Source organism: Novosphingobium flavum (assembly GCF_014230315.1).
Taxonomy (GTDB): domain Bacteria; phylum Pseudomonadota; class Alphaproteobacteria; order Sphingomonadales; family Sphingomonadaceae; genus Novosphingobium; species Novosphingobium flavum.
Map to the genome: position 1 here is coordinate 1 of NZ_JACLAW010000010.1, position 111,760 is coordinate 111,760.

General features: G+C 66.8%; 104 protein-coding genes, 4 tRNA genes and 3 pseudogenes (1 of these 111 cut by a window edge). 48 read left to right on the plus strand and 63 right to left on the minus strand.

Going from position 1 to position 111,760, the window contains the following annotated elements; all coding sequences use genetic code 11:
- Both H7F51_RS13135 and rsmD read left to right on the plus strand, forming a co-directional pair.
- A pseudogene (locus H7F51_RS13135) lies at positions 1–457 on the plus strand (hypothetical protein); the annotation flags it as partial.
- On the plus strand, positions 454–1,026 hold the full coding sequence (rsmD, locus tag H7F51_RS13140; protein WP_185664773.1) for a 16S rRNA (guanine(966)-N(2))-methyltransferase RsmD: 573 nt from the start codon (positions 454–456) through the stop codon (positions 1,024–1,026). The pseudogene H7F51_RS13135 and the gene rsmD, both read left to right, overlap by 4 nt.
- Here rsmD and H7F51_RS13145 read toward each other — a convergent pair.
- Complete coding sequence (locus tag H7F51_RS13145; protein ID WP_185664774.1) at positions 999–2,306, minus strand: MFS transporter; 1,308 nt, start codon at positions 2,304–2,306, stop codon at positions 999–1,001. The two genes, rsmD and H7F51_RS13145, sit on opposite strands and share 28 nt — an antisense overlap.
- Before the next feature lie 100 nt (positions 2,307–2,406).
- Positions 2,407–2,706, minus strand: coding sequence for a hypothetical protein (locus H7F51_RS13150; protein ID WP_185664775.1), 300 nt, complete (start codon positions 2,704–2,706; stop codon positions 2,407–2,409).
- A 175-nt stretch (positions 2,707–2,881) separates the two neighbouring features.
- Here H7F51_RS13150 and H7F51_RS13155 point away from each other — a divergent pair, with 175 nt between their 5' ends.
- A complete protein-coding gene (locus tag H7F51_RS13155; RefSeq protein WP_185664776.1) occupies positions 2,882–5,179 on the plus strand; it encodes an ATP-dependent helicase in 2,298 nt (765 codons plus the stop codon).
- 14 nt (positions 5,180–5,193) lie between these two features.
- Positions 5,194–6,294: a hypothetical protein gene (locus tag H7F51_RS13160; protein ID WP_185664777.1), complete on the plus strand. Its 1,101-nt coding sequence runs from the start codon at positions 5,194–5,196 to the stop codon at positions 6,292–6,294.
- Between the two features lie 7 nt (positions 6,295–6,301).
- Here H7F51_RS13160 and H7F51_RS13165 read toward each other — a convergent pair whose 3' ends face one another.
- The 3 genes from H7F51_RS13165 to H7F51_RS13175 all read right to left on the minus strand — a co-directional run bounded on the left by H7F51_RS13165 (position 6,302) and on the right by H7F51_RS13175 (position 9,789).
- Positions 6,302–7,339 (minus strand): MlaA family lipoprotein, encoded by a 1,038-nt coding sequence (locus tag H7F51_RS13165; RefSeq protein WP_185664778.1) that lies wholly within the window; start codon positions 7,337–7,339, stop codon positions 6,302–6,304.
- A gap of 175 nt (positions 7,340–7,514) precedes the next feature.
- Positions 7,515–8,996 carry a DEAD/DEAH box helicase gene (locus H7F51_RS13170; protein ID WP_185664779.1) on the minus strand — a complete coding sequence of 494 codons (1,482 nt, stop codon included), beginning with the start codon at positions 8,994–8,996 and terminating at the stop codon, positions 7,515–7,517.
- 181 nt (positions 8,997–9,177) lie between these two features.
- Positions 9,178–9,789 carry a hypothetical protein gene (locus tag H7F51_RS13175; RefSeq protein WP_185664780.1) on the minus strand — a complete coding sequence of 204 codons (612 nt, stop codon included), beginning with the start codon at positions 9,787–9,789 and terminating at the stop codon, positions 9,178–9,180.
- 167 nt (positions 9,790–9,956) lie between these two features.
- Here H7F51_RS13175 and H7F51_RS13180 point away from each other — a divergent pair, with 167 nt between their 5' ends.
- Positions 9,957–11,396 (plus strand): FAD-binding oxidoreductase, encoded by a 1,440-nt coding sequence (locus H7F51_RS13180; RefSeq protein WP_185664781.1) that lies wholly within the window; start codon positions 9,957–9,959, stop codon positions 11,394–11,396.
- Between the two features lie 55 nt (positions 11,397–11,451).
- Positions 11,452–12,228 carry a SapC family protein gene (locus H7F51_RS13185; RefSeq protein WP_185664782.1) on the plus strand — a complete coding sequence of 259 codons (777 nt, stop codon included), beginning with the start codon at positions 11,452–11,454 and terminating at the stop codon, positions 12,226–12,228.
- A gap of 324 nt (positions 12,229–12,552) precedes the next feature.
- Here the strand turns inward: H7F51_RS13185 and H7F51_RS13190 are convergent, their stop codons facing one another.
- The gene (locus tag H7F51_RS13190; RefSeq protein ID WP_185664923.1) at positions 12,553–13,518 is read right to left on the minus strand and encodes an N-formylglutamate amidohydrolase; all 966 of its coding nucleotides are present in this window, start codon (positions 13,516–13,518) and stop codon (positions 12,553–12,555) included.
- Between the two features lie 125 nt (positions 13,519–13,643).
- On the opposite strand from H7F51_RS13190, the gene cpdR reads away from it, so the two are divergent.
- The 3 genes from cpdR to H7F51_RS13205 all read left to right on the plus strand — a co-directional run bounded on the left by cpdR (position 13,644) and on the right by H7F51_RS13205 (position 14,822).
- On the plus strand, positions 13,644–14,018 hold the full coding sequence (gene cpdR / locus H7F51_RS13195; RefSeq protein ID WP_185664783.1) for a cell cycle two-component system response regulator CpdR: 375 nt from the start codon (positions 13,644–13,646) through the stop codon (positions 14,016–14,018).
- 105 nt (positions 14,019–14,123) lie between these two features.
- Positions 14,124–14,198, plus strand: a tRNA-Val gene (locus H7F51_RS13200).
- A gap of 153 nt (positions 14,199–14,351) precedes the next feature.
- Entirely contained in the window at positions 14,352–14,822 is a 471-nt protein-coding gene (locus tag H7F51_RS13205) for a hypothetical protein (protein ID WP_185664784.1), read from the plus strand.
- Positions 14,823–14,860: 38 nt separating this feature from the next.
- Here the strand turns inward: H7F51_RS13205 and H7F51_RS13210 are convergent, their stop codons facing one another.
- The 7 genes from H7F51_RS13210 to exbB are packed head-to-tail and all read right to left on the minus strand — an operon-like array spanning position 14,861 to position 21,036.
- Positions 14,861–15,184, minus strand: a complete 324-nt coding sequence (locus H7F51_RS13210) for a PepSY domain-containing protein (RefSeq protein WP_185664785.1) — start codon at positions 15,182–15,184, stop codon at positions 14,861–14,863.
- Position 15,185: 1 nt separating this feature from the next.
- Positions 15,186–15,785 (minus strand): ferric reductase-like transmembrane domain-containing protein, encoded by a 600-nt coding sequence (locus H7F51_RS13215; protein ID WP_185664786.1) that lies wholly within the window; start codon positions 15,783–15,785, stop codon positions 15,186–15,188.
- Between the two features lie 26 nt (positions 15,786–15,811).
- Entirely contained in the window at positions 15,812–16,495 is a 684-nt protein-coding gene (locus tag H7F51_RS13220) for a Fe2+-dependent dioxygenase (protein WP_185664787.1), read from the minus strand.
- Positions 16,496–16,526: 31 nt separating this feature from the next.
- Entirely contained in the window at positions 16,527–19,007 is a 2,481-nt protein-coding gene (locus H7F51_RS13225) for a TonB-dependent receptor (protein WP_185664788.1), read from the minus strand.
- Positions 19,008–19,021: 14 nt separating this feature from the next.
- Complete coding sequence (locus H7F51_RS13230) at positions 19,022–19,771, minus strand: energy transducer TonB (protein WP_185664789.1); 750 nt, start codon at positions 19,769–19,771, stop codon at positions 19,022–19,024.
- Positions 19,768–20,193, minus strand: a complete 426-nt coding sequence (gene exbD / locus H7F51_RS13235) for a TonB system transport protein ExbD (RefSeq protein WP_185664790.1) — start codon at positions 20,191–20,193, stop codon at positions 19,768–19,770. The genes H7F51_RS13230 and exbD overlap by 4 nt, the downstream gene beginning before the upstream one ends.
- Before the next feature lie 3 nt (positions 20,194–20,196).
- Complete coding sequence (gene exbB, locus H7F51_RS13240) at positions 20,197–21,036, minus strand: tonB-system energizer ExbB (RefSeq protein WP_221774141.1); 840 nt, start codon at positions 21,034–21,036, stop codon at positions 20,197–20,199.
- 264 nt (positions 21,037–21,300) lie between these two features.
- Here exbB and H7F51_RS13245 point away from each other — a divergent pair, with 264 nt between their 5' ends.
- The 4 genes from H7F51_RS13245 to H7F51_RS13260 all read left to right on the plus strand — a co-directional run bounded on the left by H7F51_RS13245 (position 21,301) and on the right by H7F51_RS13260 (position 25,720).
- Entirely contained in the window at positions 21,301–22,524 is a 1,224-nt protein-coding gene (locus H7F51_RS13245; RefSeq protein WP_185664791.1) for an NADP-dependent isocitrate dehydrogenase, read from the plus strand.
- Positions 22,524–23,198 (plus strand): hypothetical protein, encoded by a 675-nt coding sequence (locus tag H7F51_RS13250; protein ID WP_221774142.1) that lies wholly within the window; start codon positions 22,524–22,526, stop codon positions 23,196–23,198. Before H7F51_RS13245 ends, H7F51_RS13250 begins: the two co-directional genes overlap by 1 nt.
- Before the next feature lie 69 nt (positions 23,199–23,267).
- The gene (locus H7F51_RS13255) at positions 23,268–25,046 is read left to right on the plus strand and encodes a cation:proton antiporter domain-containing protein (RefSeq protein WP_185664793.1); all 1,779 of its coding nucleotides are present in this window, start codon (positions 23,268–23,270) and stop codon (positions 25,044–25,046) included.
- A gap of 26 nt (positions 25,047–25,072) precedes the next feature.
- The gene (locus H7F51_RS13260; RefSeq protein ID WP_185664794.1) at positions 25,073–25,720 is read left to right on the plus strand and encodes a hypothetical protein; all 648 of its coding nucleotides are present in this window, start codon (positions 25,073–25,075) and stop codon (positions 25,718–25,720) included.
- Here H7F51_RS13260 and alaS read toward each other — a convergent pair whose 3' ends face one another.
- Together alaS and H7F51_RS13270 are read right to left on the minus strand one after the other, a co-directional pair.
- Positions 25,721–28,369 carry an alanine--tRNA ligase gene (gene alaS / locus H7F51_RS13265; protein ID WP_185664795.1) on the minus strand — a complete coding sequence of 883 codons (2,649 nt, stop codon included), beginning with the start codon at positions 28,367–28,369 and terminating at the stop codon, positions 25,721–25,723. It lies immediately after the preceding gene.
- 124 nt (positions 28,370–28,493) lie between these two features.
- Complete coding sequence (locus H7F51_RS13270) at positions 28,494–29,465, minus strand: diacylglycerol/lipid kinase family protein (RefSeq protein WP_185664796.1); 972 nt, start codon at positions 29,463–29,465, stop codon at positions 28,494–28,496.
- Positions 29,466–29,598: 133 nt separating this feature from the next.
- Here H7F51_RS13270 and H7F51_RS13275 point away from each other — a divergent pair, with 133 nt between their 5' ends.
- Positions 29,599–31,659 carry an elongation factor G gene (locus tag H7F51_RS13275; RefSeq protein ID WP_185664797.1) on the plus strand — a complete coding sequence of 687 codons (2,061 nt, stop codon included), beginning with the start codon at positions 29,599–29,601 and terminating at the stop codon, positions 31,657–31,659.
- 97 nt (positions 31,660–31,756) lie between these two features.
- Here H7F51_RS13275 and recA read toward each other — a convergent pair whose 3' ends face one another.
- From recA to dapA, 10 genes are all read right to left on the minus strand, one after another.
- Positions 31,757–32,827, minus strand: coding sequence for a recombinase RecA (gene recA, locus H7F51_RS13280; protein ID WP_185664798.1), 1,071 nt, complete (start codon positions 32,825–32,827; stop codon positions 31,757–31,759).
- Between the two features lie 359 nt (positions 32,828–33,186).
- Positions 33,187–34,359: a hypothetical protein gene (locus H7F51_RS13285; RefSeq protein ID WP_185664799.1), complete on the minus strand. Its 1,173-nt coding sequence runs from the start codon at positions 34,357–34,359 to the stop codon at positions 33,187–33,189.
- A gap of 778 nt (positions 34,360–35,137) precedes the next feature.
- Positions 35,138–35,944 (minus strand): class I SAM-dependent methyltransferase, encoded by an 807-nt coding sequence (locus H7F51_RS13290; RefSeq protein WP_185664800.1) that lies wholly within the window; start codon positions 35,942–35,944, stop codon positions 35,138–35,140.
- Between the two features lie 159 nt (positions 35,945–36,103).
- Positions 36,104–38,197: a CocE/NonD family hydrolase gene (locus tag H7F51_RS13295; RefSeq protein WP_246448423.1), complete on the minus strand. Its 2,094-nt coding sequence runs from the start codon at positions 38,195–38,197 to the stop codon at positions 36,104–36,106.
- Between the two features lie 116 nt (positions 38,198–38,313).
- Entirely contained in the window at positions 38,314–40,767 is a 2,454-nt protein-coding gene (locus tag H7F51_RS13300) for a hybrid sensor histidine kinase/response regulator (RefSeq protein WP_185664802.1), read from the minus strand.
- Positions 40,768–40,817: 50 nt separating this feature from the next.
- A complete protein-coding gene (locus tag H7F51_RS13305; protein WP_185664803.1) occupies positions 40,818–41,357 on the minus strand; it encodes a DUF2062 domain-containing protein in 540 nt (179 codons plus the stop codon).
- Complete coding sequence (locus H7F51_RS13310) at positions 41,354–41,923, minus strand: DUF2062 domain-containing protein (protein ID WP_185664804.1); 570 nt, start codon at positions 41,921–41,923, stop codon at positions 41,354–41,356. The genes H7F51_RS13305 and H7F51_RS13310 overlap by 4 nt, the downstream gene beginning before the upstream one ends.
- Positions 41,924–42,061: 138 nt before the next feature.
- Positions 42,062–42,544: an SsrA-binding protein SmpB gene (gene smpB, locus H7F51_RS13315; RefSeq protein ID WP_185664805.1), complete on the minus strand. Its 483-nt coding sequence runs from the start codon at positions 42,542–42,544 to the stop codon at positions 42,062–42,064.
- 102 nt (positions 42,545–42,646) lie between these two features.
- Positions 42,647–42,823 (minus strand): hypothetical protein, encoded by a 177-nt coding sequence (locus tag H7F51_RS13320; RefSeq protein ID WP_185664806.1) that lies wholly within the window; start codon positions 42,821–42,823, stop codon positions 42,647–42,649.
- A 314-nt stretch (positions 42,824–43,137) separates the two neighbouring features.
- The gene (gene dapA, locus H7F51_RS13325) at positions 43,138–44,019 is read right to left on the minus strand and encodes a 4-hydroxy-tetrahydrodipicolinate synthase (RefSeq protein WP_185664807.1); all 882 of its coding nucleotides are present in this window, start codon (positions 44,017–44,019) and stop codon (positions 43,138–43,140) included.
- Positions 44,020–44,125: 106 nt separating this feature from the next.
- Between dapA and H7F51_RS13330 the strand changes: the two genes are divergently transcribed.
- Both H7F51_RS13330 and H7F51_RS13335 read left to right on the plus strand, forming a co-directional pair.
- On the plus strand, positions 44,126–46,180 hold the full coding sequence (locus tag H7F51_RS13330; protein WP_185664808.1) for a lytic transglycosylase domain-containing protein: 2,055 nt from the start codon (positions 44,126–44,128) through the stop codon (positions 46,178–46,180).
- Between the two features lie 48 nt (positions 46,181–46,228).
- Positions 46,229–46,708 carry a GreA/GreB family elongation factor gene (locus H7F51_RS13335; RefSeq protein ID WP_185664809.1) on the plus strand — a complete coding sequence of 160 codons (480 nt, stop codon included), beginning with the start codon at positions 46,229–46,231 and terminating at the stop codon, positions 46,706–46,708.
- 146 nt (positions 46,709–46,854) lie between these two features.
- On the opposite strand, the gene H7F51_RS13340 is transcribed toward H7F51_RS13335, so the two are convergent.
- The gene (locus tag H7F51_RS13340; RefSeq protein ID WP_185664810.1) at positions 46,855–47,373 is read right to left on the minus strand and encodes an endonuclease V; all 519 of its coding nucleotides are present in this window, start codon (positions 47,371–47,373) and stop codon (positions 46,855–46,857) included.
- Positions 47,374–47,591: 218 nt separating this feature from the next.
- Between H7F51_RS13340 and H7F51_RS13345 the strand changes: the two genes are divergently transcribed.
- Positions 47,592–48,707, plus strand: coding sequence for a GGDEF domain-containing protein (locus H7F51_RS13345; RefSeq protein WP_185664811.1), 1,116 nt, complete (start codon positions 47,592–47,594; stop codon positions 48,705–48,707).
- 51 nt (positions 48,708–48,758) lie between these two features.
- On the opposite strand, the gene H7F51_RS13350 is transcribed toward H7F51_RS13345, so the two are convergent.
- Positions 48,759–49,436: an outer membrane protein gene (locus tag H7F51_RS13350; protein WP_185664812.1), complete on the minus strand. Its 678-nt coding sequence runs from the start codon at positions 49,434–49,436 to the stop codon at positions 48,759–48,761.
- A gap of 306 nt (positions 49,437–49,742) precedes the next feature.
- Here H7F51_RS13350 and H7F51_RS13355 point away from each other — a divergent pair, with 306 nt between their 5' ends.
- The 3 genes from H7F51_RS13355 to H7F51_RS13365 all read left to right on the plus strand — a co-directional run bounded on the left by H7F51_RS13355 (position 49,743) and on the right by H7F51_RS13365 (position 52,222).
- Positions 49,743–50,204, plus strand: coding sequence for a hypothetical protein (locus H7F51_RS13355; RefSeq protein WP_185664925.1), 462 nt, complete (start codon positions 49,743–49,745; stop codon positions 50,202–50,204).
- A gap of 45 nt (positions 50,205–50,249) precedes the next feature.
- Positions 50,250–51,518, plus strand: a complete 1,269-nt coding sequence (gene rlmN, locus H7F51_RS13360; protein ID WP_185664813.1) for a 23S rRNA (adenine(2503)-C(2))-methyltransferase RlmN — start codon at positions 50,250–50,252, stop codon at positions 51,516–51,518.
- Between the two features lie 155 nt (positions 51,519–51,673).
- Complete coding sequence (locus H7F51_RS13365) at positions 51,674–52,222, plus strand: hypothetical protein (RefSeq protein ID WP_185664814.1); 549 nt, start codon at positions 51,674–51,676, stop codon at positions 52,220–52,222.
- An 8-nt stretch (positions 52,223–52,230) separates the two neighbouring features.
- Here the strand turns inward: H7F51_RS13365 and H7F51_RS13370 are convergent, their stop codons facing one another.
- Positions 52,231–53,076: a PhzF family phenazine biosynthesis protein gene (locus H7F51_RS13370; RefSeq protein ID WP_185664815.1), complete on the minus strand. Its 846-nt coding sequence runs from the start codon at positions 53,074–53,076 to the stop codon at positions 52,231–52,233.
- An 84-nt stretch (positions 53,077–53,160) separates the two neighbouring features.
- Here H7F51_RS13370 and H7F51_RS13375 point away from each other — a divergent pair, with 84 nt between their 5' ends.
- From H7F51_RS13375 to H7F51_RS13390, 4 genes are all read left to right on the plus strand, one after another.
- Complete coding sequence (locus H7F51_RS13375) at positions 53,161–53,535, plus strand: glycine zipper 2TM domain-containing protein (protein ID WP_185664816.1); 375 nt, start codon at positions 53,161–53,163, stop codon at positions 53,533–53,535.
- Positions 53,536–53,634: 99 nt separating this feature from the next.
- Positions 53,635–54,393 carry an SDR family oxidoreductase gene (locus H7F51_RS13380; RefSeq protein WP_185664817.1) on the plus strand — a complete coding sequence of 253 codons (759 nt, stop codon included), beginning with the start codon at positions 53,635–53,637 and terminating at the stop codon, positions 54,391–54,393.
- Positions 54,394–54,453: 60 nt separating this feature from the next.
- A complete protein-coding gene (locus tag H7F51_RS13385) occupies positions 54,454–55,731 on the plus strand; it encodes an SAM-dependent methyltransferase (protein ID WP_185664818.1) in 1,278 nt (425 codons plus the stop codon).
- Positions 55,732–55,843: 112 nt separating this feature from the next.
- Positions 55,844–57,061 (plus strand): argininosuccinate synthase, encoded by a 1,218-nt coding sequence (locus H7F51_RS13390; protein WP_185664819.1) that lies wholly within the window; start codon positions 55,844–55,846, stop codon positions 57,059–57,061.
- A gap of 1,076 nt (positions 57,062–58,137) precedes the next feature.
- On the opposite strand, the gene H7F51_RS13395 is transcribed toward H7F51_RS13390, so the two are convergent.
- The 3 genes from H7F51_RS13395 to H7F51_RS13405 all read right to left on the minus strand — a co-directional run bounded on the left by H7F51_RS13395 (position 58,138) and on the right by H7F51_RS13405 (position 62,536).
- Positions 58,138–59,463 (minus strand): MFS transporter, encoded by a 1,326-nt coding sequence (locus tag H7F51_RS13395; protein WP_185664820.1) that lies wholly within the window; start codon positions 59,461–59,463, stop codon positions 58,138–58,140.
- Between the two features lie 102 nt (positions 59,464–59,565).
- Positions 59,566–61,680: an acetate--CoA ligase family protein gene (locus H7F51_RS13400; RefSeq protein ID WP_185664821.1), complete on the minus strand. Its 2,115-nt coding sequence runs from the start codon at positions 61,678–61,680 to the stop codon at positions 59,566–59,568.
- A gap of 22 nt (positions 61,681–61,702) precedes the next feature.
- A complete protein-coding gene (locus H7F51_RS13405) occupies positions 61,703–62,536 on the minus strand; it encodes a p-hydroxycinnamoyl CoA hydratase/lyase (RefSeq protein ID WP_185664822.1) in 834 nt (277 codons plus the stop codon).
- Between the two features lie 83 nt (positions 62,537–62,619).
- On the opposite strand from H7F51_RS13405, the gene H7F51_RS13410 reads away from it, so the two are divergent.
- The 3 genes from H7F51_RS13410 to trxC all read left to right on the plus strand — a co-directional run bounded on the left by H7F51_RS13410 (position 62,620) and on the right by trxC (position 64,014).
- Positions 62,620–63,060: a MarR family winged helix-turn-helix transcriptional regulator gene (locus H7F51_RS13410; protein ID WP_246448389.1), complete on the plus strand. Its 441-nt coding sequence runs from the start codon at positions 62,620–62,622 to the stop codon at positions 63,058–63,060.
- A 203-nt stretch (positions 63,061–63,263) separates the two neighbouring features.
- Positions 63,264–63,575: an ArsR/SmtB family transcription factor gene (locus H7F51_RS13415; RefSeq protein ID WP_185664823.1), complete on the plus strand. Its 312-nt coding sequence runs from the start codon at positions 63,264–63,266 to the stop codon at positions 63,573–63,575.
- Positions 63,568–64,014, plus strand: coding sequence for a thioredoxin TrxC (gene trxC / locus H7F51_RS13420; RefSeq protein WP_185664824.1), 447 nt, complete (start codon positions 63,568–63,570; stop codon positions 64,012–64,014). The genes H7F51_RS13415 and trxC overlap by 8 nt, the downstream gene beginning before the upstream one ends.
- On the opposite strand, the gene H7F51_RS13425 is transcribed toward trxC, so the two are convergent.
- Complete coding sequence (locus H7F51_RS13425; RefSeq protein WP_185664825.1) at positions 64,011–64,652, minus strand: heme-binding protein; 642 nt, start codon at positions 64,650–64,652, stop codon at positions 64,011–64,013. The genes trxC and H7F51_RS13425 overlap by 4 nt on opposite strands.
- A 4-nt stretch (positions 64,653–64,656) precedes the next feature.
- Positions 64,657–65,283 (minus strand): GlcG/HbpS family heme-binding protein, encoded by a 627-nt coding sequence (locus H7F51_RS13430; protein ID WP_185664826.1) that lies wholly within the window; start codon positions 65,281–65,283, stop codon positions 64,657–64,659.
- A gap of 670 nt (positions 65,284–65,953) precedes the next feature.
- On the opposite strand from H7F51_RS13430, the gene H7F51_RS13435 reads away from it, so the two are divergent.
- Positions 65,954–66,841, plus strand: a complete 888-nt coding sequence (locus tag H7F51_RS13435) for an SMP-30/gluconolactonase/LRE family protein (protein ID WP_221774143.1) — start codon at positions 65,954–65,956, stop codon at positions 66,839–66,841.
- 160 nt (positions 66,842–67,001) lie between these two features.
- On the opposite strand, the pseudogene H7F51_RS18705 reads toward H7F51_RS13435, so the two are convergent.
- Positions 67,002–67,208, minus strand: a pseudogene (locus tag H7F51_RS18705) (integrase); the annotation flags it as partial.
- A gap of 208 nt (positions 67,209–67,416) precedes the next feature.
- Between H7F51_RS18705 and H7F51_RS13440 the strand changes: the two are divergent.
- Together H7F51_RS13440 and H7F51_RS13445 are read left to right on the plus strand one after the other, a co-directional pair.
- Positions 67,417–68,763, plus strand: coding sequence for an alginate export family protein (locus H7F51_RS13440; RefSeq protein WP_185664827.1), 1,347 nt, complete (start codon positions 67,417–67,419; stop codon positions 68,761–68,763).
- Positions 68,764–68,884: 121 nt separating this feature from the next.
- Positions 68,885–69,874, plus strand: a complete 990-nt coding sequence (locus H7F51_RS13445; RefSeq protein WP_343061290.1) for a YncE family protein — start codon at positions 68,885–68,887, stop codon at positions 69,872–69,874.
- 36 nt (positions 69,875–69,910) lie between these two features.
- Here H7F51_RS13445 and H7F51_RS13450 read toward each other — a convergent pair whose 3' ends face one another.
- Together H7F51_RS13450 and H7F51_RS13455 are read right to left on the minus strand one after the other, a co-directional pair.
- Positions 69,911–70,531, minus strand: coding sequence for a Cj0069 family protein (locus tag H7F51_RS13450; RefSeq protein ID WP_185664828.1), 621 nt, complete (start codon positions 70,529–70,531; stop codon positions 69,911–69,913).
- 55 nt (positions 70,532–70,586) lie between these two features.
- Positions 70,587–71,573 (minus strand): alpha/beta hydrolase, encoded by a 987-nt coding sequence (locus H7F51_RS13455; RefSeq protein WP_185664829.1) that lies wholly within the window; start codon positions 71,571–71,573, stop codon positions 70,587–70,589.
- A gap of 117 nt (positions 71,574–71,690) precedes the next feature.
- On the opposite strand from H7F51_RS13455, the gene H7F51_RS13460 reads away from it, so the two are divergent.
- Complete coding sequence (locus H7F51_RS13460; protein ID WP_185664830.1) at positions 71,691–72,044, plus strand: TetR/AcrR family transcriptional regulator; 354 nt, start codon at positions 71,691–71,693, stop codon at positions 72,042–72,044.
- Here the strand turns inward: H7F51_RS13460 and H7F51_RS18970 are convergent.
- The 9 genes and pseudogenes from H7F51_RS18970 to H7F51_RS13500 all read right to left on the minus strand — a co-directional run.
- Positions 72,023–72,250, minus strand: a pseudogene (locus H7F51_RS18970) (DDE-type integrase/transposase/recombinase); the annotation flags it as partial. The gene H7F51_RS13460 and the pseudogene H7F51_RS18970 sit on opposite strands and share 22 nt — an antisense overlap.
- Positions 72,251–72,314: 64 nt before the next feature.
- Positions 72,315–72,728: a hypothetical protein gene (locus H7F51_RS13465; RefSeq protein WP_185664831.1), complete on the minus strand. Its 414-nt coding sequence runs from the start codon at positions 72,726–72,728 to the stop codon at positions 72,315–72,317.
- Positions 72,728–73,918 (minus strand): glycine zipper 2TM domain-containing protein, encoded by a 1,191-nt coding sequence (locus H7F51_RS13470; protein WP_246448400.1) that lies wholly within the window; start codon positions 73,916–73,918, stop codon positions 72,728–72,730. Before H7F51_RS13470 ends, H7F51_RS13465 begins: the two co-directional genes overlap by 1 nt.
- Positions 73,919–74,233: 315 nt before the next feature.
- Positions 74,234–74,482, minus strand: a complete 249-nt coding sequence (locus H7F51_RS13475; RefSeq protein ID WP_221774144.1) for a response regulator — start codon at positions 74,480–74,482, stop codon at positions 74,234–74,236.
- Positions 74,472–74,615 (minus strand): hypothetical protein, encoded by a 144-nt coding sequence (locus tag H7F51_RS13480; protein ID WP_185664833.1) that lies wholly within the window; start codon positions 74,613–74,615, stop codon positions 74,472–74,474. The genes H7F51_RS13475 and H7F51_RS13480 overlap by 11 nt, the downstream gene beginning before the upstream one ends.
- 112 nt (positions 74,616–74,727) lie before the next feature.
- Positions 74,728–75,753 (minus strand): sensor histidine kinase, encoded by a 1,026-nt coding sequence (locus H7F51_RS13485; protein WP_185664834.1) that lies wholly within the window; start codon positions 75,751–75,753, stop codon positions 74,728–74,730.
- A 226-nt stretch (positions 75,754–75,979) separates the two neighbouring features.
- A complete protein-coding gene (locus tag H7F51_RS18715; protein ID WP_246448402.1) occupies positions 75,980–76,117 on the minus strand; it encodes a hypothetical protein in 138 nt (45 codons plus the stop codon).
- Positions 76,118–76,240: 123 nt separating this feature from the next.
- Positions 76,241–76,317, minus strand: a tRNA-Met gene (locus tag H7F51_RS13495).
- Positions 76,318–76,366: 49 nt separating this feature from the next.
- Positions 76,367–76,915, minus strand: a complete 549-nt coding sequence (locus H7F51_RS13500) for a 2'-5' RNA ligase family protein (RefSeq protein ID WP_343061291.1) — start codon at positions 76,913–76,915, stop codon at positions 76,367–76,369.
- 71 nt (positions 76,916–76,986) lie between these two features.
- On the opposite strand from H7F51_RS13500, the gene H7F51_RS13505 reads away from it, so the two are divergent.
- A complete protein-coding gene (locus H7F51_RS13505) occupies positions 76,987–77,397 on the plus strand; it encodes a sugar transporter (RefSeq protein ID WP_185664836.1) in 411 nt (136 codons plus the stop codon).
- Here H7F51_RS13505 and mltG read toward each other — a convergent pair.
- The 5 genes from mltG to aspS form a co-directional block, all read right to left on the minus strand.
- A complete protein-coding gene (gene mltG, locus H7F51_RS13510) occupies positions 77,394–78,356 on the minus strand; it encodes an endolytic transglycosylase MltG (RefSeq protein WP_185664837.1) in 963 nt (320 codons plus the stop codon). The genes H7F51_RS13505 and mltG overlap by 4 nt on opposite strands.
- A 4-nt stretch (positions 78,357–78,360) precedes the next feature.
- The gene (fabF, locus tag H7F51_RS13515) at positions 78,361–79,617 is read right to left on the minus strand and encodes a beta-ketoacyl-ACP synthase II (RefSeq protein ID WP_185664838.1); all 1,257 of its coding nucleotides are present in this window, start codon (positions 79,615–79,617) and stop codon (positions 78,361–78,363) included.
- A 199-nt stretch (positions 79,618–79,816) separates the two neighbouring features.
- Positions 79,817–80,053 carry an acyl carrier protein gene (locus H7F51_RS13520; protein WP_185664839.1) on the minus strand — a complete coding sequence of 79 codons (237 nt, stop codon included), beginning with the start codon at positions 80,051–80,053 and terminating at the stop codon, positions 79,817–79,819.
- 159 nt (positions 80,054–80,212) lie between these two features.
- The gene (locus H7F51_RS13525; RefSeq protein WP_185664840.1) at positions 80,213–80,632 is read right to left on the minus strand and encodes a VOC family protein; all 420 of its coding nucleotides are present in this window, start codon (positions 80,630–80,632) and stop codon (positions 80,213–80,215) included.
- Between the two features lie 134 nt (positions 80,633–80,766).
- Positions 80,767–82,560: an aspartate--tRNA ligase gene (aspS, locus tag H7F51_RS13530; protein WP_185664841.1), complete on the minus strand. Its 1,794-nt coding sequence runs from the start codon at positions 82,558–82,560 to the stop codon at positions 80,767–80,769.
- A 115-nt stretch (positions 82,561–82,675) separates the two neighbouring features.
- Here aspS and rnd point away from each other — a divergent pair, with 115 nt between their 5' ends.
- Genes rnd through H7F51_RS13545 form a run of 3 tightly spaced genes read left to right on the plus strand, consistent with a single transcriptional unit; the run spans position 82,676 to position 85,660 of the window.
- Entirely contained in the window at positions 82,676–84,037 is a 1,362-nt protein-coding gene (gene rnd / locus H7F51_RS13535; RefSeq protein ID WP_185664842.1) for a ribonuclease D, read from the plus strand.
- Positions 84,034–84,948: a hydrogen peroxide-inducible genes activator gene (locus H7F51_RS13540; RefSeq protein ID WP_185664843.1), complete on the plus strand. Its 915-nt coding sequence runs from the start codon at positions 84,034–84,036 to the stop codon at positions 84,946–84,948. Before rnd ends, H7F51_RS13540 begins: the two co-directional genes overlap by 4 nt.
- A gap of 22 nt (positions 84,949–84,970) precedes the next feature.
- Entirely contained in the window at positions 84,971–85,660 is a 690-nt protein-coding gene (locus tag H7F51_RS13545; protein ID WP_185664844.1) for a hypothetical protein, read from the plus strand.
- A 35-nt stretch (positions 85,661–85,695) separates the two neighbouring features.
- Here the strand turns inward: H7F51_RS13545 and H7F51_RS13550 are convergent, their stop codons facing one another.
- Positions 85,696–87,477 (minus strand): DEAD/DEAH box helicase, encoded by a 1,782-nt coding sequence (locus tag H7F51_RS13550; RefSeq protein WP_185664845.1) that lies wholly within the window; start codon positions 87,475–87,477, stop codon positions 85,696–85,698.
- 169 nt (positions 87,478–87,646) lie between these two features.
- The gene (pgsA, locus tag H7F51_RS13555; protein ID WP_185664846.1) at positions 87,647–88,240 is read right to left on the minus strand and encodes a CDP-diacylglycerol--glycerol-3-phosphate 3-phosphatidyltransferase; all 594 of its coding nucleotides are present in this window, start codon (positions 88,238–88,240) and stop codon (positions 87,647–87,649) included.
- Positions 88,241–88,405: 165 nt separating this feature from the next.
- Between pgsA and H7F51_RS13560 the strand changes: the two genes are divergently transcribed.
- A complete protein-coding gene (locus H7F51_RS13560; RefSeq protein ID WP_185664847.1) occupies positions 88,406–89,713 on the plus strand; it encodes an MFS transporter in 1,308 nt (435 codons plus the stop codon).
- An 11-nt stretch (positions 89,714–89,724) separates the two neighbouring features.
- Here the strand turns inward: H7F51_RS13560 and H7F51_RS13565 are convergent, their stop codons facing one another.
- The 7 genes from H7F51_RS13565 to tkt form a co-directional block, all read right to left on the minus strand.
- Positions 89,725–90,045: a hypothetical protein gene (locus H7F51_RS13565; RefSeq protein WP_185664848.1), complete on the minus strand. Its 321-nt coding sequence runs from the start codon at positions 90,043–90,045 to the stop codon at positions 89,725–89,727.
- Positions 90,046–90,179: 134 nt separating this feature from the next.
- The gene (locus H7F51_RS13570; RefSeq protein WP_185664849.1) at positions 90,180–91,088 is read right to left on the minus strand and encodes a fructose bisphosphate aldolase; all 909 of its coding nucleotides are present in this window, start codon (positions 91,086–91,088) and stop codon (positions 90,180–90,182) included.
- Positions 91,089–91,203: 115 nt separating this feature from the next.
- On the minus strand, positions 91,204–91,644 hold the full coding sequence (locus tag H7F51_RS13575; RefSeq protein ID WP_246448404.1) for a GtrA family protein: 441 nt from the start codon (positions 91,642–91,644) through the stop codon (positions 91,204–91,206).
- Positions 91,645–91,646: 2 nt separating this feature from the next.
- On the minus strand, positions 91,647–92,846 hold the full coding sequence (locus H7F51_RS13580) for a phosphoglycerate kinase (protein WP_185664851.1): 1,200 nt from the start codon (positions 92,844–92,846) through the stop codon (positions 91,647–91,649).
- Positions 92,843–93,307, minus strand: coding sequence for an MOSC domain-containing protein (locus H7F51_RS13585; RefSeq protein WP_185664852.1), 465 nt, complete (start codon positions 93,305–93,307; stop codon positions 92,843–92,845). Before H7F51_RS13585 ends, H7F51_RS13580 begins: the two co-directional genes overlap by 4 nt.
- Positions 93,308–93,311: 4 nt before the next feature.
- Positions 93,312–94,319 (minus strand): type I glyceraldehyde-3-phosphate dehydrogenase, encoded by a 1,008-nt coding sequence (gene gap, locus H7F51_RS13590; RefSeq protein ID WP_185664853.1) that lies wholly within the window; start codon positions 94,317–94,319, stop codon positions 93,312–93,314.
- A 19-nt stretch (positions 94,320–94,338) separates the two neighbouring features.
- Entirely contained in the window at positions 94,339–96,306 is a 1,968-nt protein-coding gene (gene tkt / locus H7F51_RS13595; protein WP_185664854.1) for a transketolase, read from the minus strand.
- Between tkt and H7F51_RS13600 the strand changes: the two genes are divergently transcribed.
- The 4 genes from H7F51_RS13600 (at position 96,299) to H7F51_RS13615 (ending at position 98,192) form a co-directional block, all read left to right on the plus strand.
- Positions 96,299–96,655, plus strand: coding sequence for a hypothetical protein (locus H7F51_RS13600; protein ID WP_185664855.1), 357 nt, complete (start codon positions 96,299–96,301; stop codon positions 96,653–96,655). The two genes, tkt and H7F51_RS13600, sit on opposite strands and share 8 nt — an antisense overlap.
- Positions 96,652–96,990, plus strand: a complete 339-nt coding sequence (locus tag H7F51_RS13605) for a cell division protein ZapA (RefSeq protein ID WP_185664856.1) — start codon at positions 96,652–96,654, stop codon at positions 96,988–96,990. Before H7F51_RS13600 ends, H7F51_RS13605 begins: the two co-directional genes overlap by 4 nt.
- Positions 96,991–97,401: 411 nt before the next feature.
- On the plus strand, positions 97,402–97,977 hold the full coding sequence (locus H7F51_RS13610; RefSeq protein ID WP_185664857.1) for a 5-formyltetrahydrofolate cyclo-ligase: 576 nt from the start codon (positions 97,402–97,404) through the stop codon (positions 97,975–97,977).
- Positions 97,977–98,192, plus strand: a complete 216-nt coding sequence (locus H7F51_RS13615) for a DUF2842 domain-containing protein (protein ID WP_185664858.1) — start codon at positions 97,977–97,979, stop codon at positions 98,190–98,192. The genes H7F51_RS13610 and H7F51_RS13615 overlap by 1 nt, the downstream gene beginning before the upstream one ends.
- 92 nt (positions 98,193–98,284) lie before the next feature.
- Here H7F51_RS13615 and H7F51_RS13620 read toward each other — a convergent pair.
- Positions 98,285–98,361 (minus strand) — tRNA-Asp (locus H7F51_RS13620).
- Between the two features lie 178 nt (positions 98,362–98,539).
- On the opposite strand from H7F51_RS13620, the gene H7F51_RS13625 reads away from it, so the two are divergent.
- On the plus strand, positions 98,540–98,968 hold the full coding sequence (locus H7F51_RS13625; RefSeq protein ID WP_246448407.1) for a hypothetical protein: 429 nt from the start codon (positions 98,540–98,542) through the stop codon (positions 98,966–98,968).
- On the opposite strand, the gene thyA is transcribed toward H7F51_RS13625, so the two are convergent.
- On the minus strand, positions 98,965–99,897 hold the full coding sequence (gene thyA, locus H7F51_RS13630; RefSeq protein ID WP_185664859.1) for a thymidylate synthase: 933 nt from the start codon (positions 99,895–99,897) through the stop codon (positions 98,965–98,967). The two genes, H7F51_RS13625 and thyA, sit on opposite strands and share 4 nt — an antisense overlap.
- A 211-nt stretch (positions 99,898–100,108) precedes the next feature.
- On the opposite strand from thyA, the gene H7F51_RS13635 reads away from it, so the two are divergent.
- Both H7F51_RS13635 and H7F51_RS13640 read left to right on the plus strand, forming a co-directional pair.
- A tRNA-Pro gene (locus H7F51_RS13635) sits at positions 100,109–100,185 on the plus strand.
- A 70-nt stretch (positions 100,186–100,255) separates the two neighbouring features.
- Positions 100,256–101,788 carry a GtrA family protein gene (locus tag H7F51_RS13640; RefSeq protein ID WP_185664860.1) on the plus strand — a complete coding sequence of 511 codons (1,533 nt, stop codon included), beginning with the start codon at positions 100,256–100,258 and terminating at the stop codon, positions 101,786–101,788.
- Here H7F51_RS13640 and H7F51_RS13645 read toward each other — a convergent pair.
- Positions 101,677–103,296: a GtrA family protein gene (locus tag H7F51_RS13645; RefSeq protein WP_185664861.1), complete on the minus strand. Its 1,620-nt coding sequence runs from the start codon at positions 103,294–103,296 to the stop codon at positions 101,677–101,679. The two genes, H7F51_RS13640 and H7F51_RS13645, sit on opposite strands and share 112 nt — an antisense overlap.
- A 203-nt stretch (positions 103,297–103,499) precedes the next feature.
- On the opposite strand from H7F51_RS13645, the gene H7F51_RS13650 reads away from it, so the two are divergent.
- Positions 103,500–104,006, plus strand: coding sequence for a hemerythrin domain-containing protein (locus H7F51_RS13650; protein WP_185664862.1), 507 nt, complete (start codon positions 103,500–103,502; stop codon positions 104,004–104,006).
- Between the two features lie 190 nt (positions 104,007–104,196).
- Here H7F51_RS13650 and recG read toward each other — a convergent pair whose 3' ends face one another.
- The gene (gene recG, locus H7F51_RS13655; protein ID WP_185664863.1) at positions 104,197–106,275 is read right to left on the minus strand and encodes an ATP-dependent DNA helicase RecG; all 2,079 of its coding nucleotides are present in this window, start codon (positions 106,273–106,275) and stop codon (positions 104,197–104,199) included.
- A gap of 84 nt (positions 106,276–106,359) precedes the next feature.
- On the opposite strand from recG, the gene H7F51_RS13660 reads away from it, so the two are divergent.
- The 4 genes in view from H7F51_RS13660 to H7F51_RS13675 are tightly spaced (at most 43 nt apart) and all read left to right on the plus strand, a layout consistent with a single transcriptional unit that may run on beyond the window.
- A complete protein-coding gene (locus tag H7F51_RS13660) occupies positions 106,360–106,635 on the plus strand; it encodes an FAD assembly factor SdhE (RefSeq protein WP_185664864.1) in 276 nt (91 codons plus the stop codon).
- 38 nt (positions 106,636–106,673) lie between these two features.
- Positions 106,674–110,162 carry a transcription-repair coupling factor gene (mfd, locus tag H7F51_RS13665; RefSeq protein WP_185664865.1) on the plus strand — a complete coding sequence of 1,163 codons (3,489 nt, stop codon included), beginning with the start codon at positions 106,674–106,676 and terminating at the stop codon, positions 110,160–110,162.
- Positions 110,163–110,205: 43 nt separating this feature from the next.
- A complete protein-coding gene (locus H7F51_RS13670; RefSeq protein WP_185664866.1) occupies positions 110,206–111,357 on the plus strand; it encodes a GNAT family N-acetyltransferase in 1,152 nt (383 codons plus the stop codon).
- Positions 111,354–111,760, plus strand: the 5' portion of a protein-coding gene (locus tag H7F51_RS13675) for a cupin domain-containing protein (protein WP_185664867.1). It continues 433 nt past the right edge of the window; 407 of the gene's 840 nt are visible here — the first part of the coding sequence; it begins with the start codon at positions 111,354–111,356; its stop codon lies beyond the right edge, outside the window. The genes H7F51_RS13670 and H7F51_RS13675 overlap by 4 nt, the downstream gene beginning before the upstream one ends.

The window sequence follows — 111,760 nt, forward strand, 5'->3', positions numbered from 1 at the left end:
CCCGGCCCCGATGCGGGCGGGCAGCGCCCCGGCACGCGGCCACGCGGCGCCGGGCCGCGCCCAGCCCGAGCGCACGCCGCGCCCGGCGAGCGCAGAACTGCGCAATCCCGGCCCGGCCAAGCCAGGCATGGCCAAGTTGGCAAGATCGGCCCCGCGCCGCCCCGAGCCGGAGGACGCCGCCTCCAATCCGCGCGGGCAGGCCCGGCGCGGTGACGCCCGGCACGGTGAGGCCCGTCGCGGCGAAACCCCGCGCAGTGACGAAGCCCGCAAGTCCCCCCGCCCGCAGCGGCGGGGCGATGACGATGGCGGAAAGCTGATTACCCGGTCGGAACTGTCGCGCGGGGCCCGCCCGCCGCGCGGCAATGCCGCGCCCGGCAAGACCCCGCCTCGCGGCGCTCCGCCCTCACGCAGCGGCCCGGGCAAACCTGCCGGCAACCGGAAGGGCCCCCGCAAGTGAGGATCGTTGCCGGACAATGGCGCGGGCGCAAGCTGACGGCACCGCAGGGCGACACCACGCGGCCGACGGCGGACCGCACGCGCGAGACGCTGTTCTCGATGCTGGTCAGCCGCCTCGGTTCGTTCGAGGGGCTGGCGGCGGCCGACCTCTTCGCCGGTTCGGGCGCGCTCGGGATCGAGGCGCTTTCGCGCGGGGCGGCATCGTGCATTTTCGTCGAGATGGACCCGCCCGCGATCCGGGCGCTGCGTACCAATATCGCCAACCTGCGCGCGCAGGGCCAGTGTGACGTTCGGGCCGGATCGGTCCTCGCGCTCGGCCCGGCCAAGGCCGCGCTCGACCTCGTCCTGCTCGATCCGCCCTATCACTCCAGCGCGGGATCGGTGGCGCTGGACAAGCTGAGGCGCCTCGGCTGGATCGGCGAGGCGACCTGGGTCAGCCTCGAGACCGCGCACGACGAAGAGCCGAAAGTGAAGGGCTTCGAGGCGGTTGCCGAGCGCAAGGTCGGCAAGGCGCGGCTGACCCTGTTAAAGCTCAAGCCCGCTCAAGGTTCGAGCAAGGCGGACGAGTAAGGCGCGGATTCCCGCGCCGCCCGCCCGCCGAGCACGCCAAGCAGGGTCAGGGCGCCGGCCGCCGTCAGGAACAGGCCGACGTAGGCCGTGCCGCCCCGGTCGGCCAGCATTTGCGCCGCGAAAGGCGCCATGGCTCCGCCGACGATGCCGCCAAGATTGAAGGCGAGGCTGATCCCGGTGTAGCGCACCGGCACGGCATAGAGCGTGGGCAGCCAGGCGCCGAGCGGGCCATAGGCCAGGCCCATCACGAACAGCGCGGCGGCGAGCGTGGCGAAGACCACCAGCAGCGAACCCGAGCCGAGCCCCGTTCCAAAGACGAGGCCGATCAGCGCGGTCAGCGCCGCGCCCCAGCCAAGCACGGTGCGGGCGGAGGCCTTGTCTGCCCACCAGCCGGCGACCGCGATGCCGAGCGCGAGGAAGGTGTTGGCGCCGAGCTGGACCGCGAGGAAATGCTCGCGCGGGTAACCCAGCGTCTTGGTGCCGAACGAGAGCGCGAAAGTGGTGGCGAGGTAGAAGATCGCGAAGCAGGCAACGACGCCTGCGATCCCCGCCAGCACGGCGCCGGGATGATCGGCGAGCAGGCGGCCGACCGGGACCTTGGGCGGCGGGGCGTGGTCGAGCGCAGCCTTGAACGCCGGGGTTTCCCCGATCTTCAGGCGCACCCATAGGCCGACGCCGACGAGGACCGCCGAAGCGAGGAACGGAATGCGCCAGCCCCAGGCGGCGAAGTCCTGCTCCGACAGGCCGAGGCCGAGCAGCAGGAACAAGCCGTTGGCGCAGAGGAAGCCGAGCGGCGCACCCAATTGCGGCGCGGCGCCGAAGCGCGCTTCCCAGCCCTTGGGCGCGTTCTCCACCGCCAGCAGCGAGGCCCCGCCCCATTCGCCGCCGAGCCCGAAGCCCTGCCCGAAACGCAGCAGGCAAAGCAGCGCCGGGGCAATCGGCCCTGCCATCGCATAAGTGGGCAGGAAGGCGATCAGCAGAGTGGACCCGCCCATCAGCATCAGCGAGGCGACGAGGGTGGACTTGCGCCCGATCCGGTCTCCGAAATGGCCGAAAGCCACGGCCCCCACCGGCCGCGCGAAGAAGGCGAGGCCGAAGGTCATGAACGACAGCAGGGTCTGCGCCGTGGCGGACTGGGCGGGGAAGAACAGCGGCCCGATCACCAGCGCGGCGGCGGTCGCGTAGATGTAGAAGTCGTAGAATTCCACCGCCGTGCCAACCAGCGAGGCGGCAAGGATGCGGCGGTGCGCGCGAATGGGGTGAACGGCTGGCTGGTGCATGGCGTGGTGGACTTGCCCAGCCGGGGCGCGGTGTCAACCTTGCGCCCCATCAGATAAAGGCCGGGACAGGCGCTGCCCGTCCCGGCCCTGCTACGCGGGTTCAGGAAGCGTGACGCTTCATGTTGCCCGCGCGGCTGCGACCCGGAGCTCCACCTTCGCCGGGATTCTGGCAATTGTCGGTCAGCGCCTTGGTGCAGACCGGATAGACCTTGTTTTCAGCCGCGGCAGGCGGCGGTGGGAGAGTGTTGTCGACCACGGTCGGGGTCGATTCCGGAATGGTTCCCGCCGGAGCGGCGTCGGCCGGCACTTCGACGGACTGGGCCGAAGCAAGCGAAGCGGCGCCCAGCGCACCGGCGGAAAAAGCAAGGGCGAGCGCACCCGGCGTTACGAAGCGGGTCATGTCCTGTCTCCTCGGAGCCGCCCCGGGGGCGACCTTTACCCTTGCCTACGCGCGGGCACCCGGGCCGGTTCCGCCATCCGCGACCAGTGGCAATGCAGGTGCGGCGAGCCGACCCGCGCGCTCCGATGGTCGCTCAAGCCTTGCCGAAAGCGTTCATGTTCTCTAGTTGTTCGCAATGTCCTTGCAGCCCGACCTTCCCGCCACTCACGATGCCCCGGCCTGGCTTGCCCGCCTCAATCCCCCGCAGCGCGAGGCGGTGCTGACCACGGAAGGGCCGGTGCTGATGCTGGCGGGGGCAGGCACGGGCAAGACGGCGGCGCTGACCGCCCGCCTTGCATGGCTGGTCGAATCGCGCCGTGCCTGGCCGAGCGAGATCCTCTGCGTGACCTTCACCAACCGGGCCGCGCGCGAGATGCGCGAGCGGGTGGGCCAGCTGATCGGACCCGCGGTGGAAGGGATGCCGTGGCTCGGCACTTTCCACGCCATCGCCGCGCGGATGCTGCGCCGCCATGCCGAGCTGGTGGGCCTCCAGCCCAATTACACGATCATCGACACGGACGATCAGCTGCGCCTGCTCAAGCAGCTGATCGTGGCCGAGGGGCTGGATGACAAGCGCTGGCCCGCCCGGCAACTGGCGGGCTGCATCGATCGTTGGAAGAACCGCGGGCTGGGTCCGGCCGACCTCGATGCTGCGGAGAACGAGGCCTATGCCAACGGCAAGGGCCAGAAGTTCTACCAGCTTTACCAGGACCGGCTGAAGGCGCTGAACGCCTGCGATTTCGGCGACCTCCTGCTCCACATGCTCAATATCCTGCGCCGGGAGCGCGAGGTGCTGGAGACTTACCGCCAGCGCTTCAAATATATCATGGTCGACGAATATCAGGACACCAACCAGGTCCAGTACCTGTGGCTGCGCCTGCTCGCGCAAAGCCGCCAGAACATCTGCGTGGTGGGCGACGACGACCAGTCGATCTATTCGTGGCGCGGCGCGGAAGTGGCCAATATCCTGCGCTTCGAGAAGGATTTTCCCGGCGCCAAGGTGATCCGGCTGGAGCAGAACTATCGCTCCACCCCGCAGATCCTCGCCGCCGCCTCGGGCCTGATCGGCGAGAACAGCGAGCGCCTCGGCAAGACGCTGTGGACCGAGCTGAACGGCGGCGACAAGGTTCGCGTGATCGGGGTCTGGGACGGACCGGAGGAAGCCCGCCGCGTGGGCGAGGAGATCGAGCGGCTTGAGCGCGAGGGCGCCTCGCTGAGTCAGGTCGCCATCCTCGTGCGCGCCCAGTTCCAGACCCGCGAGCTGGAAGACCGCTTCATCCAGATCGGCCTCGCCTACAAGATCATCGGCGGCTTCCGTTTCTATGAGCGGGCCGAAGTGCGCGATGCGCTCGCTTACCTGCGCTTGATCGCCCAGCCTTCGGACGATCTCGCCTTCGAGCGGATCTACAACACCCCCAAGCGCGGGCTGGGCGACAAGGCGCTCGAACGGCTGCACCGCTATGCCCGCAACCACGGCGTGCCGCTGATGCGCGCCGCGCTGGAAATCTGCGACACGGACGAGCTGGCCGCCCGCGCGCGGAACACGCTGCTGGCGCTGGTGCGCGATTTCGCCCGCTGGCGCGATGAGGCGGGGCGGCTCAGCCCGGCCGAACTGGTGCGCACCATCCTCGAGGAAAGCGGTTACACCGCCATGCTCCAGGCCGAACGCAGCACCGAGGCCTCAGGCCGCCTCGAGAACCTTTCCGAGCTTGGCCGGGCGATGGAAGACTACGAGACGCTGGGCGACTTCCTCGAACACGTCAGCCTGGTGATGGACAACGACGCGGCCGACGACGTGGAGAAGGTCACGATCATGACCATCCACGCCGCCAAGGGTCTCGAGTTCGACCAGGTCTTTCTCCCCGGCTGGGAGGAAGGGGTCTTCCCCAGCCAGCGCGCGCTGGATGAAGGCGGCATGGCCAGCCTCGAGGAGGAGCGCCGCCTCGCCTATGTCGCGATCACCCGCGCGCGGCGGCGCTGCACCATTCTTCATGCCGCCAACCGGCGCATCTACGGCCAGTGGACCAGTTCGATCCCCAGCCGCTTCATCGCCGAGATCCCGGCCGACCATGTCGACAGCGAGACCACGCTGGCGGGCGGCGCCTCGCTCTGGCGGGCCCAGTGGTCCGAGCGCGACGATCCCTTCGCCTCGGTCGCCCGCGCCCAGCCCGCCCGCACCATGACCCGCGGCCCCGGCTGGCAGCGCGCTGCTGCCGGTACCTATGACCCGGCGCCCAAACGCATCGCCGAACCGGGGCGCAGCGCCGCCAGCTTCGCCGCCAAGCCCCGCCTCGACCTGCGGGTGGGGGACCGGGTGTTCCACGAGAAGTTCGGCACAGGCACGATCGCCGTGCAGGAAGGCAACAAGCTGGAGATCGACTTCGACAGCGCCGGGCGCAAGCGGGTGATCGACAGCTTCGTCAAGCCGGCCTGAAAGCGCAAATATCCATGACAATCAGATCAAGCAGACGAAACCTGATCGATCTGACCGGCTTGGCCCTCTCGCTCTACCTCGCATTCGTCATGGGCTTCCGAATGCCCAACCTGTGGAGCGCGAACTACTATTTGCCGTCATTGCAGGACGGATTCCATCGCCGGATGGTCGTCGGAACGCTGCTCTATCCACTGGGTGATTGGCGCTTCAGATATGCGACCGCCGCAGCTCTATCGATAATGATCCTCTGCGCACTTCTATCGGCGATCCTGATTTCGGCCTGGCGAGGGGATCGCCGTCAGCGCCTTCTGGTCTGCCTGTTCCTGCTTGGCCCTGCCGGCGGGTTCCTCTTCCACGAAATCGGCTACTTGGACTTGTTGCTATACCTGATCGCGATCGCCCTGATCGCCTTCACGGGCAATGGGTGGCTTTCGAGCGGCCTGCTGGCCGGGACCGTTTTCGTGCATGAAGTGGCTGCCTTCGCGATCATGCCGCTCGTCATCGCGTGCAGGTTCCTGGCCGATCAGGACTTGCGCAAGGCTGCCCGCTCCGCCGCGATCTGCACTGTTACGGTTGCTTTCTACCTGGCCGTCAACCGCACCGCAGAAGATGCCGTGGTCAGAACCTTTGTAAGGGTGCTGGCCAGCAAAGCGGACTTCATCCCGCGTTTTGATTTCTGGAAATCCGTTTACCTGCAGGACAACACCCACAATTTCTGGGTCATCACCGACATGCCGGCATTGATCTGCGCGGCAACCCTGGCGCTTCTGGCCGGTATGGCGGCGGCAGACGGGCAGGACCGCCGCATCCGGGCCCTGAATTTCGTCGCCTGCTTCGGCGCAGGCATCGCCCCGCTGCTGATCGGCTTTGTCGGATGGGATACGTCGCGCTGGATCTTCCTGTCCCTGTGCTCGTCGTCGACGCTCCTGTTCTGCGCGCGTGTCCGACCAATCAGCTATTACCTGGCCTATGCGCTCATCACATTCTTCATGCTGCTTCTGGTGCCGCTCGACTATTTCGACGGATATTCGCCCCGGTCCCGCGCGCCCCGCAGCCAGGTCGATTTCCTCAGCCGAGAACTACCGCGCGAACTGAGGCAACTGCCATCACGGTGAGTGCCCCTCAGTCCTTGCCCTTGCCCACGCGCGGCGGGAGGTCGTCGTCGATCGGCTGCTTGACCCGCTTCGGGCAGATTTCCGCGATCTCGGCGAGGCGCTGCTTCATGTAAAGCTCGCGCATGGCGACGTAGGGATCGGGGCTTTCCTCGCGCAGGCGGTTGAGCTGGCCGTCGATCTCGATCCGGTCGTTGAGCGAATCGATGATGCCGGTCGGGATTGCATAGTAGGACTTGTTGAACGGCTTGCCCGCCACCGCAGGGATGAAACCCTTGTCCAGCGTCAGGCCGACGAGGTCGCGCAGGGTGATCGGGCCGACCAGCGGAAGGAAGAAATAAGGCCCGTTGCCCACGCCGTAACAGGCCAGCGTATTGCCGAAGCCATTGGGCTTGTAGGGCAGGTTGAACGGCTTGCGCTTGGCGACGTCGATCAGCCCGGCCACGCCGACGGTGGTGTTGAGCGTGAAGCGCCCCAGTGACTTCGCCGCCCGGCCCGGCTTGAGCTGGAGGACATAGTTCACGAAGGACACCGGCTCTTCCAGATTGCGCAGGAAATTGCGCAGCCCGTCGCGGACCGGCTTGGGCACGGTCTTCTTGTAGCCCATGGCGACCGGGCCGACGACGGCCTGATCGACCGCCTGGATGGCCTTGAACGATTCGACGTTGATCCGGGCGAAGGGATCGGTCGGCGACTTGGCCCGCGCCGTCACCACGATATCGACCTGATCGTCGACCGGCGGGGGGGCCGCCGCAGGATCGCTGGCCGGAACCGTGGCGACGATCGGGGCTGTCGCCGGCCCGGCCGGGGGAGCGGGCACGGCCGGATCGTTCCCGACCGGTACCGGCGGGACAGCCTGGGCAACGCTTGCGGGGGCCGGCGCGGCCGGAACACTATCAGCCGGCGCACTATCAGAGGGAAGCTTGTCAGCCTCGGGTGCCGGTGCGGCGGCCACGGCAGTCGGCGCGGCGGCATCAGGCTGAACCGGCGCGGTAGCCTCGGCCGGAGCCGCGGCCATGATCAGGAAGGCGAGGGACAGCGCGCTCATGCCCGGCACCGGATCTTGCCGGACCTGTTCGACTGCTCAGGCAACAACGACCTTTCCCCCTCACGATGGCGGCCATCGGGCCATTCGCTCGCGCGCGACAATTCGGTGACATATACGTGCCACACCGGATCGGGCAACCGATCGCGGCCTCGGCCCGTCGCAGCGGCGGAAAAAGTCAGGCCGGCAGGGCGGAGACGGCGAGGAATTCGGGGATCGGCCCGTTCCATTCGCCCGGCTTGCTCGGCGCCTCGCGCTGGTCGCGCCGGTTGTCGCGGCGATCGTCACGCGCCTGCGAGCGCGGTTCCGGACGCGGCGGACGGCGGTCTTCCTGCGGCGCGCGCGGTTCGGCGCGGGCGGCAACGGGGCGCTCCTCGCGCGGTTCGGGCCGGCGTTCCTCGCGTTGCTCGGGCCGGCGGTCCTCGCGCGGCTCATCGCGGCGCGAACCCTCGCGCTTGCGGTCCTTGCGTTCCTCACGCCGGGGACGCTCTTCGCGCGCAGGGGCCTGCGCCGGCTCGGCCGCGTCCCTGCTCTTGTCGGTGCCCTTGTCGAGCGTGAACACCGGGATGGCCCCGCCGGTCAGCTTCTCGACATTGGCGATCGCCTCGGCGTCCTCGTCGGCATAGAGCGTGAAGGCGCGGCCAGTGGCCCCGCCGCGCCCGGTGCGGCCGATACGGTGAACGTAGTCGTCCGGATGCCACGGCGTGTCGTAGTTGAAGACGTGGCTCACGCCCTTGATGTCGAGCCCGCGAGCGGCGACGTCGGAGGCGACGAGGATCGAGATGTCCCCGTCCTTGAAGCGCTGCAGTTCGGCATTGCGGGCCGACTGGTCCATGTCGCCGTGGATTTCGCCCGCCGCGAAACCGTTCTGCTTCAGGCTCTTGGCCAGTTCGCGCACGGTAGTCTTGCGGTTGGCGAAGACGATCGCGGTCGTCACATTGTCGCTCCGCAGCAGGTGGCGCAGGGCCTCACGCTTGCCGCGCGTGGTGACCTTGACCTTGTGCTGGACGATGCTGGTGTTGTTCGACGCGGGCCGCGCAACCTCGATGTATTTCGGGTTGGTCAGGAACTTGTCGGCCAGCTTCTTGATCGGCGGCGGCATGGTTGCCGAGAACAGCAGCGTTTGGCGCTGGGCCGGAAGGCGCGAGCAGATCGTCTCGATATCCGGGATGAAGCCCATGTCGAGCATGCGGTCCGCCTCGTCGATCACGAGCAGGTCGCAGCCGGTGAGCATGATCTTGCCACGTTCGAACAGGTCCATCAGGCGGCCCGGCGTGGCGATCAGCACGTCGACCCCGGCCTGCAGGGCCTTGAGCTGGTCGCCCATCTGCACGCCGCCGATCAGCAGGGCCATCTTGAGATCGTGGTTCTTGCCGTACTTCTCGAAGTTCTCGGCCACCTGAGCGGCGAGTTCGCGCGTCGGCTCGAGAATCAGCGAGCGCGGCATGAGCGCGCGGCGGCGGCCGTGAGCGAGAATGTCGATCATCGGCAGCACGAAGCTGGCGGTCTTGCCCGTGCCGGTCTGGGCGATGCCGATCAGGTCCTTCATCATCAGGACAGGCGGAATCGCCTGGGCCTGGATCGGAGTCGGCTCGGTATAGCCAGCCGCGGTGACCGCGTGGAGCAATTCGTCAGACAGGCCGAGATCGGCAAAGCTCATGGGCGTGGTTCGATTTTCCGAAAAGGGTGAATGCATTTTGAGCCGAACGGCGAACCAGCCGGCTCGTTTCGTCTCTCGCCTCGGGCGGCGAAACTGACGGCCCCTAGGCGCAATCCCGTGGCAAAGTCAAGGAAATGCGGCACCTGCACAAGAGGTCCACCGCAGGGGAAAGCGCCCCGCTCTACTCGTCGTCGTCGACCGCGCCGACCAGCTGCCGGAACTTGCCCAGTGCGCAATTGCTGCCCGAGCGCGAAAGCAGCCGATCGCGCCCGGCGCAGATCATCCCGTCGGTGCTGCGCTCGACCAGGAAGCCGGAGTAGAAATCCCGCGCATTGCAGGTCTTTTCAAGGCTTGCACTGACGATTCTCTGGTCGCGCATGAACAGCATCAGCCGCGAGGGGCCATCGGGCTGGACCCCGGCGATGCCGCCTACCTGGACGCACTGGTTCATCTTGCGCTCGGCCATGCGCGGGGCGGCGCGGGGCGGCGGCTCGGACAGCATGTTGCGGCGCGGATCGCGCGGATCGCGCAGGTCGCGCGGCGGCGGACCGGGGGCGATGCGGATGATCAGGCGCTGCTCGATCCGCACCTGCCGGGCCGTATCGGCCTCGCGCATGGCGCGGACCAGGCCGGAGAAACTTTCCACCTCCGGCCCGGTGGCGGATTCTTCGGCGGGCCGGGTGAGTGCGACCTCGCCGTTGGCGAGCGGATCGGCGACAACGGAATCGGCCCCCCCGGCCATGACCGGCAGCAGCGCCAGAACCGGCGCAATCAGGTCCGACAGGGGGTTCATGTCGTCACAATGTCTCCAGCAAGGCCGGTCTCGCGCCGCGGCGATTCCGGCCCGTCCCAGTCCGTTCGCAAAACAGCCTTACGCTGCGGGCTTGAACGGTCGCTTAACTTGAGCGGGCATTACTTGCCAAGTTTCGTCTTGCGGTGGGCTGTGCCATAGGCGCGGCCATGGAAAAGTTCCTCGAAGACGCTGCCGCCGCGCTCGGCCCGCGCGGACTGACCCGCGATGCCGACCTGATCGCCCCTTGGCTGACCGACTGGCGCGGCCGTTTCACCGGCAAGGCGCTCGCCCTCGCCTCGCCCGGATCGACCGCCGAAGTAGCCGAACTGGTCAAGCTCTGCGCCCGCCACAATGTCCCGATCGTGCCCCAGGGCGGCAACAGCGGCATGAGCGGCGGTGCCACGCCCGACGGCAGCGGCACGGCCCTGCTCCTCTCGCTGCGGCGCATGACCGCGGTGCGCGCCTTCGACCCAGCCGCCCGGCAGATCACCTGCGAGGCCGGGTTGATCCTCGAGAACCTCCACAACATCGCCGCGCGCGAGAACCTGCGCTTTCCGCTCACGCTGGGCGGCAAGGGCTCGGCCACGGTCGGCGGGCTGATCTCGACCAATGCCGGCGGCACGCAGGTCCTGCGCCACGGTTCGATGGGCGCGCTGGTTGCCGGGATCGAGGCGGTGCTGGCCGACGGCAGCGTGTGGTCGGCCCTCGTCCCGCTCAAGAAGGACAATCGCGGCTTCGACCTCAAGCAATTGCTGATCGGCTCGGAAGGCACGCTGGGCATCGTCACCGCCGCCACGCTGAAACTGGTTCCCGCGCTCGCCGACCGGGTGGTGATCTGGGCCGGCCTGCCCTCGCTGCAGGTTGCCCGCGCGCTCCTGCTGCACTGCGAGGACACGGTGGGCAATGCGCTCGAAGGCTTCGAGGTCATCCCGGCCGACAGCCTTGCCTCGGTCTGCGCCTATAACCAGACCGCGCGCATTCCGGTCGAGGGAGAGCACGCCTGGCATGCGCTGATCGAGGTCGTGGCCGATGCCGCCGGGACCGAGAGCCTCCGCGAACGGGCGGAGGAGATGATTGCCGCCGCCTTCGAGAAGGGCCTGCTTGAGGACGCCGCCTTCTCCACCAACGAGACCCAGGCCGAGGCCTTCTGGCACCTGCGTGAAACCGTGCCGCTGGCCGAGCGCGCCAAGGGTCCGGCGGTGCAGCACGACATCTCGGTCCCGGTCGACCGGATGCCGGACTTCGTCGACGCCGCGATCGCGCGGATGGAGGCGGCCCACCCCGGAACCCAGGCTATCGCCTTCGGTCACCTCGGCGACGGCAACGTCCACTTCCACGTCATCGCCCCGCCGGGCAGCGAACGCGCCGCGTGGGAAGCCGGCGAAGGCAAGGCGATAAGCGCCGAAGTCCACGACATGGTGACCGAGTGGGGCGGCTCGATCTCGGCCGAGCACGGCATCGGCCAGCTCAAGCTGGGCGAGCTGGAACGGCTGGGCGATCCCGTGCACCTGGCCCTGATGCGCCGGATCAAGGCCGCGCTCGATCCCCACAACTTGCTCAATCCGGGCAAGCTTGTCGCGCTTGCACCAGAAGGCCCCAGCGCCTAAAGCCGCCGTTTCGCGAAAAAGCCCGATTTTTCGGGGCCAGACGGAGAGAAGTAAGATGGCCAGTGCGCCGCAAGCCAGCCTGCCCGTGTTCTACAAGGACCTGATGCCGCTCAACAGCCGCGACCATGCGAGCTGGAAGAGCCGGACCACCGACAAGGCGCCGTGGCTCGCCGGCTTCCACGCCGTGCCGCTCACGGTCGAGGAGTTCCCCTCGGCCGCGCGCAATTTCCCGATCATCTTCTCCTCGGGCGAGAACCCGGTGCCGCTGGCGCTGATGGGCCTGAACGAAGGCGTGAACGTGTTCGTCGACGGCGAGGGCAAGCTGCTCGAGAACATCTACATCCCCGCCTATGTCCGCCGCTATCCGTTCCTTCTCGCCCGCCTCAACCCGCAGGCCGAGGAACTGTCGCTGTGCTTCGACCCGACCAGCGACCTCGTCGGCGAATACGATGAAGGCAATGCCCTGTTCGACGGCGACCAGGCCAGCGAATCGACCAAGGGGCTGCTCGGCTTCTGCGAGCAATTCGAACAGGCCGGGATGAAGACCCAGGCCTTCGTCGAGGAACTGACCAAGCACAAGCTGCTGATGGACGGTGAAGTGGCGATCCAGCAGGACGGGATCGAACAGCCCTTCGTCTATCGCGGCTTCCAGATGATCGATCAGGAAAAGCTGCGCGACGTGCGCGGCGACGTCCTGCGCAGCTGGAACCAGAACGGCCTGCTCCCGCTGATCTACGCCCACCTGTTCTCGCTCGAGCTGATCCGCGAGATCTTCGGGCGCCAGGTCCAGCAGGGCAAGGGTCCGGTCCAGGCGCCGGTCGGCGCCGCCTGATCACCAAGGTGACCTGAAGCCCGGAAGCGCAAGTGCGCATCCGTGGCAATACGGACACAGGCAAGAGCCCCTCCCCAGCCGGGAGGGGTTTTTTGTTTGCCTGTGGCAATTGAGTCACATTTCCTCTTGAAAGCGCCGAGCCACTGCCCTAAATTGCAGATGCTTGATCGGCGCTTCCCTCATGGCCCGGTCAGGCTGGTGCACTTATGTGTACCTCCTCCCTGAACCTTGGCCACCTCGTGCATTGCACGAGGTGGTTTTTTATGTGCTGCAAATGCGGCGCAGCCGACGAGGCCGCCACACCCGTTTCCCCCGGAAGTCCCGCTATTCGGCCGCTTCGGCCCAGCCACCGGCGCGGCGCCCGCCGCCCTGCCCCGTACCCAGCGTGGCGACTTCGACCGCCAGCCGGCGCACCAGCCCGGCCAGAAGCTCGATCATCCCGGCGAATCCTGGCCCCGGCTCCGCGAGTCGCGAATCGAGATAGCGCGCGCGGTCGATCTCCAGCTGCAGGGCATGAACCTGCCGGCGCGGGCGGGCATGGCGCTCCAGCACATAGCCCCCGGCATAGGGCCGGTTGTGCGCTGCGATCCGGCGGTTCTCGGCAAACCAGGCGAAGGCCGAGGCAATCACCGCGCCCGAGCAGGTCGCGCCGAAGCGGTCCCCCACCACGAATTCGGGCGGCGGCGCCCCGCGCAAGGCCAGCGGCGGCATCGAGTGGAGATCGAGCAACAGGGCAGCCCCCCAGCGGTCGCGCAGGTCGTCCAGCGCTTCGGCCAGGGCGGCGTGATAGGGCTCGTGAATGCCCGCGATCCGCGCGTCCAGCTCGCTCCGATCATGGCGCCGCTTCCACACTTCGCCGATCCCCGGCAGGCGGCGCGGGATCAGGCCCAGCCCGCTGAGCGCGCGGCGCCCCGGCGTCGGCAGGGCCTCGGGCGGGGTACCCTCGGCATGGATGAACATGTCCCAGTCGACATCGTCGGTCGCGCGGTTGAGGTCGATCATCGCGCGCGGCGCCTGGGCGATCAGCAGGCCGGCCCCGGTCGCCGCCGCCACGCCGCGGGCCAGCCGGTCAACATAGCGGTCCTCGAGCCTGAGCGCGGCAAAGCCCGGGTTGCGCATCCGCTCGACCAGGGCCGGCGGATAGAGCCGCCCGGCATGGGGCACGGCGATCAGCACCGGAATGGCCGATGGCTCGCCGCGCGACAGGACGAAGGCCGCCGCCCCCGGCAGTCCGGGCACCTCGCCGCCTTCGACCCAGGCCGAATCCCCTGTCAGCTCTTCGCGCTCCATGCCCGCAGGCTGGCCCGGATAGGGCGCCGTGTCAAAGCGGCTCATCGCCGTGGGCAGGCAAGAATCTTAACGGATCGCAGGCTAAGGGATTCGCCCTCGAACGAAGCACAAGATGGCCGCCACAGATGATCCGCATACTCCTTGCCGAAGACGAAGACGCGATGCGGACCTACCTTGCCCGTGCCCTTGAAAACGCAGGCTATTCGGTTGTCGCGGTCGATCGCGGCACGGCCGCGGTGCCGCTGCTGGAGCGCGAGCGGTTCGACCTGCTCCTGTCCGACATCGTCATGCCCGAGATGGACGGGATCGAACTGGCCCAGCGCTGCGCCGAGATCAGTCCGGAAACCAAGGTGATGTTCATCACCGGCTTCGCCGCGGTCACGCTCAAGGCCAGCCAGGAAGCGCCCCAGGCCAAGGTCCTGTCCAAACCCTTCCACCTCAAGGACCTGGTCATGGAAGTGGACCGGGTCTTCGGCTTTTCGACCACCGCGCGGGGTTGATTTGCGGCGCAAAATTTTCCTCGCCGGAATCACTTGATTTCCCTCGGGGGCACCGTTAGAGGCGCACCCCTGCCCGGCGGAAACGGCGGGCGGCTCGAATGGATCGGGCGTATAGCTCAGTGGTAGAGCACTGTGTTGACATCGCAGGGGTCGGAAGTTCAATCCTTCCTACGCCCACCATTCCAAAGCCCCGGAAAGCTTCGGCTTTCCGGGGCATTTTCATATTCTAAGCGCAAAGCCCGCCCCGACGTTTGACGCCGCCGGCACCCGATGATACCGATCACATTCCGGCCGGAAAGAACTCCGGCGGAGCGTCATGGGAAGGGTACGTGAATGAGGGCATTGCTTGCGAGCGCTGCTGCGTTGGCTCTGGGTTCAAGCTCGGCATGGGCCCAGGTGCCGCCCTCGGCGCCGAACACGCCGCCGGCCCCGGCTCCGGTCATCGCTGGGCAATGGTACCACAAGGGCTTCGAGGATCCGGCCGGCCCGCCCCCGGCGGCGGTCGAGCAATGGCTCAACACCACCTGCCAACCCAAGAGCCTGGCCGGCATCCAGATGTTTTCGATCCAGTCTGGCCACGGCGGCCGCTGGAACCTTCACGTCTGGTGTCACGTCGACAAGGCAGCGGGCAGCCATTACAGCGTTAAGCTGCTCAGCTTTGGCAAGGCGAAGTTCTCGGCGCCCGTCAACGATCTGGTCAGGAACCCCAAGGTCCGGATCGGTCCGTTCTTCCTCGGCAACCCGGCCGAGGGCGACAAGCCGGCCGGGGATGACGGCGTGCTGGTGATTGAGCAGACCCGGTGAGCGCAAGGGCCTACGGGCCCTTTCCCCAAGGTCCGTATTTAGCCGGCGAAACCCTTGGCGCGGAACACTTCCCTGCCGCGGCGGAAAACCACCAGCTTCTGCAGGGTAACCGGGTGGAAGAAGGCTTCGAGGACCTGCCCCGCTTCGTCGCGGGCGTAGACCTCGTAGCAATCGCCTTCGACCTGGGCCTTCACCACGGTCCAGTTTTCGAGCCAGGCCTTTTTCTTCAGCTCTCCCATCGGGCGCCACGCGGAGGAGGGTCCGCCGTTGCACTTGACGTCACCGTCGGCCAGCGCAGGCGAGGAAAGGGCGAGCGCGGCGCCTGCGGTTGCGGCGGCAGCGACGAGGCGGAAGGTCTTCATTTCAGGCTCCCTGAGCAATCGTGGATCGAATGGCGCGGGAGCGGCCGCGACGCCACCCCCGAAGGCCCCAGGCAATTATCAGCGGGGCGAAATGAATGGCCGCTGGCTGCCATTTCCAGTCCAGCAGTATCCAGTGGGCAAGGCCGAGCGCGAAGGCCGCATAGACCAGCCGCTGGACCCGCTTCCAGCTGCGGCCCAGCCCGCGCATCGCGGCATCGTAGCTGATCGCGGCGGGCGGTAGCAGCAGCAGGAAGGCCAGCCAGCCGGTCCATATGCCCGGCAATTCCAGTTCCTCGATCATCGGCCGCAGGGCGCCAACGTCGGTCGCGTAAGTGGCAAGGTGCAGCAGGCCGTAGCCGAAGGAGGCCAGCCCGAACCAGCGGCGCGCGACCAGCCAGCCGCGCAGCAGGCGGCCCGCGCCAAAAGCCGCCACCAGGGGACCGGGCAGCATGGCAAGAATCATGAGCCGCACGGCCAGTTCACCGGTCGGACGCAGCAGGTCCATCGGCAGCGCTGTGCCATCGACCAGCCCCGCCAGCCACCAGATGCCCGGCACCGCCAGGAGCGTCCAGACCGCGATGCGAATGGCAATGGACCTCATGGCCGCGTTGTTCCTGGCCCCCCTGTTCACGGCCGGGCCCAGCGCCGCAGGAGATTGTGATAGACGTGGATCAGCCGGTCGATGTCGGCGTCGTCGTCGGCCCTGCCAGCCGAGAGCGCCTGGATCGACTGGTCGAGATCGAACAGCATGTCGCGCGCGGCGACATCGGCCACGGCGCTTTGCATCCAGGTGATCGCGCAGACCCGCTCGCCCCGCGTCACCGGCGTTACCTGGTGCAGGCTCGACGAGGAATAGAGCACCATGTCCCCGGCGGCGAGCTTGACCGCCTGGCCGCCGAACTCCGTTTCAATCACCAGTTCGCCGCCGTCGTAGTCATCCGGCTGCGACAGAAACAGGGTCGCGGAAAGGTCGCTGCGGATGGTTGGCCCGCCATCGGGCAGGCGCATCAGCGCGGAATCGACGTGAGTGCCGTAGTGCCCGCCATCGCGGTAGAGATTGAATACGGGCGGCCAGATCGTCTCGGCCAGCGAGGCCGACTGGAACAGCGGGTTGCGCCCCAGCTTGCCGAGGATGGCATTGCCCAGCTCCCGGCCGACCGGGCAAGCCCGGTCGACCTGGAGGTTCTGCTTCACGGCGATGGAGCGCGAACCCGCGCTCTGCGCCCCATCGACCCAGAGGGCCGCGCCAAGCCGTTCGCGCATCTGCCGGATTTCCCCGGCATCGAGCACCTTCTCGATCACGATCAGCATGGCACGGTTTTTCCCTTTTCGCTCAGCCGGCTCAGAACTTGCCGCTGAGGGTCACCTTGACGCTGCGACGATCGCCCAGGTAGGCGAAGCCGCCCGAGCGGTAGGCTGCGGTGTAGTAGAGCTTGTCACCGAGGTTAAGCCCGTTGACCCGCACGGTCAGGTGGTTGTTCACCTTGTAGCTGATGAAACCGCCGAAGGTCGCATAGGCCGGGATGCGGATCGAATACTGGCCGAAATAAGCGCTGCCCACTGTGGTAACATAGGCCGCAGCGGTGTCGGGCTGACCGCCATACATCTCGCTCTTCCAGGTGACGTTGCCGCCGATGGCAAGGCGATCGGTCAACTGGTAGCGGAGCTGGGCATCCACACCATTGTTGGCGAAGTTGGCGAGCCGCTTGCCCACGTTGGTCGCACCGGCCGCAAGCTGGGGCGCAAGCAGCCCGGGATTGAGCGACTCCAGCACCCTGGACGTAGCGAACGACGCCGAAATCTGCCCTGAAAGACGCTCGGTGAGGTTCCCGGCGAGGCCCAGTTCGACCCCGCGAACCCGGAACTTGCCCGAGTTGAGCCCGCCATTGATCGAATAGGAATCCGCGCTCAACCCCTCCATCACGTCGCGCTTGACGGTTTGGAACAAGGCAGCCGTAAGCAGCAGGCGGCTGTCGAACAGTTCCCACTTGGTGCCCAGTTCAAAATTGTTCGAACGTTCGGGCTTGGCGCTGTAGACGACCTGGCCGGTAACCGGATCGACCACGCTGCACAGCCCGCCATAACCGCAATTGGTGCCAATGTCGGATTCGCCGCCGTTGATGTCGGCTGCCGTGGACCATGCGAAATAGACCGTGCCGTTCGAACGCGGCTTGAGCGTGACCCCGGCGTTGAAGCCCCACAAGACGTCGTTGTAGTCGTAACGCGGACCGGCGGCTGTGCCGTTGACCGAGAAGGTGTTGGTCAACAGGCGATAGTCGAAGGCATCGAAACGCGCGCCGCCGCTGACGTTCAGCCAATCCGCGACGTCGATCGAGTCCATGACGTAGCCGCCCAGAGTCTGGACCTGCCAGATCGTGGCCGGATCGGTGTTGCGGACAAGGCTGGTCCGACCAAGCAGCGACGCGGAATTGGCCAGCAGGTTGCCCTTGCCATCAGTGACACAATAAGCGTTGAGCGCCGTGCCCGTGCCGTTGATGCAATTGTAGGCGCCGGTAATGGCATAGGAATAGCCGCTGGCCACTGCCGTAGTCGCCGCTGCGCCCTGCGTCGTGGTCAGCTGGCCGAAGCGGTTCTGGACGTTGTAGGTCGTGAATTCGACGCCTGCCACCAGATCGTGCTTCAGCCCGCCGGTCTCGAATTCACCGAGGATGTTGAGGCGGTCGGCAAAGAATTCGATCTTCTGCCAGCCTGCGCGCGAGGCGCTGATGCGGTAGTCCACCGCACCGGGCGCAACCGGATCGCTGGCACCGCGCGTGAAGCGAGTGATCGCGGTATTGAGATAACCGTTGTCGATCCGGCCGTAGCGGGCCGCGTTTTCGATCACGAAGCCATCAAACGGCTCGATCCGCAGCTTGCCGGTGACGACGTTGACCGAGGCGTTCTGGAAGTCTGCCTTCTGCGTATAGGCCGGGATGTCATAGTACGGCTGGCCGCCGGCGGTGACATTGGCGATCGCCTGGCCCAGATCCTGCCGGTCGCGCACGGTCAGGTGGTAGTAGTCGAGGCTGGCGGTCACGCTGTCCGAAATCTGGCCCTTAAGTGCAAGGGCCGCGCCGAAGCGGCGGCGGCGGGCTTCGCCGCGTTCGGGCAGGTATTCGCTGTTGAACAGCAGGTTGGCGCGCACCGCCAGCTTGTCCGACAGGGCAAGGTTGCTGTCGACCGTGGCGCGAACCGCATCGGCGTTGCCGACAGTCAGGTCCACCGCGTTGAAGCTGTAGTCGGTCGAAGCCTGCTTGGTGATCGCATTGACCGAACCGCCCGAGGCACCGCGCCCGGCGAAGGTCGCGCTGGGGCCCTTGGTGATTTCAAGCTGCTCGATGGCGAAGGTCTCGCGCGATTGCAGGCCCGGATCGCGCAGGCCGTCGACGAAGACGTCGCTCTTCATTTCCTGGCCGCGAATGATGTAGCGATCGCCGAAGGCGTTGCCGTTTTCGCCGGTGCCCAAGGTGATGCCCGGCTGCGAGGCCAGCACGGTGCGCAGGTCCGAACGGCCCGATTCCTGGAGCTGGGTCTGGGTCAGGACGGTGATCGTGGCCGGGGTTTCGGCTAACGGCTTGACCCGGCGATCGTCACCCGAAACGCGGGCCTTATAGGGCGCGCCCTTCTGGGTATAGGGATTCACGTCGGCGGCCTTGTCCTCGATCTTGAGCGTTTCGAGCTGAACCTCGCCGTCCTCGGCCGGCTGGGCTTGCTGCGCGAGGGCCGGTGCTGCCGCGCCGATCGCGGCAATGCCCATCGCGGCAGCCGCGGCGCGCTGGCGCAGCGAAACAGGCCGGAGAACCCCCGGTTGAACGTTCTTCATCTTGGTAAACCCCTTCAGTCGGTACGAAGCGAATAGTCGATTGGCAGGGAGAGGGTGACGTTCTCTCGCTGGATCGATGCGGGAATCCTGGGATAGGGCGCGACCCGGCGGACGAGGTCGAGCGTCGCCTGGTCGAGCACGTCGTGGCCGGAGCCGCGCTTGAGTGCGACAGCCGAAACGCCGCCCTGCCGGTCAAGCGTGAAGCGCACGGTCACCACGCCCTGCTCGCGCGCCTTCTTGGCCTCGGCGGGATAGGTCTTGCGGCGGTTGAGATAGGCGCTGACCTGCGCGAAATAGTCCATCTCGCGCTGCTTGGCGCGCGGATCGTCGCTGCCGGGGCTGACCGTCGGCCCGGCCGCGACTGCGCGGATGGCCGGGGCCGCGGGGGCGGCTGGAACGGGTGCCGGAGCCGGCGCCGCCTGCACCGCAACCGCTTGCGGCCGGGACGGCGAAACGGCCACGACCTCGCGCGGGAGCGGCGCGGCGACCGGCGGGATGTCCATGCGCGGCGCGGGCACGTCGGGCGTGACCGGTTGAACTTGCTGCGGCTGAACCGGCGCGGGCGCATCGGCAGCGGCGGGATTGGGCGCCATGGCCGGGGGCAGTTCGATTTCCATCACCGGCTCGGGCAGCGGCGGCGCCTTCGGCACGGCCCAGGCCAGAACCAGCCCGAGTGCGGCCACATGGGCACCAAGGGCCACCGCTCCGGCACCCGACCACAGGCGCAGTTCGGGGTTGGGCGCGATGCTGGCAGCCGCCGTCATGCTCCCGCGCTCCCGTCCTGCCCGACCAGCGCCACCTTGAGGTAACCGGCGCCGCGCAGTTGGTTCATCGCCGCCATGATCGTGTCATAGGTGACCGCCTTGTCGGCACGCAGGAACACGCGCTGCTCGCGGTCTCCGCCGGTCGCGGCGGCAATCGCCGCGCCGATCCCGCCCTCGGGCACGGCGTTCTCACCGACCAGCATCTGTCCATCGGCCTTGATCGAGAGGAACACCGGCTTGTCCGGCTTGGCGGCGGGCCTCGCCGTGGAGACCGGCAGGTCGACCTTGACGTCGACTGTCGCCAGCGGCGCGGCCACCATGAAGATGATCAGCAGCACCAGCATCACGTCGATGAACGGGGTGACGTTGATCTCATGGTTGACCGGGAGATCGTCGGCGCTGTCGCTCAGGCGGATCGCCATGGCTCAGGCCGCCTTGCGCACGGGGGCCGTGCCCCGGCTGAGATCGCGCGAAACCAGCCTCAGGAGCGCGGCCGAAGTATCGGCGATGGCCGCGCGGTGTGCTGCGATCTGGCGGCTGAAATGGTTGTAGATGACCACGGCCGGGATCGCCGCGACGAGGCCGGTCGCCGTCGCCAGCAGCGCCTCGGCGATGCCGGGGGCAACCACGGCGAGATTGGTGGTCTGCTTTTCGGCAATGCCGACAAACGAGTTCATGATGCCCCAGACCGTGCCGAACAGGCCCACGAAAGGCGCCGTGGCCCCGATCGTCGCCAGCACGTTGACCCCGGCGGTCAGACGCCGCGCTTCGGCCGCCTCGAAGCGCTCGAAGCGCGATACCACGCGCTCCTTGATCCCCTCGCCGTCGCCCAGGGCATCAGCGGAAAGATCAAGCTCGGCCTGGGCCTCACGCACCAGCGGATGGTCGGCCAGCGCGCCCTGCCCGCGTGCCTCGCCCAGCGAACGCAGGGCCGAGACCGCCGCGGTCACCTCGCGCTGCACCGCACCGAGGCGGCGCAGCTGGGCGGACTTCGCGAAGAACACGGTCCAGGTGGCGACGGAGGCCAGGAGCAGCCCGATCATCACCAGCTTCACGATCCAGTCGGCCTGGAGGAACATGCCGCCGACAGACAGGCTGTGCGGGATCGCGCCAACCGGCGAGGCGGAGGCAGGAACGGACAGGGGCAGCAGCGCGAAGCCGGCAAGGCTACCTGCGAGCCGGGCCGCGAGCTTGCGGCCGCCCTTGGCGACTTCCACGGCGGCCGGAAGGAAATTGCCGGCGCTGCTCACTTCTGCACTGCTCACGAGACCCCCTGACAAGGCTGTTGCGAATCACTCGCATGTCGTTGTTGCGATTCACTCGCAGAAAGATCGCCTTGTTGCAACTCATTCTCAATTGCGACCTTGATCCCGATCAAATTTCCACCGACCGGATGCGAGAGATGCCCCCAATGGCGTAATTCGACGGATTTCCTCGCGCCGCGCGCCTATGCATAAGCGGGGCTCGGGTTGCGGTGAGCGGTTTCCCTGCTAAGGGGCATGCGACTCTCACTCCCGGGAAGGACGGCAATGGCCAAGATCAAGGTAGCGAACCCCATCGTCGAGATGGACGGCGATGAAATGACCCGCATCATCTGGCAGTGGATCCGCGAAAAGCTGATCCTGCCCTACCTCGATGTGGACCTGAAGTATTACGACCTCTCGGTCGAGAAGCGCGACGAGACAGGCGACCAGATCACGGTCGACGCGGCCAATGCCACGAAGCAGTACGGCGTCGCGGTCAAGTGCGCCACGATCACGCCCGACGAAGCGCGCGTGACCGAATTCAACCTCAAGGAAATGTGGAAGTCGCCCAACGGCACGATCCGCAACATCATCGGCGGCGTGGTCTTCCGCGAACCGATCGTGATTTCCAACGTTCCCCGCCTGGTGCCGGGCTGGACCGACCCGATCGTGGTCGGCCGCCACGCCTTCGGCGACCAGTACCGCGCGACCGACTTCCTCGTCCCCGGCCCCGGCAAGCTGCGCCTCGTGTTCGAGGGTGACGATGGCCAGGTGATCGACCGCGAGGTCTTCAAGTTCCCCGCCGCCGGCGTTGCCATGTCGATGTACAACCTCGACGAATCGATCCGCGACTTCGCGCGCGCCTCGTTCAACTACGGCATCAACCTTGGCTGGCCGGTTTACCTGTCGACCAAGAACACCATCATCAAGGCCTATGACGGCCGCTTCAAGGACCTGTTCCAGGAAGTCTTCGAGACCGAAGGCTTCAAGGAAAAGTTCGCCGAGAAGGGCATCGTCTACGAACACCGCCTGATCGACGACATGGTCGCCTCGGCGCTCAAGTGGTCGGGCAAGTTCGTCTGGGCCTGCAAGAACTACGACGGTGACGTCCAGTCCGACGTCGTCGCCCAGGGCTTCGGCTCGCTCGGCCTGATGACCTCGGTGCTGATGGCGCCCGACGGCAAGACCATCGAGGCCGAAGCCGCTCACGGCACCGTGACCCGTCACTATCGCCAGCACCAGCAGGGCAAGGCGACCAGCACCAACCCGATCGCCTCGATCTTCGCTTGGACGCGCGGCCTGGCCTATCGCGGCAAGTTCGACGGTACGCCCGAAGTGATCAAGTTCGCCGAAACGCTCGAGCGCATCTGCATCGAGACCGTGGAGAGCGGCAAGATGACCAAGGACCTCGCGATCCTGATCGGCCCCGACCAGTCGTGGCTAACCACTGAGGGCTTCTTCCAGGCCATCGTCGAGAACCTCGAAGCCGAAATGGCAACCTGGGGCTGATGCTTATGCAAACACGGTGGCTGCGCTGGATACCGGTCGCCGCCACCGTGCTTGCCCTGTTGCCGATCCACGCACCGGCACTGCTCTTCTTTCCCTACAAGGCCGAGGCGCACGGCATCACGGTGCGCTCGGAAGATCCGCTCCCGCCAGAAAAGCTGGAACCGATCCTCGCCGCGGCCCAGGCCCGCGTGCAGACCAGCACCATCGCGAAGCACCCGGTCCAGCAGCACTCGATCTACCTCACCCGCGGCGGCTGGCGCTGGAACTGGCTGGCCATGGGCAGCACCGAGACCTTCGCGGTCACGCGGATGTTCACCGAGAACACCATCGTCAACCGTAACGACCTGGCCCGCGACCTAGTCTATTCGCGCCGCGCGATCGGCCACCAGCGTGCGCTCTCGGTCGACATCGCCCACGAGATGACGCACTCGATGCTCCGCAACCACTTCGGCATCTGGAAGACGGTGACCGCGCCGTCATGGGTAATCGAGGGCTATGCGGACTATGTTGCCGGCTCGAGCACGCTGACCCCGGCCGAAGCCGAGAAGCTCCACGCAGCCTTCATCGACCATCCCACGATCCGCAATTTCCACGCCCGCCTGCGCGTGGCCACGATCCTCGCCCGCAACGGCACATCGGTCGACCGGCTGTTCACGGACGCTCGCGCGCATTGAGCCCGCGCGCAGTGTCGGAGAGACGTGATCGCGGGTGACAGGCCGAGCCGCCTCGCCTAGCCTTGCGCCATGTCCGCCGATCTCCTGCATAATCCCGCCCTGTCCGATGCACTTGTGGTTCTGGGCGCGGCCGGCCTTGTCATCCCGGTTTTCGCCCGCTTCCGCATCACCCCGGTAATCGGCTTCATCCTCGTCGGCATCCTCGCCGGCCCGTTTGGCCTCGGCAGCCTCGTTCCGCGTTATCCCTGGCTCTATCACATCACGATCAGCGATCCGGCTGGGCTCGATCCCTTCGCCGAATTCGGCATCGTCATGCTGCTGTTCTCGGTCGGGCTCGAACTCTCGTTCGCCAGGCTGTGGGCGATGCGCCGGCAGGTCTTCGGGCTCGGCTCGTCGGAACTGATCGGCGGCGCCGCGCTGATCGCGATCGGGCTTGTCGTGCTCGGCAATTCCTGGACCACGGCGCTTTCGCTCGGGCTCGCCCTCGCCCTCTCGTCAACCGCGCTGGTGCTCAAGATCTCCGATCCGGCAACGCCGGTCGGCCGGGCGGCGCTGGCCATGCTGCTGTTCGAGGACATCGCGCTCGTCCCGATCATTTTCCTGCTCGGCGCGATGGGCCGGGGCGACGGGGCGCAGGACAGTTCCGCCCTGCTCCGCACGCTCGGCTTCGGCGTGGTTGCGATCGTTGCCCTGCTGGTGCTTGGCCGCCTGCTCCTGCCGCGCCTCTTCGCCCAGGCGGCCCGCACCAAAAGCCCGGAACTGTTCCTGTCCGCCAGCCTGCTGGTGGTGATCATCGCCGCGCTGGTCACCGCCTCGGTCGGGCTCTCCCCTATCGTCGGCGCCCTGATCGCCGGGCTCCTGATTGCCGAGACCGACTATCACACCGAGGTCGAGGGCATTACCGAGCCGTTCAAGGGCCTGGCCCTCGGGGTCTTTCTGATCACCGTTGGCATGGGCCTCAACCTCCCGCTGATCTGGGACCGGCTCATCCCGGTCGTGATGGCCGTCGCCCTCGTCCTCATCGTCAAGGCCGGTATCACCGCGCTCCTCCTGCGCCTGTCCGGCGCGCGCGCCGGCACGTCGGCCGAGGCCGGCATCCTCCTTGCCAGTCCTTCGGAAACCACCCTGATCGTGCTCGCCGCCGCCGTCAGTGCCGGCCTGATCCACCGCGACGCGGCGCAGTTCTGGCAGGCGGTGACGGCAATCGGTCTCACCGTCACGCCCATTCTCGCCATTGCCGGGCGCTGGCTCGCCCGCCGGGTCGACCGTGCCACGACGCACCACCATGTCGAACCCGACGAAAACGATCCGCGCGCCTTCATCATCGGCTTCGGCCGCGTCGGCCGCCTCGTGGCCGACATGCTGCGCGAGCATGGCAAGCCGTATATCGCGGTCGACAGCGATGCCGACATTGTCGCCGCAGGGCGCCGCGACGGTTATTCGATCGCCTTTGCCGACGCCTCGCGCGGGCCGGCGCTGGCCCGCCTCGGCATTGCCCAGGCCACGGCGATGATCCTCACCATGGACGAACCGCGCGGGCTGCTGCGCCTGTGCCGCCGCCTGCGCGCCGAACACCCCGACCTGCCGATCATCGCCCGCGCCCGCGATGCCAGCCACGCCGCCGAACTTTATCGCGCAGGGGCCAGCCACGCCGTGCCGGAAACGCTGGAAAGCTCGCTGCAGCTGTCAGAGGCCGTGCTGGTCGATCTCGGCGTGCCGATGGGCTTCGTCATCGCCTCGATCCACGAAAAGCGCGACCATTTCCGCCAGCAGATCATGGACGAGGGCGAACTGGCGGTGAAGCCCAAGCTCAAGAGCGCCCACCTCAGGGAACGCGCGCCAAGCTGAAGACTTGGCTTTCCGAAAGGATGCCGATGATCAGCCGCACCGCCCTCACCCTGCTCGCAGCAGCCGGCCTCGCTGCCTGCTCGCGGCAACCTGCCCCGGAGCCAGTCGCCACTTCCTCGCCGGAGAGCATCGGGGAAACCGCGGAGAGCAGTGCGCCGCCCCCATCCGCCACGCCAACGGCTGCACCGGCCCCCGCTCCGGCGGCGAGCCAGCTGATCCTGCGGGAATGGCGCAAGGCCGAAAACCGCCACGGCTGCGCCCCGCTGGCCTTGCCGAGGATCGGTAGTCGTCGCGCCACCCCGCGCCGCGCCGCATTCTCCGGCGGCTGGGCCGTGGCCTGGGACGAGCCCGGACTACGCAGCGCTTTCGGAATTGCCGGCGCCGGGCTGATCGGAATGGACGACGCCCCGCCCGGCGAACAGCGCGCCCGCCTTGCCCGGCAATGGCCCCTGTTCCGCGAACTGGAGCAACTGCCCAGTCCCTCCTTCGCCGGCTACGGCATCGAGGGCGCGGGCGCCTATCCTGACGACAATCCCGAAGGCAAGGGCCTCAATTCCCTCGCCTATGTCCGCGTCGGCGGCCAGACCTGCACATACAATATCTGGAGCCGCCTCGGCCGGGCCCACCTCGAATACCTGCTCGAGAACCTGACGATGCTCGAACCAGCGCGGTGATCACCCGGCGAGAACGGCCCTCACGGCCGCGATAGCATCGGCCGCCTTTTCGCCGTCCGGACCGCCGCCCTGGGCCATGTCCGGCCGGCCGCCGCCGCCCTTGCCGCCGAGTGCTTCCACACCCGCGCGCACGAGGTCGACCGCGCTGACCTTGCCGGCGAGATCCTCGGTCACGGCCGCCGCGATCGAGGCCTTGCCCTCGTTGACCGCGACGATCGCCGCAACGCCCGAACCCATCCGCTGCTTGGCCTGATCGAGCAGGCCGCGCAGTTCCTTGGGGTCAAGCCCGTCAAGCACCTGGCCCGAGAACTTCACGCCGCCGACGTCCTCGTCAGCCGCCTCGCCCTTGGCCCCGCCGCCGCCGAGCGCCAGCGCCTTCTTCGCCTCGGCCAATTCGCGCTCCAGCTTGCGCCGCTCGTCGAGCAGAGCCGCAACGCGCGTCTCGACATCGTCAGGCGTCGTGCGCAGCAGGCCGGCAGTGGCCTTGAGCGCATCCTCGCGGCTCACCAGCCATTCGCGGGCGCCCTCGCCGGTCAGCGCTTCGATCCGCCGCACGCCGGAAGAAACCGCGCTTTCCGAGACGATGCGGAACAGGCCGATATCGCCGGTGGCGCGCACGTGCGTACCGCCGCACAGCTCGACCGAATAAGACTTCGCCCCGTCCTGCCGCCCCATCGAGAGCACGCGGACCTCGTCGCCATACTTCTCGCCGAACAGGGCCATGGCCCCGGCGGCAATGGCGTCGTCCGGCGTCATCAACCGGGTCGACACCGCCTCGTTGGCGCGGATCTCGGCGTTCACTTCGGCCTCGATCGCGGCAATGTCCTCAGCCGTGAGCGCTGTGGGCTGCGAGAAATCGAAACGCAGGCGATCGGCCGCGACCAACGAGCCCTTCTGGGTCACGTGGGCACCGAGACGCCGACGCAGCGCCTCGTGCAGCAAGTGCGTGGCCGAGTGGTTGGCCCGGATCGCATCGCGCCGCTCGACATCGATGTCGAGCTTGACCACGTCGCCCACGGCAAGGCTGCCCGCCGCGACCGTGCCGTTGTGAGCGTGCAGCCGCCCGAGCGGCTTGGCCGTATCGGCCACGGCAATCCGCAGGCCGTTCGCCCCGGTAATGGTCCCGGCATCGCCGGTCTGGCCGCCGCTTTCGCCATAGAACGGGGTCTGGTTGACGATCACCGTAACCGCGTCCCCGGCGGTCACGGACGAAACTTCCTGCCCGTCCTTGACCAGCGCGACGACCTGCGCCTCGCCGGTCGTGGCGGTGTAGCCGGTGAACTCGGTCGCGCCGACGCGCTCGGCAATGTCGAACCACACCTCGCCCGCGGCAGCCTCGCCCGAACCCTTCCAGGCCGCGCGCGCCGCCGCCTTCTGCAGCGCCATCGAGCTGTCAAAGCCGGCCCGATCGACGCTAATCCCGCGGGCGCGCAGGGCATCCTCGGTCAGGTCATAGGGGAAGCCGAAAGTGTCGTAGAGCTTGAACGCGGTCTCGCCGGGCAGTTCGCCGCCCTCGCCGAGGCCGGCAGTCGCCTCGTCGAGCAGCTTGAGGCCGTTCGCCAGGGTGCGACGGAACTGCACTTCCTCGCGCTGCAGGGTTTCTTCGATCAGCGGCTGGGCCCGGCCCAGTTCGGGATAGGCCTGCCCCATTTCGACCACCAGCGAGGGCACCAGCCGATGCATCAGGGGCTCCTTGGCGCCGAGCAGGTGAGCATGGCGCATGGCGCGGCGCATGATCCGGCGCAGCACATAGCCGCGCCCTTCGTTCGAAGGCAGCACGCCGTCAGCCAGCAGGAACGAGGTCGAGCGCAGGTGATCGGCGATAACACGGTGGCTGGCAGTGTTCTCGCCCTCGGCCTTCACCCCGGTGAGGTTTTCCGAGGCGGCGATCAGGGCGCGGAAGGTGTCGGTGTCGTAATTGTCATGCTCGCCCTGCATCACGGCCGCGATGCGCTCCAGCCCCATGCCGGTGTCGATGCTGGGCTTGGGCAGGTTGCCGGTGATTTCCCCGGCGGTCTGCTCGAACTGCATGAACACGAGGTTCCAGATCTCGATGAACCGGTCCCCGTCCTCGTCCTTAGAGCCCGGCGGGCCGCCCCAGATGTCCGGCCCATGGTCGAAAAAGATTTCCGAGCACGGCCCGCACGGGCCATCGTCGCCCATCGCCCAGAAGTTGTCCTTGGTCGCGATGCGGATGATCCGCTCTTCCGGCAGGCCCGCGATCTTCTGCCACAAGGCAAAGGCCTCGTCGTCGGTGTGATAGACCGTGGCCAGGAGCTTGTCCTTAGGCAGGCCCCATTCCTTGGTCAGCAGGGTCCAGGCGTGAGTGATCGCCTGTTCCTTGAAATAGTCGCCGAACGAGAAATTGCCGAGCATCTCGAAGAACGTGTGGTGCCGCGCGGTGTAGCCCACGTTATCGAGATCGTTGTGCTTGCCCCCGGCGCGAACGCACTTCTGCGAAGATGTCGCCCGCGGCGTCGAACGCGTCTCAAGCCCGGTGAACACGTTCTTGAACGGCACCATCCCCGCGTTGGTAAACATCAGGGTGGGATCGTTGTAGGGAACAAGCGGCGCAGACGGCACCACCTCGTGCCCTTGCGAGCCGAAGTAATCGAGGAAGGACCGGCGGATTTCGTTGGTCGTGCTCATGCCCGAGCCGATAGAGAACCGATGCGCGCCGGACAAGCGCGAAGGCGCAATTGCTGTCATCGGATGTGCAATAACGATGCAGGTCTTGCGCTCGCCTTGCACCGGCGATGCAGTCGCCGTGCATTCAGGCTGGCGGCGAAGCCGGAACCAAAACCTGGAGAGCGGCCGGCAATATGCTGATTTTCAGCGGAAACTGCAACCGCACCAACTCCCCGTCGAGCGCCACGCGGCGGCGGTGGTAACCATAGACGGTCAGCACCTCAACATCCTCGATAGCGGCGAAATCCCGCTCCGCATCGGCCTTTCCGGCGATCAGCCGCAGCGCCATGCCGAGCAGTTCGGCCCGGCTGACCGGGGCCACGGCCGCCATGGCAAGCACCCCATCGCTCAGACTCGCCCGCCGCCCGAGCCGCCCGGCATCGAGCGAAAAGCGGTTGTTGCCAACGAACAGGAGCGGGCTTTCCACGCGATGCTCGGCCCCGTGATGCTCGATCCGGAACGTTTCGGCACCGCTCGAACGCAAAACCCGCCAGGCCGCCGGAATACTGGCCAACCACTTGGGAAGGTCATGCTTGTCGCGCTCATGGACCAGGCTGGCATAGAGCCCGATCGAACAGTTGTTGACGAAAATCCGGTCCGCCGCACGGCCGAGGTCGATGGCCTCGGCCCTGCCCGTAGCCACGACCCGCGCCGCGCCCTCCAGATCGCCCGGAATGCCCAGGTCGCGCGCCAGGTGATTGCGCGTACCCAGCGGCAGGATCGCCATGCGCCGGCCGGTACCGGCCAGTTTTCCGGCCGCCGCGCCAAGCGTTCCATCGCCGCCGCCCACAACAATCAGCGGATCATCGCAGCGGCTGATCATTTCGCTGACGAGTTCGGGTTGGGTAAGCTCGATCCGCACGGCCACGCCAGCGGCAGCGAATGCGTCGCGCAAGGCCGCTTCCAGCCCGTCCCCCAGCCGCGCCGCAGTGCCGCCCCGCCGGTTGACGATCACCGGGATAGGCCGATCTTCGACGGAAAAGCGGGATCGGGACGGCGTTTCGAGCACTTCGCCCAAATGCCCGTCAGCCGCGACCGTTCCATTACAACGCGGCAAGATTCTCCTTGCGACTCACCGGGCAGAGGCAGACGATCCGCTTCCCTGTCCCAACAAGCGCGTCCGACGCGAGCCCTGGATCAAGGGCCGGACATTTCGCGCCGACGCGCCTTCGCATGAGAGGAGGCGGATGATGGGCAATACCTCGGCACAAGGAACCACGAAGGGTAGCAGAGCCACCCGTGCTGTCGCGCTGGTCGGGCCGGCAGGCACGGGCAAGACCTCGCTGGCCGAGGCGCTGCTTTACGCCAGCGGCACGATCACGCGACAAGGCACCGTAGAGTCCGGCAATTCGGTCGGCGATGCCAGTCCGGAGGCGCGGGCCCGGGGCGGCTCGACCGAGGTGAACCTGCTTCATTTTTCCGACCATGGCGACAGCTTCGTACTGGTCGACGTTCCCGGCGCACCGGGCTTCGCCCCGGATGGGATTGCCGCCCTGCCCGCGATCGATCTTGCGGTGGTGGTGATCGACCCGGCACCGGAACGCGCGCTGCTCGCCGAACCCGTCCTGCGCCGGCTCGATGAACTCGGCGTTCCCCATGTCATCTTCGTCAACAAGATCGAGAGTGCGCGAGCCGGCGCGATCCGCGACCTTGTTGCGGAATTGCAGCCGATGAGCCGCGAGCCGCTCGCCCTGCGCCAGATCCCGATTCGCGACGGCGACCACGTTACCGGCTATGTCGACCTCGCCCTTGAGCGGGCTTACCGCTATCGTCCGGGCGCGCCGTCTGAAACGATCGAGATACCGGTCGACCTTGCGGCCCGCGAACGCGCGGACAGGTCCCGGCTTCTCGAAACCCTGGCCGATTTCGACGACGACCTGCTGGAGAAGCTGCTCTCCGACGAGGCGCCCGACCCGGCGACGGTCATGGCGGACCTCTCTGCGGATACGGCCGGAAACAAGCTTGTGCCCGTGGTATTCGGATCGGCCCTGTCGGATGGCGGGGTGCGGCGACTGCTCAAGCTGCTGCGGCATGAGACCCCGGCTCCGACGGCAGCGGCCGAGCGGGTCGGGCTTGCCTCGGGAGGGGCGTTCTACGCGTTCAAGATCGCCCATGGCGGGGCAATGGGGCGGCTCGCCCTCGGACGGGTCTTTGGCCGGACCCTGAGCGAAGGTGACGAACTGCGGATTAATGGCGCGCAGGTGCGGACTGGGTCGATCTTTTCGTTGCAGGGAGAAAAGTCGGCCAAGCAGGCGCGGGCAGAGGACGGCGACGTCGTTGCCGTGGCGCGGCTCGACGGGGCGCGGTGCGGCATGCTCCTGCCGATGGGCGGGGCCGAACTGCTGGGCAACGCCCACCTTGCCATGCCCGAGCGCAATGCCGTCCTCGCCATCACGACGCGCGACCGCAAGGATGACGTCAAGCTCTCTGCCGCGCTGCACCGGATGTGCGAGGAGGACCTGGCCCTCGAATGGAGTCAGGACGAGGCGAACCGGGAAACCCTGCTCAGGGGAATCAATGACGAGCACCTCGCCGTGGTGCTGGGACGGCTGCAACGCCGCTACGGGGTGGCGGTCGACGGGAAGGCGCCGCGGATCGGCTATCGTGAGACGATCCGGCGGGCTGCATCGCAGCGCGGGCGGCACAAGAAGCAGTCGGGCGGCCACGGGCAGTATGGCGACGTGACGCTGGAGATCCGGCCGTTGTCGCGCGGCGAAGGCTTCCGCTTTTCCGACAGGATCACCGGCGGGGTCGTGCCGAAGCAGTGGATTCCCGCAGTCGAACAGGGGGTGCGCGATGCGCTGCTGCGCGGGCCGCTGGGCTTCCCGGTGGTGGACGTCGAGGTTGTCCTGACCGATGGGTCGTACCATTCGGTCGACAGTTCGGAACTGGCGTTCCGCATCGCGGGGCGCATGGCCATGGCCGAGGCCCTTGCCCAGGCCCTGCCCTACCTGCTCGAACCGGTGACGCGCATTGCGGTCGACACGCCGGCCGGAACCGGGAGCAAGGCGGGCTCGGCGCTATCGAGCCGGCGCGGGCAGATCCTCGGCCTGTCGCCCCATCCCGACTGGGCGCGGTGGGAGCGGGTCGAGGCGCTGCTCCCCGAAGCCGGGCTGCACGGGCTCGACGCCGAACTGCGTTCACTCAGCCAGGGGCTGGCCTCCTATTCGGCCTGCTTCGACCATCTTGCCGAACTGGCGGGGCGCCAGGCCGACGAGGTGGTCAAGGCCCAGGCCGCGCTCGCGGCCTGAAGCTGGTGGTCTGAAACGCAACAACCGGCGCGAAGGGAGAGGCCTTCGCGCCGGTCATGCTTTCCGGGCATCCGCGCGGGCGGTGCCCCTTCGGGTGTCAGATATCGTCGTCCGCGTCCGGACCCGTCATCATCTCCCCGGCGAGACCTTCGGTGCGGCCGCGGATTGCAGCCTCCAGCCGGTCGCAAATTTCCGGATGTTCACGCAGATACGTCTTGGCGTTTTCGCGGCCCTGACCGATGCGGATCGAGTCGTAGCTGAACCAAGCCCCTGATTTTTCTACGATTCCCGCCTTGACGCCGAGATCGAGAATTTCACCGATCTTGGAAATGCCTTCGCCGTACATGATGTCGAATTCGACCTGCTTGAACGGCGGGGCGACCTTGTTCTTGACGACCTTCACGCGGGTGGCGTTGCCGATGATATCGTCACGGTCCTTGATCTGGCCGGTGCGGCGGATGTCGAGGCGGACCGAGGCGTAGAACTTGAGCGCGTTGCCGCCGGTCGTGGTCTCGGGATTGCCGTACATCACGCCGATCTTCATGCGCAGCTGGTTGATGAAGATCACCATGCAGCGCGAGCGGCTGATCGAGCCGGTCAGCTTGCGCAGGCTCTGCGACATCAGGCGGGCCTGGAGGCCGACGTGGCTATCGCCCATCTCACCCTCGATCTCGGCCCGGGGGACGAGCGCGGCGACCGAGTCCACCACCAGCACGTCGATCGCGTTGGAGCGGACCAGCGTATCGGTGATCTCGAGCGCCTGTTCGCCGGTGTCGGGCTGGGAGACGATCAGTTCGTCGATGTTGACGCCGAGCTTCTTGGCATAGACCGGGTCGAGCGCGTGTTCGGCATCGATGAAGGCGGCCGTGCCGCCGGCCTTCTGCGCCTCGGCAATGACGTGGAGCGCGAGGGTGGTCTTGCCCGAGCTTTCCGGCCCATAGACCTCGATCACCCGGCCGCGCGGGAGGCCGCCGACGCCGAGCGCGATATCGAGCCCGAGCGAGCCGGTGGAGATCGCTTCGACCTGCATCGTCTCCTTCGAGCCGAGCTTCATCGCGCTACCCTTGCCGAAGGCGCGATCGATCTGGGCGAGCGCGGCTTCGAGCGCCTTCTGACGGTCCATGTCCTTGTCTTTGCCTTCCTGGATAAGCTTGAGCTGAGCGGCCATTGCTGCGTTCCCTTGCCTAGTTGGCGCCGACCGGAATGGTCAACCGTTGGGCGGTTTGTATCCACTTTGTTCCAGCAGAACAAGTGGGGAACTCAAGGATTGGCGACGGAATGTCAAGCAATTGGTTTTTCGACGTTTTTGTCTGATCGGAATCCCACTTCCAGTGATCGGCCATTTCTGGGGATAGGGAATTCCCCGAGGCGATTCGCCGTCGTGGCGGTGAGAGGCCGGAACACGGCGCGGGCCGCGCGGCGGGGCGGCGTTGACGAAGTTGACGGGGTTGAGGGACAAAATCCCCAAATACCCTCCTCGGCCTTCATGGAGGCGCGCGCAACCACGAGAACAATCGGGCCCTGGAATCATCTCAGCGTGGTGTTGGCGATGTCCAGATTTATTTGGTCGACGGTCGCCAGCCAATGTGATTCGCAATATTCGGGCTCGCTCAAAGAGGCATTTTCGCGCGTTGGCGGACGACAGGGACGGTTTTGTGCCGAGAGATCAGCAGCCCAGGGCCTCGGCCATACGCGCAATTTATAATTCTGGTCAGTACGCCAACGAGCGACCTCGGCCGACCAGCGCGGGCCCTCGCTAACCACCGGATTGGGCACAAAATAGAAACAAAGTGCAGTCAGCATCGTCAGTTCGCACAGGCGAAACGCGATCATACGTCCGTTCTGCGTCTGATAATATGTTACGGCAACCAGACCAAGCCCCAGCAACGCCATAGGCATGACGTTATAGCGCTGGCTTACCGAGGGATCGAACCAAGCTTGAGGCGGGGATGCAATCATTCCACCGCCAAAGGCGGTCACGGCCAAAACAATTGCAGACGCAAAAATCCAGAAAACCGCAGTATGCCGATAGCACCACGTGACCCAAATCAAAAACCCGCAGTAAAGCAAGCCCAAGCCAGAAATTATAAACCATTCCAGCCCTTGCCCAAGATAGGCATCGATAGCAGCCTTACGCACGAACGCTGTGGCCAACGGCCCTCCAATCGGCACGACTCCAAGACGAACAAAAATGATCGAGGCCGTCTCAGCCAGCGAATGCAATTGCCCACGGGCAGCACTGGGCGAGTAGAAAAAGAGGAGTTGGATAAGTCCGGAACAGCCCAGTAAAGCCGTTTGCACAAGACGCGGCAAGGAACGGTCCAAAAGACTGCGCGCCAAGAACAGCGGCCCCAAAACCAAAGCGGCCAAACCACTTAGAGGAGCCAACACGAGAACAAAGGTTGTGATGATCCATCCACCTGCGCTGCGCGGCACATCAAAGGCCAACAGCAATACGCAGCACAGAACCAACTGAAACTGGATGTGAAGAATATTGAGCCAAGCCTCTTCCGACAACGGAGCGAGTGCCAGAGCCATGATGCTAGCCAAGACCACCCACCGCTTGGTGAGCCATTCCGCTTTTCCGTTAAGTACGAGCGCTGCCGGAAGCAGTTGAAACAATAGCGCCGCCCCCATCGTGAGGCGCGGCACAAATTCAAGAGAAATATATCCATTTTTAACGAGATATACAGCCAGCATGGCTATACCGTTCGCCGGAATATTTAAATAACCCCCAAACTAACGAAGTATATTGCTGTAACTATGAAAGTGCCAATCGTATGATATGAATATAGTCAATTCTTCAGCGAAAAACCTACCATACCACACTGCCTTTGGCAGGCGAAGCATCACAAATATTGCAAATATTAATAATATTACCAAGCGCTCTAATTTTGAAAAAATAGGCATTTTTTGCGCGCCGCACGGACCACAAAGCCAGTCACCAAGGCGCGCAATCCTCCCCATATCAGACAACCCCCGACAAGAGATAATCCTATTTCTACAAATTTACTTCGCGATCTCAAACAATCTAGCGCAAACTTAGTGGAACACTGATTAAAAAATCTACATAGAAACTTTAATATTATAAATTTATTAAAATACTTTATACGTTACCGTAATTTAAAAAACCGGCAGCGATGGGATGACCGGAAAAACACCCACACAGAGCTTCATCATGCGCTCAAGCAGCAGGATATCCAATCTTTCATTAAAACCTTTCCGAAGACGATGAAACATTTGCCACTTGTCCGGGATCATTGCGCGATATTCAGAACATGAACTTGGGCACGGAAAATAGTCCCGAGCGAAACCGGCCGCGCAACGTAAAGGGATAAACCGTCGAGCCGAGCAAGGCCGCTTGAGCGGCCACTTCGAGTGCATCGCCCCGCCGCCAACGATGCCAGCCTTCGTTGGCATGACGAGGTAGGGGTTTGCGCGGCCTCGCCGCGCGGTGACGACTTGGGGGCTTGCCCCCCTACCGCGCCGTGACGACCAGTGCGCTCATGGGGAAGCCGGTTTCGGGTTCGGCGGCGAGGGCCGCGAGGGTGGCGGCGGCGAGGGCGGCGTCGCGGGCTTCCTGCGGGTGGACGGCGAGCTCTCCGGCGGCCGGGCTGCCGAGGCAGAGGCCGCGGGCGACGTGCTCGGCCGAGCCGGGCGGGCTGGACAGGGCCACGCGGTCAACCGCGATCTCGGTGAAGCCGGCCTCGCGCAGGTCCTGACCGAGCTGGACGGTGTCGTGATGACCATAGGGCACGCGGGCGAGGAAGCCGGGCCGCGGTTCAGGCACGGCATCCTGCAGGGCGAGATGAACCGCAAGGGCGCCGGGATTGGCATCGAGCCGGTCCCACAGGTTGAACACGAAGGTGCCGCCGCGAACGAGGACGCGCCGCACCTCGCGGAAGGCAGTGACCTTGTCCGGGAAGAACATCACGCCGAACTGGGCGAGGACGAGGTCGAAGGCGTGATCGGCGAAGGGCAGGTCCATCGCATCGGCCGGCTCGAAGGTGAGGTTGGCCGGCGCGGCGCGCGCGGCGGCCACGGCGAGCATGGCGGGGTTGAGGTCGGTCGCCACCACGCGGGAGCCAAGCCCGGCCTCTTCCAGCGCCGCCGCGAGGCTGTGGCTGACCACCCCGGTGCCGGCGGCAATCTCCAACACGGCGCGCGGATAGAGGGCCACGGCGCGCTCCACCATGTCGGCCGCATAGGGGGCGAACAGGGCGGGGACGAGGCATTCTTCGTAAGTGGCGGGGATCGAACCGGTGAAATTGCTGTCCAGCGTCATCGGGGAACTCCCTTGCGCTCGATTCTCTGGGCGGTGACCATAGCCCAGAGCGCTCGTCCGCGAAATCGCGAACCGCAACACCCCGCACACAAAGACGGCGGCTGGGACGGCGGCCGGGACCGGCGGGCGAACGGCCCGCCGGTCCCGGCCCTCACAGGATCAGCGCACGGCCGCCGCGAAGGCCATGTCGCCATAGTCATACGTGCCGCCGCCGAACCGGCCGGTCACGGCCGTGCCCGGCTTGAGGCTGCCGGCAGGGAATTCGGCAACGATGGTGCTGCCTTCGAGCCGGACCGACCGCGCCGCCACGGCACCAGCCATGATCGCGCCGGGCTTGAGATCGGCGAGGTAGTGACGGTTGAGGCTGGCCGGGAAGGTCAGCCGCGCCGTGTTGCCGGCGACGGCGAGCGCGGGCTTGAGCGGGGAATTGACCGGCAGCACGATCGACGAAGGATGCGCCGGATCGCGCAGGACCTGGAGCACCGGCGTCGGCGTGATCTCGGGGGTGAACGACTTGCCGGGGCGGTGCCGGTCTTCGACCGAGGCGGCGACGGTCAGTCGGATCGAGTGACCGGCCCGGAATACCCAGGAGATCGGCGCCATGTCGAATTCGAGCCTGGTCGGCTGGCCGGGGACGAGCGGCTTGACGTCGGCCGCGAAGCTGCGGTGGTAGGGCAGGCCGAGGTTGTTGTAGGGCGGCGTGTTCAGCGCCCGGTGCGAGGCGCGCAGGCGGCCATCGTCGGTGCCCGGGAGCGGGGTGACCTTGCCGTCGGGTCCGACGTCGGCGAGATAGGCGGCGATGTCCGCGTCCTTGGCGGTCGAGGTGATCCACAGGTTGACCACCGGGTGGCCGATCAGCGCCGTGTCTGCGACCAGCGGCGCGGTGGTATAGACCAGGCCCTTGGCATCGCGGGTGGCGGCATCGATCGAATAGTCGGTGGTGTAGACGTCCTTTGCACCGGCGCGGGTCGGGACGGCGAGGCTCAGGCTGCCGGAATTGACCCCGCCCCTGGGGGTGCCGGCGGCGCCGGCGCCGAGGTAATGCGGCACGGCCCGCGCGGTGGGCAGCGGCCATTGCCAGGCCGAAGTCCACTCATGGCCCTGCGGACGGTTGTAGGTGTAGAGCGTGATCGGCGGCTGATCCATGATCCCGTTGTTGATGCCCTTGAGCCAATAGTCGAACCAGCGGTGCTGCTCGACCGTGGCGTTGAACGGGTTCTTGGCATTGGGGCGGGCGTCGGTGCTCCAGTTGCAATGGTCGCCCGGCGCCATGATCGTCTTCATCGGGCCGGTGAAATTGTGCATCTTGACCATGACCCCCAGCTTGACGCGCTGGTCCTCGCCCCAGTTGAGCGACTGGTAGGCCGGGATCGGGTTGCGGTTGAGTTCGGCGAAATGTTCGAGCGTGTTGACGTCGAGCCCGGGGCGGAAATTCTTGACGCCGAGGTGCTTGGCCACATCTGGCGCGACGCTGTCACGATAGGGCACCCAGCCCCAGTCGGTCCCGTAGCGGTGCTCCTCGCGCGCGGCGGCGAGCAGCTTGCCGTCGGTATCCTCGTCGACCGGCACGGCGCGGTCCTCAGCCTTGAGCAGATTGCCGGGATAGGGCCGGTCCGGGTCCGGCGCGGTCGGGGCGATGCCGCCCCAGTCGTAATATTCGGACGGCGCGCTTTGCGGAAAGACCGTGACCAGATGCGGCGGGTGGCTGACCGCCGCCTGCCACTGGGCGTGGCCGAGCGCGGAACAGCCGGCCATGCCGACCTTGCCGATCGACCACGGCTGGCGCGCCAGCCATTCGGTCATGTCGTAGGCGTCCCAATAGGCATCGGGGGACCATTCGGTGCGGTTGCTCTGCACCGCCTTGCCGAACGAGGCATAGTTGCCGCGCATGTCGGCCACAGCGATGACATAGCCATAGCGGACCAGCCCGATGGCCGGCGGCTCCTGCACCGGGGTATTGCCGCCCTCGTTACCCTTGCGCCGGGCATAGGGCGAATTCATCCAGACCACCGGGAGCGGGGTTTCGACCACCACGCCGTTCAGCGTGGGCCGGTAGATGTCGAGCGCGATGCGGGTACCGTCGCGCATGGCGACATATTGCGAGGTCAGCTTGTAACCGTCGTAGAGGACCGGGGAATAGCCGCTGTAAACGCCGGGCCGCGAAACCTGCTCCTGCGCCATGGCGGGGACAAGGCCCTGCACCAGGATGGCGGCGGCGGCGGTTGCGCAAAGCGCCTGACGGCTGGACATCATCACGTCTGGTATCCCCTTCCTTGACGAGCGCGCCTGTTCGCGGCGTGTTTCGTTGGCGAGATTGTGAACATAAATTGCGAACAATCAAGCGGCCGTTCGTCGCAATGTGTCGCGCCCTAGCCTTTCGCGGCGGCGAGGACGTAGGCGACCTTGTCGGTGATCTGCTGGACCGAAAAGGGCTTGGGGATGAAGTGCATGTCGACGATGTCGATCTCGCGCCGCAGCTGTTCTTCGGCATAGCCGGACATGAACAGGATCGGGAGCTGCGGGGCGATCTCGCGGATCTCGCGGGCCATGGCGGGCCCGTCCATCACCGGCATGACCACGTCCGACACGACCAGATCGAAGCGGCGGCCGAGGCGGACAAATTCGAGCCCTTCCTCGCCGTCGCAGGCGCTGGTCACCTCGTAGCCCTGGCGGGCGAGCGCGCGTTCGGCCACGGCGCGGACCGAGTCCTCGTCTTCCACCAGCAGGATCTTGCCGCCGCCGGCCCACTTGCGCGGTTCTTCCACCTTCGCGGCAGCGCCCGGCTTCGTCTCGCCATGGTGGACCGGGAAATAGACCGAGAAGCGCGTGCCCTTGCCCACCTCGCTGTCAGCAAAGATGAAGCCGCCCGATTGCTTGACGATGCCGTAGACGGTGGAGAGGCCGAGGCCGGTGCCCCCCATCGAGCCGCCCTTGCCCTGTTCCTTGGTGGTGAAGAAGGGCTCGAAGATCTTGCCGAGGTGTTCGGGCGGGATGCCGGAGCCGGTGTCTTCCACGAAGAGGGCGGTATAGTCGCCCTGCGGCAGGATCTCGCTGCGCATCGAACGGACGTCGGCGGCGGTGACGCGGCGGGTGGAGATGGTGAGCTTCGAGGTGCCATCGACCTTGCCCGCGCCGTCCTTGCCCATCATCGCATCGCGGGCATTGACCACGAGGTTGACGATGACCTGTTCAAGCTGGGTCGGATCGGCGCGGACCGGGCCGAGATCGCGGTCGTGCCGGACCTCGAAGCGGATCTTCTCGCCCACCAGCCGCTTCAGCATCTGGGTGATGTCGGCGACGACGTCGGGCAGTTGCAGCACTTCGGGGCGCAGGGTCTGCTGGCGCGAGAAGGCGAGGAGCTGGCGGGTCAGCGAGGCGGCGCGGTTGGAATTGGCGCGGATCTGCTGGATGTCATCATAGTCACTGTCGCCGGGCGTATGGCGCAGGAGCATGAGATCGCAGGTGCCCAGAATCGCGGTCAGCACGTTGTTGAAATCGTGCGCGACGCCGCCCGCGAGCTGGCCGACCGCCTGCATCTTGGTGGCCTGGGCAACCTGGCGCTTGAGCCGGGTTTCCTCGGAACTGTCGGTGAGGCCGAGGAGGACGGCGGCCTCCCCCAGCCCGCGCACGGCGGCGAGGCTGAGCGAGACCGGATCGTCGGGCTGGCTCTTGAGGCGCACGGCGATGTCCCCGGCGGCGGCGGGCCCCTGCGCATAGCGGCGCACAGCGTCTGACAGGGCGGTCTTGTCCTCCCGCACCACGAGGTCGGAGGGGAACGGCGGGGGCAGCTCGCCATCGCGCCCGGCCGCGCGCATGAAGGCGGCATTGGCAAAGAGGAAGCGCCCGTCGCGGTCGGCCATGGCGAGGCCGAGCGGAAGCTGGGCGAGCAGGGCCTCGAGGTGGGGGACAGCGGCATGGCCCTCGGTCCCGCCGACGCCGCCACCGATGCCCATGCCCGAATCGACCAGCAGCATCAGCGAGGGGGTGCGGTCCGGGTCCGGCGCATAGGGCAGGTCGGGATCGGCGACCGGCACGTAGTACATGGTCAGCGGGGTGCCCTTGGCCCCTTCGCGGGCGAAAGTGATGCGGTCCTGCTCGTCCTGATGGAGCAGGGTGACGAAATCCATGCCCGTAAGGGCGAACTGGGCATCGCCCGCGGCGCGCAGGGCGAAGCCGGAGGAAGCCCCCCTGATCCGGCCATCGGGATCGACGATCGCGGCGTTGATCCCGGCGGCGGCCAGCGCCCGGCCGAGCTTGCCATCGAGGCTGCGGACCAGATCGGCGACGGGGTCGGGGCTGGTCAGCTCGGTGAAGCGCCAGACGAGGAAATCGTCGCCCCGTCCGGCGCGGCGCGCCTCCACCCGCCAGGCCCGGCCATCGCCGACGACGCGATCTAGCTTCGCGGCGCCGTCGCGCCAGGCGCTGCGCGACGCGGCGGACAGGGCGGCGAGCGCGGCCTGATCGAGCGGCAGGCGCGGCGGGGCGGCGGACATGCCGAACCACGTTTCATGCAGGGGATTGGCACAGACCAGCCGGCCGGCCCGGTCGGTTATGGCGACGGCAGCGTCCTCGCGGTCGATCGCGGCGAAAGTGACCGACCAGTCCGGCAGGGCCCATTCGGCCTCGGCCGCGTCAGGACGGCGGCGGGACAAGGCAAGGCCGAGGCCGCCCAGAGCAAGGGTTCCGCCGGCAAAGCCGGTGGTGGCCAGCGGATCGCCGGTGACCAGCCAGAGCACTGCGGCCGAAGCGGCAAAGCCGGCGCCGACCGCCAGCCAGTCAGCCTTGAGGCCCCGGGACGCGGTCGGGGCGGCGCGGCCTACCATCGGAAGATCAGGGCCATCAGAAGATCAGGGCCATCAGGAGAGCGCGGCCATCAGGCGCCGCCGAGACGCTGGCGGCGCTTGCGCGCGACCCACCAGCGCCACAGGACCGAGGCGAGGACATAGCCGAGAACAGAGAGCACCGTGGCGATGACCAACAGGCCGAACGCCGTATCCAGCCCGGCGCCGGTCAGGTGCTTCAGCAGGTCGTCTGTCCCGGTCTGTTGCATCGTTTCCCCGATGGGTTGAATGCCGGTCATCGCATCAAGATGCAACAGCCACTCACCAATCCGGTAGGCGACGGCCACGATGCCGACGTAGATCACCGGGAAGCCGATGAAGGTGGCGGCCATGGCGGCGGGAATGTTGGCGCGCACGAAAACCGCCACGAAGATCGCAACGATGAAATGGGCAAAGGGGATCATCACCCCCACGAAGAGGCCGAGCGCCACCCCGCGCGGGACCGAGCGGCGGTTCATCCGCCACAGTTCGGAGCGGAAGATCAGGTGCGCGAAAGGGCGCAGCCAGGCATGGCTCTCGAGGCTTTCGCGGGTGGGAACCCGCGCACCCAGCCAGGCGCCCAGCCCGCTCATCCCGCGACGGCGCCCTCTTCCGCTAGGCGCAGGGCCAGGCGATGTTTGCGCTTGTGGCGGATCCACGCGCCCCAGGCGAAGCCGGTGACGAGATAGGAGACCGCGGCCGAGACGACGGCGACGACGCACAGGCCCAGCGCGAGAACCTTGCCCTCGGCCGTGATCCAGACCAGCAGTTGCCACGCGTCGGTCACCTGCAGCAGGCTGTCGATCGGGTTGGCGTGGAACATCGCGTCGAAATAGAGCAGCCGCTCGCCCACCTTGTAGGAGGCGGCCCAGATGAACGGGGTGGTGAACGGGTTGGTGATGAAGGTGGTCAGCGCCGCGACCGGGACATTGGCCCGGACCGAGAGCGAGAGGAAGGCCGCGAACAGGATCTGGGCGAAGGGCAGGATGATCCCGACCAGCATCCCCAGCGCCACGCCGCGCGGCACCGAGCGGCGGGTGAAGCGCCACAGCTCATGAGCCAGCACGCGGTGCGCAAAAGGACGCACGAAGCGGTTGCGCTCCATCTCCTCGCGCGTTGGCATGTTGCGCCTCGCCCAGCTGAAGAATCTCTCGGTCATTGCTCCACCGTCCGTGCCGGCAACCTAGGGGCACAACGGCCGCCGCGCGAGATGCCATCTGCGCCAATACGCCTTTCCGCCCGGTGAAGGGGGCGGCGCTTGCGACGAATTTCCGGCAGCCGGTTCACGGTCCCGCGGTCACCCATGCTCGCGCATGAGGCGGCCCTGTTCCCGCTTCCAGTCGCGTTCCTTGATCGTGGCGCGCTTGTCGGCCGCGTTCTTGCCCTTGGCGAGGGCCAGTTCGACCTTGGCCCGGCCGCGCCCGTTGAAATAGATCGACAGCGGCACGAGGGTCATGCCCTTGCGCTCGACCGCGCCGGTCAGCTTGCTGATCTGGCGGGCGTGAAGCAGCAGCTTGCGCGGGCGCTTGGGCTCGTGGTTGAAGCGGTTGCCGTGGCTGAATTCGGGCACGTTGGAATTGACCAGCCAGACCTGCCCCTCGCGCAACTCGGCATAGGATTCGGCGATCGAGCCCTCGCCGAAGCGCAGGCTCTTCACCTCGGTCCCGGTGAGGCAGATCCCGGCCTCGAACACCTCGTCGATCGCATAGTCGAACCGCGCGCGCCGGTTTTCGGCGACGGTCTTCTTCTTGTCGAAAGTGGCGGGAGTCGGACGGGCCATGATGGGCGCCATGTAAGGCGCGTGTGCCCGTTCAGGAAGGGGCCAATTGCGCCGATTTCAATCGGGTTGACGAATTTCCCGCGGCCGGACCGGCCGGGGACCTCAATTCAGGCGGGCCTGGCGGACGAAATCGACCGGGATCACGGTCGCCTGCCCCGGATTCGGGCTGCGCCGCTGGTGGCCGCTTTCGCGGCGGGCGCGCTCTGCCGCGCGGGAAAGAAGCAGTGCGGATCGCTCCGCTGCCTCGATGCTCATGGTGAGCGAGTGACCATCGGGCATGAGCAAACGCACCTCTCCGTCACTGCCGGGCAGAACGTGAAGCGGGGCTTCATGAACGAGCTTGCGAATTCGCGATGCCATAAGCGGTTAACGCGGGGTTTCGGGCAAGAGTTCCCCGCTCCGTCGCATTGTGGGCGCGGCTCATCGTGCCTGAAGCGGGCTTTCCCGGCGGTTGGATAGTTGCATGGCCGTCCGCTTTCAGGAGGCGCCATTGGCGTGGGGAATGGCCGGAAAGTCGGGGCCTGCTGCCCCTACCTCCCGTCGCCCCTGCGAATGCAGGGGCCCCTCCACCCCTGACCGGATTTATCGCAACCCTAGAGCAGGCCGGCGTGGACCAGCGCGGCGTCGACTGCCGCCCGGGCTTCGGCGTTGCACTGGACCAGCGGCAGGCGCAGGTCCTCGGTCAGGAAATCGTGGACCTTGCTCAGCGCGTACTTGACCGGGCCGGGCGAGGCATCCTCGAACATGGCGTAGTGCAGCGGATAGAGCCGGTCGTTGAGCTGGCGCGCCGTGGCGAGGTCGCCGGCGGCGCAGGCGGCCTGGAATTCGGCGCAGAGCTTCGGCGCGACATTGGCCGTGACCGAGATGCAGCCGACCCCGCCCGCCGCGTTGAACGGCAGGGCCAGTTCGTCGTCACCCGAAAGCTGGACGAAGCCGGCGCCGATGCCCATGCGGTGATCGGTCACGCGCGAGAGATCGCCGCTGGCGTCCTTGATGCCGATGATCTTGCCGGGGAAGCGCCGCGCCAGTTCGCAGACGGTTTCGGGCTTGATGTCGGTCACCGTGCGGGCGGGCACGTTGTAGAGCACGATCGGCAGATCGCTGTGCTCGGCAAGGTAGGAGAAGTGGGCGAGCAGGCCCTCCTGGCTCGGCCGGTTGTAATAGGGCGCGACGAGCAGGGCCGCGGCGGCGCCGCACTTCTTCGAGAAATTCATGTGCAGCAGCGCGTTCATCGTATCATTGCTGCCGCAGCCGGCGATGACCGGGACCCGGCCCGCCGCCTGCTCGACGCAGACCTCGATCACGCGGTGATGCTCGGCGTTCGAGAGAGTCGAATTCTCGCCCGTGGTGCCGCAGGGGACGAGCGCGGCCGATCCGTTCGCGATCTGCCAGTCCACCAGCTTGCGGAAGGCCTTCTCGTCGAAGGCCCCGTCGCGAAATGGCGTTACCAGAGCCGGAATAGAACCGGAAAACATGCGCGAATTCCCTGCTTTTGCCCCATTTGCCTGCTAGCTCCTGTGGACGGGAGCCCCGGCTTCGGGGTAACTTGTCGTTCAGCGCCTGATAAGGAGCAAAAGTCGAATGTCCAGCATGGTCCGCAAGTCTGTTGCAGTGTCTTTGCTGGTTTTCATCGCGCTGGAAGGTCCGGCGTCGTCGCAGAGTGTCTCGATCCCGGTGGTCCAGCCGCTGCCCGCACCGGGTAGCACCAGCACCGCCCCGGCACAGACCCTGGCCGTGCCCACCAGCGGCGAGGGCAGCGAGTGGGACCGGGCGCGGGCGCAGCTGAAGATGAGCGCGGCCACCCCCGTGGCGCAGGCGATCTATCGCTGGAAGACGCTGTCGAGCTACGACAACCTGTCCTTCTCCGACTATTCGGGCTTCCTCCTCGCCTATCCAGGCTATCCCGAGGAAGCCAAGCTGCGCCGCTATGCCGAGCAGGCTCTGGAACGCGGGCCGGCCGATGCGCGCCAGATCGCGACCTATTTCGACCGCAACGCCCCGCTCTCCAACCCGGCGCGGGCGCAATATGCCCTTGCCGCGGCCCAGCTCGGCCGGGGCGATGCGCCGGCCCTGGCCCTTGCCGCCTGGCGCGGCGGGGCGATGAGCGACGCGGCCGAGGCCTCGATCGGGGCGATGGTTTTCGGCAAGGCGAGCGCGGCCGACCAGGACGCGCGGATGGACGCGCTGCTGTGGGCCGGGGCGACCCAGCAGGCCCAGCGCCAGATCGCGCTCACCTCTCCGGCGCGGCGCGATGTGTTTTCCATGCGGCTGGCCGCCTTGCAGGGCACCGATCCCGCCGCGCTCGGCCTGATGGTTCCGGCCATGATCGGCGCCGATCCGGGCTATGATTACAACCGGGCGCGCCAGCTGATCAACGCAGGGCGGCAGGGCGAGGCGGCGATCCTGCTCGCGGGCCGCCCGGCGCTGGCCGCGCTGCCGGCAGACGGGGAGAAGTGGGTCGGCCTGCAACTGTCGGCCGCGCGCAATGCCGATGCGGCGAGCGCGGTGCAGATCGCCAGCAAGATCGACGACGGGTTCGCGCCGCGCACCGACATTTCCGCCGCCAGCTTCCGCCTGCGCGACGACTATACCTCGCTGATGTGGCTGGGCGGGACCAAGGCGCTGTGGAGCCTGGGCAATCCGCGCGCGGCGGCGCCCCTGTTCTGGCGCTACGGCAATGCGGCGCGCACGCCGCAGACGCGCTCCAAGGGCTTCTACTGGGCGGGCCGCGCGCTGGCCCAGGCTGGCGACGCGGCGGCCGCGGCGCAATATTTCCAGCAGGCGGCGGCCTATCCGGACCAGTTCTACGGCCAGCTCGCGCTGGAGCGGCTGGGCAAGCCGATTCCCGCTTTCGCCAATGCCCCGACCGTGGCTCCCAGCCCGGCCGAGCGGCAGGCTTTCCTTTCCCGCCCGATCGCGGCGGCCGTGCGCGAAGTGGCGCGCGACAGCGACTGGCCGACGGCCGTGCGCTTCTTCAAGGAAATCGCGGATCAGGCCGCGACTCCGGCCGAGCACCAGATCGTGGCCGACATGGCGCGCGAACTGGGCCGGCGCGACCTGGGCGTGATCCTGGGGCAGGCAGCTGGCGCGAGCGGAATCCAGGACTTCCAGCATGTCGCCTTCCCGCTGATCCCGACGCCGGAGGGAACCGACTGGACCATGGTCCACGCGATCAGCCGGCAGGAAAGCCAGTTCGCCCAGAACGCGGTGAGCCATGCCGGGGCGCGCGGGCTGATGCAGCTGATGCCTTCCACCGCGCGCGAGCAGGCGGGCAAGGTCGGCCTTGCCTTCGACGCCTCGGCGCTGATGAACGAGCCGGGCTACAACCTGAAGCTGGGCGATGCCTTTTTCGGGCGGATGATGACCTATTACAACGGCAGCTATCCGCTCGCCGTGGCCGCCTACAATGCAGGGCCCGGCAATGTGAACAAATGGCTGCGCGCCAATGGCGATCCGCGCACCGGCACGATCGACTGGATCGACTGGGTCGAGCGGATTCCGATTTCCGAAACCCGCAATTACGTCCAGCGGGTGCTGGAAAACGCCGTGGTCTATGAAGCGATGAACCCGGCCAAGGCGAGCTACAAGGGCGCCAATCCGCTCAGTCACTTTCTGGGGAAGAGCAGCGGAGGCTGATCGCCCTCCCCTTCCCCTCCGGCCCCCGCGCTCCTAGACGATCTGCGCATGAAACCCGATGGCCCTCCGATCACGCCTGCCGGCATGGCCGCGCTGCGCGCGCGCTACGATCACCTGCTCGGCACCGAGCGCCCGGCCATCGTCGAGGTGGTGTCCTGGGCGGCGGGCAATGGCGACCGCTCGGAAAACGGCGACTATCTCTATGGCCGCAAGCGGATGCGCGAGATCGACCGTGAGCTGGCCTTCCTTGCGCGGCGAATGAAATTCGTCCGGGTGGTCGACCCGGCACGGCAGGAGGACCGTTCGCGGGCCTGGTTCGGCGCCACGGTGACCATCGCCGACGAGGACGACAACCAGCGCGTGCTGACCCTGGTCGGCGACGACGAGCAGGACGCGGGCAAGGGCCTGATCGGATGGTCGGCGCCGCTGGCGCGGGCCCTGCGCGGCGCGGCGGTGGGGGATCTGCGGCGCGTAGTCCTGCCGGGCGGCGAGAAGGAATGGGAAGTGCTTGAGATTGCCTATCCCTGAGCGGGTGGGCAAAGCCCAGCGCTATCGACATGCCATCGCCGGGCGTCGGACGGCGGAAATGTCGGGGGAGCGGACGTTGAATGACCTCACCTTTTCGGCGCAAAGGCCGCACGGGTATGTGGCCAAGGCTGCCTGTGAGATGTGGCTTAAGCCGAAGCTGTCGCGTTGATGATGTTCATGGCAGTGACCAACAACTCTTCGCTGTCCGTGCCCTTTCTTACGGCGATCGTCACTTTGTCTCGTCCAAACGGGCGGTTCCAACTGGGCGACCTGCGCGCCATGAAAATAGTCAGCACCGACTTTGTGCCACCCCGCAAACTCCATTCGGTGATATCTGATCCTTTGATGTCATCCCACTTCAGCGCGGGAATACCAAAACACGGGTGTAGCTTCACCCCGTTACCGTCAACGACCATTACCGGGCTGCGATCAAGAGCCTCCCAAGCCGTTGGAATAAGCGGTATCGCAAAAAAGAGGGCTAACCCAAGCATTCCTATATCCGTGGCAGGCGATGATCTCTCGATCCACGAAAGGCTGAAGTGCGACGCGATGCCTAGAAATAGAACAACAGCTACAAATCCGCCGAAAAACACGCTCCTGCCAATTAGGATGGATTGCGTCGTCGGGGGCATAACAATTTCTTGTTGTTGGGCAATCGCGTCCACGTCAAGCACTCCAAAGCGCTAGCCAAGTATGGAGCGGAAGAAAAGTGGCTGCAATGTCCGCAATGTCAGCGTGTCCGGACTGTCCGCTTTCGCACGAGCAGATGGGTAACTTTCGGCTTAGGTAAGCCAACCTAAGCAGCCAGCAACCGGCTGTCAGCCACGTCGGACTAGGGTTTCTCGGGAATTGGCCGGGTCGCACCAGCCGAGGAACCACATCAATGTTTAAGTTTCTGGCGCGCTCCGTTGGCGCGCAAGACGATATCGATCACCCTGAAGCCGAGGATCTTACCGCAGGGCCCGGGCGCACCGCGCGGCGGGTGCTGCTCGACCGGATGAGCGAGTTCCTGATCGGGAACGACCTTGACGTCAGCCCCGCCAACCTGCTGCTCGCCCATGCCGCCTTTTCGGGTTCCGACCTCGACCTGGCGCGGCGCATTGCCGAGCGCGAGCTGGCGCGCGAGGCGATCGACCAGGACTGGCTCGACCGGATGAAACCGGCCGAAGCCGACGAGATGGGCAGCGAAGAACGCGAGGCCGAACTCGACCGCCTGATGGGGCGGCTCGACTCGTCGCTGGCCAGCTTCTCGTCTGCGACGACGCGCGCGCACGGCACCACGGCCGCTTACGGGGACAGCCTGCAGCAGCATGTCGGCGAAATGGGCGGCAACAGGATCGGCGGGGACGACACGACCGGCGAGATGCTGACCAGTCTCGTCGGGATCGCCAAGGCCATGCTCGAGCGGACCCGCGAAGTCGAGGGCGAGATGAAGCGGTCGAGCGAAGAGGCCGAAAGCCTGCGCAGGAGCCTGGAGCGGGCCCGGCGCGATGCCGAGATCGACCACCTGACCGGGCTGCCCAACCGCCGCGCTTTCGAGGGGGTCCTTGCCAACCAGTACCGCGAGGCCCAGCAGGAAATCGACCTGCTGACCCTGGCGATCTGCGACATCGACCATTTCAAGCGGGTCAACGACCTGCACGGGCACGAGACGGGCGACCGGGTGATCCAGGCGATCGGCCAGGTCCTCGCCCGCATCTCCGACGACCGCTGCCATGTCGCGCGCCACGGCGGCGAGGAATTCGTCATGCTGTTTCGCGGGCGCAGCGTGCGCGAGGCCAAGGAGATGCTCGATCTGGCCCGCCGGCAGCTGGCCGACCGCAATTTCATCAACCGGATCACCGACGAGCCGATCGGACAGATCACCTTTTCGGGCGGTGTCGCGGACGTATTTGCCTATGCCGATCCGCGCGATGCGCTGCGCGGAGCGGACGAGGCGCTGTACCGGGCCAAGGCCGAAGGGCGGAACCAGATTGTCGGCGCCGAGCGGCAGAAGTGACAGGAAAAAGGGGCGCGCCGGACAGGCGCGCCCCCCATCGGTGCGACCCGATCAGAAACGCAGGCCCGCACCGACCACGACCTGGTGGCGGTCGGTGTCGATCTGGAAGCGGCTGCTGTCGGGCGTGGTGCCGTTGAAGTCGAACTCGGCCTTCTTGTAGTTCGAATAGCGGTATTCCGCCTTCACATAGGCATTGCCCGAAAGCTGGTGCTCGATCCCGGCACCGACGCGGTAGCCGTCGGTATCAAGGCGCTGGTCGCGGCTGACCGTGCCGTTGGTGCCGATCAGGCCGAAGCGGGCATTGGTATAGCCGCCCTTCACATAGACCATCGTGGACGGCGAGGTGACGAAGCCGACGCGGCCGCCGACGTAGATGTCACGGTCGGCCGAGACGCGGCCGAGGTTGAACACGTTCGGCTTGCCGTTGTTGTTGTCCCACTTGGCGGTCGAATCCGAGAGTTCGGCCTCGACACCGGCGCGGACGCTGTTGCCCAGCGCCGCGTCGTAGCCGACGCCGACGCCGTAGGTCACGCCGTCGATCGACTGCTTGAGATCGCGGGTATTGTCGATGTCGACCGAGCTGCCCGAACGTAGGTGATCGTAGCCGACAATGGCCTCCACCCGGGGGCCGACGAAGGGCTCGCGCCCGTCCTGAGCCGCGGCGATACCCGGCAGCGCCACGGCGGAAACCGCAGTGGCGGCGGCGAGGAGAAGAGTGGTCTTGGACATGGGATACTCCGTTCACTTTAACGTGCGGGCTGCTGAGCCCGGCAGGTGCGAGGGAGAATGTCTGGCCGTGCCGGCTGGTTTCATGAACCTCAGACAACGAAACGGTGTGACATTGCTGCAACACGGTAAAGGGATGAAAGGACGCGGAATTCGGGCCGGACGAGGGATCGCATCGGCGAGCCCGCAATGGCTTGCGCAGGTTGCGCCCGAGCCCCTAGGATTGGGCTCGTCACAATGATCGCCGGACCGGGCAGCCAGATCTTGAACAACATCCCATTTCCTCCTGCCCGCCTGCTGCTCGCCGCCATGGCGGCCTTGCTCGCCACGCCCGCCGCCGCGCGGGACAGCCTCGGCATGTTCGGGGACTGGGGCGCGTTCCGCGATCCGGCCGTGCCGCGCTGCTACGCCATCGCCATGGCCGATCCCTCGGCCTTCGAGCGCGAGACCCAGCCCTATGCCGCGATCGGCACCTGGCCGAAACGCGGCGAGCGCGGGCAGGTTCACTTTCGCCTTTCGCGCCGGATCGCGGCGGGCGGGAGGGTCACGCTCTCGCTCGGCGGGCAGCGCTACGTGCTCGCCGCAGGGGGCGCCGATGCGTGGGCTGCCGACCCGCGCATGGACGCCGCGATCGTGGCCGCCATGCGCTCGGCCCGCTCGATGTACGTCTCGGCGCGGGACAGCCGGGGGCGACCTTTCGGCAACGCCTATGCCCTGCCCGGCGCCGCCACGGCGATGGACAGCGCCACCCTCGCCTGCGCCCGGCTTTAGAGAGCCTAGATTTTCGGGGCCATTGCGCATATATGCGCCGCTCCCATGGCCGATACGAACCTCATGCAGATCCCCGGGCACATCGACCCGGTCCCCGTCCCCCGTGACGTGACCCCGCGCGAAGACGGGCGGGTCGACCTGCTCGGCCTGCCCCGGCCGCGCATCGCCGAGCTGTTCGCCGAGGCCGGGCTCGACGCCAAGGCCGCCAAGCTGCGCGCCAAGCAGGTGTTCCACTGGCTCTACCATCGCGGCGTGACCGAGTTCGAGGCGATGACCGACATCGCCAAGACCATGCGCCCGTGGCTGGAGCAGCGCTTCGTGATCGGCCGCCCGGAAATCGTGCTGGCCCAGCATTCGTCCGACGGCACCCGCAAGTGGCTGCTGCGCACGGCCGATGGCCACGAGTTTGAGATGGTGTTCATCCCCGATGCGGACCGGGGCACGCTGTGTGTTTCCAGCCAGGTGGGCTGCACGCTCAACTGCCGCTTCTGCCACACCGGGACCATGCGCCTGGTGCGCAACCTGACGCCGGGAGAGATCGTCGGCCAGGTCATGCTGGCGCGCGATTCGCTAGGCGAATGGCCCAAGGGTGCGGGCGACATGCGCCTTGCCACGATGGCCGGGCTCGATGACGAGGAGGATGAAGGCTCCTACTCGTCCGACGGGCGCCTGCTCACCAACATCGTGATGATGGGCATGGGCGAGCCGCTCTACAATTTCGACAATGTGCGCGATGCGCTGAAGCTGGTGATGGACGGGGATGGGCTTGCCCTGTCCAAGCGCCGGATCACCCTTTCCACCAGCGGCGTCGTGCCGATGATGGCGCGCTGCGGCGAGGAGATCGGGGTCAACCTGGCCGTCTCGCTGCACGCCGTCTCCAAGGACGTGCGCGACGAGATCGTGCCGATCAACCGCAAGTTCGGGATCGAGGAGCTGCTCCAGGCCTGCGCGGACTATCCCGGCGCGAGCAATGCCCGGCGCATCACCTTCGAGTACGTGATGCTCAAGGACAAGAACGACAGCGACGAGGATGCGCGCGAGTTGGTTCGCCTGATCAAGCAGTACAAGCTGCCGGCCAAGGTCAACCTGATCCCGTTCAACCCCTGGCCCGGCGCGATCTACGAATGCTCGGCGCCCGAGCGCATCCGCCGCTTCTCGGAAATCGTGTTCGAGGCAGGGATTTCCGCCCCGGTCCGCACTCCGCGCGGGCGCGACATCGATGCCGCCTGCGGCCAGCTCAAGACCGCGGCGCAGAAGATGAGCCGGGCAGAACTGGACCGGCTGGCCGACGAAAAGCAGGCGGCTTTGGGCTGATTTCCTCCGACGTTCGCCGTTTTTGCGAAGCACGAATGACGAAGGAGCTGGCGCCAGGCGCCGCTGACAGCGGCTGTTTGCGCGAGTTGCCCGCGCTCGACATGCCGGTTTGCGCCTACCGACGGCCTGTGGGATGAAGCAGGGGGGAGGACCGGATGCTATTTACGGTATTACTTGCGGCAACCGCACCAATTTCAGTCGACAAGAACTTGTCGGAGATGGCCGCCCTCTACGATGAAGTTTGCCTCAGAACCTTTCCGGACGACAAGTCAGTTGCGAGGCTGATGGCTGAGCGCGGCGCGGAGGAACTTTCTCCTGCGGAAGTGACAGTTACGATGGTGGACGATCCGGCGCGCGCGTGGCGACTGGCCGGCTCAAAAACCACAGTCTGGCTCGAGTTTCCTCCCTTCCACGCGTGTTCGGTCCGCTGGAACTCACCCGAGATCGGCGACCTTTCCGCCTACCAAGCCATCGCCGAGCGCTACATGGCGTCAAACGACTATCATCCGATGGAGCCGCTCGAAGGGGACCGGGGCGATATTCACATCCGTATAACCGGCCAGAGGCGCGATTTGCCCGGCGACGGGGCCGAAAGCCTCATGATGGTGGTGCAGAACATCAGCAATTCCGCGCGGCGCGCAGCGGGTGAAACTGGGCTTTCACTCCGTTTCGTGCATCAGATCGCATTCCCGCGGAAAGACTGACTAGCCCCTCACGCCAGCGGCGTGAGCCGTCCGCCCATCGAGACGGCGCGGACGACGCCGCCGATCCAGACCGAGCCATCCTCGTCGCGGCGGACGTGGACGCGGCCGTCGGCGCCGACCTTGCGGCCCTGCCCCGCGACATAGTCTTCCGGGGCGAAGCCGGCTTCGAGCAGGTATTGCGCCACGGCGGCGTTGAGGCTGCCGGTGACGGGGTCTTCCTCGATCCGGCCGGTGGCATCGGCGAAGAAGGCGCGCAGTTCGAAGGCGACGCGGCTGCCGGCCGGGTGGGGCGCGAGCAAGCCGACGTCTGTCGGGACGTCGGCGCGGCCGACCGGCTCGGCGGCGAGGAGATCGTCGAGCCCGCGCAGATGCAGCAATTTCCAGGTCGGGCCATTGTCGGCATGGACCGCGGCGACGACGGCTTCCTCGGGCACTCCGGCGACGCGGATGGCTTCGGCCCGCTCCTGCTCCGACAGGGGGCCGGAGCGGCGCAGCGGCGGGGCGCGGAACGCGAGCTGGCCGATCTCGCGGCGCACTTCGACCAGGCCGATCCCGCATTGCTGGACGACAGCCCCATGGCTCTTCGGCTCGCCCCCGGCGGCCAGCCATGCGAATGCGGAGCCGAGCGTGGGATGGCCGGCAAAGGGCAGTTCGCCCGCCGGATAGAAGATTCGCACCCGGTAATCGGCGGCGGGATCGGTGGGCGGAAGCAGGAAGGTGGTCTCGGAAAAGCCGAGCCAGCGAGTGAGCGCCAGCATCTGCGCGTCATCGAGCCCTTCCCCCTCGCGGACCACGGCGAGGGGGTTGCCGCTCTGCGGCCCGCTGGCGAAAACGTCGACAAGGTCCAGTCTCATGTTCAGCTTGGTGCCACGAAGCGCGGCTACAAGGAACCCCCGGCGGGCCAACTGCGTTCTCGCCATGCGAAAGGAATATCCGTGATGAAGAAATTCGTCCTTGTTGCCAGTCTTCTTGCCGTGGCCGCGCCGGTGCCGGTGCTGGCCGATCCGCCGCCGTGGGCCCCCGCGCATGGTCGCCGCGCCAAGGAGCAGGCCCGGGTATATGATCAGTACGGCCGCTATTACGAGCCGCGCCGCCTTAGCCGGGGCGATTCGGTGTGGCGCGGCACTGACGGGCGCTATTACTGCCGCCGCGACAACGGCACGACCGGGCTGGTCGTCGGCGCGGCGCTGGGCGCCCTGATCGGCAACAGCGTGTCTTCGGGGCGTGACCGCACGCTCGGCACGATCATCGGGGCGGCCGGCGGCGGCCTGCTCGGACGCGAGATCGATCGCGGCAGCGTGCGCTGCCGCTGATCGAGGGCGCGGCCGGAGGGTCTTCCCCGGCCCTCCGGCCTTACGATGGATCGTGCCAGGGCCTAGGCAAGAGTACCGCGCCTGTGCTTGAAGGCCGGCATGACACGTCCTGCCATCCTGATCACCGGCGGCGCCAAGCGGATCGGTTCGCTGGTGGCGCGCCGTTTTGCCCGCGCGGGCTGGCACGTGGTGATCCACTATGGCCAGTCCGAAGCGGCTGCGCGCGCGCTCGCCGAAAGTCTGCCCTCGGCCGAAGTGGTTTGCTGCGACCTGTCCCGGCCGGACGAGGCCGAGGCCATGGCGATGGATCTTGCCGGGCGGCTGGAGGACTGGCGGATGCTGGTCAATTCGGCCGCGGTCTTCCGCTTCGACACGGCAGAGCGGCTTGACCCGGCGGTGCTGGCCGAGGCGGCGGCGGTGAATGCCGAGGCTCCGGCCCGGCTTGCCCAAGCCTTCCTGCGCAGCGCCCGGGCGCGCGGGGGGCGCCGCGTGGTCGACCTGCTCGACCAGAAGCTGGTCAACCTCAATCCCGACTTCTTCTCCTATACCATGGCCAAGGCGGCGTTTGCCGCGGCCATGGCGATGCAGGCCATGGCGCTGACCGCCCCGGCCGACCGGGTCTATGGCCTCGCGCCCGGCGCCATGCTGCCCAGTTTCGACCAGGCCCCCGACGAACACCAGGTCAGCGGCCGGATGAACCTGCTCGGCCGGCTCAATGATCCGCAGGAACTGGCTGAAGCGGCACTGTTTCTCAGTGAGGGATGGCTGGCTAGCGGTCAGACGCTGTTCATCGATTCGGGGCAACACCTGCTGCGCCAACCGCGCGACGTCCTTTATCTGGCACGCGGACTGGCCTGAAGGCGCGACCGGGAACCGCCAGCCCGTTCGCGGATTGTCCGTTCATCGGGAGGTCTGTTGATGTGGCTGCTTGATCGTATGCTGCGTGCGCTGGTTCGCGAAGGCCGGCTTGTTCTGACAGATTACGATTCGAAGGTTTATACCTACGGCGATCCTGCCGCCGATCCGGTTCGCATCCGCCTGACGCAGAAGGGCACGGCCCTGCGCATCGCGCGCGATCCGCGCCTTGGCGCGGGCGAAACCTACATGGACGGCGAACTGGTGATCGAGCCCCCGCACGACGTGCGCGACCTCGTCATGCTGGTGATGGGCAACGGCGCGCGGATCGGCAACGACGTCGATGCCCCCAGCCCGCTGCGCCGCTCGGTCGACCGGTTGCTGTGGCGGCTGGACCAGTTCAACCACCGCGCCCGCTCCAGCAGCAACGTGCGCCATCACTACGACCTCACCCGCCAGTTCTACGAGCTGTTCCTCGACGAGGACCGGCAATATACCATGGGCTGGTGGCAGAACGCCGACGTGACGCTGGAGCAGGCCCAGCTCGACAAGAAGGCGCTGATCGCGGCCAAGCTGCTCATCAAGCCCAAGTCCGACGGCTCACCCATGCGGGTGCTCGACATCGGCTGCGGCTGGGGCGGGCTCGCGCTCTATCTCAATCGCCATTGCGGCTGCGAGGTGCTGGGCGTCAGCCTCGCGCCCGACCAGGTGAAGTTCGCGCAGGAACGGGCCGAGGCAGCAGGCGTGGCCGATCAGGTCAGGTTCCAGCTGATCGACTACCGCGACGTGACCGGCAAGTTCGACCGGATCACCTCGGTCGGCATGATCGAACATGTCGGCGCCCGCCATTTCGGCGAATATTTCGGCAAGACCTTCGAGCTGCTGGCCGACGACGGGATCATGCTGACGCACACCATCGGCCGCACCGGGCGGCCCGGACGGACCGACAGCTGGACCCGCAAGCACATCTTCCCCGGCGGCTATATCCCGGCGATGAGCGAGCTGATCACCGCGATCGAGAACACCGGCTGGCAGCTCGGCGATGCGGAGGTCCTGCGCTATCACTATGCCCTCACCCTGCACGAATGGTATCGCCGCGCCGTGGCGCACGAGCGCGAGATCATCGCGCTTTACGACGAGCGTCTGTTCCGGATGTGGCAATTCTACCTCGCCGGGGCCGAGCAGGCCTTCCGGTTCGACAACATGGTCAACTTCCACCTGCAGACGGTGAAGAGGCAGGGCGTGCTGCCGATGACGCGCGACTATATCGCCGAAGAAGTGGCGCGGCTGACCGCGGCCGAGCCCGCGCCGGAATGGCACCTGGCCCAGGCGGCGGAATAGAGTCCGTCCTGAAGGCCCGAGACTGGCCCGGGAAGGGCTCACGATGGTTGCGCCCGCGCGGCCGCCCTGTTAGGCGCGCCGCAAATCCCTTTCTGCGCAGCGGAGCGTGCACATGTCCGGCATCAAGAAGGTTGTCCTCGCCTATTCGGGCGGCCTCGACACTTCGGTGATCCTCAAGTGGCTGCAGGTCACTTACAATTGCGAGGTGGTGACCTTCACCGCCGATCTCGGCCAGGGCGAGGAACTGGAGCCGGCCCGCGCCAAGGCCAAGCTGATGGGCCTGGCCGACGAGAACATCTACATCGACGACCTGCGCGAGGAATTCGTGCGCGACTTCGTCTTCCCGATGATGCGCGCCAATGCCCGCTACGAGGGCGACTATCTGCTCGGCACCTCGATCGCCCGGCCGCTGATTTCCAAGCGCCTGATCGAGATCGCGCACGAAACCGGCGCCGATGCGGTCGCCCACGGCGCCACCGGCAAGGGCAACGACCAGGTCCGCTTCGAACTGTCGGCCTATGCGCTCGATCCGAACATCAAGGTGATCGCGCCGTGGCGCGAATGGGACCTGACCAGCCGCACCGCGCTGATCGCCTGGGCCGAGCAGCACCAGATCCCGGTGCCCAAGGACAAGCGTGGCGAGAGCCCGTTCAGCACCGATGCCAACCTGCTGCACACCTCGTCCGAGGGCAAGGTGCTGGAAGATCCGTGGCAGGAAACCCCGGACTACGTCTATTCGCGCACCGACGATCCGGAAAACGCGCCCGACCAGCCGGAATACATCACGATCGACTTCGAGCGCGGTGACGGCGTGTCCCTCAACGGCGTGGCGATGTCGCCCGCCACCCTGCTGGCCGCGCTCAACGAACTTGGCCGCAAGCACGGAATCGGCCGCCTCGACCTCGTCGAGAACCGCTTCGTCGGCATGAAGAGCCGCGGCATGTACGAAACGCCGGGCGGCGAGATCTATGCCCGCGCGCACCGCGGCATCGAACAGATCACGCTTGATCGCGGCGCGGCTCACCTCAAGGACGAGCTGATGCCCAAGTATGCCGAGCTGATCTACAACGGCTTCTGGTTCGCCCCGGAGCGCGAGATGCTGCAGGCCGCGATCGACCTCAGCCAGGAAAAGGTCGCGGGCACGGTTCGCCTCAAGCTCTACAAGGGCAATGCCTCGGTCGTCGGCCGCAAGAGCGCCAACTCGCTCTACTCGGAACGCCACGTCACCTTCGAGGACGATGCCGGGGCCTACGACCAGAAGGACGCGGCGGGCTTCATCAAGCTCAATGCCCTGCGCCTGCGCTTGCTGGCGCAGCGCGATCGCGGCTGAGCGGAGATTTTGCTGCACCTCGTTCGCAGGTGCAGCAGGCAAAATCGCGCGCCCTGACGGGCCTTCATGATTCTGTCCACCGCATGGGCCGACTTATCCACCGTTCTGTCGTAGGGCTGTGGATAAGTCGGCCTTCGTGCGCTTGAACGACTCGGTTCTTGGGCGCAGCTTCAAGGGGTCGAAACGAACGGAAACGACTGCGAGAGGATGGGCGAAAGCCTTGAACTTCAAAGGAATTTTTGCAAGTTGAGACCCTGCGGCAGGTCCCGCAGCAGTATCGGAAAACGCGCCGGCCAAGCCCTTCGGGACTGGACCAGCGAACCGCAGATGCTGTGAGTGGAACGCCAAGGGACGACCGCTACAGCGGCCCGCAGCACAGCGCTGGCACGGCTCGAAAGGACGATCTCTTCGGAGACAGCTGATCGACGCAGCCAGAGGCAACTGAAGGCCATTGCAGCGATCACGGAACCGCCAGACGGACGGCGACGGTGCGGGAGATTGCCATTGGGCAATCCTTCCTCAGCATCCCAGCCTCCGCCTGACGGGACCGACGCCGCGCCGACGTGGGGACAGGATGGCAAAGGCCCTTGGGGCAGATGCCGGAATTTTCGCACCTCTGGTGGCTACGACCGCCGGAAACGGCGGATGCCGGGTCAAGGCTCACCAGCAACCGCGTTCCGTGATCGCGGCGAGAGGGAGCCGGGCCACCGGTCAGGCAGGATCAGCCAACGGAAGGGGAAAGCGGCGCCTCGTGCGCATGCCGGAACCGGACGAGTCCGATGCGACGAGCATCACGATGCAAAGCACCCCCCGGTGCCACCGTCGGGGCGCTCGGAAAGCGTCACAGCGACCGGCTGTTCAAGTGCCTGCACAACCGCGCCTCGATCCGCGTGATCGAAGCTGCCGGATAAAACCGGGAAAGGGCCGCCGCCGCAAGGCAGCAGCCAGACGGCAGACGTAGGTCACGTCACAGGACGGCAGGTGAGAATGGGGCTGACGGCAACGTCGGCCCCATTTGGCGTTTGGGGATGGTGACGGCAGCCGGGTTCGAACCCCTCGTCCTTAGGGTCAGGACCCTACTGCCCCTCCGCCCCGTGCCGAGGCAAGGCGAGCAGGGCGCCGAGCGCCACCAGCGATCCGCAAGCCATGATCGTGGCCACGGCCGGAAGGCCGAAGCCCGCCTCGAACAGGAGGCCGCCCACGACCGGGCTCAGCGCCGCCCCGCCCCGGCCCAGGCCGATCACAAAGCCCGTCCCCCCGGCGCGGTTGGCCGTGGGGAAGCTGCTGGCGACCAGGGCATAGAGCCCGACGATCACCGCATTGGTGCAGAAGCCCGCGACCGCGGCGGCGAGCGACAGCGCGTGGAGGTCGGCCGGGCTGCGGCCGAACATCGTGACCATGAGCGCCGACGCGACCATGAACAGGCCCAGCAGGCCGCGCAGCGGGAAGCGCAGCGACAGGGCGCTGAACAGCAGGCCGCCGACAAGGCCGCCGACATTGGCCCAGACCAGCACCCCGCCCGCGGCAGAAGCGGCAAAGCCCATGTCCGCCACGATCTTTGGGGTCCACTTGAGGACGAAATAGAAGGTCAGGAGATGCATGAAATAGATCACGGTGAGCAGCACCGTGATCGCGGCCATGCCGCGCGTGAACAGTTCGGAGACCCGGGGCTTGCGCGCCTGCGGATCAGGCGGCGGCAGGCTTTCGACCGCGAGGTGGCCGAGCGCGGCGAGGCTGCGGTTGACCCGCGCCAAGGTATCGGCGCCGCGCTTCTGGAGCAGGGCGCTGACCGGTTCAGGCACCAGCAGCGGCACCAGCGGCAGGAACAGCGCGGTCATCCCGGCGCCGAGCCAGAAGACGTGGCGCCAGTCACCATGCACCAGCAGGGCGCTGGCGATGGCCCCGCCGACGATCGCGCCGACCGGATAGCCGGCCGCCATGATCGCGACGGCCGCCCCGCGCCACTTGTCGCTCGAGAATTCCGCGACCAGCGCATTGGTGACCGCCAGCATCCCGCCGATCCCCAGCCCGGTGAGCAGGCGGGTGACCGCGAGCACGCCGATACTGTCGACCTGGGTGGTGCTGAGCATGCCGATCGCCATGATCACGAGGCAGACCATGACCGTCGGCCGCCGGCCGATCCGGTCCGCCACCTGCCCGAGCACGACCGACCCCGCCATCATCCCGATCAGTTCCATCGACAGCACGACGCCAAGCGCAGCGCGGTCGATCCCCCATTCCTTCGCGATCCCCGGCGAGGCGAAGCTGATCGACAGCACGTCGAACCCGTCGAGCGCGTTGAGCAGGGTGCACATGGCGATCGCCAGGACCTGCCGGAAGGTCATCGGCGCGCGCGCGATCAGGCGCCGCGGGTCGGTCTCAAGCAGCTGGGCACTGGCCATCGGGTCCTCTCTCCTGCCAACCGGCCGCGACGCGCGCGGCCGTTGATTATCGTTGTAGCGCAGGTTTTTCCGGCGTCGGCAACTGGCTGTTCGTCTGTCCGGTTACCCGACCAGCATCAGCGCGTCGAGCGCGACAACGCCCTCGCCCTGCGGGTGGAGGATCACCGGGTTGAGATCGAGTTCGAGCAGCGACGGTTCGGCCAGCAGGACGCTGCTGATCGTGCGGATCAGCCGCGCCAGCGCCGCGACGTCGAGCGCGGGCGAGCCGCGCCAGCCGCGCAGCAGGGCCGCGCTCCGGAGCTGCATCAGTTCGGCGACGATCTGCTCTTCCGACAGGTCGGGCGTGATCAGGCGGACGTCCTGCAGGATCTCGGCCGTGACCCCGCCAAACCCGGCAAGGACCACCGGGCCCCATTCGGGATCGTTCTTCGCGCCGACGATCATCTCGGTCCCGCGCTTGCCCATGCCCTCGATCAGCACGCCGTCGAGCGCGATCGCGCTGTCATAGGCGGCGACGGCGGCATGCATCCGTGTCCAGGCTGCGCGTACCGCCCCGGAGTCGGCGAGGTTCAGCGCCACGCCGCCCGCATCGCTCTTGTGGCTGAGCGCGGCGGCCTGGGCCTTCATCGCGACCGGGAAGCCGATCGCCTCGGCGGCGGCGGCGGCCTCGTCCGCCGAGGCGGCAAAGCGCCCGGCCGGGAAGGACAGACCGAGCGGGCCGAGCAATTGCTTGGCGCGATATTCGGGCACGACCCCCTGTTCGCCGGCGAGACCGGGCACGGGGGCGGGAGCCGGAGCCGCGTCGGCGAGATCCGCGCTCGCGGCCCGGCCGATCCGGGCCAGCGCGCGCAGCACGCGCTCGCTGGTGGGGAACCACGGCAGGCCCGCCGCGCGCAGGTCCGCCACGAAGTGCGGCGGGATGCCCGCGCCCTCGTCGAGCCCGGCGAAAACCAGCGGCTTGGTCAGGGTGCGGCCTGCGAGCGCCTTGAGGATGGCCGGGACCTTGATCCCCGAAGTCACCGGATCGCCCTGGATGATCCCGGCGAGAATCGCGCCGACGCGGGGATCCTCGATCAGGGCGCCGAGGGTATTGGTGTAGATCTCCGGCTGGCTCAGGCCCTGCGCGGTGATGTCGAGCGGATTGCTGACCGGCACGAAGGGCGGCAGCGCCGCGCGGAGCTTGGGTGAATTGGCATCGTCCAGCGCCGCCAGTGGCAGGCCCAGTTCCTCGGCAAGGTCGAGCGTGAGCGCCTTGAAGGCGCCGGATTCGCCGAGCACGGCCATGTCCGTGCCCGCGACCGGCGGGCAGCGCACGAGCAGTTCGGCGATATCGCCCAGTTCCTCGAGGGTTTCGGCGAAGATCACGCCGGCGCGGCCGACGAGGGCGCGCATCAGTTTGTAGTCGCCCGCCATGGCCCCGGTGTGGGTGGCGGCGGATTCGCGCGCCGCGCTCGACTTGCCGGGGTGGAGCAGGACGATCGGCTTGCCCGCCGCCCGCGCCCGTCGCGCCGCCGCGAGGAAGGCGCGCGGCTGGCGGAACTGCTCGACGATCATCGCGATGACGTGGGTATCGGGATCATCGACGAGGAAATCGACATAGTCCTCGACGCCGCTTGCGGCCTCGTTACCGGTCGAGACCGAATAGGACAGCGGCACGGCGCGCGATTGCAGGGTCGTGCCGATGACCGCCGCCATGGCGCCGGACTGCGAGACGATCCCGGCGGCGCGGCGGCCCGAATGCGCCGCGCATTCGGTCTCGACGAAAGTGAGCGGCACGCCGTCGACATGATTGACCATGCCGAGGCAGTTCGGCCCCTCGATCACCATGCCCGCTTCGGCGGCGATGCGGGCGATCTCGGCCTGCTGGGCCATGCCCTCGGCCCCGCCCTCGGCAAAGCCAGCCGAGAAGATGACGACGGCTCCGCACCCGCGCGCCGCGAGGCCCCGCACGGCGTCGAGCACGGCGGGCTGGGGAATGGCGAGTACCGCGACGTCGACCCCCTCGGGCAGGGCCTCGACCGAGGGCAGGCAGGCCCGCGCGCCGATCGCCTCGCGCTTGGGATTGATCGGGTAGATCGCCCCGGCAAAGCCATTGCGATCGAGATTGCCGAGGACCGAGGCGCCGAGCGCGCCCGGCTTGTCGCTGGCCCCGACCACGGCGACCGATCGCGGGCGCAGCAGACGGGCGATCATCACCTGATCGGGACGCTTGGTCATGACTCTCTCCCCGAGGCGCGAATCAGCGCTGCTTGCTGAGGTCGTAGGCGCCGAGCCCGGGCTTGAAGGTCTTGTCGTCGATGAACTGGCGGGTCGCTTCCTTGCGCCCTTCGGAATCGAAGAAGTTGGCCGCTTCCTGCGTGCGGACGAGATAGTCCATCGAATTGTCGAAGGTCATCTCGCTCACCCGGCGGATCGCCCACTTGGTGCCGCGCAAGGCATGGGCATTCTTGCCGAGCAGGACCTGCGCGATCTCGGTGACACGGGCCTTGAGTCGATCGGCGGGAACCGCCTCGTTGACCAGGCCCCATTCGGCGGCCTTCCTGCCATCGACGTTCTCACCCATCATCGCGTGGTACATCGCGTTGCGGAAACCGGTCAGCTCGACGATCACCTTGGAGGCGCCGCCGCCGGGAAGAATGCCCCAGTTGATCTCGGACAGGCCGAACTGCGCGTCCTCCGCGGCCACCGCAAGGTCGCAGCTGAACAGCGGGCCGTAAGCCCCGCCGAAGCACCAGCCGTTGACCATGGCGATGGTCGGCTTTTCATACCAGCGCAGGCGTTCCCACCAGCCATAGGCTTCGCGCTGGGCCTTGCGCACGGCGCCAAGGCCCTTTTCCTCGTTCTCGCGGAAGTATTCCTTGAGATCCATGCCCGCGCACCAGGCCGAACCCTCGCCGGTCAGGACCAGCACGCCCACATCCTCGCGGAACTCCAGCTCCTCGAGCACCTGCATCATCCGCCGGTTGAGCCGGGGGCTCTGGCAATTGCGCTTTTCCGGACGATTGAACGAAACCCAGGCGATCCGGTTCTCGACGACGTAGGTTACGGTATCGTCTTGCGCACGATCGGACATGGCATTGCTCCCAGAGAGGCTGTATTTGTTTTCCGATATAGCCAAAATATTGCTATGGTCAATAGCTTTTACGGAGCATCCCCTTGGTCGAAGATACCCGCGCCCTTCCCTCCCCCGCCGAGACGCTCGAGTTGCTGCCGGGCTATCTGCTGCGCCGCGCGGCCACTGCGATGATGAGCGAACTTTCCGCCCGGCTCGCCCCGCTCGACCTGCGGATTTCCGACGCCACCTTGCTGCTGCTGGTGAGCGACCGCCACGACCTGACTTCGAGCGAGATCGGCAAGGTGCTCGACATCCAGCGCGCCAACATGGTGCCGCTGCTCAACCGGCTGGAAGCGGCCGGGTTGGTCCGCCGCGAGCCGATCGACCGCAAGTCGCAGGCGATCGTCCTGACCGAGGCGGGACAGGACCATCTCGCCAAGGTGAAGAGCATCACGGCCAGCTTCGAGGACGATCTGCTGGCACGTATCCCGGCGCAGCACCGGGCCCATCTGGTGCCGGCCCTCAGGGCCCTGATCGGCTGAGGCAGGCCGCGCGGGAATGCGGCGTCGTTGCCGAAAGCCGCCCTGGATTGCCGCGGGGCTTCGCCCCTCGCAATGACGAGTGTTTCGGATCGGGTCCTTGCGCCGCGTTCAGGAACGCGGGCGCGGCGACGGAATTGTCAGAGAGACGGGGCCGGGCGGGCAGGCTTGCACCTTGACCGACCGGCGCTAGAGGATGGCAGGAGATGAAACCGACCGATCTTTCCGAGCTCAAGGCCAATGCCACGGCGATGTCGAGCCGGCTCAAGCTGATGAGCCATCCCGAACGGTTGCTGATGCTGTGCCGGATGGACGAGGGCGAAGTTTCGGTCAACGAACTGGTCTCCCTGACCGGCCTGTCGCAGTCTTCCGTTTCCCAGCACCTTGCCCTGCTCCGCGCGGAAGGCGCCGTCGCGATCCGGGGTGAGGCCCAGACCCGCTATTACAGCCTGAGCGACGCCACCGTGCGGGGGATCATCCACGCCCTGTGCGAACTGTGTGACCAGAACCATGGCTGATACCGGATTCCGCCTGATCGCCTGTCCGGTCTGCGCCACGCTGAACCGGGTGCCGGCGGTGCGACTGGGCGGGGGCGGCACTTGCGGGCGCTGCAAGGAAGCCCTGTTCGCCCGCCGGCCCGTGGCCCTGACCGCCGCCAATTTCGAGGCCCACGCCCTGCGCTCGGACCTGCCGCTGCTCGTCGATTTCTGGGCCAGCTGGTGCGGGCCCTGCCGCCAGATGGCCCCGGCCTTCGCCGCCGCCGCGAGCGAACTCGAGCCTCAGGTCCGGCTCGGCAAGCTCGACACCGAGGCCGAACCGGCCCTCGCCGCGCGCTACGCCATCCAATCGATCCCGACCCTCGTGCTGATCCACAAGGGCCGCGAGATCGCCCGCCAGTCCGGCGCCATGCCGGCCAGCACGATCGTCGGCTGGGCCCGGCAGGCGCTCGCCGCCTAGAGCCGCGCGGCGATGGCCGCCGCACCAGCGGCGGCGCAGGCCTCGTCCTCGGACGGAGCCGAGCCGCTCGCCGCCACCGCGCCGACCACCTTGCCATTGACGATCAGCGGCACGCCGCCCGGAAAGACCGACATGTTCGGCCTGACCCGGGCGAGCGTGGCGAAATCATTGCCGCGCAGCCGCACCTGAACCGCCGACGTGACCTCGCCGAATTCGATCGCGGCGAGGCCCTTGCGGGCGGCATTGTAGACATGGCCAGGGGTCAGGCCATCCATCTGCGCACCGGCCACCAGCACGCCGAGTGAATTGACCACGGCCACGCCGACGCGCGCACCGTCCGCGCTGCACTTGGCCACGGCGGCCTGGATCGCGGCCTGAGCCAGCTCGAACCCGGGGCCCGGAATCACCGGGTTGGGCGTCGCCGGGCGCGACCCTGCCGGGCGCGGCGGCGAGAGCATGGCGGCCATCGGCGGCGGCAGGTTGTCTCCGGGCAAGGCCACCGGGTCGCGCGGCGTGGCGACCGGAACGGGCGGCGCTATGTACGGGCCAGTGCCGGCCGGCGCCGGTGTCTGGGCCGAGACGGCAGAGGCCACGGCGGCCGCGAGCGAGGCGGCGGCGATCAGGAAAGCGCTGCGCACGGCGTCAGATCCGCGAGGCGACGGCAGCGGCACCGGCGGCGGCGCAGGCCTCGTCCTGCCGCGACATGGCGCCGCTGGCCCCGATGGCGCCGATTACCTGCCCCTTGGAGACGAGCGGGACCGCCCCGGCGAAAGCGAACATGTTCGGCTTGATCCGGGCCAGGGTCGCAAAATCTCCGGCGCGCAGGCGGGTCTGGACCTCGGAGCTGGGCACGCCGAATTCCAGCGCGACGAGGCTCTTGCGCAGGCCGTTGAACACGGTGTTGGGCGAAGCCCCGTCCATCCGCAGGGCGGCGACGATGACGCCCTGCTGGTTGGTTACGGCCACGCCGACCTTGAGCCCATCGGCGGCGCACTTGGCGATGGCAGCCTGAATCGCGGCAAGGGCGACGTCCATCTGCGGGCCCGGAGCCTGCGGCGGCGGGGCGGGACGCGGGGCATTCGCGGCCGCGGGCGGCGGCGGCGGAGCCACGACATTGGCGAGCGGGGGCGGAAGATTGTCGCCGGGAATCGACAGCGGATCGCGCGGCGTGACCGTCGCCGGGGCCATCGGCGGAGGGGGAGTTTGCGCCAGCGCCGCGCTTGCCATTGCCGCCAGCGCGGCCGCGCCAGCTCCGTTGATCACCCTCATTTCATCTCTCCCGTCCAGCGCCTGTGCGCGAAGGGCAAGTCTGCGCAATGCGGCGGAGCGAGGCAAGCCGGCGGGTGCGGTTGTTATGGGCTCGGTCCCATAACCTTTCGCCGGAGCGGCCTGCGATGGTGGAGAATGGTCATTGCCCGACCACGCCATGGCCACCAAGTGGCGCGCACGTTGCCGAGGCTCAGACCACACACTCCAACGTTGACGTCGGGGTCGTAAGTTCAACGCCTGACCCTCAACAGTCCGGCCATGGGTTCGCCAGGTTCTGCGGCCTGGAAGCTGCCCATGGTTTATCTCGACGAACGGTGTCGTTGAGGCCGTTCCCAAAAATAGCGACCGTTCCGGGCACGACAACATTGCGGAGGATGGACCATTTGGTAGCTTGCAACGAAGCTGGGCGGCCGGTTGCGGGTGCAGGTACTGACCTGAACCTCGGCGGCTTGGCCGAACGAGGAACGGATAACGGCTCCACAGGTTTGGCTGGGCAATGGGGGGACTGATGAACAGGCGCGCATTTCTCATGGCGGCTGGCGGAGCGGCCGTTGCATCAAAGGCATTGAGTCAAACCGCGGCGCCACTTGGCGAAACTGGCGTGCCCGTGCCTCACCAAGGCCTGCCTCTTGGCCCACTTACGCAACACTATCCGGACCAAGCCGTCCAGATGCTCGACAAGCGCTTTCCCGGTGTGCCGGGTACCGCCTCGGTCGAACGGGTTGCATCCGGATTCCGGTGGGCCGAAGGGCCTGCCTATTTCGCAGCTGGCCGCTACCTCGTGGTCAGCGATGCCCCCAACAACCGGATGGTGCGGCTGGTCGAGGACGACGGCCGGCTCAGCACCTTTCGTCAGCCGGCGATGAATTCGAACGGCAATACGGTCGACCGTGAAGGCCGCCTGATCACCTGCGAACATTTCACCCGGCGGGTCACGCGGACCGAACACGATGGGCGGATCACCGTGCTGGCCGAGCGCTGGGAAGGCAAGCGCTTCAGTTCGCCCAACGACGTTGCCGTCGCACCCGACGGGTCGATCTGGTTCACCGATCCGACCTACGGACTGGATGGAGACTATGAGGGGGTCAAGGGCACCAGGGAGCAGCCGGGCAACTACGTCTATCGCATCGATCCGACGAGCGGCGCGGTAACGAAAGTCGGCGACGGCTTCGATCAGCCCAATGGCATTGCCTTCTCGCCCGATGGGCGCACCTTTTATGTCGTGGACAGCGGACGGCCTGCCCACATCCGGGCCTTCGAAACCGATCTGGAGCGCGGCCGCCTGAAGGGTAGCCGGATCTTCGCGACTAGCGGCGGCCCCGGCAACAGCGACGGCCTGCGCTGCGACATCAATGGAAATCTCTGGTCCAGCTTCGGCTGGGGCGACCCGAAGGAGGACGGGGTTCGCTGCTACGCTCCCGACGGGACCCTGCTCGGCAAAATCCACCTTCCGGAAACCGCCGCCAATCTCACTTTCGGCGGTCCGCTGGGCAATCGGCTTTACGTTTGCGCTTCCACCTCGATCTACGCGGTTTACGTGTCCACACGCGGTGCCTAGGCCGGCCTGCCGCAAAATCTAAATGGCGCGATCAGACTTCGGCGATTCTGCAAACCTCAACGAAGCCGCCATTCGGGCTCTCGGATCGGCGCCCTGTTAGCTGCCGGCCGTTCATGCGGCGAGACCAGTTCCCCGGAGCCATCGGGGAGCCGGCACTGGCTCAGATCTTGGTGCGCTCGGACCGGGTGAGCGCATCATCAATGCCCACGCCGAGGTATCGGACCGTATTCTCGATGTTGGCGTGCCCCAGCAGGATCTGCACAGCCCGCAGATGGCCGGTCGCCTGACAGATGGGCTACACTTTCGTGCGGCGCATGGAGTGCGTGCCGCACACCGGCCTGTCGAGACCGACCGTTGCGGTCCACTCGCCGCCCTGGAGGCCAGCGTCCATATGCGCTGCAACGATAGTGCAATGCAACCGGCGCAGAGCACCGCGCAACCTTGTGCCCTCCCCAATCTCTACTTCATGAGTTGACATTTTTCATGCTCATTGAAATATGTCCGCCGGGGATGCGATCTCCCCTTCAGGCTACCCGGCCCAAGCATCGCGTCCATTGCCATTTCAAGGACGCCGCATGTCTGCCGGATACACTACCCTTTTGCCTGCAATTTGCCTGCTTGCCCTGCCAACGACTGCACTCGCAGAAGACGCATCCGATGGCCTCTTGGTCTCGGGCAGCGTTCGCCTGCGATACGAGGCGATCGAAAATCAGGCCCGCGCCGGCTTTAACGCCAGCGATCAATTGACCGAGCTGCGCACCCAGGCGAAATTCGTCCTGACGCACCGGGCGGTGCAACTTGTCGCAGAGGTTTACGATAGCCGCGCGTGGGGTGCGAACAGCGGTACGCCGCTGACGACCAACGAGGTCAATACGGTCGAGCCGGTTCAGGCCTACCTTCAGGCAAACCTTGGCGATGCGCTGGGGCGAGGAACCAGCGCCAAACTGCAACTGGGGCGCTTCACCCTTGATCTCGGCTCCCGCCGGCTGATTGCCAACGACGACTACCGCAACACCACCAGCGGGTTCACTGGCGTCCGTGCAGACGTCTCCACGAGCAGCGGCATCAAGGCGACAGCGATCTACGTCCTGCCGCAGACCAGACTTCCCGACGACGGGGCTTCCCTGCGCGACAATGCCGCCACCCTGGACAAGGAGAGTTTTGCCTCGGTGCTCTGGGGCGGCTTTCTGGCAAGGCAACCCAAGGGCAGCCCCTTGCTGACCGAAGCGAGTTTCCTGCACTTCGGCGAGCGGGACGCTCCGGGCCGGGCAACACGGGACCGTTCGCTCAACAACGTAGGGCTTCGCCTAGTCAGCGAACCGCGCGCCGAGCGGTTCGACTGGGGTCTTGAGGGCATCTACCAGTGGGGCGAGATCAGCGCCTCACTTGCTCCGGGAGCGGCAATCCTGCCCGTGAGCGCGACTTTCGCACGGGTTCATGCCGGCTACAGCTTTGCCGGTGCCTGGAAACCACGAATCCTGGTTGAGATCGACCGTGCGAGTGGCGATGGCACGGGGACGACCTACGGGCGCTTCGACCCGCTGTTCGGAATGCGGCGCGCCGATCTGGGACCGGCCGGACTCTACAATGCCGTTGGGCGCTCCAATGTCGCGTCCCCGGGCATCCGGCTCGAACTGACGCCAACCAAGCGGTTCGACGCATTTCTCGGGTACCGGGCGCTGTGGCTGGCCGACCGCCACGACGCCTTTGCGACAACCGGCGTGCGCGACGTGAGCGGCAATTCAGGCAGTTTCGCGGGCCACCAGCTTGACGTCCGGCTGCGCCATTGGCTGGTGCCCAGCCGGCTCCGCCTCGAGCTGGACGGAACCTATCTGGCGCGGGGTCCGTTTCTCGAGCAGGCTCCCAACGGCCGGACCGGTGAGGTCCGATATGCCTCTTTCAACCTGACAGGGTTCTTCTAGCAAGCAGGCGCATTGGTGGTTCGTAGTCGCCGGCAAGATTGACTTCGAACGTACCAGCACTGACTTGTGATCTGTCCCACTCGGAATCGGACCAGTCGCCCTCACGCGATCGGAGAATGCAGTGAAGCCACTGTTTCGGACCCTTGCCATTGCCTTACCGCTGGCGCTGCCGGGTTGCGGCAAGGCCCAGGTATCCGCCGGTTCTGCGCCGCTCACGATCGAACGGACTATTCAGCTCGACGGCGTGGCAGGTCGGATCGACCATCTTGCAGTTGATCTGCGACATCGCCGGATCTTCGTGGCGGAACTGGGGAATGGGAGCGTTGACGCGGTCGACCTTGACAGTGGTGCATCGCACCACATCGGGGGCCTGAAGGAGCCTCAGGGATTGGCCTATCTGCCCGACCGCGATGAGTTGGTGGTGGCGAGTGGCGGAGACGGGACGATCCGCTTCTTCAACGGCCAATCGCTGTTACCCTCGGGTGTGATCCAACTCGGCCATGATGCGGACAATGTCCGGGTCGATCCCGTGTCAGGTCTCGTGGCAGTAGGGTATGGATCGGGGGCGATCGCCTTCATCGACCCGGTCCGCCGGGCTGTGGTCTCGACCATCCACCTGCCAGTCCATCCCGAAGGGTTCCAACTGGCCTCCGATCGCGCAGATCTTTTCGTGAATCTCCCCGACGATCGCAGCGTGGCTGTAGTCGACCGGACGACCGGGACCATCGCCAACCGTTTGCCGGCCAGACACCAATTGAACTTTCCGCTCGCGCTCGACCCGGTGTCCCACACCATCGCCGTTGCCTATCGCTGGCCCGCTCGGCTGGTACTGATGGACGCGCAATCAGGCAGTGTCCGCCAGGACCTGAAATCCTGCGGTGATGCCGATGACGTAGCCTTCGATCGCGCCAGGGGCCGCATCTACGTCGTCTGCGGTTCGGGATCGGCCACTGTTTTCCAGAAGGGCGCCGCCGGTTATGAACTGCTGGCGGCCGTTCCAACCCGTGCGGGGGCCCGCACGGGACTGTTCGTTGCTGAACTCGACCGACTGTTCGTCGCCGCCCGCGCCAATGGAGGGAAAGGCGCTGCCCTAATTGTGCTTCGCCCATAGATCGCGCCACACAGGGCACCCTTTGCACGTTCGATCTTACGCCGGCCGTCGGGCCCGTTCAGCGGCCTTGAGACGGCAGATCAGGGTGTCTGCGAGCGCGTCGGGTGCCTCATCGGGAATTGGGAATACGGAACTGGCGTTGATTTCGCACAACACATAGGTGTCCTGGCCATCCGGAGTCTTTGGGCCCAGCAGGAAGTCGGCGTCCCAGATGACCGGCAAGGTCGAGATTTCGAGACCCAGCAACCGGACCATGCCGGGCGTCCAATCGTTTTCCATGCTGGTTCGCAAGCCCTGAAAACGATCATCGCCCGGACCTGAATAGAGCCGCGGGCCGGCGGGGCCGGCCTTGCGATCCGCCAAGGCGCGAACGAGTTGGTGCCCGAACCCGACCACCTTGTTGCCGGACATATAGCAGCGGACCATCCCATCCAGATGGCGGGCCTGGAAAGGTTGATCGACCAGACCGCCGCCAGCCTCGGTTTCCACCCGCCATTCCGATAGGAAGTCGGTCAGCGACAGCCTGCGCGCCGGCTCCGCCCCGCGTGCGCTCAGGACATCCTCCAGACCGCCGGAAAGGGCAGTGACTTTCCACACGCCGATGCCGCCGTACCCGGCGCCGATCGTAAACGCAAAGGGGGCAATGGCCACCTTCATGTCATACTCGCTCAAGTGCAGAAAAGGCGCCCGGCTGACCAGGCGCCTATTTGGCTCAATGCGCGTAGGTGCTGGGGATGAAGCCCTGCTGGCCTAGCCATGCGTGAAACACACCCAGCCAGCCATCGACTGGCAGGTTCTGCCTGGCCGTGCCGAAGCCGTGCTGACCCTTGGCATAGATGTGCAACTCCGCCTTGGCGCCGGTCGCCAGCCAGTTGGTGAACAGCGCGGGGATGCGCGCGGCAAGCGGATCGTCGGCAGCGCCGGCCATGAACGCGGGCGGCAATCCCGGAGAGAGCTCATCGGGTGCAAAGGCATAGATGATCCCGACAAAATTGGGCTTATCAGCAGCGGCTGCGCGGATGGTGGCCCCACTCGACACGGCCCCACCAGCCGAAAAACCGATGATGCCGATCTTCGCCGGGTTCACACCGTATTGGGCGGCATGACTCCGGACGTACTTGATCGCTTGCTGGCCATCCGAGATCGCGCCATTTTCAATCGGCCCCATCGTCAGCCCCGGAGGCGGTGCGCCAGCGCCGGTGGGCGCGGCTGCACCCGGCCGGGCCGCTGCCGCCCGCATCATCTCGTCCATGCCCTGCATGATGCCGCCAGCGGTGGTGGGCATCGGATTCAGGCGATATTTGAGCACGAACGCCGTGATGCCGCGGTCGGCGAGCCATTGCGCCACGCGCAGCCCCTCGTTCTTGAAGCTGAGTACGCGAAAGCCGCCGCCTGGAGCGACGATCACTGCGGCTCCATTAGCTTTGCCCGCCGCAGGGCGGAACACGGTCAGGGTCGGGGTCGTGACATTGACAATTAGGGTGTCCGGGTTGGGCGGGTTGAAGCGCTTGCCCTCGAGATCGATTGCGGTCTCCTTCTGCGTCCAGCCTTCGGTGCCAGGCGCCGCGCCCTGATAGAGCGGGATGACTTGATGGGCCTGAGGCTGCTGTGCCTTGGCTATCGCGGCCGAACCCGGTGCCCACAAGGCGAACCCGGCTGCCGCGCAGATCATGCGCGCCTTCAATTTTGTCATCTGCATCGTCTCCCGCTTTGAAAGTGACACCCCCTTCTACGCGATTTGTACGTGCGTACAAATATGAAATTTGCGATACCTCAGCATTGATTAGAGTCGAAACCACCCGCCAAGGCTGCACATATGTCGACATCGGATCACCCCACGCGCGAGCAGATCCTGCGCGCCGCCGAACCGCTTTTTGCAGAGCATGGCTTCGCCGGCCTAACGATGCGCGACATCGCGGCCGCAGCCGGCGTCCATCTGGGCCAGTTGCCCTATCACTTCGGCACGAAAGAGGCCCTGTACCGGGCGATCTGGGAGCACTGGATCAGCCAGGTCGAAGCGCGGGCGCTGTTGACCGAAATGCAGCCCGGCGCCCACGCCTCACACGCGGCGCAGCTGCGCGGGGTGGTCAAGGCCTTCTTCGATGGGCCGTGCCGCATGATGCGCGATCCGCGGGGAAAGCACTTTGTCGCCGAGCGTCCCTGTTTGTAGACTTCCCTGCTGACGAGGTGGCGTTCCTGAGAGAAATGGTTGTGGACCGGGGCGTGAACGGACCCGAACTTCTGCAGCGTCTTCATCCGTCGGAAGCGGAGCATGGCACGCTCCCGCCTCCGCACGGGCAAATGGCTGCTCTCACAGCGATTGTTCGCTTTTTGCTCCCATCCGAGGTCGGTCATCGCCGCGCGGTATGACCGCAAGGTGCGCGATCAAGCTCGTGGCCGATAGGGTCACTACTTCGAGAGCATTCGGTACGTTCTCCGGCTATGGCGCCGCAGGAACCGAGGGAGCGAAAGTGAACTGCTGCTCGGCTTGGGTCTTGAGGCGCCTTCCTTCCGCGACCTTGTCCTGACCTTGAGCTAGTAGGGTCGCAGCTTGCCGCTGTGCGGATTGTGCCTGCTCGGTACGTTCGCCGTACTTCGCCAGATCCCGCGATGCCCCGGCTGCCTTGGCCTGCGCGTCGGCAACCTGCCTGTTGCCCTCGGACATCATCTTGTCGCCACGTTTCCATTGATCGGCGAGCGCGCCCTTCTTGCTGGCCAAATCGCTCGATCGTCCCGCTTCTGCCTCCATCCGGGTGCCGTTCGTATCGGGCGGGCGCGTGGTGGCGCAGCCTGCCAGCGCTGTCGCAAGCAACACTGACATGGCAGCCGTTGTGGAGAAGCGTGAGCCGCTCATCACGATGGCCTCATCCGCAGGCTCGCACGCACACGGTCGATCCGGAACTGCAGCGAGGCTTCGTCGCGGCTGGACAGGTTACCGTCGCGATCATGGCGCATGCGCCGTTCGCTCGCCCGGATTAGGTTCAGTTCCCGCAAGGCGCCCATCGTCCTGCCGCGCCCGACTGTGCGGAAGCTCTCGGGTGAGCGGGCGTAATTCTCAAGGCTGGCAAGTTGTTCAAGCACCGGGCCGGAGAGGGCGGACGCCATCCTGCCATCAGCGAATATCCAGCGCCCCCGACTATCATAATAGCCGGTGGAGGCACCGACATGCCAGCGCCGGTCAGCCCCGTAATAGCCGGGCTGGGCATCGGCGATCCAGTTTCCAGCTGGATCGCGATGACCGGCCTGTTCGCCCGCCATCCAGCGTCCCTGAGTATCGTAACGGCCGATCGTGGCGCCGGCGACCCATTGGCCGCGCTGGTCGTAATAGCCGCTGGCGCTGCCGGCGATCCACTGATTGTTGCTGTCATAATAGCCGTTGGACGACGACGGGATCCAGCGGTTCTGGCTATCGTAACTACCGCTCGGAGTGCCGTCGCCGCGCTGGGGAACCCAGTTGCCGCGCGTATCGTACTGGCCGTTCGGGGCGCCGATGACCCAGGCGTTGTTGCGATCGTAATATCCGGTCGAGCGCCGATCGGCGTCGGTATTGGCGTGCCACATCCCGCGCGTATCGTAGTAGCCATAGGCATTCGACCGCCCGTCGGGGGCCGTACGGGTGTTGCTCGCCATCCAGCGACCATCGGGATTGCGGTAGCCTTCGGCGGAGCCGGGGATCCAGTTGTCGTTGCGGTCATAATAACCATTGGCCGATGCCGGCACCCAGCCGCCCGACGCATAGGCGCCGCCACTGCCGCTCCTGGCGACCCAGCGGTTACCGTCATCGTAATAGCCATCGGGCGTACCATCGACCCATCGCCCGTCACGGTCATAGTAGCCGCGGGCGTCGTTTGCCGAGACCGCAGTCGCGTGCCAGCGGTTCTGTTCGTCGTAATAGCCATAGGCATGGCTGCAATCGCTGCTCGGCTTGGTTGCCTGGTTGCCGATCACCCCACCGACCCCAGCGCCGATGACCGTACCCAGCGTCTTGTCGCCGCGGCCTGCGATCACGTTGCCAAGGACCGCCCCGATGCCAGCACCGGCCACAGTTCCTACTACGCGGGTGGACCTCTGGCGTTCGCAGCTATCCTGCGCGTAAGCGATTGATGGAACAAGGGCTATGGCGGCGATGCTCGCCGTAAAAAGATGCCTACGCATGTGGATTGCTCCGGAAACGGCGGATGCACGTTCCTCACGGACACAACGTGCAGAACATTAATTAGTTTCCGATTCTGAATCACACTGCCCATTATTTGAATATTATCGCCTGACATAATCCATAATCTAATAAATCATTCGGATATTGACTAATGCACGATCGAAAAATTCGTGCCGCACCGCCCCCAAGGTTCGTCACCCCGTTTACCTGGTGCCTGCCCGCAGCAGGGAGGCAATGGCTTCGATCAGGCAAACCGGCGCGAAAGACTTCATCAGGCTATCGGCAACGCCCTGCGCCGGCCATTCGTGACTGCTCGCCCCGCTGACGTAGACCACAGGCAAGTTACCGACGCTGTTTCTTGCGAGGCGGGCAACATCCCAGCCGGTCATAGGGGAGCCGAGATTGATATCAGTGATCAGGCCGCTGATCTGGACCTGCGGATCACCCGGCATGAGTGCATGCCTGTTCGGCGCTGTCGGCGACGAGCAAGTCGAGACCACTACCCGCGAAGGCATCGAATACCATGGCCTGGATCAGGATTTCGTCCTGCACATAGAGCACGACAGGACACGGCGGCTGACCCATTTGGTCGGCTCTCGAATTCCGTCTCGGGGGCGCGAAGCGTCTGCAACTCGAACTACCTGTATCGCCCCAGTCGGGTGGTTGTTCCGGAAAGACCGGGGAATCAGCCGCTCAACTACAAATTGCAGGTTATCGCCACCTGAGTTCCGGGACCATTGTCGGAAATGGTCACCTTGGCCTGCAACTGCTTGGCAAGGGCGTTGACGATCCCGGTGCCAAGACCAGCCTTGGCTGGATCGAACCCCGCCACCAGCCCGACCCCGCTGTCGCTCACGGTCAGGCTCCAGCCGGTTGGGGCGGAGCGGTAGTCGACCTCGATCGTGCCCCCTCGCCCGTCTTCGGGGAAGGCGTGCTTCAGGCAATTGATGACAAGCTCGGTTACAATCAGGCCAAGGCTGACCGAAACGGCGCTGCTGGTCACCGTCGCATCGGTGTGCACGGTCAGCCGGATCGCCGCCGGATCGCCGATCATCGAAGCGCCGATGCTGCTGCACAAGTCGGTGAAATAGGGGCCGATGGCAACGTCGGTGGAGTCGCTGAGCGCAAGCTGGCGCTGCAGTGTGGCGACCGACATCACGCGGTTATGTGCATCACGCAGGTGCGTGCGGGTTTCCTCGGACTGCACACGACGCACGCTCTGCATCAGAACGCTGGCAATGATCTGGAGGCTGTTGGCGACACGGTGCTGCAGTTCGAGCCACAGCAGTTGCTTTTCCCTCACCAGATCGTCCTTGATCCGCTCGGCCTTGCGTGCCTCGGTAACGTCGCATACGGCCAGCGCGATATAGCGCTTTTCGCCGATAGGCAGATTGAGCAGGTGGGCGCTGAGTATAAGTTTCAGCGTCTCCTGTTTCTGTCGGACCAGGTCGATTTCGTATGATTCGATTGCCTCTCGACCGGCGACAACCGCATCCAGCAGCGAGCGTAACTGGGGGATGTTCCATTCACCATCGCCCAGTGCAAATATTGAGCGACCGATGGTGTGGCCAAGAGCAAGGGAAAAGGACCGGCAGAACGAACCGCTAGCGGCATGGATTTGTAGGTTCTCGTCCAGCAGGACCAGCGGAGTGGGTGAGGACATGACCAGCGCCATGCCAAGACTGCTGGTGGTATCGGGACGCAAAGGCGTGAGAAATTCCATGGCCGAAGCCTCAGAAGACCGGAGGCTCGCGCAGCGAAAGCCGTTTCCCGGGGAACCAGCGCCTACCTTCGGGCCGCCACCAGATCAGGGCCTTGCTTTAGCACGCCCGCGCTAGCGCCCCTAAACAAAATGAACGGTAGGGACAGTGCCGCCGGCCATCCTTAGCGCCGTTCGGCGCTTGCCAAAAGCTTGGCTGTATCAACGGCAGCTTTTGGCCTTGTCAGTGCTACAGCAGCCGTTTCGGACCGCCCAACCAATTGGTCGAAAGAATGCTGCCGATGTCGCGCGAAGCGTTATCCCGCGCGATGAAGCTGGCAATCGTCACAAGGTCTGCCTCCGCTGCGGGCGAAAACTCGAGGCGCATCACCTATTCTGCCGCGCTGCCGGCTATGCCCCGCGCTCAGCCTCGACGAAGGGCCGCGCGGGCGCGAAAGTTTACACTCGTCTGTAAACTCGCTCTGCGCGCCGTCGCTAAGTGCTTGATTTCTGGTAGCGGAGGAGGGACTCGAACCCCCGACACGCGGATTATGATTCCGCTGCTCTAACCGGCTGAGCTACTCCGCCCCGAAAGGGCTGCCCCCGCGGATTCGCTGGGCAGGCGCGGCCTCTAGCTTCACCGGCCCGCGCGGTCAACCATCTCTTTGCCCCTGAACGGGAAGATCCCGGCCGCTTCCCACGGACCGCCCAGGTAGAGGTGGAGACCGAGGCCGGTGAAGGTAAAGTCGCGGGCCGGAAAAGTGCCGGAAAGCTGCCGCTGGAGCGCCTTGGCCGCGGCGGGCTCGACCTTGTTCTGCACGGTGATGTGGAGGCGCGGCTCGTGCTGGTCCTGCACGGTGAGAGCGCCGTGGAAGTGCTCTGCAACCATGCTGCGAAGGCATAGCATCGCCGGGCTTTCCAGAGCCAGCGCCGTGCCGGTGCCGAGCGGCATCAGGGCGCCCGTCAGCCGGGCCGGAACCGGGGCATGGCGCGCGGCAATGGCCTTGAGCAGCGGCAGCAGTTCATCACGCAGCGAGGGCGCGAAGGCGTGGAACAGGGTGACATGGGCCTGCAGCTTGTTGCGCTCGGGCGGGAAGTGGGCGCGGCGCAGGCCGTCGGCCCAGGCGAAGAGGTCGCGCGGCAGTTCGGCCGTGACGATGAAGGGAGCCGGCCTGCTATCGGCCACCGGGCTGACCATTGCGCGATGTCATGGCCCGGTTCACTATCAGAGGCGGATGAATGGGGGAAAGACTATCCATGACCCGCTTTCGCATGATCAGCCTGGCATTTCTGGTGTGGAACCTGACCGGCGACGGCGCCTACCTCGCCCAGTCCAGCGCCGATCTGGATGCCCTCGCCCGGACCGATCCGATCACGGCCGATGCCTTTCGCGCCATGCCGTGGTGGGCGTGGAGCGCCTATGCCGCGGCGGTGTGGGGCGGGACGGCGGCGGCGATTGCCCTGCTGATGCGCCGCCGGCTGGCGGTGCCGCTGTTTGCGCTGGCGCTGGTGGCGGTCGTGATCCAGTTCGGCTGGACCTTCCTCGGCTATGGCCTGATCGCGAAGAAAGGAATCGGCACCGTGGCCTTTCCGCTGGTGATCGCGGTGATCGGCCTTGCCGAACTGGCCTATGCCCGCGCCCGCCGCGCGGACGGGACGCTGCGCTAGATCTCGCCCCGCGCGCGGCGGATGGCGAACCACTTGGCGACGTTGCGGTTGTGCTCGTCCAACGTGCCCGCGAAGGCGTGGCCGCCGGTACCGTCTGCCACCATGTAGAGCGCGTCGGTCTCGGCCGGGTTCAGCACGGCCTCGATCGAGGCGCGGCCCGGATTGGTGATCGGGCCCTTGGGCAGGCCAACCATCGAATAGGTGTTGTAGTCGTTCACCGCGGCGATCTCGGACTGGCGGATGCGGCGGCCGAGCGGCTTGCCCTTGGTGATCGGGTAGATGATCGTCGGATCGGCCTGAAGCATCATGCCCTTGCGCAGGCGGTTGGAATAGAGCCCCGCGACCATCGCCCGCTCTGACGGCTTGCCGGTTTCCTTTTCGACGATCGAGGCGAGGACGAGCGCTTCCTCCGGCGTTTTCGCCACGGTGCGGGGCGAGCGTTTGGCCCAGAGTTCCTTGAGCGTGCGCTGCATCGCCGCCTGCATCTGCAGGATCACGGCGCCGCGCGGCTCACCGATCGAGATTTCATAGGTGTCGGGCAGGACCGAGCCTTCTTCCGGCGCGGAAATGGTGCCGGTCAGGTCGCCTTGGGCCGCGAGCCGTTCCATGACCATGATCGAGGGCATGCCTTCGGGCACGGTGACGAAGCGGCGGATCACCTTCCCGCCCTGAAGGATGTCGAGCAGGGTGGACTGGCTGGCGCCCCCCGGCAGCAGGAACGACCCGGCCTTGATCGGCGCGCCGCCGCCGAAGATGCGGGCGCGCAGGCGGAAGGTCTGCGCCGAGGTTACAGCCCCCTTCTCCGCCAGCCGGTCGGCCACGGCGGCGAGGCTCGAGCCGCCGGGCACGATCAGTTCGGCGTCCTTGCCCAGCGGGCCGGGGGCGTACCAGCCGCCCACCAGCCACACCAGCGCGAGCGCCGCCGCGGCGAGCGCGATCAGCTTGCCGCGACGAAACACCGGATCAGATCTTCTTCACCACCACGCTGGCATTGGTGCCGCCAAAGCCGAACGAATTGTTCAGCGCGGCGCGCACTTCGCGCTTCTTGGCCGTGTGCGGCACGAGATCGACGCCCTCGGTACCCTCATCCGGATTGTCGAGGTTGAGGGTGGGCGGCACGATCTGGTCGCGGATGGCGAGAATGCAGAAGATCGTCTCCACCGCGCCGGCGCCGCCGAGCAGGTGGCCGATGGCGCTCTTGGTCGAGCTCATCGAGGCGCCGCCGAGATCATCGCCCAGCACGCGCTTGACCGCGGCCAGTTCGATGGTGTCGGCCATGGTCGAAGTGCCGTGGGCGTTGACATAGTCAATGTCGCCCGGCCCCATGCCCGCCTTCCTGAGCGCCATGCGCATGGAATTTTCCGCGCCCGCGCCGTCCGGATGCGGGGCGGTGACGTGATAGGCGTCGCCCGACAGGCCATAGCCCACCACTTCGGCGTAGATCTTCGCGCCGCGCGCCTTGGCGTGTTCGTATTCCTCAAGCACCACGATGCCCGCGCCCTCGCCCATGACGAAGCCGTCACGGTCCTTGTCGTAAGGGCGGCTGGCCTGCTCGGGCCGGTCGTTGAAGCTGCAGTTGAGCGCGCGGGCCTGGGCGAAGCCGGCGATCCCGATCGGGCAGACCGTGCCTTCGGCGCCGCCCGCCAGCATGATGTCGGCATCGTCGTCGCGGATCATCCGCGCGGCATCGCCGATCGAGTGGGCGCCGGTGGAGCAGGCGGTGACGACCGCGTGGTTCGGACCCATCAGGCCGTACTTGATCGAGACCTGACCCGAGATCAGGTTGATCAGGCGGCCGTGGACGAAGTGCGGCGAAACGCGGCCCGGGCCCTTTTCGGCAAGGATAAGCGATTCGCTTTCGATCCCCGGCAGGCCGCCGATGCCCGAACCGATCGAGCAGCCGGCCCGCAGGCGCATCGCGTCGTCCATGTCGGTGAGGCCCGCATCCTCGATCGCCTGACCCGCGGCATCGATGCCGTAGATGATGAAGGGATCGACCTGGCGCTGGACCTTGTGATCGACGCGCTTGTTCGGATCGAAGCCATATTCATGGTCAGCCGGCTTCACCTCGCAGGCGATCTTGCACTTCTGATCGCTGGCGTCGAACTTGGTGATCGGCCCCGCGCCGGACTTTCCAGCGATAAGGTTGGCCCAGACGGTTTCGACATCGGCCCCCAGCGGGGTGACAAGGCCAAGGCCGGTTACGACGACACGACGCATGCGATTGCTCCGGTTATTCTTGTTCGTTCCCGTAAACGCCCTGTGGAAAATGGCAATCCGCCGTGAAATGACAAGCGGTCCGACCGGATCGGCAGCAGATGGGCCCGGAAAGACAACAGGCCCAACCCGTTAAGGGCTGAGCCTGTCCGAACCCGGTCCGCTGCCAAGGCTGGCAGGTGTGAACGGGATATGGGGCCGATCAGCCCTTGTTGTCGTTGATGTACTTGATCGCGTCGGAGACGGTGCTGATCTTCTCGGCAGCATCGTCCGGGATCTCGACGCCGAACTCTTCCTCGAAGGCCATCACGAGCTCGACGATGTCGAGGCTGTCAGCGCCCAGATCGTCGATGAAGCTGGCATCTTCGGTGACCTTGTCAGCCTCGACGCCGAGGTGCTCGACCACAATCTTCTTAACCCGGTCGGCGGTGTCGCTCATGGATAGTCCTCTCGTGAACGGGAGATGAAAAACTCGGGTGTCGCCCTAATGCGCGGTTTGCCGCATGGCAAGAGGATCGCGGCCAAAAGCGCGGAGGGCTGGGGAAATTGCGTTGCCCCGCGCGGCGGCGCCCCTTGCCGGGCCACCCGGCGGCATGGCTCACACGCCGAAGGTGACTCGCCCTTCGGCGTCGACCTTCCACGCGGGATTCCAAGCGATTTCCCAGGCATGGCCATCGGGATCGGCGACATAGCCGCGCCAGCCGCCATGGGGCGGCGCATCGGCCGGGCGCAGGACATGGCCGCCATGCGCCGAGAGGTGGGCCAGCAGGGCATCGACCTCGTCCCGCCCCCCGACGTTGTGCGCGAGGGCGAAACCGCTGGAAGCGCCGTCCTCGCGCCTCAGATCTGCATTGAAGGGCGCCCCGAGCCAGAGGCCGAGGACGAAACCGTTCATCTGGTAGAACAAGACCTCGTCGTTCTCGAAGACCGGCACCCAGCCGAAGCCTTCGCCGTAGAACCGGCGCGAGCGGGCGAGGTCGGCGACCGACAGGGTGATGAGAGAGACGTGCTGGGCCATGGCGGGAGAATGCACGAAAGGCGGGGCGGTGCCAGTGCGATCAGCACCGGCTGCCCCTCCACCACGACGCCTGGGCCGCCGTGGTCCCCCTCCCCGTTTGCACTGCGTGAAAACGGGGAGGATCTTTTGTGGGGTCAGGCCTTGGGCGGTTCGACCACGCGCAGGTGGAGTTCGCGCATCTGGCGGGGTTCGGGCAGGCTGGGGGCGCCCATCAGCAGGTCTTCGGCGCGCTGGTTCATCGGGAACAGCGTGATTTCGCGCAGGTTCTGCGCGCCGCAGATCAGCATGACGATGCGGTCCACGCCCGCGGCCATGCCGCCGTGCGGCGGGGCCCCGTACTGGAAGGCGCGGTAGAGGCCGCCGAAGCGCTCCTCGACGTCTTCCTTGGTGAGACCGACCAGTTCGAAGGCCTTGACCATCGTTTCCGGGCTCTGGTTGCGGATCGAGCCCGAGGCGATCTCGAAGCCGTTGCAGACGAGATCGTATTGGAAGGCGTTGATCGTCAGCGGGTCCTGATGGGTCAGGGCCTCCATCCCGCCCTGCGGCATCGAGAAGGGGTTGTGGCTGAATTCGACCTTCTTGTTGTCCTCGTCCCACTCGTAGAACGGGAAATCGACGATCCAGCACAGCTTGAAGCAGTCCTGCTCGATCAAGCCGAGCTGTTCGCCGACGCGGGTGCGGGCGAGACCGGCGAGCTTGGCCGCCTGGTCTGCCTTGCCGGCGGCGAAGAACAGGCCGTCGTCAGCCCCGAGGCCAAGCTCGGCATAGAGCTTTTCCATGCCTTCGGTGCCGTGGTTCTTCGCGATCGGGCCGCCGAATTCGCCGCCCTTGCGGGTGACGTAGCCGAGCCCGGCATAGCCTTCGGCGCGGGCCCAGTCGTTCATCTCGTCGAAGAACTTGCGGCTCTTTTCCGCCGTGTTCGGCGCCGGGATGGCGCGGACCACGCCGCCCGAGCCGACGATCTTCTCGAACAGGCCGAAGCCGGAGGTCGTGAAGTGGGCGCCGACGTCGGAAATGAGCAGCGGATTGCGCAGGTCGGGCTTGTCCGAGCCGTACTTGAGGATCGATTCGGCATAGGGGATGCGCGGGAACTGCCCGGTCGGGGTCACCGAGCGGCCTTCGGCGAAGGCCTCGAACACGCCGCCGATCACCGGCTCCATCGTTTCCCAGACCTCTTCCTGGGTGACGAAGCTCATCTCGAGGTCGAGCTGGTAGAACTCGCCCGGCAGGCGGTCCGCCCGCGGGTCCTCGTCGCGGAAGCAGGGGGCGATCTGGAAGTAGCGGTCGAAACCGGCGACCATCAGCAGCTGCTTGTACTGCTGCGGGGCCTGCGGCAGCGCGTAGAACTTGCCGGGGTGGATGCGGCTCGGCACGAGGAAGTCGCGCGCGCCTTCGGGCGAGGAGGCGGTGAGGATCGGGGTCGAATATTCGGTGAAGCCGGCCGCTTCCATGCGGCGGCGCATGTCCGAGATGACCTTGGTGCGGCGCACGATGTTGGCGTGCAGCGTCTCGCGGCGCAGGTCGAGGAAGCGGTAGCGCAGGCGGATATCCTCGGGATATTCCTGCTCGCCAGCCACCGGCATCGGCAGTTCCTCGGCGCGGGAGAGCACCGTGGCCTCGCGGGCGTAAACCTCGATCGCGCCGGTCGGCAGGTTGGCGTTGACCGTGGCCGCGCTGCGCGCCTTGACCAAGCCGTCGATCGTGACGACGCTTTCGACGCGCAGCCCTTCGAGCAGCGGCAGGGCCGCGCTGTCAGCGTCGGCCACGATCTGGGTGATGCCGTAATGGTCGCGCAGGTCGACGAACAGGACGCCGCCGTGATCGCGCTTGCGGTGCACCCAGCCCGACAGCTTCACAGTCTCGCCGACGTTCGCGCTGGAAAGGCCGGCGCAGGTGTGTGAACGATAGGGATGCGCGGGCGAATGCATGACAACTCTTTCCTTTCGGCCCGCGATCGGGCACGGGGCAATTTGGGCGGCTAACAGGCGATGGCTGTCTATTTGTCAAGCCGCGGGCCCGCACGGGCCCATACAGAAGTGAACGATGAAAATACATCCTCTGATCACGACCACCGAAGCCCTCGCCGAGCTGTGCGAAAGGCTGACCAAGGCCGACTTCATCTGTGTCGACACCGAGTTCATGCGTGAGAACACGTACTGGCCGGAGCTGTGCCTGATCCAGATCGCCGATGTAAACGAGGCTGCGGCCGTCGATCCGATGGCGCCGGGCATCGACCTTACCCCGCTGCTCGACCTGCTGGTCGACAACGAGGAGGTGCTCAAGGTGTTCCATGCCGGCGGGCAGGACGTGGAAATCGTCTACAACCTGACCGGCAAGACGCCGCACCCGATCTTCGACACCCAGATCGCGATGATGGCGATCAGCCAGTCGGAACAGATCGGCTATTCCAACCTCGTCGAATCGTGGCTCGGCATCGCGGTCGACAAGGGCGCGCGGTTTACCGACTGGTCGCGCCGGCCGCTCGACGCGCGCCAGCTCGAATATGCGATCGGCGACGTCACGCACCTCGCCAAGATCTTTCCCCGCATGCTCAAGCGCCTGATCAAGACCGGGCGCGGCGAATGGCTCGATGCGGAAATGGAAAAGCTCGCCGATCCGGAGAACTACCGCAACGACCCGGGTGCGGCGTGGGAGCGCATCCGCGCCGCCGGGCGCAATCCCGCCATGCTCGGCCGCCTGCGCGCGATCGCGGCCTGGCGCGAATACGAGGCGCAGGACAAGAACATTCCGCGCGGCCGCATCGCCCGCGATGAAACGCTGGCCGACATCGCCAGCCACCCGCCCAAGCAGCAGGGCGACCTTGCCAAGGTGCGCGGGCTTTCGGCCGGGTGGAAGGATAACGAGATCGGCAAGCGCCTGATGAATACGCTCGCCAATGCCAAGCCCCTGACCGAGGACGAGATGCCCGCGCGCACCCCGCGCGGCGCCCCGCTGGGCAAGGAAGGAGCGCTGGTGGCCGACCTGCTCAAGCTGCTGCTCAAGATCCGGGCCCGCGAGATCGACGTGGCCGCAAGGCTGCTCGCCCGGTCGGACGACCTCGAACTGCTGGCCGCCGGGGTGCGCAAGAACCTGCCGCTGCTGGAAGGCTGGCGCTTCGAGCAATTCGGCCGCGACGCGCTGGAGCTGGTGGAGGGAAAGCTCGCCTTCGCCGTGCTGGGCGGCAGGCTGAAGATGACTCACATCGACGAGATCCACGGGGAAATGGGCGCCCGGGCCGACGCCGCCGCCGCCGAGGGCATTGATGAGCATCGCGGGCCGGACATCGCCATCTCGGTCGATGGCGAGCTGGTGGATGAGGCCCTGGCGGACGAAGCTTTGCTGGACGAAGGCGCTCCGGCAGCCGAAGCGGCCGGTGATGGGACCGAGGATCAGGCGGCCGAATGACCGTCTACCACCCCACGCTCAAGCAGCTGCAATATCTCGTCGCGCTGCACGAGCATGGGCATTTCGGGCGCGCCGCCGAGGCCAGCTTCGTTTCGCAGTCGACCCTCTCGGCCGGGCTGCGCGACCTTGAGACGCTGCTGGGCGTGGTGCTGGTCGAGCGGACCAAGCGAGCGGTGCGCTTTACCCCGCTGGGCAATGCCGTGGTCGCCAAGGCGCACCGCATCCTGCGCGAGGCCGAGGAACTGTCGGACCTCGTCCAGTCGAGCGGACAGCCGCTGACCGGGGAGATGCGGATGAGCGTGATCCCGACGATCGCGCCGTTCCTGCTGCCCCGGATGCTGCCGCGCCTGCGCCGCGAGCGGCCGAGCCTGAAACTCTACCTGCGCGAGGAAACCAGCGCGGCGGCGATCGAATCGCTGCACCACGGCCGGGCCGACTGCGTGCTGCTCGCCCTGCCCTACCCCACGGGAGAGGTGGAAAAGGAGACGATCGAGCTGGACGCGCTCTATGTCGCCTTTCCCAAGGACTCTTTTTCAGAAAAGCTTTGGCCGCGCGATCCGCCGGCGGAGGTCTCGCCCGACCTGATCGACGAGAACCGCCTGCTGCTGCTGGAAGACGGGCATTGCCTGCGCGAACATGCGCTGGCCGCCTGCAACCGCCCGGAACTGCGCGCCTCGGCAACGATGATCGGCACCAGCCTGCACACACTGGTGCAGATGGTCGACAATGGGCTGGGGCTGACCATGCTGCCGGAAATGGCGGTCGACGCCGGGATCCTCAACGGCACCGACGTGATCGCGCGGCCCTTGAAGTCGGACACGGCCAACCGCGAGATCGCGCTGGTCTGGCGCAAGAATTCGCCCCGGTCGGACGAGTTCAAGCTGCTGGCGGAAGAACTCAGGGCAGGCTGATCCACTCAATCAGTGAGCAAGTATGAAAGCCGCCCGATCACAAACAAATGCCTCCTTTTGGGTGCTGCTCGCGGCCCAAGTTGGAGTGAGTTTGTGGCCCGGGTCACCGAACTGGCTGGTCTTGTTTTTTTGCGCCCTGTCGGCAAGCGCGACGGCAGCCTTCATATGGTTATCGCGCCGCGCTCCAAGAGCGGTCGCCCCGAAGGAAGGCAACGACGCCTTTTTCATTTACGTATTGTTTGGACCACTTGCCTTGGCGTTGCGGGCAACGTTGCGTTTCGAAACAATCGACTGGGAAGTTCCCCTAGCTGTCTCGGTCATTGCCAGCCTACCAATTTCTTACTTGATATTTAAATTCGTTGGTCGGCCCAGAAACCACATGGTCACGACAATACTGTTCAGCATCCCTTTCTGCTTTATGGGCCCCGCCCCTTTGATCTGGTCGACAATGCATTTCACCAATGCCCTTGGGGTCGACCACCCAGATGTTATTTACCGCAGAGTGGTCACCGAACGTCACAAGCAAAGGACCAGCAAATCAGTCACTTATTCCGTAACGGTTGACCATCCCCTGGACTTAAGCGGGAGCACCCATTTCCGGATGGGCCCACAAGCATATGAGGCCATCGGGGTAGGCGACATCGCCTGCATAGAAGTGTTTTCAGGCCTGCTCCACATACGGTGGTATCACGCGGAACATTGCCCCGCGTGATAGCCGCAAGCGCGGCGCCCGTTTTTGTGAGGCCGTCAGCGCGGTGCGCGCGGGCCCTTTTTCGGATGATTGGCGTGGTAAGCACCGCGCGGCTTGCCTTCGCCGCGGGGGCCGTCCGGGCGCGGGCCCTTGCGGTGGGGCTGGGGCGGTGGGCCGCGGCGTTCGCGGGGGCCGTCGGAGTTCGAACGGTCGCGCCGATTCTCGCGGGCCATTTCGCGCGGGGCTTCGGCCGACTGCTCGATGCGGATGCCGCTTTCGTCCTCGGCATCGGGGTTCGAGGTGCGCTTGACCGCGTCGGCGAACTTGCGGGCAACGGCGTTGGGAACCTGGAAATAGGTCTCGTTCTGGCCGATGCGGATCGCGCCGATCTCGTTGCGGGTGATGTGGCCGCGGCGGCAGAGCAGCGGCAGGAGCCAGCGCGGATCGGCGTTCTGACGGCGGCCGATGTCCATGCGGAACCAGGCGACGTCGTCGAACCCTTCGCGCTTGACGGGGCCGCGCGGCTCGTCCTGCTCGGCCATGTCTTCCGGCTCGGGCAGCTTGGCGCGGTGGGCCTGGACGAGCGACAGGGCGATCTGCTCGGGCGAACGCTCGGCCAGCAGGCGCTGAACGAGATCGAGATCGCCCTCCCCGGCCTCGACCGGCTGAAGCAGGGCGGTGAGCATGCGCTCATTGTCCTGAGCGCGAATCGCCTCGGCGCTGGGCACCGGAACCCACTGGGCCTGGACCTGCGCCGAGCGCAGCATCATCTCGACCCGGCGGCGGCGCTGGTACGGCACGATCAGGACGGCCGTGCCCTTGCGCCCGGCGCGCCCGGTGCGGCCCGAGCGGTGCTGTAGCACCTCGGCATCGCGCGGCACCTCGACGTGGACGACGAGGCTGAGCGAGGGAATGTCGATCCCGCGCGCTGCGACGTCGGTGGCCACGCAGACCCGTGCCCGGCCGTCGCGGAGGGCCTGGAGGGCCTGGTTGCGCTCGTTCTGACTGTGCTCGCCCGAGAGGGCCACGGCAGCGAAGCCGCGCTCGACCAGGGTGGCGTGGAGGTGACGGACATTGTCGCGCGTGGCGCAGAACAGGATCGCCGTTTCCGCTTCGTGGAAGCGCAGCAGGTTGACCACGGCATGCTCGATCTCGGACGGCGAGACGGCGAGCGCCTGATAGGAAATATCGCCGTGGCCGCGTTCTTCGCTCACGGTCGAGATGCGCAGGGCGTCACGCTGGTAGCGCTTGGCCAGGGCCGCGATCGGCTTGGGCATGGTGGCCGAGAACAGCAGCGAGCGGCGGCCTTCCGGCGTGGCGTCGAGGATTTCCTCGAGATCCTCGCGGAAGCCCATGTCGAGCATCTCGTCCGCCTCGTCGAGCACGGCGAAGCGCAGGGCGGCAAGGTCGAGCGCGCCGCGCTCGAGATGATCGCGCAGGCGGCCCGGGGTGCCGACGACGATGTGGGCACCCTGATAGAGCGCGCGCCGTTCGACCGAGGGGTTCATCCCGCCGACGCAGGTGGTGATCCGGGCCCCGGCTTCGGCGAAGAGCCAGGTCAGCTCCTGGCTGACCTGCAGCGCCAATTCGCGCGTGGGGGCGATGACGAGGGCGAGCGGCGCGCCCGGCTGGCCGAGCTTGTCAGCCCCTCCGAGCAGGTCCTCGGCCATGGCGAGGCCGAAGGCGATGGTCTTGCCCGACCCGGTCTGGGCGGAAACCAGCAGGTCGCGCCCGCGCGCCTGCTCTTCCAGCACGGCGGCCTGGACGGGGGTGGGCGCGGAATAGCCGCGTTGTTCGAGCGCACCGGCAAGGGCACGCGGCAGGGAAGTAAAGGGCATGCGACTCTATCTTGGCAAGGCCTGCGCGAAACGGTTCCGCGCGGGGAAATGGCAGAAATCCGGCCTGAAGTCCGGAAAAGGCGGGCGTATACACACCCGCGAACCGGCCGCCCCTAGCAGAGCCGGCGGCAAAGCGCCATGCTGCAAAGCAAAAGAGCGGCGCGCGCCCTCAATCCATGTGCTTGAGGCCGACCCTCAGATAGTCCCAGCCGGTGATCACGGTCAGCGCGGCGGCGGCCCACAGCGTGGTGAGGCCCACCGTGTGCGGCAGGTTCACGGTCAGCCCCAGCAGGGTGACGTTCCACCACGGCGCGCCCTTGCCGAGGATCAGGGCGCCGAGGCAGATGATCTGGAAAGTGGTCTTCCACTTGGCCAGCTTCGACACCGGGACCGAGACCTGGATCCCGCCGAGAAATTCGCGCAGGCCCGAAACCGCGATCTCGCGCAGCAGGATCACGAGGCCGGCGATCACGTGCATGTCGCCCACATAGGGCCCGCGCAGGACGCCTTGCGCCGCGAGGACGAGGATCACGGCGGCGACCATGATCTTGTCCGCGATCGGATCGAGGAAAATGCCGAGCCGGGAGACCGCTCCCTGGGCGCGGGCAAGGTACCCGTCGAAATAGTCGGTGACGCCCATCAGGCTGTAGACCGCGAAAGCGGCGAGATAGCCCGCCTCCCAGCCCGGCCACCACAGCAGGAACACCAGCACCGGCACCGTGACGATGCGCGACAGGGTGAGGATGTTGGGCAGGGTCAGCATGTCTGGTCCGTCGCTAGCCGTTTGCCCCCCGCCCTGTCGAGCCTTGCGTACGATGTTACCGGCCACGGTATCGGGCAAGTCACGGCCGCGTCACGCAAAAGACTTGTTCCGGGAGCATTCGCCGCTAGGGTCCCGCGCCGGGGCAGGCTGCCGATACAGGAATACATGACGACTTCGACTCACCTGTTGCACAGGCGGCGCTTCCTGCCGCTGTTCGTCACCCAGCTGCTCGGCGCTTTCAACGACAACCTGTTCAAGAACGCCATGGTGCTGCACGTGGTGTACAGCCTGTACAATTCCGAGAGCGCGGAAGCCGCGTTCAGCGGAATCGCCTCGGCCCTGTTCATCATTCCCTTCGTGCTGCTCTCGGCCCTGTCGGGCCAGTTGGCCGACATGCGCGACAAGGCCCGGATCATCCGGCTGGTCAAGCTGGCCGAAATCCCGATCATGATCACCGGCGGGGCGGGTCTGATCCTGGCCTGGCGCGGGCTGGCGGTGGAAGAGGCGGCGATCCCGCTGATGCTGGCGGCGCTGTTCGCGATGGGAGTCCATTCCACCTTCTTCGGCCCGATCAAGTACGCGATCCTGCCGCAGCACCTGCGCGAGGACGAAGTGCTGGCCGGGACCGGGCTGGTCGAGGCCGGGACCTATGTGGCGATCCTTGCCGGCACGATCCTGGCAGGCTGGATTCCCGTGCAATGGGCGGCCGTCGGCGTCGTGGTGACCGCGCTGCTGGGCTATGCCGCCGGCCGATTCGTGCCCCCGGCCCCGCCCCAGGCCGCGCAGCAGCCGCTCGACTATCATTTCGTGCGCGCCTCGATCACCCTCGTGCGCAATACGATGCACGACCGGCGGGTGTTCCTCGCGATCCTGTCGATCAGCTTCTTCTGGTCGGTCGGGACGATCCTGTTCATCCAGTTCCCGCCGCTCGCCAAGAACGTGCTCTCCGCCAGCAAGGAAGTGTCCAGCCTGTTCCTGGTGATGTTCTCGGTCGGGGTGGCGCTCGGCTCGATGTCGATCAATGCCCTGCTCAAGGGCAGGGTTTCCGCCCGCTATGCGCCGCCGGCCGTGTTGGCGATGGGGCTGTTCGTGATCGCGTTCTGGTTCCTCTGCACGCGCTGGGGCACACCGGCACCGGGCCGCCAACTGATGGACGTGGGCACGTTCCTCGCCCAGCCGCTGGCGATCCCGCTGCTGCTCTCGCTGCTCGGCATCGCCGTGGCGGGGGGCATGTTCGTCGTGCCGCTCTATGCCTTCCTCACCACTTTCGTCGACAAGTCGCAGACCGCGCGGACCATCGCGGCCAACAACATCGTCAATTCAGGGGCGATGGTCGGCGGCGCGCTGGTGGCGATGGGGCTGAGCGCGCTGGGGGTGGCGATCGTCAGCCAGCTGCTGCTGAGTGCGGCGCTCTGCGTGATCTCGGCGCTGCTGGGGCGGATGCTGCACTGCTGCGAGTGCCGCCGGCGCTGAGCGCCAAGCTGCTAGCTCAGCCAGGCCGAGGCGGCGATGAAGCAGGCGGTATAGGCCAGCAGGAAATCGCGCAGGTCCTGCGCGGTGAATGGGAGGCGGCGGCGGACCGTGGGTGCCTGAGCCTCGGCCTCCAGCGCGGCTCTTTCCTCAGCCTTAGCCTCGGCGGCGGCCATCCGCGCCTGCACTTCCGGCTCGTAGCGCGGCAGGCGGCGCAGCACCCGCTGCGGCAGGGCGGCGCGGAACGGGTGATTGGCGGTGCCGAAGGTCAGGGTGGTCATGGTGAGGAAATTAACAAATCCTTCACCTTGTTCCAGAGCCCGCCGCGCGCGCATTTCAGCCCATCCCGTTTCGGAACAGGATTCCCGCAAGCCTTTCCGTCCGGGGTGCGCCTGCGGCCCAAAATGCAATCGCCGGAAGGGTCAGCCCCTCCCGGCGATCGTCCTCTCAACCGTTAACCGGTTGTATTTCAGGCGGTGACAGGCGCCGTCTTGATCGTGGAGCCGGCGTAGATCGCGTCGATCGCCTCGCCGAGAGCGGCATCGAATTCGGCGTCGCTCATCTGGAAGCGCAGATCATCGAGCAAGGCGCGGCTGAAGCTGGCGATGATCCCGGCGTTCTTCGCCAGTTCCACGCAGGCCTCGGGGCGCTTGTAGCCGCCCGACAGCGCGACGACGCGCAGCACCCTGGGGTGCGAGACGAGCGGATCGAAGGTGCCCGGCACGATCGGCAGCGAGAGCTTGAGCATGACCTGCGTCCCCTCGGGCAGGGCCTCAAGGTTCTTGAGGATCTCGTCACGCAGGATCGCGTCGCACTCGGCGCGGGTCTCGCTCTTGATGTTCACTTCGGGCTCGATCATCGGCATCATGCCGTGCGCGAGCACCTGCTTGCCGACCTCGAACTGCTGGGCGACGACCGCCGCGATCCCTTCGCGGTTGGCCGAGTTGATCACCGAGCGCTCCTTGGTGCCGTAGACGCCGAGCGCGCTGGCCTTGGTCAGCAGGGCATCGAGCTCGGGCATCGGCTTCATCAGCTGGACGCCGTTGACCTCGTCCTCCAGCCCCTTGTCGATCTTGATGAAGGGCACCACGCCCTTCTCGATCAGGGCCTGCGGAACCGGCTTGCCATCGACCGAACCGTCCATCGTCCGCTCGAACAGGATCGCGCCGATCACCTTGTCGCCGTTGAACACGGCCGAGCGGATGATCCGGCAGCGCATGTCATGGATCAGGCCGAACATGTCCTCTTCGGTGGTCCATGCCCCATCCTCGATGCCGTAACCCTTGAGCGCCTTGGGCGTGGAGCCGCCCGACTGGTCCAGCGCGGCGATGAAGCCGTTGCCTGCAGCCATCTTGGCGGTCATCTCGGAGATCTGCATCGTGTCGGTCCTGCCCTCTTTTCGCGGCGCCGCCGGCCCTGCCCGGCGCCTGTGCATACGTATGTGGACGGCTGCATAGCAGATAAATCCTGCGCTGCAACAAGCTGCGACATGATTACACCGAATCGCCGGCGGGAACAGGTGCGAAGACGAATTTGCGGTCGAGCCGGTACTTGACCACGTAACCGACCGCGAGGCCGAGAACGGCGCCAGCCTCGCGCCAGGCGTCCGTCCGCCCCGCCAGCCAGAACACCGTTTCGCTGCCCCAGAAGATCGCCGTGGTGAACAGGCCGAAGAAGGCATAGCGCCCGAATTTCGCGCCATGGGCCTTTGCGCCGCGCGCGCGGTCGAAGAAGATCCAGTGCTTGTCGAGGACGTACTTGGTGACGAGCCCGGCAATGGTCCCCACCCCGATCGCGGCGGCAAAGACCGGCGCGGCGTGGCCGCCGAGCAGGATCACGCGCTGGACACCGAGGTTCACCAGCGTCGCCAGCGCGGCGAAGGCGCAATAGCGCGTGACGAGCGCGGTAAGGCTGAGGCCGCCGCGCCCGCTCAAGCTCAGGCCTCCAGCGCCTTCACGCCGGGCAGTTCCTTGCCCTCCATCCATTCGAGGAAGGCGCCGCCGGCGGTGGAGATATAGGAGAAATCGGCCGAGACCCCGGCGTGGTTGAGCGCGGCGACCGTATCGCCGCCGCCCGCGACCGAGACCAGCGAGCCTTCAGCGGTGAGCGCGGCAGCGGTGCGGGCGAGCGCAACCGTGGCCTGATCGAAGGGCGCCATCTCGAAGGCCCCGAGCGGACCGTTCCAGACCAGCGTCTTGCAGGTCTTGAGCACGTCGCCGAGCGCTTCGACCGCCTGCGGGCCGACATCGAGGATCATCTCGTCGGCCGCGACTTCATGGACGTTGCAGGTGCGCACCGACGGCGGGTTGGCGGCGAATTCCTTCGACACCACGACGTCGTAGGGCAGGTGCACGGTGCAGCCCGAGGCATCGGCCTTGTCGAGGATCGCCTCGGCCGTGGCGGCGAGGTCGTGCTCGCACAGACTCTTGCCGACGTCGACCCCGCGGGCGGCGAGAAAGGTGTTCGCCATGCCGCCGCCGATGATCAGGTGATCGACCTGGGTGACGAGGTGGGTCAGCACGTCGAGCTTGGACGAGACCTTGGCCCCGCCGACCACGGCCGCGACCGGGCGCTCCGGCTTGCCCAGCGCCTTTTCCAGCGCTTCCAGTTCGGACTGCATCGAACGCCCGGCATAGGCGGGCAGGACGTGGGCCAGGCCTTCGGTGCTGGCATGGGCACGGTGCGCGGCGGAGAAGGCGTCGTTGACGTAGAAGTCCCCGTTTGCGGCGATGGCCTTGACCAGTTCGGGGTCGTTCTTTTCCTCACCCTTCCAGAAGCGGGTGTTTTCCAGCACGGCGATGTCGCCGGCGCGCAGGATGCCGATCGACTGGGCCACGACCGGCCCGGCAATCTCGGGCACGAACATCACTTCCTTGCCCAGGACCTGCTGCAGACAATCGACCACCATAGAAAGCGACTGGGTCGAGACCCGCTCGCCCTTGGGGCGGCCGAAGTGGGCGAGGAGCAGCACCTTGGCGCCCTTGCCGGCCAGTTCGAGGATGGTCGGCGCGGCGGCGCGCACGCGGGTATCGTCGGTCACGGCCCCGTCCTGCATCGGCAGGTTGAGATCGACGCGAACCAGCGCGACCTTGCCGGTCACATCGCCCAGATCGTCCAGCTTCTTGAAGGCGCTCATTGCTCGATCCTCACTTCGTCCCCGACGGCAATCGCGCCGTCCTGTATGACCCGGCCCAGCACCCCGCCCCGCCAGTCCGGCAGCAGCGCGGCCTTCAGGCCCGGCGCAATTTCCTCCATGCGGCTGCACGGATCGCATTCGCAGGTCGTCTCGATGCGCAGGTCCGCCCCGATGGCGATGATCCGCCCCGCTTCGCGCGGGAGCCGCAGGCCGGTGACAAGCAGGTTGGCCCGCCGTTCCTGCCACGGCACCACGACGCCCAGCTCGGCGAGCGCGGCTTCCCAGGACTCCGCCTCGATCAGCGAGACCTGCCGCCGCCCGGACTTGCCGGGCCGGATGGCTCCGCGAAAATCGCCGTGCAGGCCCTCTTCGCGGTTGACCTTGACCCGGTCGAGCACCTGCATGGGTCCGCGCGGCCGATCATGCCGCGCGATCCCAGCAAGGTGCCCGATCAGGTTCATGGCCTCAGAACAGCTTGCCCATCGCGCCGGCCGTGTCGACCATGCGGTTGGAGAAGCCCCACTCGTTGTCGTACCAGCTGAGCACGCGCACCAGCTTGCCTTCGAGCACGGTCGTTTCCAGCGCGTCGATGGTCGACGAGTGCGAATCGTGGTTGAAGTCGATCGAGACCAGCGGCTCCTCGGTATAGCCGAGCACGCCCTTGAGCGGGCCTTCGGCTGCCGCCTTGAGCAGGGCGTTGACTTCCTCGGCCGTGGTGTCGCGCTGCGGCACGAAGGTCAGGTCGACCACCGAGACGTTGGGCGTGGGCACGCGGATCGACGAACCATCGAGCTTGCCCTTCAGTTCGGGCAGGACCTCGCCCACGGCCACGGCGGCGCCGGTGCTGGTGGGGATCATGTTCATCGCGGCGGCGCGGGCGCGGCGCGGATCGGAGTGGATCTGGTCGAGGATCTTCTGGTCGTTGGTGTAGGAGTGGATCGTGGTCATCAGGCCGCGCTCGATCCCGATCGCTTCGTGCAGGACCTTGGCGAAGGGCGCCAGGCAGTTGGTGGTGCACGAGGCGTTCGATACGATCTTGTGATCGGCGGTCAGCTTGTCGTTGTTCACGCCGAAGACGACCGTGAGATCGACGTTCTTGGCCGGGGCCGAGATCAGGACGCGCTTGGCGCCGGCATCGATGTGCTTCTGGCCGCCATCGCGGTTGGTGAAGAAGCCGGTGCATTCCAGGGCGATGTCGACGCCGTTGGCGGCGTGCGGCAGGTTGGCCGGATCACGCTCGGCGGTGACCTGGATGCGCTTGCCGTCGATGATCAGGTCGTTGCCGTCAACTTCCACGGTGCCCGGATAGGCGCCGTGCACGCTGTCGCGCTTGAACAGCAGGGCGTTCGCCTTGGCGTCGGCCAGATCGTTGATCGAGACGAGTTCAAGGCCGCAATCCGGCCGTTCGAGAATGGCGCGGGCCACATTACGCCCGATACGCCCGAAACCGTTGATCGCAACCTTCGTCGCCATGTTCTCACTCCTGCCTTTTTTAGTTCAGGCGCTCCAGCACCTGGGGAACGATCTTCTCTACCGAGAAGCCGAAATGATCGAACAGCACTTCGGCCGGGGCCGATGCGCCGAAGCGGTCGAGACCGATGGTGAGGCCGTCGCCGACGTACTTCTGCCAGCCCAGCGTCACGCCCGCCTCGATCGAAACCTTGAGCACGCCCGCCGGCAGCACGTCTGCGCGGTAAGCCGCATCCTGCGCGTCGAACAGTTCCCAGCTCGGCATCGAGACGACGTCGGCGCCCACGCCCTGCCCTTCGAGGGCCTTGGCGACGCTCACCGCCAGTTCGACTTCCGAGCCGGTGGCGAGCAGCACGACCTTGCGCGCGGCCTCGGCCGCCATGAGGCGATAGGCGCCCTTGGCGCTCTTCATTTCGGTGTCCGAACGCAGCGGCGCGAGGTTCTGGCGGGTGAGGATCAGCGCCGAGGGGCGGTCCTTGGACTGGAGGGCCAGTTCCCAGGCTTCCGCCGTTTCGATTGCGTCGGCCGGGCGGAACACGTTGAGCCCCGGGATCATGCGCAGGCTCATCACCTGCTCGACCGGCTGGTGAGTCGGCCCATCTTCGCCGAGGCCGATCGAATCGTGGGTCAGCACGTAGATCGCGCGGGTCCGCTGCAGCGCCGACATGCGGATCGCGTTGCGGGCATAGTCGGAGAAGATCAGGAAGGTGCCGCCGTAGGGAATGACCCCGCCGTGCAGCGCCATGCCGTTCATCGCGGCCGACATGCCGAATTCGCGGATGCCATAATAGACATAACGCCCGGCATAGTCCGCCGCCGTCAGGGGCCCGGTCGACTTGGTCTTGGTATTGTTCGAGCCGGTAAGGTCGGCCGAACCGCCGATCATCTCGGGCACGGCCGCGGTCAGCGCTTCGAGCACCATTTCGCTCGACTTGCGGGTGGCGACCTTCGGCTTGCTCTCGGCAATGCCGGCGGCATAGGCGGCAAAGCCGGTGTCTTCCGGCAGTTCACCGGCCATGCGGCGGGCAAGTTCAGCGCCCTTATCCGAAGCGGCGGCGCGGGCTTCCCACGTGGCGCGGGCCTCTGCGCCCTTGGCGCCGAGCGAGCGCCAGTCAGCCAGGATTTCGGCGGGGACTTCGAACGGAGCGGCGGTCCAGCCGAGGTATTCGCGGGCGGCGGCAATCTCGTCGGCGCCGAGCGGCGAGCCGTGGACGTTGTGCCCGCCCTGCTTGTTGGGCGCACCCTTGCCGATCACCGTGCGGCAGGCGACCAGCGACGGGCGCGGATCGGCCTGAGCCTCTGCCAGCGCGCGGGCGATGTCGGCGAAATCATGACCGTCGCAGCTGACCGTGTGCCAGCCGCTGGCGGCGTAGCGGCCGAGGATGTCCTCGCTGGTCGACAGCGAGGTATCGCCGTCGATCGTGATCTTGTTGTCGTCCCACAGCACATTGAGGCGGCCGAGCTTCAGCGTACCGGCCAGGCCCACGGCCTCGTGGTTGATGCCTTCCATCAGGCAGCCGTCGCCGGCGATCACCCAAGTGGCGTGATCGACGAGGTCGTTGCCGAAAGTGGCGTTGAGGTGCCGTTCGGCCAGCGCCATGCCGACGGCCATGGCGAAACCCTGCCCCAGCGGGCCGGTGGTGCATTCCACGCCGTCGATCAGGAAGTTTTCCGGGTGGCCGGCGCAGACCGAATCGATCTGGCGGAACTTGCGGATGTCTTCGATCGTCGGCGAATCGTAGCCGGTCAGCCACAGCAGCGAGTAGATCAGCATCGAGCCGTGGCCGGCCGAGAGCACGAAACGGTCACGGTCCGACCACCTGGGCGCGGCAGGATCGAACTTCAGGAACTGGCTGAACAGCACGGTCGCCACGTCGGCCATGCCCATCGGCATTCCGGGGTGGCCGCTGTTCGCCGCCTGGACCGCGTCCATCGAAAGGGCGCGAATGGCGTTGGCCATGGGCCCCAGGCGGGCCGGGTCGATGCTCATGCTTGATTCCTCCGGAGGCGCCAACGCGCTCGCGATTCGTATTGGGGGCCCTTTCGCGGACGTGCTGCGGCGCGTCAAGCATCGCGCCTGCTATCCATACGGTTGCAAGCGGCCTGATCGCCCCGCGGTTGACGGCGGCGCGATTTACGCTAGCCCATCGCGGATGAGCGGCGAACGAACCCAGCAGGCGCTGGCCCGCATAGAAGCGGCCCTCGCGCGCATCGAACAAGCCGGCAGCGCGGCCGAGGCGGCGTCGGTGGAAGCCGCTCGCCGCCACGAAGTCCTGCGCAGCGCCGTGAGCGAGACCCTGCGCGACCTCGACATCCTGATTGGGGAGCAGGGCCGATGAGCAATGTCAGCCTGCACATCGGTGGGCGCGGCTTCACCGTCGCCTGCGCCGAGGGCGAGGAAGCCCACATTGCCGAGCTCGGCCGGATGATCGACGCCAAGCTCCACGCCATGGGCGGCGCTGCCGGGCAGAGCGAGACCCGCGTCCTGCTCTTCGCCGCCCTGCTCCTGGCCGACGAGCTTCACGAGGCGAAGAACGGCCCCGGTGCGCCCCCTCCGCCCCCGCCGCCGCCCGAGCCGAAGGAAGACCTCGCCCTCGCCGAAGCGCTGGAAGAAATCGCCCGGCGGCTGGAAAATTGTGCGTCACACCTTGAGCAGTTGGCCACGGACGCCTAAATTGGTTCGCGACGGGGTCTGCCCGGTACGAGCCGTTTGAATATCCCTGAGGCTATAAGCAATCCATGGGGGCTGTCCCTGTCCGGACCCTGGTCCGGAATAAACGGTTCCCACCTGACGTTAAGGCGTCAGAGGATTTCCCGGCAACGGCCCACGGTGGTCCCGTCACTTTTCTTGTTTGGTACGGAAAGCCCATCGGGGCTTTCCTTTGCGGCACCGGCGAGTCTTTTGTCAGGTGCGCCCCCGACATCCGTCGAGGGCTTGCGGCACCGGCCCGCTCCCCCGGCCCAACCACCCAGATTTTACCGTAGGCGGTCGGGCCGGGGGAGCGGGCCGGTGCCGGGCTACTTCAGATCAAGTCCGCTCGGCCTGAGCTTGTCGAACACTGCGCTCCGGCCTAGGCCCCTCGGGATGGACGAGAAACACAAGCTCCGCGCCCGCATGAGGGCAGAGCGGCAGGCTCATGTCGCGGCCCTGCCCGTCGCCACGCGCGCGCTAATCCTGCTGCGCCCGCCCGCGCCGCTCGTCGCTCGCATCCCCGAAGGGGCGGTGGTCGGCCTTTATCATGCCAATGCCAACGAGGCGCCGACCGCCGGCTATGCCCGCTGGTTCTACGAGAACGGCCGCCGCATCGCCCTGCCGTGGTTTGCCGGGCGCGAGGCGCCGATGCAGTTTCGCGAATGGACCGATCCGTTCGAGGGCTCCGACCTCGAAGCCGGCCCGTGGGGCGCGATGCAGCCTGCGGAAGACGCCGCTGAACTGGTGCCCGACGTCGCCTTCGTCCCCCTGCTCGGCTTCACCGCCGACGGCCACCGGCTGGGTCAGGGCGGCGGGCATTACGACCGCTGGCTGGCCGCCAACCCGGCCGCCGTGCCGATCGGTCTCGCCTGGGACGTGCAGCGCCTCGAATCGCTCCCGCTCGAAGATCACGACCGGCCGCTCGCCGCCGTCGTCACCCCGACCCGAATCTATGAGGACCTTGCCTGATGCGCCGCGAACCCACCTGGCGAATCCCGGTTGGCGTGATCGGACTGGTCGCGGGCCTGGCGCTCTATGGCTATGCCCTCGCGTGGCTGCTGCCGCCGCTGATCGGCACCTGGCCTGCCCTGCTCCAGGCCCCGATCTATATCGTGCTTGGCGTGATCTGGCTGCTGCCGCTCAGGCGCTTCCTGATCTGGATGGAAACCGGCCGCTGGGGCTGAGCGCACCGCTCGGCCGCCCAGACCCGGAAACGAAAAAAGGCGCCGTTTCCGGCGCCTTTTTCTACACCTCTCTGGGAGAGAAATCCCCCGAGTGGCGCGAGTGACGGGGCTCGAACCCGCGACCTCCGGCGTGACAGGCCGGCACTCTAACCAACTGAGCTACACCCGCGTTCCCCTCGGGGAGCCGCGCCACTAGGCCAGCGCGCCGGGGCTGTCAACACTCGAAAAAAGCATTTCTGCAACAGCGGCAATTTCATGGTTAACCACGCCATTAACCAAACCTTGGGATCTTCCCGCGATACCTGCCCGCGTCCCGCAAGGACGCAAGAGGCAGGGGGATTCACGACATGAAGACAGCGCTCGTCATCGCCGCCATGGCACTGACCGCATCGACCCCGCCAGTCCTTGCCGCGCCGCGCGTAGCGCTCGCCAGTGACGTCTTCGTTGAACGCCAGGCTGATTCGGGCCGGGTGCTCCAGCCCGCATCGCGGCTTCGCCCGGGTGACCGGGTGGTGACCATCGTGACCTGGAAGCGGGCCGCGCCCGGCGGTGGCCAGTTCACCGTGACCAATCCCCTGCCCCGCGCGCTTCAGTTCGAAGAGAGCGCGGACGACAGCCAGGACGTCTCGGTCGACGGAGGCCGCACCTGGGGCAAGATCGGCAGCCTGCGGGTCGGCGGGCGCCTTGCCGTGCCCGAGGACGTTACTCACGTGCGCTGGCGCGTGGCCACCCCCGCGCCGGAGGGCCGCATCGCCTACAGCGCGATCGTCCGCTAAACGGCGACGGGTGCCGCGATGTGCGCCGCCGGGGCATAGCCGGTCACGGCAAAGTCCTCGATCCGGTAGTCGAAGATCGATTCGGGCCTGCGTCCGATCTCCAGCCGGGGCGAACCCTCTGGCAGCCGCGCCAGCTGCTGTTCGACCAGTTCGGCGTGGTTGAGATAGAGATGCACGTCGCCCCCCATCCATACCAGCTCACCGGGCTCGAGGTCGCACTGCTGGGCCAGCATCCGGATGAACAGGGCTCCGCCCCACAGGTTGAACGGCAGGCCCAGCGCGACGTCGCAGCTGCGCTGGTAGACGAGGCCCGAGAGCCGGCCATCGGCGACATGGAACTGGTAGGTCTTGTGGCAGGGCGGCAGGGCCATGGCATCAAGCTCGGCCACGTTCCACCCTTCGACGATGTGGCGGCGGCTGCCGGGATTGGTCCGCAGCGAGCGGACCAACTCTGCCACCTGGTTGACCCCGCGCTCACGCTTGCGGAACAGCGCGCCCGCACCGTCGCTTCCCGCCGAATCATAGACCGGCCAGTCAGTCCATTGCTTGCCGTAGACCGGGCCGAGATCGCCCCATTGCCCGGCAAAGGCGGCATCGGCCACGATCCGCGCCGAAAAATCTGCGCGCGAAATATCCTCGCCGGTCTCGCGGCGGTAGCGATCGAGGGGCCAGTCGGTCCAGATTTCCACCCCCTGCGCGCAGAGCGGGCGGATATTGGTCTCGCCGGTGAGGAACCAGAGGAATTCGCGCGTGGCGGTCTTCCAGTAGACCCGCTTGGTGGTGAGCAGCGGCACCTGCCCGCCGGACAGGTCGAAGCGCAGCTCGGCCCCGAAGACCGAGCGCGTACCGATTCCGGTGCGATCGGTCCGCTCGTCGCCGCTGGTCCAGATTCGCCGCATCAGGTCGAGATATTGCTGCTCGTAATGCATGGCCTGACCCTACCGCCGCCCGGCCCGATTCCACAACCGCGCGTTCCGTTTGCTGTGGACAGCCAAAACGGTAGCCGTTTGCCGTGGACGGCAGCGAAAGCCGCCATTTGCCGCCCACGGCAAAGAAAGTGGATTGAGCGCTTGCCACCTGCCGGAACGCTGACTATAGGCGCGCTCCTGCCTTGCCCCACCGAACGGTCGGGGCTCCGGTCGGGGAGTAGCTCAGCCTGGTAGAGCACTGTCTTCGGGAGGCAGGGGCCGGAGGTTCGAATCCTCTCTCCCCGACCACACTTCTTTCATTTCAGCTTCAGAAACGCCCCTCGGGGGGCCCGGCGCGCGCCGTGCAGGGGAGCAGGCAGTGATCGCACTTTCCCGATCTTTCGGCTCCCGCCGCCTCGACAATGCCCTGCTGCTCATCCTGCCTCTGGCGGCGATGTTGCCGCTGCTGCTCTCGGGCGTCCTCGCCCTGAACGATCTGGGCGCCCATGTCGGGCGCTTCGCCGTCCAGCTCGATGGCGGGGCGAGCCCGGAACTGCGGCAATGGTATTCGTTCCGGTGGGCGCTGATCCCCAACCTCGGCATTGATCTGCTGGTGGCCGGCCTTGGCCCGGTCGTCGGCCTGGAGCGGGCCGTATGGCTGTCGGTCATGGCCATTCCGGCCCTGCACACGGCGGGAGTCCTGCTGCTCTCGCGCGCCGTCCATGGCCGCATCGTGCCCGGCGCGATCCTTGCGGTGCCGCTGGGCTATTCGCAGGTCCTCCACTTCGGTTTCGTGAACTACGCCCTGTCGGCGGCGCTCGCCTTGCTGGCCCTGGCGCTGTGGATCACGCTGGGCGACCGGGGCATGGTCCGGTCGAGGTGGCTGCTGTTCGTACCGATCGGGCAGGTGCTGTGGATCTGCCACTTGTCCGGCTGGGCCGCCTTCTGCGTGATGGCGGCCGCGGAGGCGCTGGTGCGCGAGCGCGACAGCGGGAGCGATCCCGGCCGGGCACTGGTCCACGCGGGGATCGCGGTGCTGCCGCTGGCTGGCGGCCCCCTGCTGGGCATGCTGCTTGGCCCGCACAACGTTGCCAGTGCGGGCGAACTGGCAACGCTTTCGTCCAAGGCGCTATGGCTGAAACTGGTCCTGTGGGACCGCTGGCCGTGGTGGGACATGGCCTCGGCCGCTCTCATGACCGTGTTCATCGTCTGGTCGTGGGTCTCCCCGTCGTTCCATCGCCATCGCGGCCTCGCCTTCGCAGGCATCCTGCTGAGCGCGGCCTATCTGATGCTGCCTTTCGGAATTCGCGGGTCGTTCTATGCGGACATGCGGCTGCTGCCGCTCACGCTGTCGATCCTGCTGGTCGCGGCGCGGCCGGCCGAACGGTTGGCGGCGCGGACAGCCGCCGCGATCATGCTGGCCGCACTGGCCTTTGCCGGCGCCCGCATTGCCGGCAATGCCGCCAGCCATCACCTCTGGGCGGAGAAGATCAACCGCTCGCTGAGTCTGCTGGATGCGGTGCCGCGCGGTTCGCAGATGGTGAACCTCTACGTCATGCCCTGCGGCGCCGAAGACATCACCAACGGAGAGCGGCGCGCGCATATCGGTGGCTATGCGCTGGCGCGCCGCCATGCCTTCGACAATGGCCAGTTCATCCTGCCGGGCGGGCAATTGCTATCCGTGCACAATCCGGCGGCGGGCGAATTCGCGCGCAGCGACATCCTCGGCACCAGCCTCGGCGCATGTCCGAAGATGGTGCGACTGGCCGACATGGCCGGCCGCATTCCGCCGGCGATGACTTACCTGTGGGTCAACGGAATTGCCCCGGACACGCGGCTGCCCGGCTGGCAGGCGATCGCCGCGTCCGGCGATTCGGTGATGTTCCGCAGGGTTCCGCAGGCTCGGGAATAGAGCACCGAATCGCCTGAACTGGCCGCCACCTTCCACCCGGGAAGGCGCGTTTCGGCACCGATCCCGACCACCCAGAGATGATCGACTGCCGGGGGAATGCGGGCGGACACGTCGGTCAGCAGCGGCGGGGCGCCGCAGTTGCCGGCGGCAAGGACCGTGCCCGCCTCGTTTTCGAACGCGCCGGCCGCCGGGTTGTGAACCCGCAGCAACTGCCCGCCTGGCTGGATGAACTGGGCATTGTCGAAGGCATGCCGGCGCGCCAGCGCATAGCCGCCGATGTGGGCCCGGCGTTCCGCGTTGGGCCGGTCGGCCGTGGCGCAGGTCAGGGCGTGGAGCGTCACCAGCCGGGCGTTGCGGGGGATCTGGCCGACCACCTCGAGGCTGCGGGCCAGATGGTCGCCCTCCAGCTTGAGGCTGATCGCATTGCCTGCCAGCCGTGCCCCGGCAAAGGCCAGCGCGCCGAGCATGAGCGCGCGCGCCAGCCCGTCCGGGGCCGATGGCGCGGGCCGGGCCGCGAGCAGCCAGATCGTCAGCATCACCGGCACCAGCCGCATGTCGACATAGTACGATCCGGCGCCGCCGAAGGGCAGGACGACGAACAGGGCGGTCAGCGCCGCGCCGCCGAGCGCAAGTCCGCGGTCCGCCTCGAACCAGCGCGAGATGCCGAACCAGGCGGCAAGACCGATCAGCGCCGTGGCCGAGAGGCGGTCCCAGATCGCCCAGCGGTCCCACACCACGGTCTGCAGCCAGGCCAGCTTGCGGGCAACGCCGCTGAACTCGACCGCCCCCGCCCCGCCCGCCGCGCCGGAAAGCAGCCCGAGCACCGGCCCCAGCGCGAGCGGCAGCAGGGCCAGCGCCGTGCCCAGCGCCGCACCGGTCATGTCCCGCCGACTGCGCAGCGCGGCATAGGTCTGAGCCGCCGCCAACACGCAGAACACCGCCCATCCGGCAAGGTGGCAGACCCACAGCACCAGCCCGATCGGCACGAACAGCGCGGCGCGCAGCCCGTCCCGCCGCGCCGCGCCAAGCCTGATCCAGAGGGCCAGCGCCAGAAGGCCCAGCGCCACGGCCAGCGCATAGTTGATGAAGCCCATCTGCAGGACGAAGCCGTAGGCCAGCGGCACGGCCAGCAGCGCGGAGGGGGTGATCCGCCCATGGACCGCGCGCGAGACCAGCAGCACGCCGAGCGCCTGCAGCGCCGGGATCGCGACGACGATCAGCCGGAGCGCCGGCTCCAGCCCGAACAGCGGGGCGAGCAGCTCGGCCAGGAGGTCGGTCCCGAGGTTGGGCAGCAGGGCCCAGTGGAAGGTGAACCACTGCGCGAGGCGCGGGTCCGCGCCGCGATCGAGCTGCACCGCGAGGCGCCCGAGGTGAGCGCCGATATCGGTCAGCGGGGGGACCGGGGGCAGGAGCAGCGGCAGCGCGGCGCAGAGCGGCACCAGCACCAGCAGCCAGCGTTCCATCACGGCATTGGGTTTGATCGCGTCATCCGGTAAGTGCCTGTTCACGAACGCATCTGCCCCGTCCTGTCCTTCTGCCCCGGTGTATGTCGGCAATGGCGGGCAGGCAATCGGCCAAAGCGCCGCGCCGATGGTCCGTTCGCTTCGCTTCGTCGCACTTGCAGCCCCGTTCCGGCGCGCGGGCGGAACCAGCCGGGCGGCCGGGCCTTGTTTTTCCGAAAACGCGCCATGCCGGCGCCGGAGGAATGCCGATGCCCGCCGCCACCTACACCGATGCCATCGCCCTGCTCAAAGCGGACCATGACGAGATCGAGGCCCTGTTCGAGCGGTTCGACAAGGCCCGCGCCGGATCGCGCCGCAAGCTGGCCGAGCAGATCTGCACCACGCTCAAGATCCACACGATGATCGAGGAAGATATCTTCTATCCGGCGCTCAAGGGCCGGATTCCCGAGGACGACTACGCCGAGATGATGGTCGAGCACGACAGCGCCAAGATCCTGCTCAACGACATCGAGGCCTCCTCGCCCGAGGACGACGACTACTACGCCGCCAAGGTCAAGGTCATGGGCGAGGAATGCGAGCACCACTTCAAGGAAGAAGAGGAATATGTCGACGGGGTCTTCGCCATGGCGCGCAAGGCCGGGCTCGATCTGGTCGCCATGCGCGATGCCATGCTGGTGCGAAAGGACGAACTGGCGGCCGAGGCCAGGGACGGCGGCCTGCCGCCCGCCGAGCTGGAAGCGATTCACTCCGGCTGAGCCCTTGGCAAGGCGGCAGGGTGACACGAGTGTCACCCTTGTCCTCAAGGCCGGCCGTTGGTTTTCAGCGACTTGGCGCAAAGTGCACGGGTGACACTTCTCCAACCCTTTTCACGCCGGTCACGATTTCAAAGAACGGCCGCAGTGTCGCAGGAACAAGGAATGTAGGAAAGCGGAGCGGTCTTGCGCCCTATCCGCCGCGCAGCAGTTGCACGCCGTAATCGCGCTCGAACAGGTAGAGGAGGAGCCGCGCCGCCTCGCCGCGCTCGCCGGTGAGGCCGCCGTCGCGTTCCATCAGCAGGCGCGCATCGTCGTGCGCGAGCGGGAGCAGTTCGGAAATCTGTTCGAGGCTGGCGACGCGGAACGGGGTGTCGCCCGACTGGCGGGTCCCGAGCAGTTCGCCGCCGCCGCGCAGGCGCAGGTCTTCCTCGGCGAGGCGAAAGCCGTCCTGCGTCTCGCGCATCAGGGCGAGGCGTTCGCGGCCCACTTCGGACAGGGCGCCGCCGCGCAGCAGCAGACAGGTCGACTTGCCAGAGCCGCGCCCGACCCGGCCGCGCAACTGGTGCAGCTGGGCAAGGCCGAAGCGCTCGGCCTGCTCGATCACCATCAGGGTGGCATTGGGCACGTCGACGCCGACCTCGATCACCGTGGTGGCGACCAGCAGCTTGGCCTGGCCCGAGGCGAAGCGCTCCATCGCCGCGTCCTTGACCTCGGGGCGGAGTTGGCCGTGGACCAGCACCACGTCGCCGCCGAACTGCTGCTGCATCTCGGCAAAGCGGGCCTCTGCGGCGGCGATGTCCTCGCTCTCGCTCTCGCGCACCATCGGGCAGACCCAGTAGGCCTGCTCGCCGCCCGCGACATGGCGCCCGAGCGCCTCGACCACGTCTCCGATCCGTTCGGCCGCGACCACGCGGGTGTCGATCGGCTGGCGGCCGGGGGGCATCTCGTCGAGCCGGGAGACATCCATCTCGCCATATTGGGCGAGGGTCAGGGTGCGCGGGATCGGGGTGGCGGTCATCGCAAGGCAGTGCGGCGTGCGCCGCCCAGCCGAGGAATTCTGGCCCTTCTGGCTCAGCATCAGGCGCTGGCCGACCCCGAAGCGGTGCTGCTCGTCGATCACCACCAAGGCGAGGTTGCGGTAGGACACCGCCTCCTGAAAGATCGCGTGAGTGCCGACGCAGATGTGGATCGAGCCATCGAGCAGGCCGATCAGGATCGATTCGCGCGCCCGGCCCTTGTCGCGCCCGGTGAGGAGGGCGATGTTGACCCCCGTGCCCGCCGCCATCCGGGTGAGCGTGGCGTGGTGCTGGCGGGCGAGGATTTCGGTCGGGGCGAGTAATGCGGCCTGGGTTCCGGCCTCGACCGCGATCAGCATGGATTCGAGCGCGACCACGGTTTTGCCCGAGCCGACATCGCCCTGCAGCAGGCGGAGCATCGGCGCCCCCTGCGCCATGTCGCCCTCGATCTCCGCGATCGAACGCTTTTGCGCCCCGGTCAGGCCGAAGGGCAGCGAGAGCTTGGCGCGCAGCGAGCCATCGCCCTTGAGCGGGGTTCCCGCCCGCGCGCGGTTAGCGTTCCGCACCAGCATCAGGGCGAGCGAGGAGGCCAGCAGCTCGTCATAGGCGAGGCGGTCGCGCGCGGCCTTGTGTGCGCCCTTGTGGGCAAGGCCGAGGGCATCCTTCCATGCCGGCCAGCCCATCTTGGCGAAAAGGCCGGGCTCGATCCATTCCGGCAGGTCCGGCAACAGGCCGAGCGCCTGATGGACCAGCGCGGCGATGCGCCCCTGCACCAGCCCTTCGGACAGGGGATAGACCGGCTCGACCAGGGTGCCGAGCGCAGCGCCGCCTTGTTCCGCCACGTGATCGGGGTGGACGATCTGCAGGGTCTGGCCGAACTGGTCGAGCCTTCCGGCGATCCAGCGCGTTTCGCCCAGCGGCAGCTGTTTCTTCGCCAGATGGGAGGCGCGGCCGAAATAGGTGAGCGCGCAGACGTTGCCCGCCCCGTCCTCGGCCAGAACCCGGAACGGGGCGCGGGCCGAGCCGCTGGCGCGGTATTCACGCGGGGTGAGCGCAACGACGACCTGTTCGCCCACGCTCGCCTCGTCGAGACTGGTGACGGCGCGCCGCTCCACGAAACGGTCGGGCAGATGGTAGGCGAAGTCCTTGACCCGTTCGAGCCCGAGCCGGCCGAGCGGGCGCGTCAGGCCCGGCCCCACGCCCTTGAGGCTCTCGGCCTCGGCAAACAGACAGTTGAGCAGTTCGGGGCGCATCGGCCCCGGTCATAGCCGCTCGAGCCGATTCGGCCAGCCGCGCGCGGTTGATATCCCCGCGCGCATGGCCTAGCGCGCGCAGACATGGACACTCCTGCTGAAACCGCGCGCCTCAAGCGCCTGCAATTCCGCGCCTGGCATCGCGGCACGCGCGAGGCGGACTACATGATCGGCTGCTATTTCGACCGATTCCACGGCGAATGGGGCGAGGCCGAGCTGGTCTGGTTCGAGACGCTGATCGAGGAGGAGGACGTCGACATCCTCGGCTGGGCGCTCGGCACGCTTTCGGTGCCCGAGGAATATGCCGGGCCGCTGATGGAGCGGATGCAGAAGCTCGACTACGTGGACATTCCGCGGTGAGCGGGAACGCGGCCTGATCGGGCCCAGTTGGATCAGACATGCCCGACCTCTCCCGCATCCTTTCCGCTTCCGCGCCGCTGACGCTGGCATCCGTTGCGCGCGGGAGCCAGCCGCTGGTGCTGGCCGATCTGGCGCGCGCGGCGCAGGCCGGAAGCAAAGGCGCCCGGGCCGTGTTCGTCGCTCCGGACGAGGCGGCGATGCGCAGCGTGAGCGAGGCGGCGGCCTTTTTCGCGCCTGATCTGGATGTGATCGAGTTCCCGGCGTGGGACTGCCTGCCCTACGACCGGGCAAGCCCGGCTCTCTCGGTCAGCGCGCGGCGGCTGGCGGCGCTGCACCGGTTGCAGGCCAAGGCAGAGCGCCCGCAGCTGCTGGTCACCACGATCAACGCCCTGCTCCAGCGGGTCCTGACCCCGTTCCGCATCCGCGAATCGGTGCGGCTGATCGAGACCGGGATGGAGATCGGGCGCGAGAGCCTGATCGGCCTGCTCCAGCGGCAGGGCTATTCGCGCACCGACACGGTGATCGACGCGGGCGAATATGCCGTGCGCGGATCGCTGTTCGACATTCACCCCTCGGGCCTCGATCAGGGCCTGCGGCTTGATTTCTTCGGCGACGAGCTGGAAACGCTGCGCCTGTTCGATCCCAATACCCAGCGCTCGATCGGCACGGTCGAACGCCACCTGCTGCTTCCCGCGAGCGAGGCCCTGCTCGACGACGACACGGTCAAGCGCTTCCGCAGCCGCTATCGCGAGACGTTCGGGGCCAATGCCACGTCGGACCCGCTGTACCAGGCGGTGAGTGACGGGCGGCGGCTGGCGGGGATGGAGCACTGGCTGCCGCTGTTCGAGGACCGGCTGGTCACCCTGTTCGATCATCTCGCCAAGGACGACGTGATCCTGATCGACAGCGCGGCGATGAGTTCGGCCGACGAGCGGCTGACCGACATTGCCGACTATCACGCCTCGCGCACCGAGACGGCGGGCAAGGCGGCGGGGTCCTATCGCCCGCTTGATCCGGCCGCGCTCTATCTCGGCAAGGACGAGCTGGACGGGCAGCTCAAGGGCTGGCCGGTCCACCGCACCGACATTTTCGCCCAGCCCGATACCGCCAGCGTGATCGACTTCGGCTTCGCCTCTTCGCGCGATTTCGCGCCGGAGCGGGCGCGCGGCGACAATGTCTACGAGGCGGCGGCCACTTACCTGACCGGGCAGGCCCGGCAGGGACGCAAGGCGATCATCGCCGCCTATACCACCGGCAGCCGGGCGCGCCTTGCCGCGATCCTGGGCGAAGCGGTGCGCCCGGCCCCGGTGATCGCCGATTCGTGGCAGGAAGCGCTGGGGCTGGCGGCCAAGGGTTCGCCGGTGGCGCTGGTCCTGCCGCTGGAAACGGGCTTTTCCGGCGAAGGGCTGGAGGTCGTCACCGAGCAGGACATACTCGGCGACCGGCTGGTGCGCCGCAAGAAGCGCAAGAAGAGCGCCGATGCCTTCCTGGCCGAACTGGCGGGGCTGACGCCGGGCGACCTCGTGGTCCACATGGACCACGGCATCGGCCGCTATGACGGCCTGCAATCAGTCCCGGTGGGCGACAGCCCGCACGACTGTGTGATGCTGGTCTATGCCGGGGGCGACAAGCTCTACATACCGGTCGAGAACATCGACGTCCTTTCGCGCTACGGTTCGGACAGCGAGCTGGTCGCGCTCGACAGGCTGGGCGGCGAGGCGTGGCAGAAGCGGCGGGCCCGGCTCAAGGAACGCATCCGCGAGATTGCGCACGAGCTGCTCAAGGTCGCGGCCGAGCGCGCGCTCAAGCAGGCCCCGGCCCTGCTGCCCGACGAGCATTCCTATGCCCCCTTCGTCGACCGTTTCCCGTGGGACGAGACCGAGGATCAGGAGCGCGCGATCGAGGACGTGCTGGAGGACATGGGCGCGGGCAAGCCGATGGACCGGCTGGTCTGCGGCGATGTCGGCTTCGGCAAGACCGAGGTGGCCCTGCGCGCGGCTTTCGTTGCGGCCATGGCCGGGCAGCAAGTGGTCGTCGTGGCGCCGACCACGCTGCTGGCGCGCCAGCACTACAGCAATTTCAAGGAACGCTTCGCGGGGTTCCCGCTGGAAGTGGGGCGGCTTTCGCGCCTCGTGCCCGACAAGGAAGCGAAGACAACCCGCGAAGGACTGGCGGCGGGGACGACCGATGTCGTGGTCGGCACGCATGCGATCCTCTCCAAGACCGTGCAGTTCAAGCGGCTGGGCCTCGTCATCGTCGACGAGGAGCAGCGCTTTGGCGTGGGGCACAAGGAGCGGCTCAAGCAGCTGCGCGCCGACGTTCACGTGCTGACGCTGACCGCCACCCCGATCCCGCGCACCCTGCAGATGGCCATGAGCGGCCTGCGCGAGCTTTCCACCATCCAGACCCCGCCGGTCGACCGCCTCGCCGTGCGCACCTATGTGATGGAATGGGACGACATGGTGATGCGCGAGGCGCTGCTGCGCGAGCATCACCGCGGCGGGCAGAGCTTCATCGTGGTGCCGCGCATCTCGGACATGGAAGAGGTCGAGAAGTGGCTGCGCACGACCGTGCCCGAGGTGCGCTTCGTTACCGCGCACGGCCAGATGGCGCCGACCGAGGTGGAAGAGCGGATGAGCGCCTTCTACGAGAAGAAGTACGAGGTGCTGCTTTCGACCACGATCGTCGAGAGCGGGCTCGACATTCCGAGCGCCAATACGATCATCATTCACCGGGCCGACCGTTTCGGCCTTGCCCAGCTATACCAGCTGCGCGGGCGGGTGGGCCGGGCCAAGCTGCGCGCCTATGCCTATCTGACCACGGCGCCGGACAAGCAGCTTTCCGAAGTGGCCGAAAAGCGCCTCAAGGTGCTGGGCGATCTCGACAGCCTGGGCGCGGGGTTCCAGCTCGCCAGCCACGACCTCGACATTCGCGGCGCGGGCAACCTGCTCGGCGACGAGCAATCGGGCCATATCCGCGAGGTGGGTTTCGAACTTTACCAGTCGATGCTGGAGGACGCGATCCTTGCCGCCAAGGCGGGCGAGATGGGGCTGGCGCGCGAGCGCTCCTCGCTCAGCCCGCAGATCACGGTGGATGCGCCGATCATGATCCCGGAAGACTATGTGCCGGATCTGGCCGTGCGCATGGCGCTCTATCGCCGGCTCAACGATGCCGAGGACCAGCAGGAAATCGAATCGCTCTCGGCCGAGATGATCGACCGGTTCGGCCCCCTGCCCCAGCCGACCGCCAACCTGATCCGCCTGATCGAGATCAAGCGCCAGGCCATCAATGCCAATATCGCCAAGATCGACGTGGGCGCGAAGGGCACGCTGGTGACCTTCCACGAGGACCGCTTCCCCGATCCGATGGGCTTGATCAATTACGTCCAGCGGCTGGAAGGCGCAGTGAAGCTGAGGCCCGACAACAAGCTGGTGGTCAACCGCGCCTGGGGCGATCCCAAGGCGCGGCTCCACGGCCTGTTCCAGCTGACCAAGGGCCTTTCAGCCATTGCCCGCAAGGCGAAATAGCCGCGTTAACAGGTCCTTGGTGCCCGCCTGTTAGGGCTGGGCCATGGCCAGGCTCCTCCACCTCGAATCCGGGGAAGTGCCCGCGCGCGGGGCGCCGCGCGCTGCCTTGCGCCGTGTCGGCCGGGCCGAACTGGCGAGCGGCGAAGCGATTGCCCGGTGGGACGCGCTGGCGGCGCGGGCGAGCGAGCCCAACCCGTTCTTCGAGGCCTGGTATCTCCTGCCCTCGCTCGCCGCGCTCGATCCGGGGGACGAGGCCGAGATCTGGGTATTGGAGGACGACGCGGAAGGCTGGCTCGGCCTGATCCCACTGGCGCGCTCGGCCCGCTATTACCGCTACCCCTTCCCCAATGTGGCGAACTGGCTCCACGCCAACGCCTTCCTCGGCGCGCCGCTGGTGGCCAAGGGCCATGAGACGGCGTTCTGGCAAGAGCTGCTCGGCGCGCTCGACCACGCGGGCGGCGCGGCGCTGTTCCTGCACCTTGCCGGATTGCCGCTGGATGGCCCCTTGGCCGCCGCCCTGCGCGGCGTGGCCGGGAGTGAGCACCGCGCGCTTGGCGTGGTGCACCGCGAGGAGCGGGCCATGCTGGAGGCGGGCGCTTCGGCCGAAGCTTACCTTGAAGCCGCGCTGTCGGGAAAGAAGCGAAAGGAATTGCGCCGCCAGCATGCCCGCCTGTCGGAACAGGGCGAACTCTTGTTCCAGCGCAGCAACGATGCGGCCGGGCTGGACGGCTGGACCGCGCAGTTCCTCGCGCTGGAAGCGTCCGGGTGGAAGGGCGAGGCCGGCTCGGCCCTCGCCTCCTCCCAGCGGACCGCCGGGCTTTTTCGCCAGGCCCTTGCCGGGGCCGCGGCGCGGGGGCGGCTGGAGCGGCTGACCCTTTCGCTCGATGGCCGGCCGATCGCCATGCTGGCCAGCTTCATCACGCCGCCCGGCGCCTTTTCCTACAAGACCGCCTTCGCCGAGGAGTTCGCCCGTTTTTCGCCCGGCGTCCTGCTCCAGCGCGAGAACCTTGCCCTGCTCGAACGGCCGGGCATCGAATGGTGCGATTCCTGCGCCGCCGCCGATCACCCGATGATCGACCACCTGTGGCGCGAGCGCCGCGCGATCGGGCGAATCTCGCTCGCCATCGGCAGCCCGCTGCGCCGCGCGCTGTTTTCCCTGATCCTGCGCGCCGAAAGAGCAAGAGCCCGGCCATGACCGTATTTTCGCCCGAAACCCGCGCCCGCTTCGCCGCGCATTACCCCGAAGTTCCGCACAAGCTAACGCACGCGCTGGGCAGCCATGCCCTGCTGGAAATCGGCGCGCTGGCGGCGCTGGCCGAGCGGCTCCCCGCCGCCTCGATCGAATACAACAAGGCCGACCTGCCGATCGGCGTCGACGGCAAGCCCGAGGCCAGCGGCCTGCCCATCGGCGAGACGATCCGCCGGATCGAGCAGACGGGATCCTGGGCCGTGCTCAAGAACGTGGAGCAGGTGAGCGAATATGCCGAACTGCTGCGCGCCCTGCTGGCCGAGATCCGCCCCGAGATCGAGGCGCGGACCGGAGCCATGCAGAAGCTGCAGGCCTTCATCTTCATCACTTCGCCGAACGGCGTGACGCC

What these genes read in the sequence shown, in the direction of transcription:
- H7F51_RS13145 (WP_185664774.1), bottom strand. Translation starts at nt 2,306, where the DNA reads ATGCACCAGCCAGCCGTTCACCCCATTCGCGCGCACCGCCGCATCCTT.
- H7F51_RS13150 (WP_185664775.1), bottom strand. Translation starts at nt 2,706, where the DNA reads ATGACCCGCTTCGTAACGCCGGGTGCGCTCGCCCTTGCTTTTTCCGCC.
- H7F51_RS13155 (WP_185664776.1), top strand. Translation starts at nt 2,882, where the DNA reads ATGTCCTTGCAGCCCGACCTTCCCGCCACTCACGATGCCCCGGCCTGG.
- H7F51_RS13160 (WP_185664777.1), top strand. Translation starts at nt 5,194, where the DNA reads ATGACAATCAGATCAAGCAGACGAAACCTGATCGATCTGACCGGCTTG.
- H7F51_RS13165 (WP_185664778.1), bottom strand. Translation starts at nt 7,339, where the DNA reads ATGAGCGCGCTGTCCCTCGCCTTCCTGATCATGGCCGCGGCTCCGGCC.
- H7F51_RS13170 (WP_185664779.1), bottom strand. Translation starts at nt 8,996, where the DNA reads ATGAGCTTTGCCGATCTCGGCCTGTCTGACGAATTGCTCCACGCGGTC.
- H7F51_RS13175 (WP_185664780.1), bottom strand. Translation starts at nt 9,789, where the DNA reads ATGAACCCCCTGTCGGACCTGATTGCGCCGGTTCTGGCGCTGCTGCCG.
- H7F51_RS13180 (WP_185664781.1), top strand. Translation starts at nt 9,957, where the DNA reads ATGGAAAAGTTCCTCGAAGACGCTGCCGCCGCGCTCGGCCCGCGCGGA.
- H7F51_RS13185 (WP_185664782.1), top strand. Translation starts at nt 11,452, where the DNA reads ATGGCCAGTGCGCCGCAAGCCAGCCTGCCCGTGTTCTACAAGGACCTG.
- H7F51_RS13190 (WP_185664923.1), bottom strand. Translation starts at nt 13,518, where the DNA reads ATGGAGCGCGAAGAGCTGACAGGGGATTCGGCCTGGGTCGAAGGCGGC.
- cpdR (WP_185664783.1), top strand. Translation starts at nt 13,644, where the DNA reads ATGATCCGCATACTCCTTGCCGAAGACGAAGACGCGATGCGGACCTAC.
- H7F51_RS13205 (WP_185664784.1), top strand. Translation starts at nt 14,352, where the DNA reads ATGAGGGCATTGCTTGCGAGCGCTGCTGCGTTGGCTCTGGGTTCAAGC.
- H7F51_RS13210 (WP_185664785.1), bottom strand. Translation starts at nt 15,184, where the DNA reads ATGAAGACCTTCCGCCTCGTCGCTGCCGCCGCAACCGCAGGCGCCGCG.
- H7F51_RS13215 (WP_185664786.1), bottom strand. Translation starts at nt 15,785, where the DNA reads ATGAGGTCCATTGCCATTCGCATCGCGGTCTGGACGCTCCTGGCGGTG.
- H7F51_RS13220 (WP_185664787.1), bottom strand. Translation starts at nt 16,495, where the DNA reads ATGCTGATCGTGATCGAGAAGGTGCTCGATGCCGGGGAAATCCGGCAG.
- H7F51_RS13225 (WP_185664788.1), bottom strand. Translation starts at nt 19,007, where the DNA reads ATGAAGAACGTTCAACCGGGGGTTCTCCGGCCTGTTTCGCTGCGCCAG.
- H7F51_RS13230 (WP_185664789.1), bottom strand. Translation starts at nt 19,771, where the DNA reads ATGACGGCGGCTGCCAGCATCGCGCCCAACCCCGAACTGCGCCTGTGG.
- exbD (WP_185664790.1), bottom strand. Translation starts at nt 20,193, where the DNA reads ATGGCGATCCGCCTGAGCGACAGCGCCGACGATCTCCCGGTCAACCAT.
- H7F51_RS13245 (WP_185664791.1), top strand. Translation starts at nt 21,301, where the DNA reads ATGGCCAAGATCAAGGTAGCGAACCCCATCGTCGAGATGGACGGCGAT.
- H7F51_RS13250 (WP_221774142.1), top strand. Translation starts at nt 22,524, where the DNA reads ATGCTTATGCAAACACGGTGGCTGCGCTGGATACCGGTCGCCGCCACC.
- H7F51_RS13255 (WP_185664793.1), top strand. Translation starts at nt 23,268, where the DNA reads ATGTCCGCCGATCTCCTGCATAATCCCGCCCTGTCCGATGCACTTGTG.
- H7F51_RS13260 (WP_185664794.1), top strand. Translation starts at nt 25,073, where the DNA reads ATGATCAGCCGCACCGCCCTCACCCTGCTCGCAGCAGCCGGCCTCGCT.
- alaS (WP_185664795.1), bottom strand. Translation starts at nt 28,369, where the DNA reads ATGAGCACGACCAACGAAATCCGCCGGTCCTTCCTCGATTACTTCGGC.
- H7F51_RS13275 (WP_185664797.1), top strand. Translation starts at nt 29,599, where the DNA reads ATGGGCAATACCTCGGCACAAGGAACCACGAAGGGTAGCAGAGCCACC.
- recA (WP_185664798.1), bottom strand. Translation starts at nt 32,827, where the DNA reads ATGGCCGCTCAGCTCAAGCTTATCCAGGAAGGCAAAGACAAGGACATG.
- H7F51_RS13285 (WP_185664799.1), bottom strand. Translation starts at nt 34,359, where the DNA reads ATGCTGGCTGTATATCTCGTTAAAAATGGATATATTTCTCTTGAATTT.
- H7F51_RS13290 (WP_185664800.1), bottom strand. Translation starts at nt 35,944, where the DNA reads ATGACGCTGGACAGCAATTTCACCGGTTCGATCCCCGCCACTTACGAA.
- H7F51_RS13295 (WP_246448423.1), bottom strand. Translation starts at nt 38,197, where the DNA reads ATGATGTCCAGCCGTCAGGCGCTTTGCGCAACCGCCGCCGCCGCCATC.
- H7F51_RS13300 (WP_185664802.1), bottom strand. Translation starts at nt 40,767, where the DNA reads ATGGTAGGCCGCGCCGCCCCGACCGCGTCCCGGGGCCTCAAGGCTGAC.
- H7F51_RS13305 (WP_185664803.1), bottom strand. Translation starts at nt 41,357, where the DNA reads ATGAGCGGGCTGGGCGCCTGGCTGGGTGCGCGGGTTCCCACCCGCGAA.
- H7F51_RS13310 (WP_185664804.1), bottom strand. Translation starts at nt 41,923, where the DNA reads ATGACCGAGAGATTCTTCAGCTGGGCGAGGCGCAACATGCCAACGCGC.
- smpB (WP_185664805.1), bottom strand. Translation starts at nt 42,544, where the DNA reads ATGGCCCGTCCGACTCCCGCCACTTTCGACAAGAAGAAGACCGTCGCC.
- H7F51_RS13320 (WP_185664806.1), bottom strand. Translation starts at nt 42,823, where the DNA reads ATGCCCGATGGTCACTCGCTCACCATGAGCATCGAGGCAGCGGAGCGA.
- dapA (WP_185664807.1), bottom strand. Translation starts at nt 44,019, where the DNA reads ATGTTTTCCGGTTCTATTCCGGCTCTGGTAACGCCATTTCGCGACGGG.
- H7F51_RS13330 (WP_185664808.1), top strand. Translation starts at nt 44,126, where the DNA reads ATGTCCAGCATGGTCCGCAAGTCTGTTGCAGTGTCTTTGCTGGTTTTC.
- H7F51_RS13335 (WP_185664809.1), top strand. Translation starts at nt 46,229, where the DNA reads ATGAAACCCGATGGCCCTCCGATCACGCCTGCCGGCATGGCCGCGCTG.
- H7F51_RS13345 (WP_185664811.1), top strand. Translation starts at nt 47,592, where the DNA reads ATGTTTAAGTTTCTGGCGCGCTCCGTTGGCGCGCAAGACGATATCGAT.
- H7F51_RS13350 (WP_185664812.1), bottom strand. Translation starts at nt 49,436, where the DNA reads ATGTCCAAGACCACTCTTCTCCTCGCCGCCGCCACTGCGGTTTCCGCC.
- H7F51_RS13355 (WP_185664925.1), top strand. Translation starts at nt 49,743, where the DNA reads ATGGCGGCCTTGCTCGCCACGCCCGCCGCCGCGCGGGACAGCCTCGGC.
- rlmN (WP_185664813.1), top strand. Translation starts at nt 50,250, where the DNA reads ATGGCCGATACGAACCTCATGCAGATCCCCGGGCACATCGACCCGGTC.
- H7F51_RS13365 (WP_185664814.1), top strand. Translation starts at nt 51,674, where the DNA reads ATGCTATTTACGGTATTACTTGCGGCAACCGCACCAATTTCAGTCGAC.
- H7F51_RS13370 (WP_185664815.1), bottom strand. Translation starts at nt 53,076, where the DNA reads ATGAGACTGGACCTTGTCGACGTTTTCGCCAGCGGGCCGCAGAGCGGC.
- H7F51_RS13375 (WP_185664816.1), top strand. Translation starts at nt 53,161, where the DNA reads ATGAAGAAATTCGTCCTTGTTGCCAGTCTTCTTGCCGTGGCCGCGCCG.
- H7F51_RS13380 (WP_185664817.1), top strand. Translation starts at nt 53,635, where the DNA reads ATGACACGTCCTGCCATCCTGATCACCGGCGGCGCCAAGCGGATCGGT.
- H7F51_RS13385 (WP_185664818.1), top strand. Translation starts at nt 54,454, where the DNA reads ATGTGGCTGCTTGATCGTATGCTGCGTGCGCTGGTTCGCGAAGGCCGG.
- H7F51_RS13390 (WP_185664819.1), top strand. Translation starts at nt 55,844, where the DNA reads ATGTCCGGCATCAAGAAGGTTGTCCTCGCCTATTCGGGCGGCCTCGAC.
- H7F51_RS13395 (WP_185664820.1), bottom strand. Translation starts at nt 59,463, where the DNA reads ATGGCCAGTGCCCAGCTGCTTGAGACCGACCCGCGGCGCCTGATCGCG.
- H7F51_RS13400 (WP_185664821.1), bottom strand. Translation starts at nt 61,680, where the DNA reads ATGACCAAGCGTCCCGATCAGGTGATGATCGCCCGTCTGCTGCGCCCG.
- H7F51_RS13405 (WP_185664822.1), bottom strand. Translation starts at nt 62,536, where the DNA reads ATGTCCGATCGTGCGCAAGACGATACCGTAACCTACGTCGTCGAGAAC.
- H7F51_RS13415 (WP_185664823.1), top strand. Translation starts at nt 63,264, where the DNA reads ATGAAACCGACCGATCTTTCCGAGCTCAAGGCCAATGCCACGGCGATG.
- trxC (WP_185664824.1), top strand. Translation starts at nt 63,568, where the DNA reads ATGGCTGATACCGGATTCCGCCTGATCGCCTGTCCGGTCTGCGCCACG.
- H7F51_RS13430 (WP_185664826.1), bottom strand. Translation starts at nt 65,283, where the DNA reads ATGAGGGTGATCAACGGAGCTGGCGCGGCCGCGCTGGCGGCAATGGCA.
- H7F51_RS13435 (WP_221774143.1), top strand. Translation starts at nt 65,954, where the DNA reads ATGCTCGACAAGCGCTTTCCCGGTGTGCCGGGTACCGCCTCGGTCGAA.
- H7F51_RS13440 (WP_185664827.1), top strand. Translation starts at nt 67,417, where the DNA reads ATGTCTGCCGGATACACTACCCTTTTGCCTGCAATTTGCCTGCTTGCC.
- H7F51_RS13450 (WP_185664828.1), bottom strand. Translation starts at nt 70,531, where the DNA reads ATGAAGGTGGCCATTGCCCCCTTTGCGTTTACGATCGGCGCCGGGTAC.
- H7F51_RS13455 (WP_185664829.1), bottom strand. Translation starts at nt 71,573, where the DNA reads ATGCAGATGACAAAATTGAAGGCGCGCATGATCTGCGCGGCAGCCGGG.
- H7F51_RS13460 (WP_185664830.1), top strand. Translation starts at nt 71,691, where the DNA reads ATGTCGACATCGGATCACCCCACGCGCGAGCAGATCCTGCGCGCCGCC.
- H7F51_RS13465 (WP_185664831.1), bottom strand. Translation starts at nt 72,728, where the DNA reads ATGAGCGGCTCACGCTTCTCCACAACGGCTGCCATGTCAGTGTTGCTT.
- H7F51_RS13475 (WP_221774144.1), bottom strand. Translation starts at nt 74,482, where the DNA reads ATGCCGGGTGATCCGCAGGTCCAGATCAGCGGCCTGATCACTGATATC.
- H7F51_RS13480 (WP_185664833.1), bottom strand. Translation starts at nt 74,615, where the DNA reads ATGGGTCAGCCGCCGTGTCCTGTCGTGCTCTATGTGCAGGACGAAATC.
- H7F51_RS13485 (WP_185664834.1), bottom strand. Translation starts at nt 75,753, where the DNA reads ATGGAATTTCTCACGCCTTTGCGTCCCGATACCACCAGCAGTCTTGGC.
- H7F51_RS18715 (WP_246448402.1), bottom strand. Translation starts at nt 76,117, where the DNA reads ATGCGCCTCGAGTTTTCGCCCGCAGCGGAGGCAGACCTTGTGACGATT.
- H7F51_RS13505 (WP_185664836.1), top strand. Translation starts at nt 76,987, where the DNA reads ATGACCCGCTTTCGCATGATCAGCCTGGCATTTCTGGTGTGGAACCTG.
- fabF (WP_185664838.1), bottom strand. Translation starts at nt 79,617, where the DNA reads ATGCGTCGTGTCGTCGTAACCGGCCTTGGCCTTGTCACCCCGCTGGGG.
- H7F51_RS13520 (WP_185664839.1), bottom strand. Translation starts at nt 80,053, where the DNA reads ATGAGCGACACCGCCGACCGGGTTAAGAAGATTGTGGTCGAGCACCTC.
- H7F51_RS13525 (WP_185664840.1), bottom strand. Translation starts at nt 80,632, where the DNA reads ATGGCCCAGCACGTCTCTCTCATCACCCTGTCGGTCGCCGACCTCGCC.
- aspS (WP_185664841.1), bottom strand. Translation starts at nt 82,560, where the DNA reads ATGCATTCGCCCGCGCATCCCTATCGTTCACACACCTGCGCCGGCCTT.
- rnd (WP_185664842.1), top strand. Translation starts at nt 82,676, where the DNA reads ATGAAAATACATCCTCTGATCACGACCACCGAAGCCCTCGCCGAGCTG.
- H7F51_RS13540 (WP_185664843.1), top strand. Translation starts at nt 84,034, where the DNA reads ATGACCGTCTACCACCCCACGCTCAAGCAGCTGCAATATCTCGTCGCG.
- H7F51_RS13545 (WP_185664844.1), top strand. Translation starts at nt 84,971, where the DNA reads ATGAAAGCCGCCCGATCACAAACAAATGCCTCCTTTTGGGTGCTGCTC.
- H7F51_RS13550 (WP_185664845.1), bottom strand. Translation starts at nt 87,477, where the DNA reads ATGCCCTTTACTTCCCTGCCGCGTGCCCTTGCCGGTGCGCTCGAACAA.
- pgsA (WP_185664846.1), bottom strand. Translation starts at nt 88,240, where the DNA reads ATGCTGACCCTGCCCAACATCCTCACCCTGTCGCGCATCGTCACGGTG.
- H7F51_RS13560 (WP_185664847.1), top strand. Translation starts at nt 88,406, where the DNA reads ATGACGACTTCGACTCACCTGTTGCACAGGCGGCGCTTCCTGCCGCTG.
- H7F51_RS13565 (WP_185664848.1), bottom strand. Translation starts at nt 90,045, where the DNA reads ATGCGCGCGCGGCGGGCTCTGGAACAAGGTGAAGGATTTGTTAATTTC.
- H7F51_RS13570 (WP_185664849.1), bottom strand. Translation starts at nt 91,088, where the DNA reads ATGCAGATCTCCGAGATGACCGCCAAGATGGCTGCAGGCAACGGCTTC.
- H7F51_RS13580 (WP_185664851.1), bottom strand. Translation starts at nt 92,846, where the DNA reads ATGAGCGCCTTCAAGAAGCTGGACGATCTGGGCGATGTGACCGGCAAG.
- H7F51_RS13585 (WP_185664852.1), bottom strand. Translation starts at nt 93,307, where the DNA reads ATGAACCTGATCGGGCACCTTGCTGGGATCGCGCGGCATGATCGGCCG.
- gap (WP_185664853.1), bottom strand. Translation starts at nt 94,319, where the DNA reads ATGGCGACGAAGGTTGCGATCAACGGTTTCGGGCGTATCGGGCGTAAT.
- H7F51_RS13600 (WP_185664855.1), top strand. Translation starts at nt 96,299, where the DNA reads ATGCTCATGCTTGATTCCTCCGGAGGCGCCAACGCGCTCGCGATTCGT.
- tkt (WP_185664854.1), bottom strand. Translation starts at nt 96,306, where the DNA reads ATGAGCATCGACCCGGCCCGCCTGGGGCCCATGGCCAACGCCATTCGC.
- H7F51_RS13605 (WP_185664856.1), top strand. Translation starts at nt 96,652, where the DNA reads ATGAGCAATGTCAGCCTGCACATCGGTGGGCGCGGCTTCACCGTCGCC.
- H7F51_RS13610 (WP_185664857.1), top strand. Translation starts at nt 97,402, where the DNA reads ATGGACGAGAAACACAAGCTCCGCGCCCGCATGAGGGCAGAGCGGCAG.
- H7F51_RS13615 (WP_185664858.1), top strand. Translation starts at nt 97,977, where the DNA reads ATGCGCCGCGAACCCACCTGGCGAATCCCGGTTGGCGTGATCGGACTG.
- H7F51_RS13625 (WP_246448407.1), top strand. Translation starts at nt 98,540, where the DNA reads ATGAAGACAGCGCTCGTCATCGCCGCCATGGCACTGACCGCATCGACC.
- thyA (WP_185664859.1), bottom strand. Translation starts at nt 99,897, where the DNA reads ATGCATTACGAGCAGCAATATCTCGACCTGATGCGGCGAATCTGGACC.
- H7F51_RS13650 (WP_185664862.1), top strand. Translation starts at nt 103,500, where the DNA reads ATGCCCGCCGCCACCTACACCGATGCCATCGCCCTGCTCAAAGCGGAC.
- recG (WP_185664863.1), bottom strand. Translation starts at nt 106,275, where the DNA reads ATGCGCCCCGAACTGCTCAACTGTCTGTTTGCCGAGGCCGAGAGCCTC.
- H7F51_RS13660 (WP_185664864.1), top strand. Translation starts at nt 106,360, where the DNA reads ATGGACACTCCTGCTGAAACCGCGCGCCTCAAGCGCCTGCAATTCCGC.
- mfd (WP_185664865.1), top strand. Translation starts at nt 106,674, where the DNA reads ATGCCCGACCTCTCCCGCATCCTTTCCGCTTCCGCGCCGCTGACGCTG.
- H7F51_RS13670 (WP_185664866.1), top strand. Translation starts at nt 110,206, where the DNA reads ATGGCCAGGCTCCTCCACCTCGAATCCGGGGAAGTGCCCGCGCGCGGG.